Origin of the sequence: Methylobacterium sp. ARG-1 (assembly GCF_001262595.1) — a bacterium.
Lineage (GTDB): Bacteria > Pseudomonadota > Alphaproteobacteria > Rhizobiales > Beijerinckiaceae > Methylobacterium > Methylobacterium brachiatum.
In genome coordinates, this window is the sequence record NZ_LHCD01000015.1 from 1 (window position 1) to 111,521 (window position 111,521).

The following is a 111,521-nucleotide window of genomic DNA, read 5'->3' on the forward strand; positions in this document are numbered from 1 at the left end:
CCGCCGGCCCGCCGGGACTGAAAGGCGACACGGGTGCCACAGGAGCAACCGGCGCGACCGGCACCAAGGGTGCGCAAGGCGATGTCGGCCCTGCAGGCCCTGCTGGATCCGCAGGAGCAACCGGTCCGAAAGGCGAAACCGGCGCCCAAGGCGCGACCGGCCCGGCCGGGGCCGTCGGCGCGACCGGTCCGCAAGGGCCGCAAGGCGTAGCCGGCCTAACCGGACCTCAGGGCGCCACCGGAGCGACGGGCCCCGCCGGTCCGAAGGCCTCCACCTTCGTCTGCAACGCCACGATCGGCGAGACGATGCTGATCGCGGTCTCATCCGGAATCCGCTCGAAGACCGGCATCGCGTGCTTGGGCGTGCTGACCACGGACGTGCTCGAGGTCTACCCGACGGCGCCCGGCACCTTCCCGGATGGCTACGCGGTGCATCACGCGCTGCCCACGGCCGCCAACACCTTCAAGGCGGTGCTGAGCGTCCCCCAGCTCGGGATCGGCGCCACCTACTCCATCCCCGTGGCCGTCTATTCGGTGAATCGATGAGCCTGATCGTGGAAGACGGCACCGGCCTGCCCGAGGCCGAGAGCTATGCCAGCGTCGAGACCGCCGACGCCTACCACCAGGCGCGCGGTAACGCGGCCTGGACGGGCGACGACGCGGCCAAGGAAGCCGCCCTGCGCCGCGGCACCGAATACCTCGATGGCCTCTACCGCACCCGCTGGCTGGGCCAGATGTCCACCTTCGACCAGGGCTTGGCCTGGCCCAGGGCCTATGCGCGGGTCCCGGGCGGCTACCTGCCCTCCGACACGCTCCCGAAGGCGCTGGTGCGGGCCTGCTGCGAGGTGGCGCTGCGCGAGTTGCAGACCCCGGGCGGCCTGACCCCCGACATCTTCCCGGGCGAGCGCGTCGTGTCCGAGACCGTGGACGTGCTGGAGGTCGAATACGCCGATGGCGGTGCGCCGACCGACGTGCTGCCGGTCATCGTGGCCGTCGAGCGCATCGTGGCGCCGCTGCTGCGGTCGGCCTCGGGCTCGCTGGTGATGAGGGCGTGATATGACGACGATCGCCTACAGGAACGGCTGCATCGCCGCCGACAGCGCCTCCTTCGCGGGATGGTCGCGCAATGGGACTTGCCGCAAGATCGCCCGCAACGCCGCCGGAGATCTGGCTGGCGTGTGCGGCTCGGCCACGTACATGGGCGAGTTCCTACGGTGGTTCGAGGGTAACGAAGACGGACCGCCGCCCGAGGCGCGCGTCGACGACGGGTGCACCGACTGTGCTCTGATCATCCGTCGTGATGGTCGAGCGACGCAGTTCGAGAAGGGTGGCAGCTTCAGCTTGTCGGGTGATTGGTTCGCGCTTGGCTCCGGAGGTCCGGAGGCGCGAGGCGCGATGCACGCGGGCGCCGACGCCCCCCGCGCCGTGATGGCAGGGATCGATCTCGACGCATTTAGCGCTGGCCCGATCGCGTTCCTGTTCGCGTCCGACGCGCCTTGATGCCCGGCGCCTTCGACTACGCCCGGGCCGTCCGCACGGCGAACCGCCTGATCGCCAAATTCGGCCAGCCCGGCGCGATCCGGCGCGGCTCGAATACCTCCGGCGGCGACAGCACGAACAGCCAGGCCTCGACGCCCGGCGGCGCGGCCGAGCCCACCGACCACCCCTGCACCCTCGTCGTGCTCGACTACAGCGAGCAGGAGCGGGCGAGCAGCCTGATCGAGCAGACCGACCGCAAGGTGCTGATCGCCCGGGCCGGCCTCGACATCGAGCCCACCAACGACGACGCGCTCGTCATCGGCGGCGAGGAGTTTCAGATCATCACCGTGATGCCGCTGGCCCCCGGGCCGGTCACCGTCCTCTGGACCGCCCAGGCAAGGCGCTGATGGCCGGCCAAGAATTCAGCCTGAACATCGCCGCCTGGTGCGAGAAGGCCAAGGACCGGGCCGACCTCGTCGTGCGAAAGGTGGCGCTCGACATCGGCTCGCGCGTCGTGCTGCGCTCGCCGGTGGACACCGGCCGGTTCCGGGCGAACTGGCAGTACGGCGTCGGCCAGCCGAACACGGCCACCCTGGAGACCATCGACAAGAGCGGGCAGTCGAGCATCCAGCGCATCGCCTCCGGCGCCGCCACGGCCCGCCTCGGCGATGTGATCTACGTCTCGAACTCGCTGCCCTACGCCCTTCGGCTCGAAGCCGGGTCCTCAAAGCAGGCCCCGGCCGGCATGGTCGGCCTGGCGGTCGCCGATTTCCAGGCCGCGGTCGACCGGTCCGCCGCCGCAGCCCGCGCCGAGGTGCCGTGATGGCGATCGAAGTCGCGATCCAGGCCGCGCTCTACGACCACCTGAAGGGCACGACCCTGCCGACGGCGCTGCCGATCGCGCCGGAGGGCAAGAATTTCGACCCCAAGGGCAAGGCCTACCTGCGGCCGACCTTCATGCCGGCCGACACCACCTCCGATCAGCTCGCCGACGACGGGTGCAACCTCTACACCGGCCTGTTCCAGATCGACGTGTTCTGGCCGGTCGACAAAGGCCTGCCGGAGCCCCTGGCGGTCGCCGCCGCGCTCACGGCACGCTTCCGTCGCGGTCAGCGCATCGGCGCCTCCGACCTCGACCTGCGCATCCAGCGGCCGCCGTCGGTGATGCCTGCCCTCCAGGAGGCGAGCTGGCTTCAGGTCCCGGTCCGGGTCACCTGGGAAGCCATCGCCGACAACCCGGTCACCTGACACCCCGATCGGGCAGCCCGCCCGTACCTGCCGCCCCTGTGCGGTTTCCAGCCATGCCCGAGAGGAGACCCCCATGGGCTTCACGAAATCCAACGGCAGCAAGCTCTTCATCGGCCCGGCCGTGGCCGACGCCGACCTGATCGACGACGTGGCGGACCTGTCGAGCCTCACCTTCGTCGAGGTGCGTGGGCTCAAGGACCTCGGCCAGTTCGGCGACGAGTCGACCGCGGTCACCTCGAACCAGCTGGATCGCAACCGCACCCTGAAGCAGAAGGGCACGCGCGACGCCGGCACGCCCGCCTTCATCATGGACGTGAAGGACGGCGACGCCGGGCAGCAGGCGATCTTGGACGCCGAGACGACCGAGAGCGACTACGCCTTCTACATCGAGTTCCCGAACAAGAAGACGAACTCCGGGACCGGGACGCGCCGCTACTTCGCCGGGCAGGTCATGTCGGTGCGCGAGAGCGTCGGCTCGGCCAACAACGCCATCACCATGACAGCGAACGTGGGCATCAACACGCCCATCTTCCGGCAGGCGGCCACCTGAGCGAGGCGCTGATCCATGGTCGCCAAGAAGACAGAGGCCGGTGAAAAGCCGGCCGAGCGGGCGCCCGTGCCCGCCCTCGACCTCTCCGCGTTCGACCTCCAGGCCGAGGCCGAGCGCGGCGCGACGATGCCGGTGCTGAACCCCAAGACCGGGGCGCCCACCGGCGCGACGATCTCGGTCTACGGCCAGGACGCGCGCGGCTACCGCGTGACGGCCCGCCGGATCGCCGACGAGATCGCCGCGAACTTCGACCGGGAGCCGACCGACCCCGACGATGCCCTGCTGCTCGGCCGGGCCCGTGAGGCGGCGGCGGCGATCACCGGCTGGGACGGCATCGCGGTCGACGGCGAGCTCGTCGACTGCACCACCGAAAACGCCGTGGAGGCGCTCCGCCGGTATCCCTGGCTCGCCGACCAGGTGCTCACCTTCATCCGCTCCCGGGGAAACTTCTCGGCGGCCTGACGCGGCAACTCTGCGCCGCCGTGCGCAGGGTCACGCTGGATCAGGCCGCGAAACGTCCGCCGGCGATCGACCTGCGGCTCCCGGCGACGGGCGCCCGGGTCTGGTCGGCGTTCTGGGAAATCGAGCGGAGTCGGCAGGGCGGGTACGGGCCGCAGGCCTTCACCTATGTGGAAATCGAGGCCTGGACCCGGCTCACCGCCGCCGATCTCGCCCCCTGGCAGGTCCGGGCTTTGATGGAGATGGACACGGCCCGCCGGGGCGCGTGGAGCGAGGTGCAGGAGGAGGAGCGCGGCCGGCCAGATGGCCTCAGCCGCGTCGTCTCGTTCAGCAACACCGCGGCGGTTGAGCGAATGTTCGACCGGTTCGGGGATGTGCGGGACGTTTAAACGGTGGTCTCGCCGACGTTCTTTGGACTGGCCCGCTTCCGCTGGTCACGCGAGATCGCGGCGACGCCACCGCTGACGATGGCCCCCAAGAAGAAAATGCCAGCCGTCGCCTCGTGGATGCCGCCCTTGGCGACCGCCAAGAATATCGCACCGCTCAGCGTAAAGACGACAGACACAATGATCATTCCGATCACTGTAGAGAACAGGGTGATCGTCAAGAGCATTATTCCGAACCCGCCAAATATTATGAAAGCGCCAAGAGCCTGATCCTGCATTGTTGATGCTCGCCGATTGAATGAATGCGTGTCTACGGTTGATTATAAAACCTATCTGAGCGTCAGCCGGTCCTCGATATCTCTGTAGGCTTTGAGGACGCCAGGGCATTGCACGCGCGGTGCCTTACGCTGGCGCTGGTACGCCGTCTCGTAAGCCTGGACGTGGAGTTCGGCGAGTTCCCGCTCGCTCCGGCCCGGCTGCATCTGACGCGCCACGGCTAATGCCCGCTCGCCAAGAACGAGCGCCCGATCCTTCGGTATGCCGCAAGCCATACCCGCTCCGACCAGGCTGCCCGAGAGCTTCGCGAAACCAGTGCCGTCACCGTCCTCGAATTGAGCGCGCGCAGGTCCGAGAACGCTCAAGGCGACGCCAAGCCCTAGGAGAAACTGCCGCATGGCCGACCTCGCTACCCTCTCGCTCGCAATCGACAGCACGCCCGCAGAGCGCGCTGCGACTGCGCTCGACAAGATGGGAGAGGCGGCAACCCGTGGTGAGGGCCGCGTTCGGCAGATCGTCTCGGCGGCTGACACGCTCGTCGCCGCGCTAAACCGGAACACGCAGGCGACGCAAGCGCTGACCGAGCGCCTGAACGCCACGCAGGCGTCCGGCGAGCGAGTTGCGGGAGCACTGCGCAGCGTCGACGCCGCCGCGTCCACGGCCCAGGCCTCAGTAACTGCGCTGTCGAGTGGCCTGGCCAAGGTGTCCGATACGGCGGCCGGCGCCGCGAAGGCGACCGATGGCGTGGTCCAGTCCACGCAGCGTCACGTCGCGACGACTGCGCAGGCCACGACCACCATCGTGAAGGGCACGGCGGCCGCGAACGAGAACGCGAAGGCGATCGGCCTCTCGTCGAACGAGCTTCGGAACCTGGGCTTCCAGATCAACGACGTCGCCACCATGGCCTTGTCGGGCGCGTCGGCTTTTCAGATCGCAGCGACCCAGGGAGGCCAGCTGGTCCAGATTGCCACCATGGCGAACGGCGGCATCCGCGGGATGCTGACCCAGGCGGGCGAGTTCGCCAGTTCGGCGGCATCCCGCATTGGTCTGGTCGGTGGCGCGCTCGGAGCTGTTGGTGCCGCTCTGGCCACCGTCACGGTCGCGAGCATCGCTTACAACGCCCAGCAGAAGGAACTCGAACGCACCACGTTCGGGATCGGGCGCGCCTCGGGCGCCTCGCTCCAGAACTTGAACGACGCGGCGTCGGCGGGCGCGGCCAACGGCACAATCTCGACGTCGGCTTCGCGCGATATCGTGGCTTCGTTGAACTCGACGGGCAAGATCGACCCACGAGTCTATGCCGATGTCGCCGGGACCATGCGCGACCTGTCCAAGGTCATGGGCACGGACATCCCGACCGCGACCGATGCGGTGACGGGGGCACTGTCGGGCGGCATCCGCGGCTTTGATCAGCTGAACGCGTCGCTGGGGTTGGGGGGCGCGGCCCTGCGGGAGCAGATCAAGGATCTTTACGAGAGCGGCCGGGCCTACGAGGCGCAGCGCCTGATCGTCGACGCCTACGGCAAGCGCGTGTCCGAGGTGACCCAGAAGCCCGGCGTCGTTCAATCCTTCCTCAATCGCTTCAACGATTTCGGACGCAACACCTCGGACGAGCTGTCTGGCATCGGGAGCATTTTCCGGAAGAATACCAACGAAGAGTCGCTGACCAACGCTCGTCGCGCACTGGCGAATGGGCAGGCGCAGGTGGACGCAGGGCTGGCCCCGGCAAGCTCGCTCGACGCCGCGCGGGCGAACGTCGAGAAGCTTGAGGCATCGATTAAGTCGGCGGCCGATAAGGGCAAAGAGGCGAAGACTGCGCTCACCAGTCTGACCGTGCAGCCCCTGATCGACAGCCTCAACCCGGCCAACAAGCGCATCGACGACCTGAAAGCCCAGGCCCAGTCGATCGGTAAATACCTGTCCGAGGGCGGGATCGATAAGGACGGGGCGGCCCGCCGGACGATGGACGCGCTCAACGCGCAGGCCAAGCAGCTATCGGACGATCTGGCCAGCGGCGGAACGCGGTTCGCTTCGGCCATCCGTGAAGCACAGTTCAATCTGAAGACGGTTGGCTTCACTCCGCAGGGGCAGCGCGCGGCGGACATCAACCGCAGGTCCGAGGAAGAAATCAGGGGGATCGCCGCCAACAATCGCGATGACCCGCTGTACCGGGACTTCCAGGTCAACGCGGTCCGCGAGCGTGCGCGGCTCGAGATAGAGGCGCTGAACAAGCAGTCGACGCTCGACATGAATGCGGTCGGCGGCGCCTTCGCACGAATGAACCAGAGCGTGCAGCAGCAGATCGTGACGGCGGCAAATGCCTCTGGACGCATCCCGGCCGGCATCATCGCTGGCATCGCGGCGGTCGAGTCCGGCGGCAACCCGAACATCGGCGGCACGAAGGTGCTGAACGCGCAGGGGCAGCCGAGCACCTCGGCCTACGGGCTCGGGCAGATCACGACCGGCACCGCGCGTGACGCGATCCGTGGGGGCTACCTGCCACCCACTTTCGACCGCACGGACCCGAACCAGGGGGCGGCCGGCATCGCCGGCGTGCTGTCCATGAAGCTCGACCAAGCCGGCGGCGACATCAACAAGGCGATCGCGAACTACTACGGCAGCAAGGACCCCTCAGCGAACCAGGCCTACGCGGCGAAGGTGCTGCGGAACGCCGGGCAGCTGGGCGACGCATCGACGCTTGGCCAGATCCGGGACCAAGACGAGCGCAGCCGAGCGCTGGAGGGCGAGCAGAAGCGGGTGGCCATCTCCACGCAGCTTCTCGGCGTGAATGGCGAGGCCTACGACGCCGCCGCTCGCAAGGCGCAATACCTCGCAGATGCCCAGTCCCGCGGGATCGAGATCACGGCCGACGTCGTCGCTCAGGCGGACAAATACAGCACCGGGATGGCCGCCGCTGCCCGCTCTCTGGCGTCGGTCCAAGCCAACGACAACCTCCGCTTCGATCGCGATCAGCTCGGCCGGGATCGGTACGACCAGGCGGCGTTCGCCAGGGCGCGCTCGACCTTCGGTGATGTGACGACACCGCAGGCCACCGCCTACATCGCCGAGAGCCGGCAGAACGCCATGCTCTCCGATGCTCGCTCGACCGCGACGGACGCCTTCACCGGCTTCGCCACCGCGCTCGCGCACGGCACCAGCGCCGCCTCGGCGTTCGGGAACGCCCTGTCCCGCATCGGCGACAAGCTCCTCGGCGGCGTGATCGATTCCCTAATCGGCTCGGCCTTCAAGGGCGGGGGCGGCGGCCTGCTCAGCATGTTCGGCTTCGCCGACGGCGGTTTCACCGGCTATGGCGGCCGCAACCAGCCGGCCGGCATCGTGCATGCGGGCGAGGTGGTGTTCAGCCAGAGCGATGTCGCCCGCTTCGGCGGTCCGCACGTCGTGAACGCGATGCGGCTGGGCTACCCGGGCTATGCCGACGGCGGCCCGGTCCTGCCGATGATGCCGAACCTCGCGACACTGCCGACCATGCCGGCGGCGCCCGCCAACATGAACGGCGCCGGAGCGCCGGTGACGGTGGCTGGCGACACCATCAACATCACGCCTGCTCAAGGGGTGACGCCGCAGCAGATGCTGTCCGCGCTCGCTCAGCGTGATCAGCAGTTCCAGCGTAACATCAACGGCATCGTCGCCCAGGGGCAGCGGCGCTACCCGCGGGCTGGCTGATGGGCATCTTCGACGCCGCCGGTGCCGCGGCGCTCCGCGGCGATACGATCACGGCCGAGATCCTGGCGTTCTTCGACTTCAGGAGCAGCCCTCAGCGGGTGCACGCCGGCTTCGGAACGCTCCGGGCCGGCGGCTTCGACTGGCAGGGCATGGGCGGCCTCGGCTCGGTCTCGGACATCGAGAGCGCGGTCGGCGGCATCGCCCCGCTGGTGACCTTTACCCTGGCTGGTGTCGGGCCCGAGATCGCCAACGACGTCGTCAACGCCAAGACCGAGGTGAAGGGCCGCGACTGCTACGTCTACCTGCAGCTCTACGGCTCCGACCTGTCCCCGCTCGGCGGGCTCTACACCCTCTACCGCGGCTTGATGGATCGCCTGGTCCACACCGCCAACGGCCCCGACACCTGGACCGCGCAGCTCACGGCCGAGACCAAGTTCTCCCGCCGCGGCCTGCCCCCCTTCGGCAACCTCACGAACGCCGACCAGCAGCGTCGCTACCCCGGCGACAACGGCTTGTTCGACATCGCCCAGATGATCAACCGGAGACGGCCTTGGAATCCCGAGATCCCGGAAAAGAGCAGCACTTGAGCGCGTTCCTGCGCGCCGGCGCCCGCTCCACCTTCGTGTGGGGCGAGATCGATTGCTCGCTGTTCATGGCGGACTGGTGCCGGGCGATGCGCGGCGTCGATCCAGCGGCGAGCCTGCGCGGGCGCTACCGCACGGCGCTCGGCGCGATGCGGCATGTCCGACGCCTCGGTGGATTCGAGACCATGGCCCGTTCGCTCATGGCGGGCTGCGGCTTCGTCACGACCGAGGCGCCGCGGCCGGGCGATGTTGGTCTCGTCACGCATCCCGTGGTTGGCCCGGTCTTCGCGATCCGGTGCGCGCTCGGCTGGGCGGTGAAGAGCCCTGAGGGCGTCGCCGTGGGCGATTACCCCGCCGTGGCGGCCTGGAGCGTCTGATGCCGGCAGCGGTAGGCATCGCGGTCCTCGGCGAGGTCGGGCTCAGCTCGGTGATCGGCACGACGATCGCCGGCGTCGCGGCCGAGACGCTCGTCGGCTATGCCACGATTGTCGGCGGCGCGGCCGCGCTTCAGTACGGCGCGCAGCTGCTCCAGCCCGGGCAGAAGCGGGCCGACTCCCAGGTCACTGTGCGCCAGGCGATCGCTCCGCGCCGCCGGGTGCTCGGCCAGGGCATGATGGGCGGCGTGATCTTCGCCCTGGAGACGATGGATCTCGACGACCCGGACGACGACAAGGCCCGGATCCTCTACCGCGGGGCCGTCCACTGTGTCGGGCCGGTCCAGATCCTCCAGTATTGGCTCGGCGACGTGAAGACGAGCCTGGGCGCGGGTGGCGGTGGCATCGTCCCGGACAGCGCCTATCAGGGCAAGGTCGCGATCGAGGGGCACACAGGCGAGGACAGCCAGCCCGCGTCGGCCGCGCTGCTCAAGCTGCCCTACTGGAACGACAGCATGCAGCTCAACGGGCTGTGCTACTCGGTCGTCGTCGCCACGCCCCTCAAGAAGGGGAGCCAAGTCTTCCCGGAGGGCGCCCCCGACGTTCGGCTGCTGGTCGCGGGCGCCCCCTCCTATGACCCGCGCACCGGTGGCTACGCCTACACCGACAACGCCGCGATCCTGCTGCTCGACTACCTCACCCACGACAGCGGCTATGGACTGGCCCTATCGGAGATCAACCTGCAGACCTTCCGGGATCTCGCGAACGTCTGCGACCAGCCGGTGGCCCTGATCACCCCGGACCCGAACGGCGACACCATCGAGCTGCGCTATCGGTCCTGGGGCAGCTACGATTTCACCGAACAGCGGGCCGACGTGCTCGGGCGGCTGCTCGCAGCCTGCGACGGCGAGCTCTACCAAGATGCCGGAGGGCTTGTCGCGGTTCGCGGCGGCCGCTGGCAGCCACCGACCTTCACCATTGACGAGAGCATGATTCAGGGCTGGGAGCAGCTCGAGGAAGGCGACGAGGCGTACAACACCTTCACCAGGATCAAGCACACCTACACCTCGCCCTGGCACGACTATCAGCCGACCGAGGGTGACCCGTGGGACGACTCGTTTGCCCAGGCCGAGCAGGGGGTAATCGAGACGGAGAAGAGCTTCGTCCGGGCCCCCTCGCATAGCCAGTCGCGACGCCTCGCCAAGATCGCCATGGCGAAGGGCAACCCGCGGTTCCGGCTCACCGGTCTGCGGCTCTCGCCCGCTGGACTGCCGGCCTACGGTGAGCCGACCGTGATGCTGAACCTGCCGTCTTTCGGCATCAACACGACCTTCGCGATCATGCGCGGCACCCTGGCGATGGCCGGCAACGCGCTGACCAGCGTGAAGCTTGATCTTATCTCGCTCGACGCCTCAGCCTACGCCTGGAACCCGGCGGAGGAAGGCCAGCGACCGCCGCTGCCCGACACGTACAACTGAGGCCGGTATGGCAGATCCCCTACCTTGGCCGAGCATGCTTATGCCGTCCTCAGAAGACTGGTCCCTGCGCGGAGGTACTCGCTCGGGTGGCCAAACCTTCGGGGGGAACGAGCAAATTGTGGCATCGCCCACCGCCCGGTGGAAAGCCTCGATGTCGATCCCATGCTTCAAGCGGCAGCAGATCCTGGCGATGCGCCGGGTGATCGCCCTGGGCCGAACTCAACTCTGGTACGTCGGCCCTTACGAGCGCGGGCGTGCGCCCTGGCCGGTCGAGCCGATCCTCGGCGGCTTGCTCACGGACCGCGATGCCGGCGCGCCGCAACCGGTCATGGACTTCTCGCTCGCAGTGCCTGCAGCGATGAACGACACGGTCACGACCGTCCGCAGGAACGCGGGCAACTATCTCGCCGCCGGCATGATCTTCTCGATCGGCGGCCGCCTGCACGTCATAACCGCGATCACGGGCGCCGATCCCGGATCTCCGGGTAGCGGACTCGCGGTCCCCGGCGGGATCGACATCGAAATCCGCCCATGGTTCCGCGCCGACTACGCGGCCGGAACCCCGATCTACTTCGCCACGCCCGTCGGCGTGATGCGCCTCGCCAGCGACGACACCGCCTCGCTGGAGTTGCAACTGTCTCGGTACGGCACCGTGACGGTCGAGCTCGTCGAAGCCTTTTGATCCTTCCACATTCCCGCGAGACCATCCATGGCCCTTGCAAAGCCCTCTGTCGGCGTGTCCGCGACCGAGAACGCCAACCGCATCGGCGCGGCCTTCGATGTGATCGACACCCTCGGGGTCGGTCTCGGAACGCTTCAGCAGCAGATCGTCGACACGGGGAACGAGGTCAATGCGCTGGAGGCGCGTCGTGCGGCGGGAGATGCGGCTCTCAACGCCAGGATCAGTGGGCTCGCACCTATCGTATCCGGGAACAGCCAAGGCATTGTGGTCTTGCAGCAGCAGATCATCGATGCCGGCAAAGCCACCATCGACATCGATGCGCGACTGAGGGCGTTGACGGACAACGTGGTTGCGCCGAGCGACACGGATGCGGCGGCGCCCGCTGACCGGCCGGGCGAGGCGCTCGCCTACTTCACCACGTCACTGGCGGGCGGAGATGCGTCCAAGCTGGCCCGGCCCAACGTCGTTCTCGCGGCGTCGGGTGATAATGGTCGCGTGTTGCGCATGACGGGCAGCGGCTTGGTCGCGCGCCGCCGCTTGGAGCCCATCGAGGACGGACGCACGTACCGACCCCGGGTGGCTGTGCGACGCCGGGTGAACGCTTCCGATCCGTCCAACGATGGCGTCCGGGTCGCGATCGCTTGGTACGATCAGAACCGGATCCCGCTCGCGGGTGCGACGGGCACCACGGTTCTCGCCAACCTGACCACGCTGACGGTCGGCATCGGCCGGCGGCAGATTGGCGGCTTGGTCTCGACCTCCGGCGTGGCCCCGACGGTGAAGCCGCCCGCCGGGGCTCGCTACGCCCGCCTATTCGTCCAATGCTACGGCACCGATCACGTCACCGACGTGGAGGTTATGAGCTGGCGGGACGTGACCGATGCTTCGGTCTACTCGCCGGACCTCTCGGCCTTCACGGGCGACCTGGGCGCGCTGAAGAGCGCGCAGCTACCGGATCGCGTCGGCCTCCTGGAGCAGAATGCTGCCACGCCGCTCTCGACCGGCTTCGTCGCGGTGCTCGCCGCCAAGGCCGCCACTGTGCCGGCAGCGATCACCAACCTCGACGTGCTCGGCTACAGCGACCCCGGCGACGGGGCGGGCGGGCGCTACCGGCGCTCGACCTATGCCCCGACCCACCCGTGGGCCGTTCAGACGAAGGACGGTGCATGGTTCGAGATCCAGGGCCGGCGGAAGCTCGAGCAGATCGGCGGCAAGGGCGACGGCTCCACGGACAACCGGCCGATCCTGCTGAAGGCCCCGGCGGGTTCGATGGTCAACATCGATGCGCCGGGCACCTACAGGTTCGCTGCTGGTCTGCTCGGCGGCCCGGGCACCGTCATCTCAGCCGGCCCGGGCGTAAAGTTCAGCAGCCAGCAGGGCATCGGTGCTCTCAACTTCGCGCCCGGCACCCGGTTCGAAGCATATCACGAGGGGGCGGACGGCCAGGTAAGATACTGGGGCCATCGGCCGACCGGAAAGCGAGCCGTCGGCACCGGCGCTCTCGATGCGGGCTTCTCGGCCGCGTCGTGGATGTTCGACATCCGCACCGATGACAGTGACGTCGGCAGCTCGTTCCGGAACGGAATTCTGCTCCGGCACATCATCACCGGGGGCAGCGGTGGCGTTCAGGGGCTCTACGCGGCCACCTATCAGAACGCGCCCACCTCGGCGACCAGCGGCAACCGCAACTATACGCCCATTCAGGGGGCTCACTATCAGCAGAGCGGCGACGGCGGTTACCCAAACTCGGACCCGAATATCAATGGTGGGAAGCACATCTTTCAGGGTGCGGGTTTTGGTCTTGGCGCAGCCTGTTATACCGACGACACCGCTCAGTTCCTTCTAAATCAGACCGCAGTAGAGCTGAACGTTTTCGGCATGCCGTTCAACGGCAATACCGCAGGGCCGACCGTTTCGATCTGGACCAACGTTCAGGCTGTCAGCGCCCGGGCCACGCGCGGCTTCGACGTCGACATCGCCTACGCCCTGGGCTCCCAGGGTCAGAACCAGCAATACGGCCCCGAGGTGGGCTGGAAGATCGGCTGGGGCGTCACCGATGCCTTCGGCGGCATTCCCCTCGCAGCCGACAGCACCATCATCGGCGCCAAATGGATCCGGCGCACGGCGCCGGTTCTGGTTCAGTACGGCATCGACTGGTCCGCCTTCCAGTTCAGCGGCGGCGTGCTGAAGACGGGCAACCTGCTCATCACAGAAGGGTCGATTGCCTTCGGGGGCAAGCAGGTTCTTGCGCAGCGCCAGCCCGCAATCCCGGATCCGTCCGATGCCGCCACGACCACGGCGCGCCTCGTCGACGTCCTCAACGCCATGCGCACGCATGGTCTCATCGCGAACTAGGGAATTTCAAGATGCGGCAGTTCATCATCGGAGAAGACGTGCTCGGTGCGGTGGCGCAGTGCATCGGGGCGGCCACCCATCAGGTGCCCTACGGCCAGGTCGCGGCGCTCATCCGGCAGCTGGAGACGCTGCAGCAGGTTCAGCTGGGTCAGGACGGGAAGGCTCAGCCTGCTGCCGACCCTGCCGCTGAAGTCTCTGAGGCGGCCTGATCATGCAGCCGGCATCGGTCGACTTCCTGATCCGGCGCGGCGACAGCGAGGCGCCGCAGGTCGGCCTGCGCACTGAGGAGCCGGCCACCTTCCAGCGCGGCAACCTGCTCGCGAGTGGCGATATCGCGCGCTGGACCCTGACCGTGGGCTCCGAGGATCGCACGAAGACCTCGGAGCCGAACGGCGGCCTCGTGCAGGACACCGACGATCCGGGCCTGTTCTCGTATCCGCTCACCCCGGCGGAGACCGCGGCCCTGGCCGCCGGCTCCTACCCTTTCCGCATCCACGTGGTGCGCAGCGATGGCGGCGAGTTCACGCCGCTCGTCGGCAACTTCATCGTGAGCTGAGCCCATGGCGTCCTCGACAGCCCCCGCGCCGACGCTCGCCGCGGCGTCCGTTCGCGTGTCCAAGAGCGAGTGCCGCAACGTCGTCGAGGTAGTCGTACCGATTCAGCACGACACCCTGCGCGCCTGCATCGAGGCGGCGGACGCGCACATCACCGATCGGGTCAGCCACCTGCAGATCGAGGATATCCCGGCGCTGGCCTCCAAGCTCGCCAGCCAGGATGCCGAGATCGCGTCTGCCCGGTCCGACTCCTTCGTCTACGCCTTCCTGTTCGGCTGACGCGCCCGCGCGCACGGGGACCATCCATGAAGATCCTTCTCACGGCCGGCGTGGTGTTCACGCCCGGATCGCAGACGCTCGACTTCTCCGGAGTCAGCGGGTTCGATCTCAGCCGACTCTACGGCGTGATCAACGCGACGGCCGGCTCGAAGCTGTACGCGCCCGGCATCACCGGTTTCGGCTACCAGAGCTTCGCCAACGGCGTGATGACGCTGGAAGCGGACACCTCTCAGATGGCAGCCAGCGACGAGCTGCTGATCGCTTACGAGAGCCCGGACGCGCAGCCCGTCTCGGCCGTGAGCCTACCGCTGCCGGCGGGCGCGGCCAAGGACACCAGCCTCCAGGCGATCCTGGCCGCAATCCAGGCTCAGCGCGTCGAGACCATCTGGACGGACGACACGGGCACGCGGTTCATCCGCCTCGACAGCGCTGGCACGATCACGTGGACCGACGTCGCCGGCAACGCATCGTCCGCGCCCGGGGCGGGCGCCCGGCCGGACAGCGATAGCGGCACCGTCGTCTCGCGCTACACCTACCGCGCCACCGCGGCCGGGACCGGCTTTGCCTCCGGTGACTTCCTCGACCACTTGGTGGTCACGGACGGCGATGCCGGCGACCTGGTCTCGAACTTCTGGGTCAACGTCACCTCCGGCGCGAAGATCGCAGCGCCGAGCGCGGCCTCGATCACACCGCTGGCGCCCCTACCGGACGGCGCGGCTACCAGCACCAAGCAGGACACCGGCAACACTTCGCTTGCCTCGCTGCTGACTGGCCTCGGCGCGCCGGCCGACACGGCAGCAACGTCGGACACCGGGACGTTCAGCCTGCTCTCGCTTCTAAAGCGTGCTCTTGGCAAGCAAGGCACGGATCCCGCCTCTCCGACGGTCGCCAACGCGGGCACCGGCGGCCTCGGTTGGCTGGGGACCATCGCCGGTCTCCTGCGCCTTGGGACGGCGACTCAGGCCAACTCAGCGTCGGTCACTTTAGCCACCGATCTGGCCAACCTCGAGCCGGCAGGCGTGAAGATCACGGCCGCGGCGATGCCGGCCGGCGGCGTCGGTCTGACCGGGTGGCTCTCCGCGATCTGGGCCGCGCTGACAACGCGCTCGCAGTACGCCACGTCGTTTAGCGCGTTCGGGACAACAGCAGGCGGAGCACCTGCGACGGGCGCCGGAATGGCTGTTGGGGCCTCGCCAACCACGTGGAGCAGGATACGAGCCACGTGCCTAGCGACGGCAACTGGCGGGACGTTCTACCTACAGGGAGCCAACGACAGCGGCTTTCTGACGGGAACGCTATTCCTCGACAGCGCGCCAGTCACAACTGCGGGCGTGCCGCTAAAGCTGGAAGCCCCGGCGCAATATCCGTTTGTTCGCGTTGTCTATGTGCCCGGCGCTACAAATGCAGCGAACATCACTGCTGCCCTGTCGCTCCACACAGCTTAATCGCTGAGAACTGGGGTTTCGGCGGCACCGGGATAATCCTGACAGATCGGCGTAGTGCCTCCATCGCAGGTTCATCAGTTACCCATCCGACCATACGAGCAGCATGCTCAAGGGCCTGCGCCTCATTTTCTGCATATCCAGTCCATAGCAATGCTGTTCCGCCGCTGTGTATGGTTTGATACAAAATCAAAACTGATTCCGATCGACGTGCAAAAATTGATGTCGCCGGTTTGTGATTGAATTCACGGCCGCTATCAATCGTGCAGTGCAATATTGATATTTGTTGGCACTGATATCGGCCGCTGACCGGCCCAACTCCTGACATCGTGAGGATCACATGGCAGCCGCCAACTTCGAGCGGGCGCTGGCGCTCGTGCTCGTGCATGAGGGTGGGTACGTCGATCACCCGGCGGACCCGGGTGGTGCGACGAACCTTGGCGTCACCATTGGCACCCTGTCGGACTGGCTCGGGCGGCCCGCCACCAAAGCCGAGGTGAAGGCGCTCACCAAGGCGGCCGTGGCGCCGATCTACCGCCGTAATTACTGGAACGCCGTGCACGGCGACGAGCTGCCGTCCGGGGTCGACTACTGCGTCTTCGACTTTGCGGTGAACTCGGGCAAGGGCCGGGCGATCCCTTCGCTTCAGCGTGCGCTTAGCGTGGCGGACGATGGGAAGCTCGGTCCGCTGACGCTGGCGGCCGCTGCGTCCAAGGATGCCGGCCAGACCATCGAGCGGATCTGCGCCGACCGCATGGCCTTCCTGCGGCGGCTCTCGACCTGGTCAACGTTCGGCCGGGGGTGGAGCGCCCGTGTCGAGGGCGTCCGTGCCGAGGCGATGGCCCTCGCTGCCTTCGCGGTTCCGACTGTCTCCGTCGAGACGAAGCCCCTTGCGCCACCCGCACCGCGCAATAGCGGCTCGCCGGTCATTCCTGTGGTCCCGGCCGGCCCGACCGTTCAGGCCCAACCCGGCTTCTTCGGCCGGATCCTGGCCAACCTGCGCACCAATCTCCCGCCCACGAAGAAGAGCTGATCCATGGCCGCAGGTATCATCGGGGCCCTCACTGCCGCACCCGCGGTGATCGAGGGCATCACCAACATCATCGGGCGCTTCATCCCGGATCCGGGGCAGCAGGCGCAGGCGGCGATCGAGATGCAGAAGCTCGTCGCCGACCGCGAGGCTGCCGTCGCTCAGTCCGCCGCCGAGATCGCCAAGGCCCAGGCAGAGACCAACACAGCGGAGGCCCAGAACCCGTCGATGTTCGTGGGCGGTTGGCGGCCATTCGTCGGCTGGGGCTGCGGCGTAGGCCTGATCTACGTAGCCCTCGTGCAGCCGCTCCTGGCGTGGCTCACTGGCATCGTGAATGCGGCGCTCTCGATCGGCATCCCCATGCCGCCGGTGCCGCCGTCCGAGGTGCTGATGACGGTGCTCACCGGCATGCTCGGGATCGCCGGTCTGCGCTCCTACGATAAGCAGAAGGGCACGGCTGCGCCCGCCATCGCACCGAAGCGCTGATTGCTCGTGTTCATCACCGAAGCGCACGCGCAGGCTGCCGAGGCTATCAAGGCAGCGTCCGATGCCGGCGATCTTCTGCTGCAATACAAGGTGCTCGGCGCGGTGTGCGTCATCCTTGGGCTGGCAGTCGCCTTCCTGTTCTGGAAGCTGGATCGGCTCAGCACCTCGATCATGCGCGAGGTAGTCGCGGCCCTCCACGCCAACACGGCCGCGACGGTCGCCGGCAACCTCACGATCACCGCCCTAACGACCACGCTCGAGGCGACGGACGACGGTGTCGAGAAGCTGTCGCACCAGACCGAGCTCGCCGCTCAAGCGGCAGCCTCGCGCGGCGTCGAGATCCTGAAGAACCAGGAAGAGATCAAGCGACGGCTGGAGGGGCGGCCCTCATGACGTGGAAGTCGGTTCTCGGGCTCGTGCTGCCGGCGGCGCTCCGAAAGGACGTGCACGCGGAATTCACGCGCGCCGTGGCGGCCAGCGTCCACGCCAACAAGACCCGGCGCCGGGCCCTCGTGCAAGTCACGATGGCCGCCGACAGCCGGGCCACCTCCATGGAAGCCACCATCCACCGCATCGAAGGGCGATCCGGCGATCGTCTGACGGACCGTCCGAAGGTTGGCGAGGCTGCCTTCAAAGTTGCCGAGGCCACGCGAGAGCTGCTGAGAAAATCGCGATGAAGGCGGTCACCGAAATCCTCCGCAGCCGCACGCTGTGGGTTGGGCTGGTCCTGATGTTTGGGTTCTGGGCGGTTGTCCCGTGGGTGCCGATCAAACCTCAGAACGAGTTTTTGCGCATTGGTCGGACACTTGTCGCGATAGCCGTCTCCATCGCGTTCCTGCCCGGCATCGTGAAGGCGCTGCGCACGCCTTGGCCGTCCTACAGCGGGCAGCTCATCCTCGGCATCGTCCTGTCCTGGTTCGGCGTCGCCGGCTCGGCCGGGTGGGTGCTGATCTGGGCATCAGGTGGTCAGCCACAGTGGATGCTCGACTCGAACATCAACGGCTGGTTCCTGTGGCTGCAGATCCTCGGGGGCACTCTGCATCTGACGGCCAAGCACAGTGTCGAGGAAGACATCCCGCGGCCGAACTGGATCCGGCTCGGGATTGCCGTCGCGATCGGGGTGCTCGTCGGCATCGGGTTCATGGCGAGTGCGCCGGACATGCACAGCCTCGCTGGAGCGCTGAAGCCTTGGTTCGCTGAGCATCCGAACGTGCCGGACTGACCGGGAACCACCACCCCGCCCACCGCGTCTCCCGTCTCTCTGGCGAGAGACCTACCGAGCCCCGGCCAGCCCAGCGCTGCGTCCGGGGCTTTCTTTTGGCTTCGGTCGCGGTATGGTCCCCGCGATTTCCGATTCCCCCTTGGATTCGAGATCACAACCTTCAGCCCCGCCGGCAGCCGCCGCGCGGGGCTTTTTCAGGTTGATGGCCCATTTAGAAAGTTTGGATCATTCAGGTGTTCGGCCACACCCGTGATCAGATCAAGCGCGGCCGAGCCGGCGATCACCGGAGCGTTCCCGTGATTTGGATTGCCACCAGCGCGCTGCCTTCAGCCGAGGCGCTCTTCTTGGTTCGAAACATGATTGGCAATGGATGCAGCTGCCAACGAGGGCAACACGCATTTGTCCAAAGTTCGATTTTTTGATTCCATTTACCATTATGACGTCGATAATGAACAATATCATCACCAGAAACGTATGCTTACACATATATCTCCAGTTCGTAGAGATTTGAAATGGCAGCCTATTCAATCTTTCTCCGAAAAATAAATCGAATATCGCCTCGAAGACCTCAGATGTTGGTGTACGATGTTCACAACAAAAGGGAGGCACAGTCCATCGTTTCAAGCATCGCCGAGGCCTATCCGGAGCACGGAGTGAGATCTGCCACGGGCGCGCACTGGTTTTGCTTTGAAGGAGATATGCACGAGATTTATGCTTGGACGCATCGGTAAGTCACGGCATTTTGAGAGCTTTGCGCCTCGGTGTGTTCTCGCTATACTATAAGCCGAGCATGTCTGACCCAGCGTCAGGCATGCTTATTTCAAAAATGAGTTGGTGAAGCACTTTTTGTATCGCATTAGCGACCGAAACGCCGCCAAAAGCGTTTGCGGGCATGTCTGATATCGAGTCCCCGCACCATCGACGGCTCGCGACGCTGAAGCAGCTGGCGCTGGAGCTTCAAATGCCCGTGGAGGCGTTCCTGAACGACCAACCCGAGGGCGAGGTGGGTGATCTGCTCACGCTGATGCGCCTCTGGGTGGCAATCAAGGATAGCCCGGGACGGCGTCGGGTTATCAGCGTAGCTCGGCAGGAGGTTGCGCGAACTGGAGACAAAGGCGCCCGCTGAACTCGTTGGCGGCGGGGCCCAGTCAAGAATGCGTCATTCAACTGGCGACTAAGGTATTACTCGACGCCTGAAAACAATTCAGCGCGTCCCTGCTCAGCCCGCCTGGTCCACCAGAGCAGGATTTTTGTGGGTGATCGGTCTGCAAACGGACGGAAACAGACCGTTCGGTCAGAAGTTTCTGTGATGAGATCAGGACGGAGGCGCGGGTGCCGCGTTACTTCTTCGATACTTTCGACGGTGTCTTCGTGAGCGACGAGGAGGGGTTCGACCTCCCCGATACGAAAGCCGCAGCGGAGGAGGCGACCGCATCGCTTCCGGATTTGGCCAGATCCCTGATCAACCGTTCGGGAAGCGGGGCAGTCAGCGTCACAGTCCGCGATGAGTACGGACGGCGCATCTTCTGCACGGGCATGGCGATCGAACAGCAGTGGCTCTAGCTCGGATGCTCCCCCGCCCCGTGAGCAGATCGGGGCGGGGCCGAGCGGATCACTCGATGCGAGAAGGTTACTCCGACTTCCGGTGGCCGCGCCCGTGCTGCTCCTTTTCGGCGCCGGCCGCAGCTGCAGCCTCCTTCTCAGCCTTGCCCACTGTCGCCGAGCTCGTAGCCGCGTCGCTGGTCCCGCCTGCCGGTGCATTCGATGCCGCCGACTTGGGATGCCCCTTGCCCTCGGTCGTCGACTCCGCTTTCCCACCTTCGAGGACCTCGGGGTGGCCTGCGTCGGCCTTTGCACTCCCGGCCTCTTGGACCTCGGCGGCCTTCTGTTCCTTGGCGCTCATCGTGCTGTGGCGCTGGCCATCGCCGCGCTGTCCCTTGGCTGGGTTCGACATCGTTCTCCCCTCCATCGTCGTCAGGCGGCAACTGCGTGTGCCGCTGACGGTTCGGAGGAAAAGCCAGCGTGCGACGAAAGGCCGAGCGCTCACCGTCGGGGGAGCGGCGCACACCGCGAATGACATCGGCCCGCCCGGCCCAGCGCCGCGGCGGGTTTTTCGTGCTCTGACGCTTTCATTCACGCACGCCTTCGGAAGCGCAAACAGCTTCTGCAGCGCCAGCCACTTTTGAATGAGATTTTTGTTTGCGGCTGGTTAGAAGGAACCGACTATAGCCTCTGGACAGGGGACAACGCATCGCCGCTCTTGGCAGCGCCGCTTTGACAGTCCCCGGGCAAGCTGCCAACTTCTTGACAAGCGTAAAGTTAGTTGCATAGACTGGAGAATATAAGTGGATAATGTTTTCTGGTACGGCATTGCTATTGGCGCGATTCTCAGTCTGATAGCATCGATCGCCGCTAATTTGCTCAACAATAAAATACAAATCGCCTTCGACCGGGGACGGCGAACTATCTCACAGAGAAGATTAAATAAATTAAAGTCAAATTATAGACTTATTAGGGGATTGAAATCTGGCAGGATAGACAAAACCTCTTTCTTCGTCATTGGCTCCACAATATCGATATTGAGCTTTCAGATTTCCATTTTCGCGGTATCCTTTGCTTTGTATCTGGCAAATAAATATTCGATGAAAGACTTAGATGGATTTTCCGGACTCGATCTCAAAGAGTTGGCGCGCGAACTTCCGGCCCTGGCTTTGTTGACGGGAGGCATTGTACTATCTGCTATGGGATCGGTCATATTCACCAAAATTATCCTTGTCGCGTCTTACTTAGATAGATTTGATGTATATGAGACCGATCTGAAACGTACTTATCCGCAGATATTCGCAGACGAATAATTCAAGTATATCATAGGATCGCATCCGCCCCGCGAGCAGATCGGGGCGGGGCCGAGCGGGTCGAGGCCACACACCGTTAAGTATCTGTCTTAGCGCATAATCCGTAGCGAATACTGATATTATGAAATAGCAGCGCTTGTTGCTGAGACCTCTCGAAAAATAACCAACGGCGTTACGCCGAAGAAATTTTGCGACCTACCTGCTAAACTGCGAGCTACGGAATTTATCCTAGCTGCTACTGATCCAATCATTGTTCCGGAATGCTCGGCTACTACATCGCTTAATGTTTGCGGCTCGGGATTATCGGGAGTGGGCTCTTGATCTGGATCTGGGAAGGCATCCAAAATTCCTATTAAAGTCCAGTCGCCGCGTACTATGGGCCCGTGCTTCAACGCCAATTCAGCGCTGGGATTAGATAAGAAATTATCCGCAAGGGTGCACCATGCAGTGAAGTTGCTTCCAACCAGATGAGCTTGAACAGTATCTGGTAGAAACCCTACAACTTCGCTGAATGCATCAAATACCTTGTTGCGTTCAGCTTGGGAACCCGCTAGGTGCTGGATTGCCCCTTGACGCATAAGGTTCTTGATATAATTGACCTTCAACGCAGGCTTGGCCAAACTTACATCAATAACCGCAAGTTGTCCCTCTAACTGAATAAACGATCCTAGTCGTGTATTCCAGATATCTTTGTGCAATAAATTATGTTGAGTGAGATAATCTAGCAAACGACGAGCGTTCGACCAAAGCGGGTCGAAAGTGAACTCAGCGGAGTCCCTAGCATCAGTCCCTATTGAGCTATCGTAGGTTCCGGCGCCAGTCATGACATGAGGAATGGATACGCTGCCCGTTGCAGCTCCTCGCGTGCTTTCGTTCCGACCTGTTGATTGCGTGGCCTTAACTGATTGCCTAACGCCGTACTCGTCAAATTGGGCCAGAAATGATCCTATCCTTCGGACATCTTGGTAGATGAAGTCATAGACGGAATCTCGCGGTTGGTCCTCGTAGGGCTCCTCTGAGCCGCTCTCTTCGTTCTGCGGCATCTCGCTTGATGGCATCCGCTTCCTCGAGGTTCTTGGCGAAAACGTGCGACAGCTCCGGCGTTTTCGGCAGCGGACGCTGGGGAATGTGGTCGGGGCGAGGTGGCGCTTTACGGTCGGTCATAGGGTTCGGCCATTCCACTTGGTTGCTCACGTCCGAGCGGTTTCGGCTGATCTCCATGCGCATGTGTATGGTGAGGTGCGTTCGCTTGACAACAGGTGAAAGATGAAGCTTCCGGCTGGCATGTCAGCCAGTCCCACCCCCGTCGACCTTCCGCCCGCCGTTGCCACCTGGCGCGATCAGCTCGAGCGCTTTGAAGCCGTCATCTACCCATGGCATGTGATGCCATGACCTACCGTGTTGAATTCCGCAGAGACGGCGCTGTCATCGGCGAGGCTGAGGGCTTCGAGGATCGAGTCGCCGCCAAACGGCTCGCGGAAGCGGAGATCGTCCAACGTGACGCCGAGATCGCGCTCGTGATCGACGTGGACGGCACTGGAATCGAGGTCGCGTCCATCAGGCTGGATGCCATGAGGTGGGACGACGAGTAAGCGCTGCACAAGGTCGCTTCTCCTGCCACCGGACGAAGTCTGGGCAAACCTAAGAGCCGCCGATCTGGGAGTTCGCGGCGACGGTCGATCGAAGCGCCTGATCGGGCTGGCGTTCTCCGGCGCGATCCACAGCCCTCCACCGGCATCGCGCGAGCCAGAGCCGCGCTCCGCTGAACCAGGCGCCCGGATCTGGCATGTTCCGCCTTCGTTCCAGAACGGAGGGAAGTGGTGCCGGGGCTCCTGCGCGATATTCAGCCCGGTCGGGTCTATGTGGATTGCTCGTCCTGCAAGCGGTCCGGCCGGTACACCGTCGCCAGCCTGCGCGAGCGGTTCGGTCCGGACATGTCGACCCTCGATGTGCTGCGCACCCTGACGGCCTCGTGCCGCTATCAGCGCCCGCCCGGGTCTCCGCCGGCCCGGAAATACGAGCACCTGTGCCTGGCCGCGATCACGCTGCCGCCGCCCGTGCGTCCTACCATCCCGGTCCCGCCCGGCGTGCCCTACACGATCGAGGTCTGGACCGAGACCGGCGGCCGCATCGAGGCGCAGCTCGCGGTGATCTACCCCATCGCCATGGCGCGGGTCGCGTTTGAGACGGCCTGCGACCTGTGGCCCAAGCACGAGGTCACCCTTCGGGATCGCTGCCGGATTGTAGCGCGGCGAGAGCGGCCGGAAGCGCTCGCCACCGCGGAAACTGCCGCCGCCCCTCCTCCCTGATCGTCAAGCCGTCAGCTTCAAGGCGGGTCAGCACCAGGGCCGCTTCGCGTCCCCGCTCCCGGCCTGGAATGCCGGCGCGCTCGGCGATCTGCACGGCGGTCAAAGGCTCAGGTGCCAGAACTGCCAGGATCCGTGCCCGAGTGTCCTTGCGCGGCCGGGCGCCGGTTCGTTCGATCCGCATCGCGCTACTGCAGCCGTCCCACGCCGCCGTTCAGGCCGAGCACGATGGCCCAGGCCAGCAGGTCGCCAGCGGTGATAGGCTCGCCTCCATCGACGCGCCAGTTCTCAAAATCGTCGTCGGGCTCGACGGTGTGGCCGCGGGACGTGAGGACGGTCACGGCCTCGGCGATCGGATCCTCCTCGAGCATGCGGCTATGCGGACGCTACGATCATTCGGTTCCGCGCCTCCATCATGCGCTCCTCGTCCGGCTGATCGACCATGTCCGCGGCGACCTTCTCGACGATCTGCCGCGTGGCCGCCTCGTCCAAGCCGAGGCCGCGGGCGAACCCATCGAGCCGCCGCATCATATGCTGGACAGCGATTCGGTCCGCCGGCTCGGTCACCCCTTCACCGGATGCGCCAGCAGGATCGCGGTGCGGACCATGTTGCGCTTGTAGGCCTCGCGATCGGTGAGGAGCGCATCCTGGGAGGCTTTGTGATTCGCGACCGCCGCGACCAAATCGAGCACCCACCCTTTTGCGAGCGGGTAGGCCTCACTCGCGAGGTCAGCGAGCACCGCGTCGACCGCGGCGGTAATTTCGTCGTCGGTGACGTCGGAGGTCTTGCGCAGCTCAGAGACGGTGGGGTTCGCAGCCATCAAGTCCGGTTCGCTGGTGGGGCAGATGGTGGGGTAAACCGACGTCCGACGCCAATTTACCTGTGCCATCAACGCCGGCTGGCGGAAGGGGTGGGATTCGAACCCACGGTGGAGTTGCCCCCACGGCGGTTTTCAAGACCGCTGCCTTAAACCACTCGGCCACCCTTCCTAGCCGCAGAGGCGGCGTCCCGGTTATGGACGCCCCGGGCGCCGCGTCAACCGCAGAACGCACGGTTGACCTGTCGCGGCATTCCGCATATCTCACCGCCCACGCCCGGGGCCACCAAGCCGGCACGGGCGCTGTCCGGTCGCGTGGGTTATGGATCGACCGGCCTGTTGGGGGATAGTTTAACGGTAGAACGGTGGACTCTGACTCCTCTAGTCCTGGTTCGAATCCAGGTCCCCCAGCCACCTCACGTCAATCACATCGATAGCGAGACCGCCGGACGCAGCTGAGCGTCAGGCGTGGGATGCGTACGCACCTCGCTTGGCTGTGCGGTGCCGCCTCACACCCGCGCAGCATCACCGAATCGTTCGGATCGCGTTTCGGCAGAGCGGCGGCGCCCGTCACCTTTCCTGGCAATCAACCTCGTGGCCCGGCCTCATGAATACGCCTGCGCCCCGTTGACGGTGGGCGGCGGCGATGCCTAACAGAAGACCCATGCGCCGGTGCCTGCCCCAGACGGTTGAAGGCCGCGCGATCATCGGGATGGTCGCGCTCTACGCGCTGCTGCTCCAGGCCTTCCTCGGCTTCGCCACACCGGCCCACGCCTTCGGATCTCCCGGGGCGGTTCTGTGCGCCGAGCACACGTCCGGCGCGCCGGAGGATGGTCCAGCCCCGCTCCACGCCCATCCATGCTGTACCCTGGTGCAGGTCACCGGCGTGGCGCTGCCGGCATCGGCACCGGTTACCGTCGCCTGGCCGTTCGCACCGTCCCTGCGCCTCGTCTGGCGCGCGGAAGCGGCGCATCCGAAGACCGGGCCGCCACTCACAGCTACCAGCGCCCGAGGTCCGCCGTCCGCCTGACGATCCCGCTTTCCGATCGTTCAGGCCCGGACCAATCCCATGTCGATTCTACTGCACGGCAGCGCCCCCGCGTTTGGGGCCGTCACGGCTCTGCGCGCCTCCCGCGAGGCGGTTTATCGCGCCGTGTGGCGCTGGCACTTCTACGCCGGGCTGCTGTGCCTGCCGTTCCTAATCACCCTCTCGGCGACCGGCGCGGTCTACCTATTCAAGAATGAGATTAACGGCAGCCTGTTCGCCTACCGGACCCGCGTGGCGATTCAGGCCACGCCGCCGCTCGGGCCGGACCGGCTGATCTTCAACGCCCTCCAAGCCGAGCCGGACGGGGTGCCGCTCTCCTACACGGACCCGTCCGCACCCGACGCCTCGGCCCTGGTTACCCTCTCGGAAGGCGGTCGCAAGCGTCTCGTCTACCTGGACCCCTATACCGGATCGGTGCTCGACCGCGTCGACCGCGACGGCGAGTTCATGATGGTCGTGCGCGGCCTGCACAGCCTCAGCTATGTCGGCGCCTTCGCGAACGCGGTGATCGAGGTGGTGGCGGGCTTCGCCATCATCCTTGTGATCACGGGCGTGTATCTGTGGTGGCCGCGCGGCCAAGTGGGTGGCGTCGTGAGCCTGCGCGGAACCCCGCGTCGCCGGGTCTGGTGGCGCGACCTGCACGCCGTGACCGGGTTCGTCGCCGGCGGCGGTTTGCTGTTCCTGGCGATCACCGGACTGCCTTGGTCGCTCTGGTGGGGGCAGCAGCTGCGCAGCTGGTCGAACGCCGCGGGCCTCGGCCAGCCCGCGATTCTGTGGGCCGGCCGGCCGGTCTCCACGGTGCCGATACGCGCGCGGCTGCCGGATGCCGGCTGGACCCTGCAGGATGCGCCCGTGCCGCGCTCGCAGCCGTCCGGGCGGGCGGCGGAGCCCCTCGGGATCGATCAGGCGGCCGCGATCCTGGCGCGGCTCGGCATGCCGCGGGGCTACGAACTGGCGCTGCCGGTCGGCGCGGACGGCGTCTACGCCGCGGCATCCTATCCCCACGACGTCGCCCAGCAGCGGATGATCTCCCTCGATCAATATACCGGGGCGCCCCTCGTCGACGTGCATTTCGCCGATCTCGGGCCGGTCGGTCGCGCGATCCAGTACGGGATCGGCATCCACAAGGGCGAGCATTGGGGCCGGGCCAACCAGTTCGCCATGCTGGCCTTCTGCCTCGCCACGATCCTGCTCGCCGTCACCGCCGCCACGATTTGGTGGAAGCGCCGGCCGGTCGGCGGACTCGGCGTCCCGCCCTGGCCGCGGGATCGGCGCGTGGTCGTCACCGTCACCCTGGTGATCGCGGGCCTCGGTGCGCTGTTTCCCCTGACCGGCTTGGCGATCCTCGGCATGATCGGCCTCGACCTCGCCGTGCAGGCCGCACGCGGTCGCTGGGCGGTCTGATCCCCGGCCGACGGGCTCGAGGCCCGTGTCGACCGACGTCGATCCCCCGTGCAGGCGGTCGGGTCCCCTCGGGGCCGGACTGATCCTGCTCGCCCTCTGGATGCAGCTGCTCGCGCCGATGGCAGCCCTCCGGATGGCGCTGGCGGCCCCCGACATGCCCGGCGCGATCCTGTGCGGTCACGCGCCCGGGGGTGACGCGATTGCCGCCTCCGCGGATCGGCCGGTGGCGCCCCACGACTGCGACGTCTGCCGGCTGTGCCGCGCCGGCATGGTCCCGCCGCCCCTTCCGGCGGTCCCGGCCGCGGCGCGCCTGCTGCGCTGGACCGCGCCGGCCTGGCCAATCCCCCCACTGTCGGATCCGAGGCCGGCGCCGCGCGTCGTCGGCCAGCCCCGCGCGCCGCCCCTTGCCGCCTGATCCCGGCTCCTCCCCGTGCGGCCGCCGCGCCGTCCGGCCCGTAGATTGATCAGACGAGAAATTGGGATGTCGATTCACCAAGCCGCCGCGCGGTTCGGAAGATTGGCGCTGTTGGTGGCCGGCGGCACGCTGCCCGCCTCGGCGCAGCAGGCCGTCACGCTGGACGAGCTGTCCGTGGAGGGCGAAGCCGCGCCCGGCGCGGGCTGGACCGCCATTGCCGTCCCGTTCGGCGTGGGTGCCCCCCAAGGCTCCGCGCCCTCGGTCATCGAGAACCCGGTCGGCCAGGTCGTCACCGGGATCGGGCGCGAGAACACCATCGCCAATCGGCCGGCGACCAGCATCGGCTCGGTGCTCGCAAACAGCCCCGGCGTCACCGTCCGCCAGGGCAATGGCGGCCGCGACGTGATTATCTCGATCCGCGGCAACAACGCCCGCTCCACCGGCGTCATCAAGAACACCGTCGTGCTGGAGGACGGGTTCATCCTGACCCAGGCCGACGGGGCGTCGCGCTTCGACCTGACCGACTCGCGGGCCTATAGCCGCATCGATGTGTTCCGCGGCCCGCAATCGCCCCTGTTCGGCAACTACGCCACGGGCGGCGCCATCGCGTTCCGCACCCGCACCGGCCGGGAGATCGACGGCTACGAGATCGGGACCGACGCGGGCAGCTTCGGCTACATCAGCAATTACTTCACGGTGGGCAAGGCCAGCGGGCCGTTCGAGATCAGCCTGTTCGCCAGCGACGTCCGGGCCAACGGCTACCAGGACCATTCAAGCTACGATACGCAGACCATCAACCTGCTGGCGAGTTACACGCCGACGCCGGACAACCGCTTCACTCTGAAGGTGATCAACAACAATCTCGACGCCAATCTCGCGGCCCGCTCCTCGCTGGCGCAGTATCGGATCAACCCCTACCAGCGGAGCTGCGCCGCGGCCGCGAGCGCGGCGCCCGGCTGCACCACCTTCGCCCTGTTCGGCAACGGCGCGTTCGGTGCGACCGTGCCGGTGACCGCCGACGAGGGCGGGTTCGGGCGCAAGGACCGGCGAACCATCGTGGCGGCGCGGTGGGAGCACGATATCGACGCGTTCACGACCTGGCGCACGCAGCTCGGCTTCGACGAGCGGAACTTCAACCAGCCGTTCTACACGACCTCGTCACAAGGCTCCTTTCCGTCATGGAATTTCCTGAGCGACGTGACACGCCGCGGCGACCTGTTCGGCCTCCCGGCCGTGGGCTACGTCGCGCTCGCCTACAGCACGATCGACACCCACATCGCCACCTACAACCGCGCCCCCTATGGCGGGCCGCGTCTCGGGGCGCTGATCGGTATCCAGGACGCGGTCCAATCCAATCTTGGCGGCCGGGCCCGCCTCGAACTCGCCCTGTCCGATCAGTGGACCGGCGTGCTGGGCATCAGCGCCGAGAGCACGGCCATCACCGGTCGCAACCTGGCCTATAGTTACAGCGCCAGCGGCACGACCCGCACGGTGGCGGATGCCGACCGGACCTTCCTCAACGTCGCCCCCGAACTCGCCCTGGTCTACCGGCCGGACGAGGCCTGGGCGTTCCGCGGCCGGGTCGCCACCGGCTACACCACCCCGGCGGCGAGCAACCTATTCGTCACCCCGGCGGGGCTGCCCGGCAACAACACCCAGCTCGAGACCCAGGAGAATCTCGGCTTCGATCTCGGCGCAGACTGGAACCCGACCGAGACCCTGCGCCTCAGCGTGACCGGCTTCTACGAGTTCTTCCGCAACGAGCTGGTCTCGCAATCGCCGGGCGCAGGGCTCCAGACCTACTTCTTCAACGCGCCGGCCTCCGAGCATCGGGGCCTCGAGGTCGGGGGTGACTGGGCCTTCGCGCCGGGCTGGCGCGGAACGCTGGCCTACACGTTCGATGATCAGATCTACACGCGCTACACGGAGCAGCTGAGCGCCGGCAGCCTGACCCGCCGGTTCGACCGGGCGGGCAACCAGATCCCGGGCGTCCCGGCCCATCAGCTCCTGGCGCGCGTGGGCTACGACGTTCCCGCCGGGCCGCTCGCCGGTCTCGGAGCCTTCGTCGAGACCGTGGTGCAGGGCGATTTCTACATCGACAACGCCAACCTGCTGAAGGCGCCGGGCTACGCGATCGTCAACGCCAACGTCCACTACGCCACCGAGCTGACCGGCGGCTACGCCAAGCGGCTGAGTCTCTATCTTGAAGTCCGCAACCTGTTCGACACGACCTTCGCGGCCTCGGCGCAGAACTTGGCCAACTCGATCAGCGGCGCAACCGGCCTCCAGAACGGCGCCGGGGTGCTGGCCACCACCACCGGCTCGGTATTCGCGGGTGCGCCACGCAACATCGTCGGGGGGATGCGTCTGGCATTCTGATAACCGCGTCCACGGGTTCGCCGTGGTGCGGTGGCCGGGCCTGCACTAAGCTGCCCGTCCGAGCGGCGGGGGTGTCCGGGTTTGAGTCGTGATGACGGAAAAGCCGGCGCGGTGATCGGATGAGGCGGCGGACCATCATCGCCGGCTTGTCCTGGGCCGCGGCCGGCTGGCCGCTGGCTCCGTGGGCGCAGGAGCAGCCGCGCGTGGCGACGCTCTGGCCGTTCGTGGATGGAGGCGCCGAGGGCCGCTCGCTCGCGCACACGTTCCGGTCGGCCCTGCGCGATCACGGACGGACGATGCTGCAGATCGATGATCGCTGGGGCGGCGCGAATGTCGAGCGCACCCGCGCGCTGGCGGCCGAGATCGTGCAGTCGAACCCGCAGGTGATCTTCGCCTTCCTCAACGCGCAGCTGTCCGCATTGTCCGCCCTGACGAAGACGATCCCCATCGTCTTTGTCGGCGCCTCCGATCCGGTCGCGTCCGGCTACGTCGCCAGCCTGCAGCGGCCCGGCGGAAACATCACCGGCTTCACCCTGTACGAGGCGTCGCTGGCGGGGAAATGGCTGGCCGCACTCCGGGAGGCGGCGCCGACGATCCGCCACGTCACGCTGCTGTCCAACCCGAACACGGAGGTCCGGCGCGGCGCCTTCTACTCGGAAGCGCTGACGACCACCGGGGCGGCCATCGGCGTCGAGATCGAGGTGGTCTTGGTGACCACCGCCGACGCAATCGATCCGGTCGTCGCAGGCCTCGGCCGGCGGGGGGATGCCGGGCTGATCGTGGCGCCCGGCACCTTCAGCGAAGCCAACGGCGACCGCATCGTCGCCCTGACGGCCCAGCATCGCGTCCCGACGGTCTTCGCGATCCGGCGCTTCGCCCACCGCGGCGGCCTGATGTCGTACGGCCCTGACCCGGCCGACGCGGTGCGCCGGGCGGCATCCTACGTGGATCGCATCCTCCACGGCGAGAAACCCGCGACGCTCCCGGTTCAAGCGCCGACGAAGTTCGATTTCATCGTGAACCTCAAGACCGCGCGCACTCTGGGGCTGACCATCTCGTCGGCGCTGCTCGCCCAGGCGGACGAGATCGTCGAATGACGGCGCGTGATGCGGCTCCGTCCCAGGGGAGCACAGCCGCCGAGCGCTTCCGCCTGCCACTCGCGGCGAAGTTCGCGGTTGCCTTCGTCGGGCTGGTGACCCTCGTCCTGCTGATCAACGGTGCCGTCGACCTGTTCCTGAATTACGGCGACGCCAAGCGGAACGCGATCGAGGTCCAGCGGGAGAAGGCGCACGCCGCGGCGGAGCGGGTCGAGGCCTTCATCTCCGAGATCGAGAGCCAGATCGGCTGGACCACCCGGGCCGAGTGGCGCCGGATCTCCCCCGAGCAGCAGCGCTACGACTTCATCCGGCTGCTGCGGCAGGCCCCCGCCATCACGGAGGTCGCCTATCTCGATCCGGGCGGTAAGGAGCAGCTGCGGGTCTCGCGGCTGGAACCGGACGCGGTCGGCAGCGGCAAGGATTTTTCCGCGGCGCCGGCCTTCACCCAGGCGATCGCCGGAAAGGTCTGGTTCGGTCCGGTCTACTTCCGGCGGGGCTCCGAGCCGTACATGACCGTGTCGGTGGCCCATGCCGGACGCGACCCCGGCGTGACGATGGCCGAGGTCAACCTGAAGCTGATCTGGGACGTCGTCAGCAGCATTCACAACGGCTCGGGCGGCTACGCCTTCGTGGTCACCGCCACGGGCCGGTTGATCGCCCACCCGGATCTGAGCCTGGTTCTGCGCGACACCGACCTGTCGAGCCTGCCGGAAGTGGCGGCCGCCCTGTCCGCACGCGGCTCCGCGGGCAACGCGGACGCGGCCGATTACGAGATTGCCACCGCGTTGGACGGCGGTTCAGTGCTGGCGGCCCATGCCACCATCCCGCGCGTCGACTGGATCGTCTTCGTCCAGCTGCCGCTTGGCGAGGCCATGGCGCCGCTCTATGCCTCGATCGTTCAGACCCTGTCGCTGATGGGGCTCGGAGTGATGCTCGCGACGGTGGCCGGGACCTTCCTGGCCCACCGCATGGTTGTGCCGATACGGCAGCTCGAGGACGGCGCGGAACGCTTCGGATCCGGGGACCTCTCGGAGCGCATCGTGATCCGCACCGGCGACGAGATCGAGACCTTGGCCGACCGCTTCAACCTTATGGCAAGCCGGGTCCAGGAATCCTACGAGACCCTGGAGGCCAAAGTCGAGGAGCGGACCCGCGACCTCAACACCTCGCTCGAGGATCTCCACAAGGCCCAGAACCGGCTGATCCAGTCCGAGAAGCTCGCCTCCCTGGGACAGCTCACGGCGGGCATCGCGCACGAGATCAAGAACCCGCTGAATTTCGTGAACAACTTCGCGTCGTTATCGTCCGAGCTGGTCGACGAGCTTCAGGAGGTGTTGCAACCTGCAAACCTGGACGCGAAGACCCGCGCGGAGGTCGACGAGATCGCCGATCTGCTCAAGGGCAACCTCGGCAAGGTCGTGCAGCACGGCAAGCGCGCCGACTCAATCATCAAGAACATGCTGCTGCATTCCCGCTCCGGATCCGGCGAGCACCGCCCTGTCGAGATCAACGCCCTGGTCGAGGAGAGCCTGAACCTCGCCTATCACGGTGCCCGGGCGGCGCAGCCGAGCTTCAACATCACCCTCGTGCGCGATTATGATCCGGTGGCCGGCTCTGCCGATGTCTACCCGCAGGAGCTGACCCGCGTTCTCCTGAACCTGATGTCGAACGGGTTCTACGCCACCGAGAAGCGCAAGGCGGCCGGAGCCGAGCCGGGCTACGAGCCGACCCTGTCGGTGACCACCCGCGATCTCGGCGACAGGGTCGAGATCCGGGTCCGGGACAACGGCACCGGGATCCCGGACAGCGTGAAGGCCAAGATGTTCGACCCGTTCTTCACCACCAAGCCGGCCGGCGAGGGCACGGGCCTTGGCCTGTCGCTCAGCCACGACATCCTGGTGAAGCAGCATGGCGGGTCGATCGATGTCGGCACCGAGCCCGGGCAGTTCACCGAATTCACGATCACGCTGCCCCGCGATGGCGCGACGCATGCGCGCCCCAACATCGCCCCAGCCAAGAGCGAGCCATGAACGTCCTCATCCTCGTCGTGGACGATGAGCCCGACGTCACCGACCTGTTCCGGCAGCAATTCCGCCGCGAGCTCCGCGCCGGGCGCTTCGCGATGCAATTCGCGCATTCGGCCCCCGAGGCGCTGGCCTGCGTCAAAGCTTCGGACGGTGCAAGCCTCATCCTCATGTTCTCGGACATCAACATGCCGGGCATGACCGGGCTCGAACTCCTGCCGCTGGTGCGCGAAGCGCGCCCCGATGTCCCGGTGATCATGATCACGGCCTACGGCGATGCCGAGACCCGCCAGAAGGTCCTGGCCAGCGGTGCTGTGGACTTGATCACCAAGCCGATCGATTTCGACCTGCTGCGGACCGAGATCGAGAGCCGCCTCGCCTCCGTCGCGGGGCCGGCATGACCTCCGACCTGCCGCCCGCCAAGATCCTGGTCGTCGACGACGAGCCGGATCTCGAGGCGCTGATCACCCAGAAATTCCGGCGCCAGATCCGCGGCGGCCAAGTCACCTTCCTGTTCGCCCATGACGGGCACGAGGCCCTGGAGCTGCTCGGCGCGAACCGCGATGTCGACCTGGTCGTGTCGGACATCAACATGCCCGGCATGGACGGGCTGACACTGCTCGCCAAGCTGCAGGAATCCGACGACAAGCCCTCGACCATCATCGTCTCGGCCTATGGCGACATGGCCAACATCCGTACCGCCATGAATCGCGGGGCTTTCGACTTCCTCACCAAGCCGATCGACTTCACCGATCTCGAGACGACGATCGAGCGGACGCTCCGGCACGTCGGGAGCCTGCGCGAGGGGCGCCGACGGCAGATGATGGCCGAGCGCGCACACGCTTCGCTGGCGCGGTACTTCTCGCCCAATCTCGCCGAGCGCCTGGCGGGGGACACGTCGGGGCTGGAGCTCGGGGGCGTTCGGCGCGAAGTGGCCTCGCTTTTCACCGACATCGCCGGCTTCACCGGGCTCGTGGAGAGCCTGGACCCGGCCCAGCTCGCCGAGATCCTGAACGGCTACTTCGCCGAGATGACCGATCTCGTGTTCGCCCACGAGGGCACCGTCGCCAAGATCGTCGGTGACGCGCTCCACGTCCTGTTCGGGGCACCGGGCGACCAGCCGGACCACGCGGCCCGAGCGGTCGCCTGCGCGCTATCCCTCGATACGGCCTCAGAGGCGTTCCGGGCCCGCTGGCGGGATCGGGGGATCGAGATCGGCGCGACGCGGATCGGCGTGCATGCCGGGCCGGCCATCGTCGGGAATTTCGGCGGCGGCCGCTATTTCGACTACACGGCCTACGGCGACACCATCAACACCTCCGCCCGCCTGGAGAACGCCAACAAGGCCTTCGGCACACGGATCTGCGTCAGCCAGAGCGTGGTGATCCGGGCCGAGCAGTTTCGCGGCCGACCGGTCGGCGACCTCCTCCTGCGCGGGAAGCAGGGGGCGCTGCGCGCCTTCGAGCCGCTGACCGAAGAGGAATATGACGGCGAGACGCTGAGCCGCTACCTCGACGCCTTCGCCAAGCTGGAAGCCGGCGAGGCCGGTGCCATGCCGGCCTTCGCGGCGCTGGTCGGATTGCGGCCCGACGATGCGTTGTCGGCCTTCCATCTCAAGCGGCTGCTCAACGGAGCCTCCGGAACGCGCATCGAGGTGCGCTGAACACGATCGCACCCTCGACCCGCCGGCCGCGATGGCGGACACTCGAGGTCCCCTGCCCCATCCGCCGAGCGCCTTGCAGGATGCCCTGTCCTACGACCTGCCAAAAGCACGACCACCCAGGCCCCCGCGCACCGAGGGCAGCCGGATGAGACGCCGCGATGTCCTCGCGAGCCTCGGTGGCGCGGCCGCTTGGCCGGCAACCGGATGCGCGCAGACCCCGGCGCGTCGCCGGCTCGGTATCCTCCTGGTCTACGGGGAGAGCCATCCCGACGTGCCGATCATCGTCGATACGCTCAAGGACAGCCTGGGGCGGCTCAACTGGACTTGGGGCCAGAACCTGACGGTCGACCTGCGGCTGGGCGACGGCGATGCCGAGAAGATGCGCCGGCAAGCCAGCGAGCTGCTGGCGGCCAAACCGGACCTGATCTTCTCGCAGGGCGTCGTCGGCACGACCGCCGTCAAGCAGGCCACCACGACGACCCCGGTGGTGTTCATTCAGGTGCAGGATCCGGTCGGCGGCGGCTTCGTGACCAGCTTGGCGCGGCCGGGCGGCAACCTCACCGGCTTCAGCAACTTCGACTACACGTTCGTCGGCAAGTGGCTGCAGCTTCTGAAGGAACTCAGCCCGAGCGTGACGCGGGCGCGCGCCATCATCAACCCGGATTATCCGACGCGCTTTGCCGGTTACGCCGCCGAACTCGCACGGACCGGCCCGGGTCTCGGTATCCGGGCCGAGGCCAGCGGCGTGCACGATGCCGCCGAAATCGAGCAGGCGGTCACCCACCTCGCCGCGGAGCCCCAAGCCGGCCTGATCGTGCTGCCGGATGCGATCACGGGCGTCTACAGCCGCCAGATCATCGATCTGACCGCCAGGCTCCGGCTGCCCGCAGTCTATGCCTACGCGGCACAGGTCCAGCTCGGCGGTCTCGCCGCCTACACCACCAGCGTGGCCCGGGACGTGCAGCAGGCCGCCGGCTACATCGACCGGATCCTGAGAGGGGCCGCGGTCGGCGACCTGCCCGTGCAGGCGAGCGAACGCTTTCTGACCGTCATCAACCTCAAGACCGCGGCAGCCTTGGGCTTGACGATCTCGCCCTCGCTCCTGGCGAAGGCCGATGCGTTGATTGAGTAGGGCGCGCTGGAGCGCGCGAGCGCGGTTTCGCCGCGGCGCGCAGGGAAGATCGGCGTTCCCGAATGGATCGCGCCATCGGACGACGCCACCGACCTACACCGTGCAGGCACCGTAAACCGCGAAACGGTGTCCGTGCGTGGTGTGCCTCGGATATCCCGTGGCTTCGGCTCCCGCTCCCCGTCGACAGCGGGGGACGGCCGGGCAAGGGATCCGCCGTCCTTCGAGAATCCGGTCGCGCTCGATCAGCTCACGAACGCGTATCCGAGGTAGCGACGGACCTCGATCGGATCGAAGCTCAGCTTTTCACGGAGCTTCTTGCGAAGCTTGCTGATGTGGCTCTCCACGACGCTCTCATCGACGTCGCTCGTGAAAGCACCGTAGACGGCGTTGAAGACCTGTTCCTTCGTCAGCCTGCGGCCGCGATTGCGAATCAGAAGTTCGAGGATCTGCCGCTCGCGTCGCGGCAGGGCGATCTTCTCCCCGTCGATATCCGGGTCGCGGCCGTCGAAATACACTCTCAGCCGCTCGGTCCGATCCGCGGCTTCCCGGGCGGTCGCATGCTGTGAGCGCTGTGAGCGCCGCCAGACCGATTCAGTCCGGGCCATGATCTCGCGCACGTGGACCGGCTTGCGGACGACGTCGTCGATGCCGGCCGTGAACAGGTCCAGGGTCTCGGTCAGGCTGCGCGTCTCGATCATGGCAATGATCGGCGCCCGGGACCGTTTGTGGATGAGGTCGGGGAGGCTGGATCGCTGCGCGCAATCACCGAGGAGGAAGCCCTGGACGGCGTCCAGATCCGGTTCTTGAGCCGTCTGCAGCCAGCCCTTGAAATCGGATGCCAGTAGTCCGACCGCGGATACGCCTTCTCTGCTGAAGCTCGCAACGTAACCGTCGGTCACCATCGACCGCTCATCCATGACGACGTACACTACCTCGGCACTCCTCTACTAACCGATGCGGACCGAATGGCCTGATCACGCTGACGTGGTCGCTCCTTTACGTCCCGCTTCTGATCAAACCGCTAAGGACAAAGATTAAAAATTGATATGAAATAGATTTATGCTGCGTTTATGGCATTTTTCCGTCCGGTTATGGGTGCTTATGAGTCATGTTCCGGCCGAATTGGGATCTTCTGCATGGGTATCGAGTGTATTTTCGATCGATTTTCTATCGATTTGAATTTTTTAACTCTCGAAAGGCTCCGCTGAATCGATATTCGGACCCTGAATGAGATGGACCACGGCCCGTTCGGCGAAACATGTTGGCATCGGGGGAATGCCCTCTGGGCGCAGGGACAGGCCAAAGCTTACGCGGGCCGCCGATGACGGTAGTAACCTCGGCGGAGCCTGCGTAAGTGTACGCGATGCCTTCGCTCGATCCACCGCCTCCCAACTTTCCACGCGTCGTGATGGGCAACGCGGGGTGGCGCTTTCTGGGCGACGGTAACAATTTCTCCCTGTCGCAGATGGTGGGCCTGATCCGCGCTTCGGCCAGCGTCACCCACCAATGGTCGAACGTCCTGCGTTCGAGAACGGCCCGCTACGGTTCGCGGACCAAGACGTTCATCATGCCGGAGAAGACCTGCCTCTATCAGAGATATCTGCCCGACAATTTCCATGTAACGCCAAAGAGATTTGCGACGTTTCTCGCCAATGTCGGCTGGGCGCATTACATCTTTTACGACCACGTCAAGCAGCAGAATGCCGGTGACTTCTATCACCAGGGCGATAACCACACGACGGCGTATGGCGGCTATGAAGCGTCGCGCGAGATCGTTCGGACCTTGGGTTTGGATACGGACGCCTTCGAGCCGACCTGGTCGACGAGACCCGTTGCGAGCTTCGACCTCTTCGAACCGGGCGAGGACCATCCGACCCTGAGCGAACGCGTCATCGCGAACGGCCCGAGCTTGGCGGTCACGACCAACGGCCTCCAGAACCGGGGATGCGTGACGCGGATTGTCAATCCACAGGGCGCCGCTCATCGCCTGCTGATCTTCGGCGACTCGTTCGCGAACCTGTATCTCTGTTACGGCATCGCCCTGTACGTCCGGGACGTGACGTTCGTGCATTCCGTAGCCTTCGACTACGAGATGATCGAGCGCTATCGGCCGGACTTCATCGTCGGCGAGATCGCCGAGCGGTTCCTGATCGAAGCCCCGGCCGAAGGGGCGTCGCTCGCGGCGACCTGCAGAGCAAGCTCGTGGACGACGCGCTGAGCCCCGCGGAGGCCGCGCAGTTCATAACCAGCTACGAGCCGTTCAAGGATCTCTACGGGCCGGCGATGGTGCCGACGCTCCAGGAGATTCAGCGCAGGTTCGGCCCTGCGTGACCGCCGCGGCCAATGCCGGGAAGCCGCCGCGCAGATCGGCGGCGGCCATCCAGTAGCCGTACGGCCCGAACGCCCGGTTCACGCGCGCCATACGTCGTGCCCAGTTAGTCCAGGGCAGAGCCGCGTCGGCGTTCGGATCCACCTCAAGGACCAGCATGCGCTGCCGCTGGATCTGCACGGGCGTGATCGCGCGGATCGCCTCCCACGGGATCCAATCCGTCGACAGCCTGCGATCAAAGATCCCGCGCGACCCGACGGACACTACCGGGCCAGGCTGAAACAATTTCGGGAGGAGCAGGACCGCGCAAAGACCGAAGAGGGCGATGCTTCCGTATGCCACGACCTCGGTGAAACTGCCCGGTGCCGCGGCGCGCCGCCCGTTGCCGGGATGGGCATAGAGCATCCCGAGGCCGACGGCGACGAAGCCGCAGCTGGCCGCGAGCAGCCCAACGATGCGCAGGGGCGAGCGCCGGATGTCGATGCTGTTCACGGATGTCGCTCCGATCGACCTCGAGCCCCGATAGCAGATCCCGCGTGTGACGGGTCAGAAAGTAATCCCGCGTTTCCAAGCGCCCGCTCGAGAAGCCATATTCCGCAGATCTGGTGCCATGGCGGCGGTCATATTAATTTACGGAACCTGCTGCATGACCAGGTTCGCGCCGATACGATCCTACAGAGGGGCGGCGATGCCTGATCTCCGCTGGGTCACGGGCCCGGTCCACTGCACCGACCTCGTGGACGCGTTCGGCAAGGTGTTCGGCTATGTCGGACCGTGTTCCATCGGTGCCCGCGGCTACGTCGTTCAGGCAGGCTCGGAATGGCCGCCGAGGCCCGCAGCTTTCACGGACCACGCGCATGCCGATGCAGCGCGCCTCTGGGTGGAAACCGAGGTCGCCGCGCGATCCGTCCGTCCGATCCGCCTTATCCAAGACAGGGAAGCGGCGGAAGACACGTGAGCATCACGGTGACGCCGCGCAGCCGCGCCCCCCCCCGGATACAATCGGCGTGAAGTGCGGGGAGCACGCAAGCAGCCCAGTCGAGCATGCCGCCCAGATGTGGCGTGGTCCGACCGAGGACGCGGGTACAAATCCCACTCCCGGTCGATTGCTTTCAGAACTTGCTGAAAATGCGCCGGTGGCGCTCCCAAGGGGACCGCGCCGAGTCTAAGATATCAATACCTTAGACTAAGGTGGGACCCGGAAGTCTCGCACGGAATCATTGGGTTTTTTGCCTCTGGGGTCCCACCGATTCGACGCCCCCTACCCTATGGCGGTAGACGGGGTCAGGCCTCGAACCCGACCATCTCCGACCTTCGGAAAACCTCCGACGTCACGGACGACGAGATTACCGCCGCGGTCGATGCGGTGCTCGCCGATCTGACGACCGAATCATATCCGCTCGCGAAAGGCTGGACGCTCGACCTGGTCGCGGCGATCGCGAGCCACAAAGGCTCCCAGGATGCGCTCCTCACCGACCGGAACGCCTATAAGCGCAACATGGTCCATACCGCGATCCTCTTGGTCCCACACAACAACCAACGGCCGTAAATTTGACCCCAGAGTCCCAGGCAATTTGCAAGCGCAGAGTCGCGGCAGATGGGGTAAGGCCGTGTCGGCTACTTATTAGCCTCGTTTACACATCCTTAATGTTTCCATTTCTTTTCTGGGCGATCACGAACTGATTATTTGAAGCCTGGGACGATGGCGTCGACATACTCTAACCGCTTTTGCGCAACGCTGCTTGCGGGAGTAGCGTTCTCGATGTCGGCTGCAACCGGGCATGCACAGGGTTTGCCCTGGGGCCTTTATTCCGACCGCTCAACCAGCGTGACGGTCCCGTTCGCGCAGCCCATCGATTTCTCAAGCGGCGCCACCAGCGGTGCGGTGCTAAGCGTCGGCTTCGACAGCAAGGGGCCACACAATTTTATGGTCGATACCGGGTCCACCGGCATCGCTATTGGCAAAGACTCCACGGCTTGGCAGCCCGCCGCCGGCCAAGTTTCGGTCGGGCCAGGACAGATCACATATACAAGCAGCAATCGAGTTTTGACGGGAAATCTCTACGAAACAACCGTCAAATTCTATATGCCTGGCACAAACGATGTCATCGCTACCGCGGTCGTTCCAATATTGCAGGTGCTTTCCGAGACAAAGGATGGCGTCCCTGTGGCAGGCCGGATTACCACTCAGATGTTCGGTGTCGGCTTCGGTCGTGAAGCAGCCGGTTTTCCCAATGGGACGCCGGATGCGAACCCCTTGCTCAACATCAACACCATCTCAACTGGTGACGCCTCAAAGCTCGTGCGTGGTTATATCATAACCCAGAACGGGATCGAACTCGGCCTAACGGCAGCCAACACGCAAGGGACGACGTTCATCAGGTTGGCGGCCGGTCCGACGTCGGGAAACGCCATCGAGTGGCAAATGACGCCGGGCGATTTGCAGGCCGGGGGGGCGATCGGTTCCGGGACCGTCCTGCCTGATACCGGCCTCTACGATTCATATATCAAACTTCCGGACGGCAGCAGCATTAAGCCCGGTGCGAGGATCCCCAAGGGAACCCTCGTGACCGTCTACATGCCGGGGCGTATAGACCCGGCCGCGGCGCTCTACAGCTTTAGAGTCGGCGACACCGGCAATCCGCTCGCGCCGGTCGGCGAGGTCTATGCCGAGAGCAAGAAGCCGACCGATACAGGCGCGACCTATATCAACACGACGATCACTATCCTCCGCGGCTTCAATCTCGTTTATGACGCCGATAGCGGGTTCGCGGGCTATCAGCGCATCGCCCCCGAGAGCGCGGATCTAGTCGCGAAGCCGATGATCGCACTGCAAGGCAGCTTGAGCTTGGCCTCGCAATTTACGACGAGCCTTCCCGTATTTCTGATGAGCACGACGGCGCTGAACCCCCTCGATGTCGCGAGCCTCGGCGGCGACATCTCCGGGCCTGGGAGCCTGAACAAGACCGGGCTCGGCACGCTCGAACTCGCCGGCAACAACACCTACACCGGCGGCACCGCAATCCTCGGCGGCACCCTGGCCGTCTCCCGCGACGCCAATCTCGGCGCCACTGCTGCCGGCTTGACTCTGGGCGGCGGCACCCTCGAGGTCTTGGCCGACGGCTTCGCCACCGCACGCCCGGTTACCCTCAACGGCAGCGGCACCCTACAGATCGACTTCGGCACCGCGACCTTCGCGGGCTCGATCGCTGATGGCAGCCAGCCGGGCATGCTCATCAAGACTGGATCCGGCACCGCCGTCCTGTCAGCCGCTAACACCTTCACGGGAGGCGCGCTCGTAAATGCCGGTACGCTGGCGCTGACGACAACCGGCAGCCTTGCCGCACCCGTACTCGTCGGGGAGGGAGCGAGCTTCCTCAATGCTGGCGTGATCTCCGGCCGAATTGGCAACCTCGGTGCTCTCAATAACAGCGGAACTATCACTGGCGGCCTGATCAATACCGGTCTGGCCTTCAACTCCGGATTGATTGCTGGCGGCGTAGCTAACAGCGGCAGCCTGGGCAACAACGGCATCATTACCAACGGCCTGACCAATGCCGGGCTGACACTGAACGCTGGCATTATCAGCGGTGGCGTAATCAACAGTGGTGTCCTTCGCAACAGCGGCGCGATCGCCGGCGGTCTTGTCAATAGCAGCGCCGCGATCAGCAGCGGCACGATCGCGGGCGGGGCGATCAACGATGGTGTCCTGAGCAACACCGGCGCCATCGCGGGCGGTCTGACCAACGCTGGCACGGCCTATAACAGCGGCGCCATCGGCGGTGGCGTGACCAACAACGGCACGCTCGGCACCAGTGGCACGATCAGCGGTGGTCTGACCAATACCGGCACCGTGCTGGCCAGCACTGGCCAGATCGACGGACCCATCGTCAACAATGCTGGCCTACTCGCCATCTCTGGATCTGTGGCCAGCAACGGCATCCTGACCAACGCTGCTGGCGCGACCCTCGCCGTCACCGATGGCGGCGCCTACAGCTTAGCCGGATCGCTCAGTAACGCTGGCACCATCCTCATCGACCAGAATACCAGTCTCACCGCGGACGCGGGCCTGAACAATGCTGGGCTCATCACAAGCGACGGCACCCTCACCACCGACCTGACCAACGCTGGCATCGCCCGCCTGTCTGGCAAGTTCGATGGCACGCTGACCAATGCCGGCCTGCTACAGATCACCGGCTCGCTCGTCGGTCTCACTAGCCTGACCAATACCGGCGCCGTCGACCTCGGCGGCACCGCCTTCACGCTCAACAACTTCACGGGCCCGGCGAGTGCCGTCTTGGGCAACGGCGCCCTCACGGTTACGGGCGCGGCCTCCTCCACTTACGCTGGCGCCATCCTCGAGACCGCGAGCCCGACCAGTCTGACCAAGGCCGGCACCGGCACGCTCACGCTCACCGGCACGGGCCGCTTCTCCGGCCCGACCACGATCCAGGCTGGCACGCTCACGCTCAACGGGCTCTGGACCTCGCCGGTCGCGGTCGCGGCCGCTGGCACGCTGCGCGGCATCGGCACCATCGCGGCGCCGGTCGCAGTCGCCGGCGCCCTGCGGCCGGGCAACTCCCCCGGCACCCTCACCGTGCTCGGCCCGGTGGCGTTCGCCCCCGGCAGCAGCCTTGGGCTCGACATCGACGGCCCGGGCACCGGCACCGGCGCAGGCAGCTACGCGCGCCTCCTGGCGCTGGGCAGCACTGGCACGGTCGCGGCCAACGGCACCCTGGTGCCGGTCCTGCGCGGCATCACCGGCAATGCCACCAACAGCTTCGCCCCAGCGCTCGGTCAGCGCTTCGGCGTGCTCACAGCCCAAGGAGGGCTGTCGGGCTCGTTCACCGGGCTCGCCCAGCCAACGGCAGGCTTACCGGTCGGCACGCGCTTCGACGCACTCTATTCCGCCACCGGCCTCGACCTGGTGGTCACGCCAGCCGCCTACAGCAATCTCGCCGGGCTCGGCCTCGCCCAGACTGGCAACGCTCAGGCGGTGGGCGCCGCCCTCGACGTAGCCCGCCCGGCCGCCGCCACGCGGCCGGACGCGGCGCAGGCGCGGGTGTTCGACCCGCTCTATGCAGCCAATCCGGCAACCCTGCCGGGCGGCTTGGCAAGCCTGTCGGGCCAGAGCTACGGCGACGCGGTGATGACCGACCTCGCCGCACGCCGGCTAATCACCGATACGATCGACCGGCACCAGCGAGGGCTGGGAGGAGGCGCGACGGCGTTCAGCGCAGGCGATCCTGGCCTGGGCCCGAACGGCACAGCGCTGCAGGTGCGTGGCGGCGCTGGGGCGGCCGATCGGCCGCTGGCGGTGGGCGATGGCCGGGTCTGGGCCGACGCGCTGTACGGGTTCGGGGCGCGGGCCGGCGACCGGGTGGCGTCGGGTGCCGGGTTCGACACGGGCGGCCTGCTGCTCGGCGTCGACCAGCAGGTCGGGGCGGATACAGAGGTGGGCGGGGCGTTCAGCTACCTGCGCGAGGGCGGCACGTCGCGGGGCGCGGGGCTGGGTCGGTTCACCACCGACAGCTATGGCGGCACTCTCTACGCAAGCACCCGCCTGGGCGCGGTGGTGCTGCGCGGCACGGCGGGCGTGTCGTACGCGGACGGGCGGATCGACCGGACGGTAGCACTGGGCTCGGCGGTGTCGCAGGCGAGCGGCCTTTCGTCCGGCTGGAACGGCGGGGTGTCGGGCTTTGCAGGTTACGCGCTGGCCACGGGGCTGCCGGTCGAGGTCGTACCGGAGGTGGGCTTCAGTTACGATCGCTTGACGCGGGGCCCAGTGGCGGAGCGGGGCGGGTTGGTCAACCAGGGTTTCGGCGGTCAGGGCTTCGCGGTGGCGGATCTCGACGCAGCGCGCAGCCTCGTCGGCGGGCGCGTGACGAGCGTGGCGTTTGCGGGCGTTCCAGACCTGCGCCTGGAGGGCCGAGCGTACTGGGCGCACGAGCTGGCCGACACCTACACGGTCGTGCGCTCGGGACTGTTCGGGGCGGCGTTCGCGAGCCGGACGAGCGCGCTGGGCCGGGACGGTGCGGTCCTGGGGGTAAGCCTGATGGGCGCGGTCGCGGAGGGCGTTCAGCTGTCGCTGGGCTACACGGGCGATCTGCGCTCGGGCGCCACCGCACAAGTCGTCTCCGCAGGTCTCCGGGCTGCGTGGTGAAGCCAGCACCAACTTGCTCTTGGTTGAAGAGTACCGGGTCGCCATAGCTCGGCGTCGCCATGCCCACCGAACCGCACGCCCCGATCCGCGGCCGCGCGCTCCTGGCGCTTCGGGCCTGCGCCGCCCATCCGCAGGGGCTCCGGCATCAGGCCTCTCCGACCTACATGCCGATGCTGGCCGAGATGGGCTTGGTCGAGGTGCGGAACGTGCGCGGACCGGGCCGGCGGCAGGCTGAGTGGTTCTTGACCGCCGCCGGCCGAGCGCTCATCGCGGAGCTAGGGCCGAGCGAGGTGCGGGACTAACCCGCCTTCGCCGCGAATTCCCAGATCGGCGGGCCCCATTCCTGGCCCTGCCGGTCCCCATAGCTCGACGTGCGCTCGTACATGACGCGGTTTGCCTCGACGCCGAGCGCCTTGTCGCTGCCGGTAATCACCGCCCCGCAATAGTCGACTCGCAGGGTGCCGTGCTGCGCGTGAACACCGAACAGCTGCGGCGCTGTCCAGCCAAGGGCATGAGCGTCGGCCCCAAAGCGGTCGCAGAAATCGATCGCGGCCTCCCGAACAGCCGCCCAGCGCGCCGGCGGCATGTAGCGGCAGGGCGAGGCGTGCGGCGACAGGCGTTCGAGCTGGTCGCGCCAGGAGGCGACGGTGGGCGGGAGGTCGGACATGCCAGCGGGGTACGGCCGAATGGTTGCCGAAGAGAGAAGTTCGCTCCGGAATTGAGTAGCAAGCTCACCCGCCCATTTCCAGTCTGGTTGACAAAACTGTTCATATTTCTAATATGGTTGCGAACGCACTCTTGCTACTGTGACGCCCTATGGACGCTGTCAGCGCCGAGGAATTTCTCAAGGACCAAGTCCCCGCTGCCGTTCGGGCGCTTATCGTCCCGACGCTCAAGACGGCCTATGAAGCGGCGCAGCTCATGGCTAAGGGCGAGCCGATCCTGAACGTTCAGTCTGCTCGCGATAACCGCGGCCGGCTCATCAGCTGGGCGGTCGATTTTGGGATTGAGCAGCTGCTCAAGACACAGCGCTGGCCTTATGAATACCGTTGGCGGGATTTCGCCCAGCCGACCGGCCGCTACCTTGAGATCCGGCTGTCGCACGCGGTGCTGACGATCAGTCAGGTCGCCAACCCCGGCAAGCAGCCGAGGAACGTCGTCTTTCGTGAGAACGGGCGGCTCAGCAACGCGCCGTTCTTCGACCTCTCTGAGTTCGACGACACTCGCGCCGTTCAGGGAGTGCCGCACTTCCTTCTGATCCACGGCCATAAGAACCTCGAGTTCGCGCACTTGGCCGTGCCCCACGCCGTCTATCGGCGCGACTGGATCTACAAAACCCCCAACCTCTTGACGCTGCCGCACGTCGTGCCCGAGACGGTGCCGCCGACCGAGGCGACGGAATTCAACACGGCGCTGGCGCTCAAGGAAGAGATCGAAAAGTGGCGCAAGGACAATGACGTCTCCTAACGTTATCTCCTTTCCATCAAAGCCAAATGTCCGCGGTCTTGTGCCGTCTCGCCTGCGGGACGCACGGATCGCGCGCGGCCTGAACCAGACCGAGCTTGCCGACGCGGTTTCCGTGAGCCGGCAGGCAATCTCCGCGTATGAGGCTGGCGACAAGACTCCCGAACCCGAGACGATGGCTCGGATCGCTGACGCCGTGATGCAGCCGTTGGCCTACTTCACCGCTGAGGACCCAGCATCCTTCGGTGACTACAGCACGCGGTTCTTCCGTTCGTTCGGCGCGGACACCAAGCGGCGCAATCTGATGAGCGAAGTTCTAGGGAAGTGGTTCGTTCAGACCGCTTGCTACCTTTACAACTTCGTTGGTTTCCCCGCCATCAACCTTCCAACCGTCACGCCGCGTAGCGGTGATCGGTACGATGACGACGAGATTGAGGAGGCTGCGGAAGTGTGCCGCCGGCAATGGGGCCTAGGTTTGGGGCCGATTTCCAACGTCATCGGGCTTTTGGAAAACAACGGCGTTACGGTCTGTCGGTTTAAGATGGAAGGCCAGAAGATCGAGGCGTTCTCATTTTGGAACGGGCCTCGACCGTTCATCTTCTTGTCTTCCGAGAAGCAGTCCGCCGTGCGAGCGCGGTTCGATGCAGCGCATGAACTAGGCCACCTCATCTTGCATCGATTCATCGCGCCGGAAGATATAGAGGATCCCAAGGTTCTTAAGATCATCGAAGTCGAGGCACATCGTTTCGCGAGTGCGCTGCTGATGCCCCGGCAGTCGTTCCCAAATGAAGTTTACACGCCGCGTCTTGACGCCTTCCGCGACCTCAAGCCTCGGTGGAAGGTTGCCATTCAGGCGATGATCCTTCGTTGTCGCGATCTTGGCATCTTCGATGAGGCGCAAATTACGAGCCTTTATAAGCAGATTTCGTACAAGAAATGGCGCACATCCGAGCCGTTTGACGACACGATGCCGCTTGAGACCCCATCGCTCTTGAGGAAAGTGGTGGAGGTAGTCGTCGGCGCCGGCAAAAGGACTACCGACGCAATCGTCACAGAGTTACGGCTTTCCAGCGCGATGGTTGCGGCCTTCTGTGGCTTGCCGTTGTCCTACTTCGAACCGCAACGGCAGACAGAGTTCATCCCGCAGTTGAGGTAGGCGCCGCAACTGCAGGACGTAGGCTAGAGCCGATGCTGGTTCGGTGGCTGTGCGAAGATTCGGGCGCCGCGCCCGCTCGGCCCCGCCCCGATCTGCTCACGGGGCCGGGGAGCGTCCGATCTCACCAGCGGTCGAGCTGATACGCAACGCGGCTTGGGATGCAGGATGGGGCCCACCAATTACGACGACGGTTAGGTACATGGGCTCCGCCCGTCCCACGCCGGGATCGTCGACCTTGGTCGCTTCGAACGCACGTGGCATGCTCTGAAGATGAGCCAGACGGTCCAGATTAGGTTGATATGCCCGGTTTGCCACCGGGCAGGTACGGCGTACGTCGCAGAGGCCAGCGATCTTGCATGGATGAGGAGCGACCGGGATGTGTCCGTCGTCAGCATGCCAAGAGGGTTCGTAGCTGTCCGCCGCGAAGGAAGCTCATGGGGTGGCGCCTTCGATATCGACTACATCGAGGACGGCGTTTCAGCGATCGTCAGCGCCTGAAAGCGCACGCCACGAAAAAGCCCGCGCCGGCGAACCGGGCGGGCTTTCAGATCCAACGGGTCGGGGGCGAGCCAGCTGGATCTGGGCTGCTTCTATCGCGCTAGGATTAAAAAAATCTCAGCGCGACGGCTACCGGCGGGCTGAGGGGGTGGGGGGAACGTCTCGTAGCTCCGCCGGCGGGTCTGTGGCTCCCGATCATCCGGCCACCGGCAGTGGGCCATAACTACCGTCAAAGCATCGTATGCTCGCCCACCGCCCCTTCCTCGAAGGGCGCAAGGAAGGCCGCACCGATGCCGCCATCGATCCGGCGTGCGACTTTCGCCTGATGCCGCCCAATCACGATCGTTTGACCGATTTCCAACGAAGCATCCAATTGTAGCGCCACGCCCGAGGCCGAAAGGTTCAAGATCCGTGCAGGCACACCCGTGCCGTCCGCAAGTGCAACCTGCACGTTCCTGTGTTTGGGAACGACGCGCCGGTGAACGCGCACCTCGTCGGGAGGGGGAGCTTGCAACCGCGCCAAGCTCACCAGGCTGCGCACCACCTCTCCGGCGGTGGCCCCGCGGCCCACCACCCGCACGACGAAGTCGGCGGTTCCCGACCGCACGACGCGGATCTCCATTTCCCCAACGCCACGGATCGAGCAGCCGAGCTGCGCCGCTACCGGCGGGATCGTCGCCGATCGCATCCGAATACCCTCAGCCGAAATATCGACTGTGACGGCGTGAAACTCAGCTCCATCACCGCGCCAACACAAAGCCGGGAGGATGATGGCGTGCCGCAAAACCGACCGTTGCTCAGTCATATCGTGGTGTGTCTCATCTCCCCAGTGATTGTAGAAAAATGTTGCGCTCCGCTTGTAGCTAACGACAGCATTTTAATTGATGGAAGGGTTGTTCCTGTCCCACGAGCAATCGCTGGTGCGACCGACACGAAAAAGCCCGCCGCGGCGAACCGGGCGGGCTGAGGAGGTTCGTGGTCTCAGGAACGAACTAAGAGCTGCTCTGGCAAGGCTCGTTCCAGAGATGTGACGCGCAAGTTACTTGGAGCCACCGCTGCCGGTGGAGCCAACGCGAGAGGGCTGCCCCTCGTTGCCAGCTGCTGCGGAGTCCGTCGCGATGCCATCTGCCGCGCGGCCGGTCGGCGAATAGGTGACTGCAGGCGCCGAACCGGTCGACCCAGGCTGCTGGGTTACGACGCCCGGCACACCCGGCGGCGGCACCGCGACGACCGCACCCGCTGGAGCTTCCACGACGCCTTGTGCGAGTACCGGACCAGTGAGGGACATTGCGATGGCGGCAGCTAAAGCGATCTTGGTCATAGGGTTCTCCTGCCAGGATAACGCGACAGGAAACTCCTGAAGCGGCGGACAAACTCCGATTGGGCAAAAGGGATCCGTCAGCCGAGAGCGAAAAAGCCCCGCGCGGCGGCTGCCGGCGGGGCTGAAGATTTTGATCTCGAATCCAAGGGGAAGTCGAGAATCACCGGGACCATACCGCAAAAGCGAGCACAGGAAAGCCCGCCACGATGCTGGATCGGGCGGGCTTTCAGCCTCGGACAAAGGTGTCACCGCGGAGCCCGAGGCTCTGATGGCGCCAGCTGTTGAGACGGGCGCCAAGGCCAATTGTAGTGCTGCGGTGCAACAAGAAAACCCGCCGCGGCTTGTGAGCCGGGCGGGTTGAAGGTGGTTCGGGAGGAACCACGGGAGCATCGCAAGCCGCGGGCCAGCGGCTACCGATCTGGCGGCCGACGGTGCTGCAGCTCCTGCGCGATGCCGGCAGGGCCTTCGGGTCAGACCGGCGGTGCTACTTACGGGCGGCGACCTTCGACCAGGTGATGTCGTATTCCTCGCCGATCCTGAATTGGCCCTTCTCGGCTGGGACCGTGACCATCATGTTGAATTCGGCATCGGTCTGCCGGTTCTCGACGGACCAGGTCTCGTTCAGCTCCTTGTTCTCGGGCTTGTCGGACGGGCGCATACGCACCTCCTCCTCGCCGAGCCCGAGCTTGTTCACGGCCACGACGGTCATGCGCATCTTGATGGACATGGGGCTTTCCTCTTCAGGGGATGCCAGCGTGTGGGCGAGCTCGGCCCGCCGGGCGACGGAACAGCGAACGCCGGCGCTGGCTCCGGCGTGCTGGATGGCGAGGGTTGTGGACCGGATCACTCCCGGGGCGGCTCCTTCGCCGCGGTCCGGTTGCCGACGATGAGGCCGACCAGCAGGGCGATCAGGCAGTAGACACCGCTCAGATCCTGGCCGACGGGCGGACAGGTCACTTCGGCGCCGGCGAGCGCGGCACGATCTCGAACTCGAGCGGGGGCAGGATCGCAACGATCGACCAGCCCAGGGCGCGCTGAAGCGGGTTGCAGTCGTAGGCGACCACACCCTGGAGGCGCCCACGGCCCGGCACGGCATCGAGCGGGATGTAGGGGCCGATCACCTCTTCTTCGCGACCGAGCGGCCCATAGGCATCGAAGCGCTCGGTCTCGAAGTCGATACGACGGCCGGCGCCGTCGATGATCCACCACCGCCGCGCAATTTCGCAGGAGCGCTTTCGATCGCGGACACCGCGCACCAGCAGGCGTTCGCCGACGTGGACCTGCTTGTCCGGGTTTACGATTTCGCGGGAGATCTGCCGGACCGGGATCTCTCGATCGATGGTCATCGAGAAGACCCAACCGAACGCGACCGCGATCATCCCCCAGTACAGGAGGTTGGCCACGTGCATGTGCATGGGCGTCTTGCGCGACCCATGCGACAGCGACAGGGCGCGAGCGTACAGGTCGACGTCGGACGGGGTCGGCTTCATGGCTTCCGGAGTGGGGTTATGCCAGATCATCGGGGAACAGCTCCCCCTTTCACGATTACCAAGCCGAGTATGGCCACGACCACCACGCCGATGATGATCTTAACAAGCCATCCGATGTTAGCGTTGAGCTTGTCTACGTCGTCTTTGAGGTTTTTCAGGTCGCTCTTTGACGCATAGTTGGCTTTGACTTCATCGAAAAATCGGTCGAGCTTCTTGTCGAGCAACGACACTTGGAAGGCCAGCAGGCGCACGTCGCTCTTGAGGTCGCCTTGGCCGGACAGCAGCGGCACTTCAGTGGTCTCGTCGGGTAAGGCCATGTCGGGTCCATGCGGTAACGGTGCGAAGCCCTCCGCCTCGTTGCGGGTGGCTCTGTCCTGGAGTGGCGGAGCGCCAGCCCCAGGTTCGGGCGGAGCCAGCTCGGTCTCAGGAGCCGATCTGCCGGGCGATCTCTCGCGCCTTCGGCCGGCTCCAGCCGCAGACCCGGACGCCGGCCTCGACCTGGCCGGCGATCCAGCGCCGGTCGTCCTTATCGAGCCCGCGCACGGCCAGCTTGGGGGCCTCGAACGCATCGCACGCGCCCTGGATCGTGGCCGGCGTCGAATCCGTGACGCAGCCACCGAGCGCGGCGCCGAGGAGCGCCAACATCATCACCTGTCGCATTTGCCAGCCTCCTGGAGCCATTCGCCGTCGATGTTGAAGCAGCGGTCGATGTCGTCGCGCGCGCCGCGAGCGACCTTCGCCGCCTCGGCGTTGCGCTTGTTCACGGTCTCGACGATCGCAGCCTTCCCGGCCGCGTTGCCGGCGTGCCAGCCGACGAACTTGCCGACGAAGTAGCCACCGGTTGAGAGCGGCAGGGCGGCCACCATGGCGCCGAGCAGCGCCAGGGTGATGGGTGAGAGTGTCCCGATCAGGCGCAGCATCACGCGGCCTCCAGCGCATCATCCAGTCCCTCGGGCGGGATGTTGTCGTTGGTCGGGTGGGCCGGCCGCAGGTCGAGCGCTTCGTTGATCCGGGCGGAGCGCTTGCGGGCCCACAGGGAGTAGAGGCCGCCGCAGACGCCCAGCAGCACGCCGATCACCGTGACGATGGTCAGGAGGTGCGCGACGCGCTCGATGTTCTGAAGCGGCTCCAGGGTCGATGTGACCTGGGCGAGGACGCCCGAGGACGTGCCGGCGCTCCAGAGCGCGTCCAGCTTCGGCGGCGGCGCCTTGGCGCTCTCCAGCACGGCCTTGGCGCTCATGCCCGACATGAAGGCCACCGCCGGCGCCGGACCGGTCGAGCCGCGCGCGTAGTGCTGCCCAAGATCCTTCAGCTGCTGGGTCCGCCGTAGCCAGCCCTTGCCGAAGCGCTTGAAGGTCCGGAGCGCCTTGAGGAAGGCGTTGCGCAAGGCGATGATCTTGGCGATCAGCGCATCCACGTCGTTCACGGCCTCGGCCGCCATCAGCGTGGCATCGCCCATGACGCCGTCGACCCGGACGCCGAGGGCGCGCTGCAGCCACTTCACGGACTGCGAGACGCCGGAGTTGATCGCGCCGTCGCCCACGACGATGTCGAGGCCCTCGGGCAGGCGATCGCCCCAGACCTTGTCCCAATACCCGGTCTTGTAGATGTCGACGAGCTCGCTGACCTCGACCAGCCACACGTCGCGAATCGGCAGCTTCCGAGCCCGGCGCCAGCCATTGTAGACCCGCTGCGTCACGCCGTAGGCGGTCCGGCCTCCAGGGTCTGCCTTGTCGTCCACACGGCCGCCCTCGAAGGTCATTTCGACCTTGAACCACGGCTTCAGGTTGGCCTCGGCCATGTCAGGATCTCCAGGATTGTCGGGTTGGTGGTGAGGCGAGCGTCAGCGGCGCGCGGCGTTCGGGATGCCGCAGATGCGGACGAGGCCGACGCGCTCGGCGATCACCGGCGCGCAGAACGTCCCGGGGCGGTGCGGCCGTGGGCGGGCGGTTGCCGGCTCGCATGCGGCGATGGCCAGGATCCCAGCCACAGTCAGAAAGCGCGCAGCCGTCTGCGCCGCGGCGGATGCCATGGTCATGGTAGGCTCCAGATTTTCAGGGGTGGTGGAGGTCGGGCCGGCTCAGCGCTGGCTGGCGGCGCGGAAGAAGGCCTTCAGCTTCTCCGGGGTGTCCTTGCCGAACGAGGCGGCCAGCAGCGGCGTCAGCTCGTGCCCGATCGGGAACGACGTGGTGCCGGCCAAGAACAGCAGGACGCGCTTCTGCCGATCCGGATCCGTGACCTTCGCCTTCACGGCCTCGATCAGGGTGTCGGGCGTCTTGCCGGTGGCCACCCACGCCATCGCGGCATCGTCCGTGATGATCTGCTCGGCGGCAGCCTGGCCGGCGAACTGGTAATCGCGGACTGCCAGCACGATCGGCTCCGGCAGGTCGCCAATCGTCTTGGTCGCCGGGTCGTAGATCCGCTGCTCGTAGGCCTTCCACGGAGCGGCGTTGTCCGGATCGATGTCCTCGATCTCAAGCACGCGCATGCCGGTGGGCACCGGCGCGTTGCCGCGGTCTCGAACCGTCGCCTGGACGGTTTCACCCTGAGCTCCCGCATACGTCATCGCCAGGAGATAGCCGTCAGTGAATGAGCCCTCGGTCGCACGGAACACGTACCAGTCGAGGCCATCGCTATCCCGCCGAGCAAAATGGACGTTGTAGCCGGGTGGGACGTCGCCGACCCAATCCGGCACGGTGTCCGGAACGTACCGGCTCCACGTGCCGAGGTCTTTAATCTTCGCAACCATGTGTTGATCCCTCCAATACTAGGCGAAGCCGACCTGAATCCAGCCGCCAGCGTTCGGGACATAGATCTGAGGCTGACGGAACCGCATTGCTCGGATGATGATGTCGTTACCGTCGCCCGAGGTGATGCTCGACCGACCGGTGCAGACCGCCCCGCCGTAAGGCTCGACCATGCCGCCGTTGTAGCTGCCGGTGATGTCGAGATCGCCGACGTGGACGTACCGGGCAGAGATCACGACGGCGTTGTAGGCGGCGACGCGGGCGTTCTCGGCGAAGGCCGAGGCCCGGGCCTCAATGCGGCCGTTGAGGTCGCCGAGCTGAGCGGTCTGAACGGATCCATCCGAGCCGATGTTGAAGAGGCTGCCGTTCGAGCTCATGTTCATGAGGTGCGTGCGGCTATCCTCACGAACCATCCAGCCGGAATAGAACACGTTCGGGTAATTCATCCCGAGCACCGGATAGCCCTTGCTGACCAGAAGATCGCCCGACATGTCCTGGCGCGACGCTTGGTCTTTACGGACCGCCGATGCCTGCGCGACCTGCTGATAGGCGAGACCGCGGGCCTCGATGCGGGCGTTCAGATCACCGAACTGCTTGGTCCATACGGAGCCGTCACGGCTGAAATAATGGGTGTTGGCTACGATGGAGCTGCCAGTAAAGTCTTGAAGATATAAATTGCTGTCGCCCTCGTAGTGATAAAGTCTCCACTGCTTTCCGTCGTAAGTTCCACCGGACTGTTTAAGCCAGAGGGACGCTCCGCCCTTCGAGATGGTCAGATCGCCGCTCATCGTGTCGCCAGCGAGCGAGACGGACTCGCCTGCCGCTGCTGCCTGCGCAGCGTCGGCGAATGCCTTGGCGCGGGCCTCGATACGGGTGTTCAGATCTCCAAACTCGCGAGTGTTGATTGCACCGGTCGTTACGTTCAGATTGAACGGGGAATAGCCGGCCTTCTGATTGTAGATGCTATAAACGCCGCCCTGATTGACCGTCAGAACGTTGTCGTTGGAGTTGGTGCGAGAGTTGAGTTGATACCCGGAGTTTCCGTCCGTGCCATTGGCGACGAAAAATGGAGCGGCAAGAGAGCCCGTAAGCGCACCCCCGGTCAGCGGCAGACGCTGAGCGGCATACGCCAGCGCACGCGCTTCGATGCGCGTGTTGAGATCACCGATCTGAGCCGTGGAAATTCCACCATCTTCGCTCACGACCAGCGGATTGCTGAAATACGCCCCGGCCTTCTGCTTCTGAAAGTAGAGCTTGCCGTCGCCGCCGCTGATAAGGGCGGCCCAGGCCTCCTTGTCATAGGTGCCCCCGACCTGGGTGAAGTTGATCTGGGCGTAGTTCATCGCGATGTTGAGGACGCCCGTCATCGTTCCACCGGCCTTCGCCACGAACGACGTGAGCACGGCAGCGAGGCCGAGGTTGGCCTGGCCCTGCGCCTTTTCAGCGTCCGTGTAGCTCTGGGCGCCGTCGACCCGCACGGCCTTGGGCGACTGCGCCGAGTTGGTGGCCACCTCGACTGCGAGCGCCGCGGCGCCGGCGATGACGGTCGCGAGATCCTTCAGAGCCGGGACGAAGTTGTAGAGGTGACCGCCCTGGCGGAAGCCGCCCGGGTTGGTGACCGAGTTGTACGGGTTGTCGCCATCGTAGAACGACTTGAGGCGATCGAGCGCCGCCTGCTGGGCAGTGGTCAGGGGCATCAGAGCGATTCCTTCGCGACGAACTCGGTGGCGATGTTGGGCGTGCTCATCCGGCGGAGGCTCGGCATCTGCCCGAGCGTCCCGATGAAGGCCTCACGGAGGAAGGTGCTGGGGTCGCCGGGATTCGGCACGACCACGACCTGATTGTGGATCCCGGACCGCACGGCGATCTGGTAGATCTCCCGGAATTCGGTGTCCGGCAGGTACGAGAAGGCGAACTTGAAGATCCGCCGGATGGCGCGGGCGTTGTGGAAGAGGGTGCCGCTGCGGCCCATCTCCTCATCCGTGACCGCCTCGAAGTCGAGGGAGTTGCTGCCCTCTTCGTAGTTCTTGGGCGGGCGCCAGGTGCGGCTGGCGAAGAAGCGGCCGATATCGAAGTAGCCGTCGGGGTTACCTTTGTCGAAGATCTCGACTTCGATGTAACCGGCGACAAATCGGAACTTCGGGATGTAGATGAAGGTCGCGCCCTTCCCGATGCCGCGGCCGATGTCGTCGAACTCCTGCGTCACCCCTTCCCAGAAGCCGGCGTCCTCCCAGGCCAGGGTCAAGCTGTCGACCGCGTTGCTGGGCAGCGTCAGCAGGCCACTGTCGTCGACCAAGTTGGCCTTGCCCTGGTCGGTGTAGGCGCGGATCCGGATCTGCGCGGTCGCCCGCAGGTTGGTTGGCCCGAGCGCGATCCCGCCGATGCTGAAGGTCTTCGGCAGGGTGCAGTTGAACTTGGTGTCGGCCGGATCTGTGCTCGTCGTCCGGGCGACCTCGGGCAGGTACGGCGTCCGGAGGTTGTTCAGCCCCAGCGACCCGGTCTGCCAGGAGCCTCCGCCGAGCACCACGCCGTCGAGGTCGACGCGGTTCTCGTACATGAGGGCGAGGTTCTGTTGCGGCATCCGTCAGCCCCAGGCGCTGAATTCGATGGCGTCCGCCACCGCGTCATCGACGCGACCGATCAGGACGAGCGGCTTTGCGGTCTTCAGGAACCGGGTCATCTGCAAGGAGACGATGCTCCCCACCCGCAGGGTCGGAGCGAACGGATCCACGCCTCCCTGGCTGGGCATGTAGCCGGGGCCGAGCACGCTGACCCGGAACTGCCAGATGTCCCGGCGGACCCGGTAGATCGCGAGCCGGCGGGCGGCCTCGGCTGCCGCGTCCGCGGGCTCGGTCAGGCAGGTGTCGAAGGTCAGCTCCTTCGCCTGGAGGTGCATGACCTTCACCGAGGCATCCTCGGCCACCGATTCCTGCCACTCGAGCTGCAAGGCAGCGCGACGCGCTCCGGTCACGGCGCCGGCGAGCTGATCCTCCGTCATCGCGGTCGCCAGCTGCGCGTACCGGACCGTGCAGCGGTAGGCCGGGATGCCGCCGTTCTCGTCGTTCGGCGCCATGCGCTTGATGTCGCCGCGCAGCTGCCACTCGCGGAAAGCCGCAGCCGGAGCCTGACCGGCGGGCAGGTCCAGGCGGCCGACCACGAACACGCCCTGGGCGTTCGGGACCAACCATGCGCCCACCGACTGCAACATGCGCAGGATCGCCGTGAGCGCCGTGCGATCGTCGTTCACCCACAGGCCGCAGCTGGCGCCGTTGAGCGCGGTCAGGGCCGCGATGGACGCGCTGTCGAGGTCGGCCGAGACCATGTCGAGGTCGAACAGCATCTGCCGAACCAGGGACGCGCAGTCCCGGGGGCCGGCCGCGATCGCGTCCGCGGTGATGCCGAGCGCCGGGGTGCCGCCCAGGCGGATCAGCCCGAGCACCAGGCTGGTCGCGTACTGCCCCGGCGTCACGCTCGCCGACGTCAGAGCCGCCAGGTTCGCGTAGTCCCCATTCAGCGTCAGCGGCAGGCCGCCGTCGTAGACCTGGATCGAGGAGCACGGCCGGTCCGAGACCTGACGAATCAGGTTGAACGGGTTCACGTCGACCGGGGTCAGGTTCCGGACCAGGCCGTAGAGCCGAGGCTTCACGGTGTCCTTCAGCGTCACCGGGCCCTCCGCGGTCGCGCCGGCAGAGGTGGTCGTGCCGGCGTACCGGGTGGTGAGCAGGGGCTTGTCGAGGTCGGCCAGGCGGTCGTGGATCCGGAGCCGGATCGTCTTGAACACGTCGGTGATGTCGAGGCTCTCGATCGTGCCCCGGAGCATGATCGGCGCGTCCTTGTAGAGCCCCTTCGCCGCCCCGAAGATGTCCTGCTGGAGCACCCGGACGATCACCGGCCGGCCGTTGAAGCTGTAATCCGCCCAGTCGTCGTAGCGCCCGTGCGCGTTCGCTAGAACGATCTCGCCGAACGCGATGGTCGAGGCGCCCCCGGTGCTGCCCTCCGCGAAGAGGTGCCGCTCGAAGTTGGCCGGCGTCTCGAGCGACGGATGGAAGTGCTGGTGCGCCGGCAGATCGGCGGCACCGGTGTTGTAGGCGGCGCTGGCGGCATAGAACGTCTTGACGCCGCCAGCGCCGGTGTGGGCCTGCAGTTCGAGCGCGTAGATGGTCACTAGGCCACCTCACGCCGCGAGCTATCGCGGTTCCCCTTGGCCAGGGTCGATCCGACGTCCTTGACCGCCTGGATCGTCTGGAGGTGGCCCTCCTCGTCCACGCCTGTGTTCTCCTTGACGTCGTCGCGCAGGGCATCGAGGCGGGCACCGATCGCCTTCAGCTCGGCGAGCAAGGCCGCATCCTGGTTGACCGGAACCGCCACCCGCGGAGTGGCCGTCGGGGCGTCTGGGCCCACATCGTTCGCCGGGCTGACCGACGAGGCGTTCTGAGCCGCGATCATCGACGTCACGGTGTTCGACAGCGCGCTGCCGCCCGTCGCCGAGCCGATGTCGCCGAAGGCCTTCTGGCCGACCTGATCCGGCAGCTTCCCGAGCTGATCGTAGATCTGCTGAAAGATGTCCTGGAACGCCTGGCTCGAGGCATAGTAGACCTTGCCTGCGTCCAGCAGCGACTGCGCGTAGCCCGTGATGCCGCCGAGCGCGGTCTTGTCTCCGCCCTGGGCCAGCTTCAGCTGCTCGTCGTACTGGCTTTGGGCAGCCTTCAAGCGATCCTCGGGTGATAGTGGCGAGCTGCTGCCGGCCAGCATCTGCTCTAGGAACTTCTTGATGGTGTTGGCGAAGTCGTCGAAGGCGGCCTTCGCCTGCTTGTTGAAGTCCTCGATCACCTTCAGCCGCTCGGCCGCCTGTGCAGCCTCCAGCGACGTCATCGCCTCGCCGCCCGCCTTCGCCTCCTCGAGCCGCTCCTGGGCCGACCTCCGGTCGAAGGCAGCGAGCTGCCCGGCGAGCGTGTCGGTGTCGGTGTTCGCCGCGAAGAGCCGGTCCTCGTTGCTGGAGATCCGCGCCTTCACCGCGTCGCCGTAATCCTTCACGATCTTGGCGCGCTCGGCCTCCTGGGCGGCCGTCAGGTCGAGGATCGCCTCGCCGCCGGCCTTGATCTCCTCGGCCCGCTCCTTCTGGGCCTGCCGCTCGAACACGGCGAGCTGCCCCGACAGGCTGTTGTCGTTGGCCGCCGCGAACGTGCGATCCTGGTAGCCGGCGCGCCGCTCGGTGATCGCCTCGTTGTATTCGTCGACCAGCTTCTGCCGCTCGGCGTTCTGCGCGACCATCAACGCGGTCAGGGCCTCGCCGCCCGACTTGATCTCGGCGAGCCGCTCCGCCGCGGCGCTCCGATCGAACGCCGCCAGCTGCCCAGCCAGGTCCGTCGTGTTCGTGGCGGCGAACGTGCGGTCCTGGAACGACAGGATCCGCTGGTTCACGGCCTCGTAGTAGTCGCGGATGATCTTGGCCCGCTCCGCTTCCTGGGCCCGGGTGAGGTCGAGCATGGCCTCGCCGCCGACCTGTAGCTCGGCGAGCCGATCCTTCTCCGCCTGACGCTCGAAGGCGGCCAGCTGGCCGGCGAGCGTGGTCCCGTCGTTGCCCGCCGCGAACGCCCGGTCCTGGTATCCGGTCTGCCGGTCCCGCACCGCCTTGTAGTAGTCGTTGATGATCTTCTGCTGCTCAGCGCCCTGGGCCTGGAGGAGCGCCGCCATGGCCTCACCGCCGACCTTGGCCTCCTCGACCTGCTGCTGGGCAGCCGTGCGCTGGAACGCCGCCAGCTTGCCGCCGAGCGTGCTCTCGTCGTTCGTCGCGGCGAAGGCGCGATCGTTGAACGTCCGGATCCGGTCGTTGACCGCATCGTAGTAGGCCTTAACGATCTTCCAGCGCTCGGCCGCCTGCGCCGCTTCGAGCTGCACGAGCGCGTTGCCGCCAGCCTTCACCTCATCCTGGCGCTCTTTGACGGCGTTGCGATCGAAGATGCCGAGCTGGGACGACAAGCTGTTATCGCTCTGCGCGGTCAGCTGCCGGGTGCCGAAGTTCTGGCGCCGGTCGTTCACGGCCTGGTTGTAGTCGAAGATCAGCTTCTGCCGCTCGAGGTCCTGCGTCGCGATCAGGTCGTCGATCGCCTGGTTGCCCTTGGCGCCCTCGGTCCAGCGGTCCCATTCCGCGTTGCGCTCGAACAGCAGCATCTTGGACTGGAGGCTGTTGTCGCCGAAGTTGATCGCGACGGCTCGATCCTCGTAGCCGCGCTTCCGGTCCCGGATCTCGGAGAGCTTCTGCGCGGCCTCCTGGGCGGCCTGCACCGCCTCCTGCTGCGCCTGGATCGCGGTCTTGCTGGTCTCGGCGCTGTACGCATGGACCACGCCGGCCAGCTGCGGGAACGCGCTGATCAGCTCGTTGAAGGCGTCGCCGACCAGCTGCGAGTTGTCGACGATCTTCTGGGCCGCGGCCGAGAAGTAATCGCCGACCTTGCTGCCGTCCTGGCCGAGCCGTGCGGCATCGTCGTTGAGGCTGGCGACCTCCTTTAGCAGGTCGGAGGCGTCGTTGAGATAGTCCTTGCCCTTGGCCGCGTTGATCTTTCGGTCGAGGTCCGTGTCGAACTTCTCCGCGAGCGCGGCCAGCGCCTTGTTGGTGCCGTCGTTGATCGCCTGCGCGGCCTGATCGGCGGAGAGACCGAGATCCTTCAGCACCTGGCTCAGGCCGGCGGCCGTGCCCTGGATGCGGTCGAACTCGGTCTGCGTCTCGGACAGCTGCGGGGTCGGGTTCAGGGCCGACAGCGCGCCCTGCACCGCGGCACCGCGGGCCGCCTGCGTAGCGGCGGGCGAGATCCGGCCGGCATCCGCGACGAAGCCCTTCAGCGCCTCACCGAGGGACTGGACCGACGACAGCGCCTGCGAGAACGGGCCGCTGGTCCCGAAGCCGGCCTCGACCTCGGCGAGGATGCCGTTGAACCCGTCGGCGAACTGCGCCGTCATGCGGGCCACATATGTCTGGTAGTCCTTCACCAGCTTGTCGGCGAGCGCCCGGTCCCCGCCGTCGCTGGCGGTCTTGGCCGCCTGGCGCATCTGGGCCTCGGCGTCGACGATCTGCTTGCCGACGTTGCCGATCGAGCCGCCTTCAAACTGGATGGCCAGCGCCTCGATCTGCGGGCGCGCCTGGTCGAGGGCTTCTTTCCGGGCCTGCAACTCCTGCTGAAGCTTCTTCTTCGCCTCCTTCTTGGCCTGGCTCTCACCGAACAGGCCGCCAAGGATGCCCGCAGCGCCACCGATCAACCCGCCGATCGGGCCGGCAGTGGCAAATCCAGCGAGCGCCCCACCGGCGGCGCCGATCAGCGGCGACTGGCTGCTGTAGCCGAGGGATCCACCGACCGCTGCCGAGGTGAGTCCCTGACCAAGCTGCGACGACAGGATCCCGCCGCCAGCCTTCTGCGGCTTCAGGGCGTCTCCCAGAGCCTTCCCAATGCCGGACTCTGCGCCGAGGCCGAGCGCGTTGGAGATCTTGTCGCCGTCGAACAAGCCGCCGAACAGGCCGCTGCTGGGCAGCGAAGGGCCCTGCGCGCCGGGCAGCGGTGAGCCCGCTGCGTTCGACCCTCCGCCGAGCAGGCTGCTGAAGTTGAAGCCGCCACCAAGCAGACCGCCGATTTGGCCCTTCTCCGTGGAGGCGGTGCCGAGCAGACCAGCCAACGGCCCCTCGCCGGAGATGATCGCCTTCAGGGCGTTGCTGCTCAGCGTCTTGGCCAGGCCCGTGAAGGCCTCGCTCATCTTCTTGCCGCCGAGGATCAGATCGTCGGCGAACTCCCCGAACTCGCTGGCGAGCTCGCGCTGTCCCTCCTTCATCTGTTCGTAGGCGCGCTTCGTCTCCTCCAGGCGCTTGGTGCTGGCGGCCAGGGTGTCGCCGAGCCGGTCCCATTCGGCGCGCATCTCGGCCGTGACCTCGGTGCCGTCCTTCTGGGCGGCACGGGCCAGCTGGTTGGCCAGCTTCAGTTTGATCACCGCGTCGGCATCCTTGCCGACGTACTGCGCCTCGAGGTCGAGCTCGGTGATGTGATCCTTCGTCTTCTGGATCAGGTTGTCGTAGGAGGACGCCGCATCGGTGGCGGCCTGCTTTGCCTGCTTGGCGCCGGCAGCTGCCCGCTCAAGTTTGCGGCCATCGACGACCGTCGAAACGTACCCCAGATCGCGCCCGGTGATCTTCTGCGGGGCGGGACCGGCGGCTTCAGGAGGCCCCTGCACCTCAACAGCGGCCTGCTGCTTGGCGATGATGCCGAGAGTGGACAGCAACGCCGTCGCCTTGCTGTATGCAACATCGAAGGCGCCACCGATCGAGGACAGGACCGCGGCTCCGAAGGCGGTGACCGCGGAGATGGCATCGTTCAGCGTCTGGACGAGGAACAGCACCGTCTGAAGGATCTTCAACCAGATCTCGTTCAGCAGGGTGGCGGCCGCGCTGAAATCGACGTTCACCGCCCAGGCGTCGCTGATCGCCTGCTTGGTATCCGAGATGGCCCGGTTCAGGGCCACGGCACGGTCGACCTGGTCCTGGTTCAGCACCTCCTTCTGGCTGGCCGCCTCCAGGTCGGCGCTGAGCTGTGCGATGGTGGTCTGCCCGGTACGGAGCCGCTCCATGAAGTCGGCGCCGAACACCGCGTCGCCGACCTTCAGGCTGGCGAGATGGAGGCCGAGCTCGTCGAGCTCCTTCATGCCGGCGACAGCGGCCTTGATGCGCTCCTCTGTCGTCGTGGCGGTGTCGGCGAGCGCGGTGGATTTCAGACCGCCCGCCCCAGCCGCCCCCGTCGCGGTGATGTCGTTCAACATCTTGGATAGGTTGTTGTTGTCCTGCCCCCAGTTCATCTTCAGAAAGCTTGTCGCTTTCGATAGCGCGGCATCCATCTGATCGCCGGTCGCCTGGATCTTCGGCCCGAGCGACTCGAAGCTCTTCAGGAACGCCGCCCCGACATCGAGCCTCTGCGCCTTCTCGCCGAGGTCAATCAGCCGCTGGAGATCCGCATACGCCTTGCTGAAGACGGCCGAGCCGACCTCGAACGCCACGAAGGCGGCGGCGATCGGCAGGAACAGCGGCGGGATCAAGGTGAGGCCGCGCGACAGCAAGCTCGTGGCGGTGGTGAAGCCGGCGACCTTCTCGGCATAAAGGCCCAGCCCACCGGCCGCAGCAGTGGCGCCGGTCGACAAGCCTGCCAGCCCACGTGCAGCCAGCGTGGCTCCAGCAACAACGGCCGGTCCCATGCCCGCGGCACCTTCGGCGAACGCCGCCGTCGAGGCGGACGCCGCACCGAGGGACCCGGCAGCTGAAGTCGCGAGGCCGGACAGGGCGCGAGCTGCCGCGACGCTTGCCGCCAGCACGAGCACCGGATGCTCGGCGATGGTCTTGCCGGCCGCCTTGAACACCTCGCCCTGGCGGCCCACCGCCGCGGCGTTGTCGTTGCCGGCCCGGGTTGCCGCCGCATAAGCGTCGATCGCCCGCAGCTGCGAGGCAGTGAGCCCGCCCGTGGCGGCCGCCGCAGCATTCTGGGCAGCCTCGGAGGCTGCAAGCGCGCGGTTCTCCGCCTCGATCTGGCGCTGGAGCTTCGCGGCCGCGGCCTCCTGGCTCGCCTTTGCCCGGGCGGCCCGATCCGACGCAGCGATGCCCTTGTCGTTGCTGGCTGCGGACCGATCCTGCGCACCCGAGAGCTTGTCGAGGGAGCCGGTGAGCTGATCCGCGCTCGCGCGAGCCTTGGCGTCGCCCTCCGAGGTGTATCGGAAGACCCACTCTTCGACGTGCTGTTCTGCGGCAGCCATGGAGATCTCCAGGTGCGGCTACCCGCTCGTCGCGCTAAGAGGCGCGCCGGACACGGGAGGCTGGAATGGTGCGATGGGTCGTAGGTTCGCTGGCCTTGGCCTGCTTCGTGGCGGGCACAGCGCATGCTCAGACTGTCAGGATCGTCCGAGATCAGGCTGCCGTCGCGGGCTGCCAGCGCCTCGGCGAGGTGCGCGGGTCGTCGCTCGTTGGGGGTGCGCTAGGCGGTCTGGGCTACGACAACATGATCGCTGAGATGCAGGAGAAGGCCGCCGCCGTGAACGGCAACAGCCTCCTCCTGGTCGATACGCAAACAGGGATTATGGGCGCGAAGGGGATCGGAGAGGCCTACCGGTGCGAGGCGCCGGAAGAGGCATCGCCAAAGCGGCGCGGGCGCCGCGGCTAGCCCTTCCCGAACTTCGCCTTCGCCCGGGCCTTGAGATCGGACAGCACTGCCCGGACCCCGGCGATATCGTCCGCCGCGGCCTCGAACTCCGGCTCACCGTCACGATCGGCGGCGTTGCTGCGATGGTTGGCCAGCGTCACCATGTCGAGACGCTTCAGCAGGCTGATTTCCCAGGGCGTGGGCTCGACGCCGCTGAGCCGGGCCCACGCCTCGATCTCGCAAAACGATAGCGGATTGAGGCCGAAGCCGTTGCTGGTCCGGGCACTGCTCAACTCGCAGTACCAGCGCCAGACGTAGTCGAGGACGAACGGAGGCGTGCCCTGGTAGCCCTGGGACGCCGCGCTCCGTTCGCCGTGCTGGACCAGCTGCTCGGCTACGCCTTCAAGAAATTTGCCCGGTCCACGATGAAGGCATCGGCCTGCTCGCGCAGCCAGGGCAGTTTCTTGTAGGCCTCACGCGCGTTCTCGGGTGTGCATTCCTTCTCGCCACCGTCGAAGCCGATACCCTCCCAGGAGATCGTGCAGGCGACGAGCACCTCCAGGCGATCGGCCTCGATGCCCTCGGCGGTGGCGCGCACGCGGCGCCCGGTGGACGCAGTCGCGAGACGGCGGTTCGAGATGCGGCGGTCGGCCTTGCGATAGCGATCGCTGTCCTCACCGGCCAGCATCACCGAGATCGGCTTGCCGTCGCTTTGCACCAGGACGGCGCCGGTGGTCGGGTGCACGACCTCCATCTTCGCGCCGGCCTCGGCGCTCGCGGTGGTGTCGAGGGTCGAAAGATCCATGTCGAGATTCCTGTTCGTCGGGGATGCCGGGGTGCGGGTGGTGGACGTGGCGGCCCCGACAGCCGCCACGTCCGTCACTCACGCGCCGCCGAGGAGGGGGCGGCGGTCAGTGATCTGGATCAGGCGATGTTGCCGAGCTCGTCGAAGATCTCGGAGTTGATGCCAATGTTGAACGTGCGCTTGAGGACGTTGTCCGTCGTGCCCACGCTCTTCCGCTTGCTCATCACGAGGCCGGCGAAGTATTCGATGGTGTTCGGATCGCCATCGATCGGCGCGTCGGGTGTCTCGATGCGGAAGGCGAAGTTCGACTTCGACGCCTGCGCATCGACCATCGCCGCCTGACCGGCATCGCCCTGCACGACGCCGACGGTGACGGCCATGGTGCCGGCGTCGGCCTGGCCCTTCGCCTTCTCGACGCGGCCGCGGCCCACCTCGGAGAAGCTGACCGAGGAATTCTCGTCGCCGTAGTCGCCGAAGCTCTCGACCTTCTTGATCTCGACCCAGCCGGTGGTGATCGCCTTCAGGCTGACCAGCGTGACGTTGTCGGGATCGATGGCAGGGCCGATCCACATGCGAGTGCCGGAGGCGGTTTTGATCGCCATGACAGGTGTCCTTTGTAATTGTCACGGCTGCCCATGCCGCAGAGTTGTTCGGATCGACACGCGCTGGGCGGCGCGGCCATCACAATCCTTCGGGCGATCTATTCGGGATCGTCGAAGTGATAGGTGTACGGAACGATCACAGACGTCCGGAAATAGTTGCCGTCGTCATTGTCGTCGTTCATGAGCGGGGAAGTCGGCGTCAGGAACTCGACACCGTTGACCTTCCGCGATCGAAACAGCTTTGCGATCTCTTCGCCGCGTTCGAGCGGCCAGTCGGTGCCGTTCCCCCGCGCCGCGAGGATCACGACTCGCACCGCGCCCTCTTCGACGTAGGTTCGGCTGTGAGTGGTGCGGCTCTCGTTCGAGACCGGGAACTGCACCATGAGGTACGGCGCCGGCGCCGGCGGGGGCTTCTCCGGCCCGTTCGGGAAGACGATGACCGGTTTGCCTCCGGCCACAGGGGACCAGCCGGCGAGCACCTGCTTCACCGTCGCGACGACATGCTGCTTGGCCACGGGACCTCAGCGTAAGGTGACGGTGATGATCGGGACGCGCGTCGAGCGCTCCAGCTTCATGCCGGCGACGCGCACGGGCTGCTGGCGGAGCAGGGCGCGGGCCCCTCGGCCATGCGCGCCGGCGATGTAGTCGACGAGCGGCGACTCGTAGCCGAACCCGACGCTCACGCTGTTGCCGAACCGGCGCTCCCCCAGCACGGCCACCGCCTGGTAGACGCCGGTCGGCGCGCTGGAGGATTGCCCCTCCTCGATCTTCTTGGCGTAGGGCGCGAGGCTCATGAACACGTAGCGCGCAGCCGCGGGCGGGTTCTTCGGGTCGACCCGCTGCCCGTCGGCGAGCAGGATGTGCGAGGCAGCGAACCGGCCGGTCAGCCGAGGCGAGTGGGTGACGATCTGGTCGTAGATCCAGGCGAGCGCCTCGGTGACACGCGCGAACCGGAAGACGACCTCGCCCCGGTCCGGGTTGAGCCGGTCGAGCGAGGCATGGGCGCGCCCGTCCACCACCGTATCGTGCCCGGGCGGAAGGCCGGTTTCGGCGCGATAGGCCGCTTCCGCCCGCTGTGCAGCCTCGCGGGCCGCTGCGGTGACGATGAGGCGGCGCTTCTCGGGCGACAGCGCCTGCGCCACGGCGGCGCGGACCGACGCGCTGGATCCGGACGGCATCAGCCCCGCACCGTGCAGTCGTACGCGAGCAGCACGCCCGCGATCCGGTGCGTGTTGTCGTCCACGCTCTTGAAGGTGCGTTGCAGGCCGTTGATCCAGACGGTGTCCAACCCCCCCGTCTCGATCGGTGCCGGGAAGCCGCCGGCGGCCACGTCGGCAGCCAGCAGGATCACGCGGCTGTCGCCCTGGTTGATGCCGCCCACGAGCTCGCTGGGCGCGTAGCCGGTGACGATCGCCCGCACGTCGATTTCAGCGTCGTAGGAGGTGGGCGTGCTGTTCGGCGTGCTCCGCCGGAGCGACACGACCTCGCCGCGGCGCTCCATCTCGGCCGCATACAGGGCCGGCGTCGGCGCGGACTCGATCTCCAGGTGGACGTCGTCGACCGCGACCTCGGCAGCCTTGCGGATGGTGATCGCGAACTCCTCGCCATCCATGCGCAGCCGATCGCCGGTGGTGAGCCCCCGGGTGACGTCGCACGCGCGCACAGTCAGCTTGCCGCCGCGCCCCTGGAACGGCACGCCGACGACGCTGATGGTGACCGCGCGCTCGAACTGCAGGCGGGCCCACTGCACCGAGCCGAGCGGCTGATACGAGCCCGCGATGCGGCGCAGGAACTGCACCCGCTGATTCATGCTGCCGGCAGCGATGGGCATCGATCAGCCTGCCGCGCTACTGCGTTTGCTCGACGGAGAACGATCCGGTCGTGACCGTCTCGCGGAACCCGTCCGTGGTCCCATCCGGGAACGTGACGCGGCATTGGACCCAATAGGTCGCGAGGGCCTCGAGGGCCTCGGTCTCGGCCGGCCGCATCCGATAGACGATCTTCTTGCCGACCACCGTCAGATCGGCCTCGGTGATGGTCTTGATCGCTCGGCCGGCGCCCTTCCCATAGGTCAGGCGGACCTTGAGGCCGGTCGGATCAATCGCAGCGCCATCCGCATCGGCGACGTCGATCTCGATCAGGCGATCGTCACCGCGCCGGACCGAAAAAGGCGGGTTGTCGTAGGCCACCGAGCGAGCCTTACGCCGCGTCGGTCAGGGCAAGGTTCAGCGTCGCCGTGTAATCGCCGGCGCTCGTGTAGGCCTCATCCGGGCAGTCGAGCGGGCCGAGGAAGGTGCCGCCGGTCGCCGCCGACCACATGCCGAGCTGCACCACGGTCTTGCCGGCCGGAACAGTCTGCTTGGCGCCGACGCCCTGCTTGGCGCCGTTCGCCGTGGCGCCCCAGGTGACCGCGGCGCGAGCATAGCCGGTGCCAGTCATCTCGTTGGCGCCGGTGGTGCCCGGGTCGCCGGTGTGCAGCCCGACGAAGCCAGCCTGCGCGGCGAGCGCGTCCAGCATGGTGGCCTTCGCGGCATTGAGGAAGTTCGACATGGTGCTTTCCTTCTCCGTCTGTGCCTAAAGCCTGCCCTTGAGCACCGCCGGCCCTTGCCTGGCCCCGTGCAGAGAGGCTGACTGCTGCCGAGCGCCGAGCAGGGACGCCGGCGCGGCTCTCGTGCCCCGTAGCCGGATCGGCTCCGCGGCAATCGTCGTGTTCCCGTTGAGGCCGGTGACGCGGATCACAGCGGTCGCCGCGCCAGTCCCGAATGCACCCTTGCGGCCCCGCCCCATCGTCAGGGTCGCGGCGGTCGCCCGGCCTGGCCCGGTGATCGAGCGGCGGCCCGTGGCGGTGGTGGCCGCTGCGGCGCTCGCCGTGCCCACACCGCGGACCGACTTGCGCCCGGTGCCGGCGCCGGATGCGATGGCCGAGGCTGGACCGGCCCCGGCGGCCGAGTGAGCGCTGCTGGCTGACCCGGACCCGACGCCAACGGCCTGGCCAGCACCGGAGCTCGCCTTGCGCCCGCGTCCGGTGGCGGCAGCGGTGCCGGCGGCCGTGCCGGACCCGAAGGCCGACTTCCGGCCGGCTCCCGTAAGAGATCCCGTCGCCTGGGTCGCCCCGGATCCGGCACCGGCCTGCTGGGCGACTCCAGTCCCGGCGGTGGAGCCGGTCGCGGTTGCGTTGCCTGAGCCGCGGCGAGCCGTGTTGCCCGTTCCGACAGCGCCGGCGAAGGCATCGGCGGAGCCTGTCGCGCGGCGGGCGGTCGAGCCGCTGCCGGCAACCGCCGCTTGGGCCGAGGCCACGCCAGCGCCGGAGCGATGCGCGGTGCCGGTCCCGGTCGAGGTGCCAGTCGCGGTATTTGAGCCAGCGCCCGAGGTCGCGCGCCGCCCCGATCCCTGCGCTGCCGAGGCCGCGGAGGCCGTGCCGGCGCCGGTGACGCTCTTCCGGCCGGCGCCGAAGGTCGAGGCCTCAGCGCTGGCTTCACCCGTGCCGGCCCCAGGCTTATCCCCGACGCCGCTGGTCGACCCGGGCGACGTCGCTAGGCCGGAGCCGGAGCTCGCCTTGCGGCCCGACGCGGTCGAGGTGCCGGTGGCCGCGGCCAGGCCGCTGCCCTGCCCTGCCTTCCGGCCGGACCCGGTCGAGACCGCGGTGGCCGTGGCCAGCCCGTTGCCCTGGACCGATTTGACCGGGGCGACGGTGACGGTGGCCGCCGCGGTGCTTGAGGCGGAGCCCGCGCCGGCGGCGGCCTTGCGGCCCGCGCCCGTCTCCGCGGCGGTGGCCGTGGCGAGACCGCTACCAGGCGCGGCCTTCCGGCCCGAAGCGGTCGCCGCGGCAATGACCGTCTCGGTGGCCGATCCCTTACCGCCCTTCCGGCCTGTGCCGGTGCCAGCGCCGATCGCCGTCTCGGCGCCGGCGCCTCGAGCGGCCTTCTGTCCTGTGCCGGTAGCGTAGGCCGGCGCGGTCGAGGTGCCGGCGCCGGTGCGGGAATCCGTCGGCGTCGGCGTCGGCGTGCCGCCCCCGGTGTCCGCAACGGTCGGCGGAGCAGCGGCATACGGGTGGTTGGCCGGCAGCAGGGCCTGCAGCCCGTTGTTCCAGGCGCGGTAGCCCTGCCACTGCGCCAGTTCGGCGGCCGAGATCACGCCCGACCAGAGGATCGCTTCGGCGAATGCGCCCTTCGGCGAGTTGCCGCCCTGGCCGGTGCGCATGACGCCCAGCCGATCCATCTGGTACTTGCTCAGATTGGCGTGCGAGCTGCTGCCGCCGTCGACGCCGTTCAGAGCGGTCTTGTAATCCGTCAACGACGTCGGGACGCCGTCGATCATGGCCGGCGCCCCAACCGGGATCGTGGTCGAGGCCTGGTTGAACCCGTACCAGTAACTGAGCTTGCCGGGGCCGGAGATGAAGCACAGCGGGATGACGCCGGCGCTGTCGAAGGGGTCAGACCCGTTCGGCGTGATCAGCGAGATCAGCCGGCTGTCGTTGTCGTCCGCGTTCTGCCGGAAGACGGCGCCGGTGCCCAGCGGCAGGTTCGGCGGATAAGCCTGCCCCGCCGCGGTGCGCCAGCCGCCATTGCCGTTGCTCTCGATCCCGGGCTTGCCGGTCCCGAACGCATCCGGGTTCCACGTGAGGCCCGATCCCTCCAGGAAGAGGGTTCGCCCCTTGCCGGAACGGTCGACCCAGTTGCCCGGGACCCCGCCCGACAGGACGTCAGCACCGGGCGCGACAGCGCCAAACGGGTCCTTGGTCCGATACCACCCCTCGAGCGTGACGCTCTTGAGGTTGAGGGGAGTCCACAGGGCCATAGGCTACGCGAACGTCGCCAAGGCGCTGTCGATCAGCGCAGCGAGCGGCGCGAGGGTGTCGGCCGCGACGGTCAGCGGCACGATCTGGCCGTCGCCCTCGTGGATCCAGCCCACATAGCCGCCGGCGCCGTCGTTCGGCAGGTTCGCCAGAAGCCAGTCGGTGACGGCCTTGCACGCGATGATCGAGCGCATGAATTCCGCGTCGATGTCGTAGTCAGGGGCCAGCAGCGCCTCCTTGGCGTACTCTGCCAGCCCCTCCACGCCCTGGATCGAACGGCCGACGCCCTGAGAACCGTTGAGCGCCTGGTACAGGCCGACCAGCGCGACGAGCGGGACGCGCGCTCCTGCATCGATCAGCCCCTTCAGGCCCCGCAGGTTGACGGAGCAGGTCTGGGCCGTGGCGATGACCAGCCGATAGGCGGTCTCTGCGGTCTGGGGCGCGCTGGTCGGCAGCGGCATGGCGAGGCCTCCTCGATCCAGATGAAGCTAGCGGGCCGGCCCAAGGCCGACCGAGACGGTCAGGCTGCCAGCCTCACGAATGGTTCGGGCTCACGCGGTAGCGGCCAGCGAGACTTCGCAGACCATATTCGATCTCGCGTGGGACGGTCCCGGCCGCGACCTCCCGGTTCACGTACCAGTGGCCGACAAGCAGCAGGATCGACTGCTTGAGCGGCATCGGCACCGCATCCGGATCCACGTGCCCTGCGGAGAAGCCGAGGCGGTAACTCCGCGGGCCGGCAGCGGTTGTCGGAGCTGCGCCGGGGGCGGCCAGGCGCGCAACCACCGCGAAGTTGTCCTGGGTCGCGGCCACGAAAGTGCCGGCGGGAGCCGGCTCATAGGTGCCGTTGACCAGGCGGGCGACCACAATCGCGTCGATGTCGCTGACGGGGCGCAAGGGCAGCTCGGCCGTCGTATCGATCGCCGGCAGGAAGCTCTCGAACTCCTCCGCCAGAAGGCAGTAGCCGTTCAGCCAGCCGTCGGGGCCGTGCAGGAAATCGAAGGCGGCGCCGATGAGGTCCTGGATCAGGTCGTCCTCATCGGCGTGGCGCACGCGCATATGCGCCTTCGCCTTCTCCCGCGTGACGACCTGCAGCTTCGCCGCAAGCGTCAGCGGATCGGAGATACGGCGCACGTCCACGTCGTCGCCTCACTTCGTCTCGTAGCCGCGGAGCGTGCCAGGCCGGGCCATCTTGTCGGCGCCCGGCCGCGTCACGGCCTTCGGCCGCTGGCGGTCTGCCCGGTAGCGGTCGAGCTCCGCATCGGACGAGCGGGTCGGGCGCGGGGTCTCCGCGCCGTCCTTGTGCTCGTCGGCCATCAGAGGGTGACGGTCCGCTGCGTGGTCAGGGCGTTCGCACCCGCGTCGGTGGCGGCCGACGTGGCGGTGCGCCGGGCGAGCTCGTCCTGGATCACCTTGTCCGCCTGCTCGGTGCTCAGGCCCGCATCGCTGCCGGAGATCTTCTTGGCCAGGGCGATGCGCTGGAGACGGTGGCTCTCACCCCAGGCGGCCGGGATCTCGATGGCGGACCTGCGCTCGGCCTCGGTGTCCAGCTGCGCCTGGCGCTGCTGCGCCGGCGCGGCGTTCAGCTGCACGATCGGCTCGGCCAGCCCGTCGTTGTACCAGCGCAGCGCCGTATAGGGCTCGGCCCCGCGGATATCCCCGACGCGCTCGGTGATCGTCGGGATCAGGAACGACATCGGCACGAGGCCGGTGTCCCCGTTCTTGATCCTCTGGAAATCCTCGACCGTGGCCACGTTCTTCGCCATGTCCGTCGTCCTCGTGATGCTGAAAGGGTCGGCGAAGACGTCGCCGCGGCGTGCCGCGCGCCAACTGATGCCAGCGCGCGGCTATGCGGACGGCGATCAGCCGGCGGTGGTGGAGGGCGAGCCCGCGCGGACGTGGGTCAGCCGGACCGCGGCCTTGGGCTGATCCAGGGCGACGTCGTGCTGCATCTCGCAGAGGATCGCGCTCATGTTCTGCTGCCAGAGCAGGACGAGCGTGCCGCCGTCGTCGATGGTCGCCTCGGTGGAGGTCTTCATGGTCATGCCCTCCTCCTCGGCGAAGAGCACATGGCCGAAGTCGACGAGGCCGAGGTCGCCCTCGTCGGTGTTGGCGCCACCGTTCTCGGCGAACTGGTTGGACACCAGGATGCGGATGCCCTTCCAGCGCGGGTTCACCGGATCGTCCACGCCCGGGTAGATCAGGTTGTTGTTGCCATCACGCAGATCCGCGAGGAACTGCATGAACCGGTAGCCCATGGTCCACTTCCAGGTGTCGGAGCGGACGATGTTGGCGCCGGTCATCGCCAGCATCATGCGGGACGCGACCCGGTCGAGCTCGGCCACGGTCGGCGCCCGGTTGTTGGCGAACAGTCCGGTGCCCGAGCCGTCGAGGACGGTGATGCCCGGCTGGTTGAAGATGCCGGTCGGCGTGGCTCCGACGCCCGTACCGAAGTACATGGCCGAATCCATCTTCAGACCCATCACCCGCTGAAGGTCGCTGCGGACGTATTCCTCGAGGCGGCCGATGGTCCACTTGGCCGCTTCGTTGGTCATGTAGACGATGCCGGCCAGCTTGTGGCTGCGCATGTCGATGTCGTCGAAGGTGGGCGCGCCGACCGGCTTCTTCGCGCCCTCGCCGACGTAGGCCGCGGTCGCCGAGCCGACGCCGCGGGCCTGCCGGTACGTGCCGCCGATGAGCTGCACGCGGCGCGGGTTGCCCTGGAGGAAGGTGGCGGCCGGGTAGAGAATCGGGATGATCTCCTCCGCGACCGGCTGCGGCAGGAGCACGTTGTTGGAGACGGTCGAGGCGAGGCCGGCCTTGAAGCGCTGCTCGCGCGCCTTGGCGTCGAACTCCTTGAGCGTCTCGCCGTAGCCTTCCTGCTTGAGCAGGTCGACCGGGCTGATGCGCTCGCCGGAGCCGCTCTCCTGCGACTGCTTGTTGAGGATGGCGGCCTTCACCTGGGCGGCGATCGGCAGGAGCGCCTTCTGGACGTCCTTCACCTGCTTGGCGGGGGCCGCGTAGGGGCGATGCTCGCCACCCTCGCCGCCGCCGGCCGGCTCGTTCGCTCCCTTGGTGGCGGCCGCCTCGATCGCCTGATCACGCTCGGCGAGCTTGATCAGCTCCAGCGTGTCCTCGCAGGACTTGAGGCCGCCGGTGTAGGCGTCCCGGTCCTCGGTGGAGGCGGTCTCGGCGAACGCCTTGGCCTTCAGGTCGACGAGCCGTGCACGACCGTCCTTCAGGCGCTGACGAAGCTCCTTGAGAGTCATATCGGATTTCCTCTTGAAGGGTGGCCGCGCCCGCAGGTCGCCACCGGGTTACCGCCTCGGCTAGCTGCGGGCGGATCAAGCGGCGCTGTGCAGCGCCATCTCTTCGTCGAGGGCGGCCTCACGGGCCTCCGCCTCGAGCAATGCGTGCCGCGCTTCGAGCGCGGGAATGTCCTTGGCGAACTGCTCGCGCAGCTTCTGCTCGGGCGTCGGCTCGGGTGCGGGCTTGGGCCCGTCCTCCTCGGGCTTCGGGTCCGCCGCCTCGGTCTTGCCCTTCAGGCCAAGCGCCTGAGCGAGCCGGGCGAGCACCCCGGGCTCCTTCTCGATCGCCTCGGCGAAGCGTTCGGCGTCGCTCGGCTTGACGGGCACCAGGACCGGTTCGTCGCCTTCGCCCGCTTTCACCTCGAAGGATTTGCCGCCGAACATCACCACGGTGCGATCGCCGCCCTTGCCCTGATCGTAGGCGACCTCGAACGCCTTGCGCGGGACGATCAGTCCCTTCTCGATCGACCAGGTGTCGAGCACCTCCTCGATCATCTCCCGGGCCATGACGTCGCCCGCGGCCGCGGCCTTGGCCAGCGCGGCGGGGTTGGCCGGGACGGTGCACGGCGAGCACTCGTAGAGCTCGGCCTCGTGGATCATGTAGCCCGGATAGAAGTAGTTGCCCTGCTGGTCCTCGGGGACCTCGCGGCGCTCGATCGCGATGGGCATGAACCCGATCGAGCAGGCGCGCACACTGCCGGCCTCGAAGTGCACGGCCAGGCGGTCCGCCATGGGCTCGCCCTTCACCAGAGTCAGCGTGCCCTCTGTGCGCTTCGGCCGGCCGCCGAGCGACTTCTCCAGATCCGACCACGTGCCCACCGGCGGGTCGCCGGCGCGGTGGGACCACGGGGCGACCGGGTTCTTCTCGAACTCGGTGGTGTCGAGGCCGGCCTGCACGACGATGTCGCGATCGCGGTCCTCGATCTCGGCCGACATGACGAAGCGGATGGTGCCCGCCTCCTTGTCGAACTTCGGCGCCTTCTCGATGACGTGGGCCGCCTTGATGATCACGCCCGAATCCCGGGCGAAGTGCTTGCGCTCCACGCCGCCGTAGCCGCGCGAGCCGAGGTATTCTTCGATCGAGACGCGCTTCGAGGGCATCAGGCTGCTCCTGCGGAATGGACGAGCCGTGGGCCGGCCTTGCCAGCGTTGTTGTCGGGGCTCTCATCCTCACCGGCGCCGGGCTGCGTCGCGTTCTGGCCGGTGGCTGCCTGGATGACGTTCCCGGCCCGGTCGACGAGGGCCATGGTGACGGGCACGGTGCGGACCTGGCCGCCCTGTCCAAGCGGATTCAGCCGGAACGGCATGATCTCGCGCGCCTCGTCGATCTCCATGATGCCGGTGCTCATGCCGGTCTTCACGAGCTTCTCGATCGTGTCCGGATCGTTCGACATCAGCGCCGAGCGGTCGAACTGGAGGCTGTATCGAGGCCAGTCGTCCTGCGGCAGCGAGTGGTTCCGGAACTTCGTCTCGAAGTTGAACGCCAGCGGCATCAAGCAGTCGTTCACATACTGCCGGTTCATCGACGCCATGTTGTTGTAGGCGACCGATTCCAGCGCGTAGATCCGGTGCGGCGGCACATCCATCAGGCCGCAGATCCGCATCACGGCCTGCGTGAAGCTGTCCTTGCTCTGGGCGTCCACCGCGTTGATCGCGATCGCCTTCGCGGTGAGGCCCGCTTCGAGCAGGATCGCCTCGCCAGTGCCGCTCGCCCGCCGGGCAGCCTCGCGCAGCTGATCCTTCAGCCGCCGGAAGGCCGCTTCGCCCATGTCCGAGTTGGGGAAGCCCTCCTTGGTCTCGAACACCAGCGGCTGCTTGCCGTCGTTGCCGAAGAGCTTGGTCTGAAAGCGCCCGATCGCGGACAGCAGATCGAGGTTCGGCGACCCCAGAACGACGTTCGACAAACCGTTGACGCCGTCGAGGAGCCGCCCGCGCAGATGGATCATCTCGTGCTCGGGCACGATCAGGTACGTGTCGCCGAGAACCGCGCGGTCGTATTCGGTGGCGGCCACGATCTCGTAGAAGATGTTGCCGCGGTCGCTGACGCGCATCCGGGCCCGGCCCGGCATGATCGTGATGTACTCCTCGATCGTGTCCTCGCGGTCGCGCGGGGTGTAGATGTAGGCGTTCTGCGCCACCTCATGGTGGAGCACGACCATCCGCCAGAACTCCGGCCAGGTCATCGCCGTGTGGTTCGGCTTGGTCATCAGGTGGTAGGCGAGCTCGCCCTTCACCGGCTCGACCATCTGCCAGCCGCGGCCGTTGCGGCGCCACTGCAGCATCTCGGCCTTCGAGATGTCCCGGGCCTTCACGTCGGCGCACTGGATCAGCAGGGCCAGACCTGTGGCGCTGCCCTGGTAGAAGCCGGAGCCGACGCCGAGGAAGCCGAGATCGTCCCAGCCGCGGTCGTACATCTCGCGGGCTATCGTCTCGCGCTGGTCCTGGGCCGGCCCGGAGTAGACGAGCTGCCCCGCCTCCTCCGACTTGGCGAGCCCCGCCCACATCTCGGCTTCGGTCTGCGGCATGTTCAGAATCCGATCAGCCCACGTTCCATGTAGATCGACGGCTTCTCGACCTTCACGCCGGCCGGGATGCTGCCGCTCTCGTGCGCCAGCCGGGCCGCGTTCGCGTTGATCGCCGCGTCGAAGCCGTCGATCGAAGCCTTCGATCCGGGCTTTGCCTTCTTGGGCAGGACGTTGTCGTTGGGATTTCGCCGAATGATTTCAGCGGCTTATCTCCGGCGTCGCAACAGTTGCGCAAATGGCGGAGCCAAGCGTGACGGCGGCCGCGGTCTCGGACAGGGCCGGAACGTCGAGCAGACGGTTGGCAAGGCGGCCCATCACCTCGGCGTGCCGGACCACGGGCAGCACTGGGTGCGCGTACACCTGGAGCGTCATGTCGAACTTACTGTGGCCCATCAGGCTCGCTACCGTGGGCAGATCCATGCCGTTCGCAATCCACCAGGAGGACGCGAAATGCCGGAGCGCGTGGAAGTGGAACGAGCCTTTCCCATCGTCCAGGCCAGCCCGACGTAGGAGTGGCCGCCAGTGCGCGCCGTGGAAGTTGCTCGGGCGGATCTGCAAGCCGGTGTCTGTGCGGAAGACGAGATTTCGCTCGTTCTCGACGAAGTAGTGGCTCAGCCACCGCGACAGCAGCGCCGAGAGGTGGACCGGCATAGGAACGTCACGCACACCGGCCTCGGTCTTCGGTCCTTTCACTTCGTCGAACCGGCTAAGGGCCGTCCGGACGCGGATCATGCCCTCGTCGAAGTCCAAGGAATCCAGGGTCAGGCCGACGATCTCGCCGTAGCGGAGTCCGCAGAACGCCGCGAGATGCACGAAGCATTTCAGACGGAGGAAGGTGATCGGGTGCTGCCAGAACGCTCGATCCTCGGCCGCCTTCAGAAGGTCGCGGACCTGTTCCGTTGTGAAGGTCCGAACCTTCGGCATCTTCAGGCCGCGCATGAGTTTCAGGGCCGGCGTGATCGGATCGGATCGCAAATAGCCCCGGCGGCGCCCGAACTCACACGCTTGCCTCAGATAGAAAACGTGGGACCGGGCGGTACGCGGTGAAAGCTTGTGAGACTTCATCAATGTCCGAAACAAGTCTTCAACGTGTGCTACCCGCAGCTCGGAAACTTTTATATTGCCGAGGTTCGGGATTAGATGCAGATCAACCGACCGGCGCAAATTGCCCATCGAGCTAAGGCCGATCTGTTTCGCCTCAACTCTGTCCTCGTTCTCCTTGATCCACTCGTCGCACATCCGCTTGACGGTCACGGTGCCATCGAGCATATGGACGTTGCCTCTAGCTATGTCGTCTTCAATCTTACGCTTGAAAGTATCGGCATCCTTCTTCCGAGCAAAACTCTTAGATTTGTGCTTGCCTGAAAGTAGATACCGAACTTCCCAGGCTGATCGTTGCTCCCCCTTCGGTGTGGTCCACTCGCGCTTGTTAACACTCGCCATCTCGGTTCTCCTGAATTGCCGCCACCGGCGTGAGATTCCCCGGGGCGTGGATCGTGGGCTCGAAGAGGGGTATCAGCGCGCCCGCCGTGCTCTGCGGGCCAGCCTCCCGGCCGCCACGAGCCATTCACCCGCCCAGGTTCATCGCGGCGTCGATTTCGGCGCGAAGAAATCGATCCGGGCAGAGTGAGTGCCGGCCCACCGGACGTCGATGTGAGCGAGGAAGGCGAGGATACGGCCCATCAAGCCGAACCTCCGTTGTGACCCACGCCTCCTGCTGCGCAGGCAGTTGCGCCGAGATCGATCTCGATGCCGGCCTCGGCGTAATAGTGATCTAGGTCGTCTCCGATTGCCCGAAGTGTGGCGTCGACGGGTTCCGGCGGCTCCATTGCGTGGATGGCCTGGGTGACGGGGCCGAACTAACGCCTCGGCCCCTGACGTATTAACCGGTCCTGCCGCTTCCAAAGATGTAATAAGGTGATGCTATAGGCGCGCGAAGCCGTCGCCGCTCTCTATAACAGAGTGGTGGGGTTAGAGCGGTGACGGAAGTTGTACCTTCCCCTCGGCCTGCTTTTTTGATACGCAAGAATGTATGTGGATGTCAATTCCTGATGCGCAGAAAAGACGTGGCCGGCCCGCGACCGGTGTAACGCCGCAACAGGGTGTCCGCATGTCCGATGACTTGCTGGCCGGCGTCGAGGCCTGGCGCGAGGCGCAAGCGGATCCAAAGCCTTCGCGTGCGGAAGCCATCCGCCGCATCCTCACAGATCACCTCCGCGCGAAAGGCTTCCTGAAGTAGGATCTCGCCGCAACGCTTCGACCGGGACTCGACAAACGGGTTCCGCATCGGGCGCCTTCATCCCTCGGTAATCTCGTGGCAGACAATTTAGGCATAGGACTCGATGTAGTCGAGTTCGTGCTTCAGAGTCGTGGAGGCGCACTGTGCCGGGTCCGGACGCTGAAGGTCCTCGCGTTGCGCGACTGCGCCGCGAACTTGTGGCCGAGCTCGGTGGCAACCTCGACCCGCAGCGCCAAAGTCTCGGCGCCCTGATCCATCACTACCTCGTACGCGCCCGCCGGCTGATCCCGACCGCCAAGCGTCGCGTCTTCTTCGTACGCCGGTTCTGGGATGGCAACCTCGTGACCCGCCACCTCGACACGGTATTCGCAATGGCACGGCTAATCGAGGAAGGCGCTGACCTAACGCCGTACCTGTCGAGCCGAGCGCATCGGCCAGGCAAGCATCCGCGCGACGCGCAGCACGATGGGGATTTCGGCCTGGCCGCCTACGATGTGCATCACCTTCATTTCGATCCCGTCGATCCGGTCGGTCCGCGCAAGACCCGGCAGAAGGACAGGGAGGACGCAATGCTGTTCGCGACCTTCGGCCGAGAGGATGCGGCGTTTATCATGGTCGGCACGCACAAAAGCTTCCACGACGGGACGCTTGAGAATGCCGTCGTCCAGGCCCGCGCCGATGCCGGTCACATGGTGCTGAAGGGGATTAAGGGAGAGTCGGGCTTCACCGCGCTGCAGCGGACGAAGATGGGCCTGCGGGGACTGAACGCGGCGGTCGCGATCGGCGGCGAAGCCGTCATCAGCTCAATGGTAATGGGCAATGGCAGCTCCATGCGGACGCTGCGCATGGCCGATTTTGCCGCGTGGCGGATTCAGGATGTCGACCCGATCCTCGACGATATCGAGCGGGCCAGGGCGCTCCTCGGACCGCGTGTGCCGGACGATCCCGACTTCGCTTGGGCCTTCGATCGGACCCGCCTGGTGCTGGTCGAGACCAAGAGCCGCATGGGGTTTAACTTCGCCGATCAGCCGGATTGAACTTGGCGTGGTGCTCGGCCGCATTTATCTGCCGAACGAGAGAGCCGAGTTTCTCGTCGCACCGATCCATCAGATTCATTGGCTCCCGCACAAGTGCTCGCTGAGCGTTCTGAAGTCACTAGGCTCGTCCTCGTGCCCGGCTAGCGGTGGGTTCTCGGCCGCTAGCCGCGGTAGGAGCGCCGGGGCCTCAATACTGGCTTTTCCGGCCTCGCCAGATTTTTTTTCTCACGTTGCTCGGAAAATGGCTTCCCATTCGGTTGCCACTCCCTTGCTCGCGATCCTTAATCGAGGCCCCCTATCCCTTTCGGCATTGGGGTGATTGATGATGGCTTCACGCGGCATGGGCACGGCCTCCCATGTCTGAGGTGGTGATTGGCATGCTGAAGCGCTGAACCAATCCGTCGAAGTCGGCTCTGACATCGAGATGAAGACGGGCGATGGCTGCGAGACCGGTCGCCACCTCGCGCCACCGCGCATCGTCCAGGTCGGACACGGTGGTGGCGAGCGCCATTCGGTATTTGGAGGTGAGGCCGTTCTAATGTCGATGGACGGCCATGATGCCGACGTTGAACCGAATGGTCACCCTGCGAGGCCGACGCCGGCAGAACAGGCGGCTTCGATCGCCCCAAGCTGTGAGTGCGTGCCTGCGATGCTCCTGTGGCCGAGAATCATCCTGACTGAGGTATCGAAGGACATGCGGGCGGGCTCCTCCGGCTGATCCGGATTGAGGGACCCGTGGCCGACTCTATACCGGCTGGCCCTTTGGAATGTTGCGGCGCCGGTTAGGCGGATGGCGACGTGAGAACGTCTCGTAGAACTGTGTCTCACATAAAGGTGCACCGGCGTTTGGCGCAGCGCCGACATCAAATGGGTTGGATCTGACGCCCGGTACACGCTGCAGAGGTAGAAGAGCGCCGTAAGCCGTCATTAGGTTGCCTCCAAAAGCCGCCAGTCCGCTTTGCGCCCATCTCGGCCGCTCAGCCGCGTCTCGCGGACTCTCCGAAGCGGACGCTGTGGCAGCACAGCTTGTGGGTCTTAGTTGTGCCCATTGCTGCCGAGCAGTAGTCCGTGGCCGGATCCCAAGAGTGGACTTTACTCAGCAATGAGCCAGCACGCACAACATACGCATCTGTGTGGCCTTGTCAGAGTGCCTTAGGCCGTTGACAGTGTTTGGACCAAAGGAGCGGCTATGCCCGAACCGAAATGGATCCGCGTCACGCGTTCAAGGGCATTCAGCCAGCACTCGTAGTAGTCCCAATTCGGGTCGTCGCGGGAATGGGATGACTCCCACGCCGCGATTTCCGCGATCAACGCCTGCCGGAAGTCCTCCCACTCGAAGTGGCCGTCCCGGGCAAGGGCCACGGCCAAACCGAACGCCTGCCGCTCCCAGGGCTGATGGAAGCAGAGGCTGCCGTTAGCGCGGGGCGGCGTGTCAGGCTGCCCCATCATGCTGGCGACGGCGAAGTGCTCGAAGCTCGTCTGCACGACGGATGCCCTCAGGCCGCTATCGGCAGGGCGATGGCAACGCCCATCATCGCCTCTGGCGTGACCAGCTTCGCGAGGTCGTCCTCGCTCATGCCCTGGGTGCCGTCCGGCCGCTCCGGAACGACGAACCAGCGGATCTGGGCCGAGCTGTCCCAGGTGCGGATCTCCTTCGCGGGGTCGACTTCCAGGCCGAACTCCTTGAGTACCGCCCGCGGCTCCCTCGCCGCGCGGGCACGGAAGGACGGGTCCTTGTACCAGTAGGGCGGCAGCCCCAGCACTGGCCAGGGATAGCAGGAGCACAGCGTGCAGATGATGAGGTTATGGATCTGCGGCGTGTTCGCGACGGCGCGCATGTGCTCGCCTTCCGCGCCCGCCGCACCCGTGGGCAGGCCAAGCTGCGCGACGGCCGCCATCGTGTCGGTCACGAGCAGCGCCTTGAAGGCGTCATCGGTCCAGGCCCTCGCCACGAGCTTGGCGCCATTGAACGGTCCCATCTCGGTGGCGAAGGTCTGCATGACCTTGCCGACGGTCTGATCGGTGATAACGCCCTTCTCGATCAGCAGGGCTTCGAGCGCCCGCACGCGCGCCGCGTTGCGCGCTTCACGGTCCTGGGGATAGGCGAAGCGGTCGGTCATCGGTTCTCCCTCACGCGGCGGCCCGGTCCTGGACCGGGCGCACGTAGGCGTCGAACAGGTCGGCGTAGATGAAGAAGCCGGGCTCGGCGTTGCCGGGCCAAAGGTGCTGCGGGTCGAACTTTACGCAGTAGACCGGCATGGCCGGGCCGATGCCGTCGGGCCCCGTCGAGCACAGATAGCTGAACGCATCGTCGTAGACGGTCTCGACGACCCCGACCTTATTGCGCAGGTAACCGGGCAGGCGGGTGTGCTCGACCGTTTGCGGGTCGGCGACCAGCACCTCATCGCCCACGGCGAAGCGCGGCTTGTCCGCCCACTGGTGCCAGGGCGAGTCGCCGTCCATCAGGTACTTGTGGATGCGGTCGTCGATCTCCGGCGTACCGCCCGACGGCAGCGGCTTGGCCGGATCGGCGAGGTACTCGCCCGTGCGCGCGTCGAGCTCGGCCTGCGTGATGTACCCGTTGGCGACGAAATAGCCCGAGATGCCCCCCAGCCATTTCTCGTAGTAGCGGTACTTGAAGTAGTCGAAGGGGTTCATTGCCTCGGCGCCCTTGCGCAGGTCGGCCCAGGTCCAGACCGTGCGGAAGGTACTGGAGGTCTGCGGCAGGTTGAGCTGCGGGCTGAGCGCCATCATGGCGGTGTGGATGCCGAAGATCCGCTCCTCCCAGGGCTCGACGAAGACGCGGAGCTCTGGCTGGACGGGGTCGAGGCCTTCGAGGCCGCCGAGGGTGTGCTGGAGCTTCATGAGGCCTCCGTTCAGCTCTGCGAAGTCGCTCAGGCCGCCTGCGCCGCCCGGCACTGCGCCAAGCCTGCCGCGATCTCCTCGGCATCAAGGTTGCGGCCGATGAACACCAACTCGCCGCGCCGTGGCTCGCCGGGGCCCCACGGTTTGCCGGGCCGACCGTCGAGGGTCATGTGCACGCCGTGGAAGACGTAGCGCCGCACCTCGCCGACCAGGGCGACGATGCCCTTGATGCGCAGGATGTCGGGCCCCTTTGCCTGCACGAAGCGGTTCAGCCACTGGAAAAATGTCGTCGGATCGAGGTCTCCCTCGGGGCGGAGCGAGACGCTCGCAATGGCGTCGTCGTGCTCGTGTTCCACGTCCGATAGGAGTTCCGGCTCAATAGCCAGCGCGTTCTTCAAATCAAAAGCGTGGATGCCGAGCACCTCCCCGGCCGGGACCGCCCCGTCCCGCATGCGCCGGATGCGAGCGAGCGGATTGATGCGACGGAGCTCGGTCTCGCAGGCTTCCAGGGCAGCCTCGTCGACGAGGTCGGTCTTGTTGAGGAGGAGAAGGTCAGCGAAGGCGATCTGCTCCCGCGCGACGTTCTCCCCGCCCGCCGCCTCTACCTCCTTGCCCATGGACAGCCAGAGCGGGTTGTGACGGGCATCGACGACGGTCACGAGCGCGTCGAGTTCGGTTCGTGCCCTGAGATGCTCGTCGAGCATAAAGCTTTGGATGACGGGTGCCGGATCGGCGAGGCCCGTGGTCTCGATCAGGATGCGGCGCACCGGTTGCGGCCGCGCGAGTAGGCGTCCGATGGTTGTGACGAGGTCGGCGCGGACCGTGCAGCAGATGCAGCCATTGTTGAGCTCAATCACGTCCTCGTCGACGCCTACCACCAGTTGGCCGTCAATGCCGACCTCGCCGAATTCGTTGACTATGACGGCCGTCTTCTCGGCTTCGCCCTGCGCGAGCAACTGGTTGAGAAGGGTGGTCTTTCCCGATCCCAGGAAACCCGTGAGCACCGTGACAGGCACCTTTGCCGCCGTCGCCGCCATGCGTCACCTCGACCTTGTTCCGCTTCGGTGCCGCTAAGATTAGGCGGTCGCATGTGCCGGCGTACAGTTTGGCGTCACGACAGATCCTGCCAGATCAAACGCAGTTTCGGACACGCCTGAGTGGGGTGGTCACCAATAAGGCATCCGATGCAGCGCCCCCCTCTGCAGGCGGCGTGCCGTGCAGGCTACCGGCCCATCCGGGCGACCGGCCGGCGATCCTCAATTATGCCCGCCACAGCCGCAGCCCGCCGCCTGCGTGCCGCCCCAGCGGGAGGCGCGGATCACGCTGCAGAAATTTCCCTTGCGGAAGCCCGGCTCCTTGTCGGCGATGACATCGGCCTTCACGTTGCCGAAGGTGGTGTCCGGCTTGTGCCGGATGCCGTCGTAGAAGGCCTGGATGATGTCTTCCTTGAAATCCGGCGTACGGGGAAAGGCGGAGACGACCGCCTGCCGCTCGGCATCGGAATACTGGCTGTAGGTCAGGCCCAGCACGTCCATCTCGACGCCGGCCGTGACCAGCGCGACCACCGGATGCATGTGGACCGGAATGCCGGGCGTGGTGTGCAGCGCGATGGCCGTCCACACGGTGTAGACGTCCGCCTCGGGCACGCCGTGCGCCTTCAGGAACTCGCGCGCGGCGTTGGCCCCGTCGACCTCGAAGCGTTCCTCGGCGCTGCTGTGGTCGGGCATCAGACCGACGTCGTGGAACATGGCGCCCGCGTAGAGCAGCTCGCGGTCGAAGGTCAGGCCGCGATGCGCGCCGGCGAGCGCGCCGAACTGATAGACCCGGCTCGAATGGTTGAAGAGCAGCTCCATCTCGGTATCGCGGACGAACTCCGTGATCGCCCGAGCGAGCTTGCTATCGGGGATAGCGGCTTCCTGGCCGATGCTCATGGACGGGCTCCTTTGCGCTGCGTGTCGTCCTGAGCTAGGAAAAGCCGAGTTTGGCATCAATCGCCCTGTTACGACGATTTCTGACAACGTGCCTGCACCGTCGGACACCGGATACTCATGACAGCTCGGTCAGTCGCCCTTCTCGCCTTGCCCGACGTCCAACTTCTCGACGTGGCCGGTCCGCTTGACGTCTTCGCCGAGGCGAATGCCCAATGCGGTCGGGAAATTTACAGCCTCGCCCTCGTCGGGACCGCACCGGGCCCGATCACGACCTCGTCGGGTCGGCGGTTGCTGCCGGATCTCATCGCTCCCGCTGCTGCGGGCCCGGCCTTCGACACGCTCCTGGTCGCCGGCGCGCCTCGGATGCACGAGGCGGCGCTCGGGGCCGAGCTCCTCGCGTGGCTCCGCGCTGCGGCGACCCGCTGTCGTCGCTACGGCTCCGTCTGCAGCGGGGCCTTCCTGCTCGGGCAGGCCGGTCTTCTGGATGGTCGCCGCGTGACGACGCACTGGGCTGTGGCGGAGGTGCTGGCCGAGCGCTTCCCTGAAGCGCAGATCGAGGCAGATGCGATCTGCCTGTTTGACGGGCCGCTTCGGACCGCCGCTGGGGTCACGGCGGGGCTCGACCTCGCGCTGGCACTGGTGGAGGAGGACCTCGGGGCTGAGGTCGCCCGGCGGGTGGCGGCTCAACTCGTCATGTTCTTCAAGCGCGGCGGCGGCCAAATGCAGTTCAGCCGGCGCGGCGTCAGCGCACCATCTGGGCGCTCGGCACTGCAGGAGATCCAGCGCTGGGTAGCCGCGCACCCGGCCGAGGATCATGGCGTCGACAGGCTGGCCGCCCGGACCGGCATGAGCCCTCGCCACTTCGCGCGGGTATTCCGGGCTGAGACCGGCCTGACCCCTGCCGCCTACGTCGAGACCGTACGGATCGAGGCTGCCCGCCGCCTCCTGGAGACGGGCGAAGTCGCCCTCAAGCAGATCGCTGGCGCCTGCGGGTTCCGGGACGCCGACACGCTGCGGCGCGCCTTTGTCCGGCGGGTCGGCACCACGCCCGCCGAGTACCGGCGCCTGCATGCCCCGGGTGACACTCGACCATGACGGGCACAGGAGCTCGTTCGCGGCGCGCCGCTCGGGAAGCCGCATAATTGTTCGGCCGCGACGCGCGGTCTGGCGGCGGGGCTCGGCTTCACCAGATCGGACGCCGTGACCGTGATGGGGGTCAAGGGAGAGGTCACGGCCAGGGCCCTGCGGCCGACGGTGACGTTTCTCGTCAACGTCCTGGGGTGCCCGGAGCGTCCCCTGTCGTCGGCTTCTGCACGATTTCTTCAGCTGGTCCGGGGCGCCGTCCAAGATAGAGCGTGAGCGATGGTGTGATGCCGGCAACTTCCGGCGCTAGCGAGATCTCGTTCATTCAAGGCCGGGACCAGCTGAAGCGGGAACATCCGCTTTCCGGGCGCGCTGCTCCGGAGCAGACCGGCGGCTTCCGGCCAGTTCCGGTCCCAGTCGTGGGCGCGTCCGAATGGCTGGTTTGGGTGAATTTCGGCTCATCCGTTTTGCGGATTGGGATCGGGAGAAGCTGACTTCGAGCGAACAGCTTAATTTCGAAGTAGCTGCGTCGGATCAGGTCAGCCGGAACTGCGTACCTTCGGACACCGGTCCATACCAACGCGTTGCTGCGGCGGCATGGACTCATAGAAATAGGTCACGAACCTGCTCGAACATACTGGCTAGTTCCTCGGCGACAGCGTGGATCGACGGGTCTTTCCTATCGCGACTGCGGGTAAGTAGGAAGACATCCTTGCTCGGCGGCACGGGGCGGAGATCAATAAATCTCAAAAGCGGGTCGCTGCGACCGATGTAATGGGGGAGGAGCACAAGCCCAGCACCGGACCGCGCGGCAATTGATTGGGCGAACTGGTCGTGTGCCCGGAAGGCCAGGCGCGCCCGTGGGAAATGCCGCGCCACCCACGCCGCTTCGGGCAGATACGCATCCGCCTCGTCGAACCCGATGAAGACCGGCTCGGAGCCCGCCTCGACCGAACGGCATGCCTCGTCCGCGCCATAGAACCCGTACCCAACGGTCGTGAGCGGACGTGCGATCACGTCACCGTCTGCGGGGCGCACAAAGCGGACCGCGATGTCCGCCTGATGGCGCTCCAAGCTGATGGATCGATGGTTCGCCGCCAGATCGATGTTGAGCCTCGGATAACGTGACGCCAACGTCGCGAGGCGCGAAGCCAGGAATCCGTTTGACATCGCAGGTGGTGCATTGATCCGCACCAAGCCGCTGGGGCCTTCATCCACGCCGCCGCGACTGAGAACTTGGGCTGCCTGTTCCATATCGCTCGCGGCTTCGAGCGCATGGGTACCAGCAGACGTCAGGGCATAGCCTTCAGGCCGCCGTTCGACGAGTTTCTCACCCAGGCTGCGTTCCAGGGAGAGGAGCCGCCGTGAGACCGTCCCATGGTTCACGCCGAGCGTCCGGGCCGCCGCGGACAAGCTGCCGTGCCGCGCGAGAGCCAGGAAGATCCGCACATCCTGCCAGTCGAGTTCTGTGCGTTTTTTATCAGCCACTGATCAAAGATAACGAGTTTTTTGGCTGACGTCAGCTCCGTACATGCTGCCCTGTGAGACGGCCGCGCATGTGCCGCTGCAGGACGTCAGCAATGACGGACATGGCGTATCCTGTTCGAGGGCGTCGGTTTGGCCGGCATTGAGGCTGCGCTGCAGGGCGGTCTTGGCCTGTGCGTCGGCCCGCGTTCGATGCCGATGTACGGTGTTGAGCGGATCGAACCTTGCAGTGGCCTTCCGCCCCCGACGGATGCCGAGTTCGTCATGGTCGGACCCTGAGACCCCGAAGACGGCGTCGTTCAAGCCGTGGCGGGACTGTTGGAACGTCTGGCCTATGGAGGGTTCCGGGTTAAGGGCGCGATCGGCGGGGAACACCAGTGCGATGTCTGAGGCGGACAAGACGGACGACCGAGATGGCGAGACGTCGGGCGCGAACGGCGGATCAGGGCACAAGTCTCCTCAAGACCGCAACTCGGGAGACGACGGTGAAAAATCCCAGCCGTCGAAGGGTGACTATGACGAAACGGGTGAAGAGGCGGGCGATCAGGCGGGCAAACCTTCGCAGGACGAGACGGGAAAAGCCCAGGAGGATGGGACCGACGAGCTTCGGGAAAATGAGGAGGAGAAGTCCAAACAAGTCCCGCGCCGCTGGCCTCTGATCACCGCCGCGCTAGTCATTGTAGTCAGCGTAGGCGTCATCCTGTTCGTCATCTTCCGGCCCAGGCCGAACGTCTGGACCAATGATGCCTACGTGCGAGTGCACTACGCGACCATCGCCCCGCGCGTCTCTGGACAGGTCGTCGCCGTGCCGGTCGACAACAACCGGGAGGTCAAGGTCGGCGACCTGCTCGCCCGGCTCGATCCCGGCGACTACCAAACCGCAGTCGCCGGCGCGCAGGCGCAACTGGAGCGCGACGAGGCTCAGTCGGCCGACGTCTCGGCAAACATCGAGCGCCAGCCCGCGCTCATCGACCAAGCCGCGGCCGAGGTTGAGGCGGCCCGCGCGCGCCTAGGCTTCGCGGAAGTCGACGCACGCCGCTACACCAATCTTGCAACTACGGGCGCGGGCACCAATCGCCAACATCAGGAGGCCGACGCCAACCTTGTTGCCGCACAGGCGAGCCTGCGCTCGGCACAGGCCCAACTCACGGCCAACAGGCGTCAGCTCGACGTCCTTAAGGCGCAAAAAGCCGCTTCAGAGGCCACCGTCAGGGCCGACCGGTCGCGCCTGGAGCAGGCCAACCTCAACCTGAGCTACACCCACCTTTTCGCCCCCGTCGAAGGCATGGTTGCCCAGCGATCTGTCCAAGTCGGCAACGTTGTGTCGCCTGGCGCGACCCTGATGACGGTCGTGCCGCTGGCACAGGTCTACGTTGAGGCAAACTATCGCGAGGTCCAACTCGAGCACATCCGGACGGGCCAACCCGTCACCATCTACGTCGACGCATACGACATCATTCTGCGCGGACGGGTCAACGCGGTGCCGGCGGCCAGCGGAGCCACGTTCTCGCCGATACCGCCAAACAACGCCACGGGCAATTTTACCAAGATCGTCCAGCGCCTGCCGGTGCGCGTCGACATCGAGCCAGGCCAGCCGCTAGCCCGACTCCTGCGGGCCGGTTTCTCCGTCGAGACCACGGTCCACACCGAGTTGGAAGACGTCGTTGCCGAGCAGTCCCGGACGGAGCGCCCGGTGACGGAGCGGCGCACGGTGACGGACGAATGATGGTATCGATGCAGCGGAACAGCCGCCGTAGATGGCCTGCCATAGCCATTAGGGCGGTGGCGGGCCTGCTCGCCGCACTGCCACTCGCGAGCTGCGTCGTTGGCTCGGCTTATCAGCCACCCGTCATTCTCGCCCCCGAGCGCTGGGGCCCGGAGCCAAAGGTCGCGCGCCCGACCCGCCAGGGCGACGAGGCGATCGACCTCCGCTGGTGGCGCAGCTTCCGCGATCCCCTGCTCGCCACCCTCGCCGAGCGAGTTGCCACCGACAACCTCGACGTACGCTCGGCCTACGAGCGCGTGCTCCAGGGGGCGGCCCAGACCCGGGTGGCCGCCGGACAAGGCCTACCGCAGATCGATGGCAAGTCCAGGGAGGACTACATTCGGTTTAGCCGCAACGGATTGACTAGTCTTTTGGTGCCAGCCCCGGGGGCTAAGCCTGATTTCACCCTGTACAACGAGGGCTTTTCATCCTCGTGGGAACTCGATTTCTTCGGACGTATTCGCCATGCTGTCGAGGTGGCCGACGCGCAAGCCCTGGCCTCGGTGGAGGTTCGCCATGGGATCGCCTTGGCCGCGATGGCCGAGCTCGCGCAGGGCTACCTCCGGCTGCGCGGCGCACAGACTCGGCTGGCCATAGCCCGCCGGGACATTACGATCACCGCGCAGAACGTGGCGCTGGTGCAGGAACGCTTTGCCAATGGGGCGGCCAACACCCTTGACCTCGCACAGGCTCGGGCACAGCAGGCGACCATCGCCGCCAGCCTGCCGCTGCTCATCACGCAGGAGGCCAGCCTCATCAACGCGCTCGGCCTCCTGCTTGGCGAGACACCCCGCGCGTTAGAGCCGCAGCTCAAGGCGCCGCGCTTGGTCCCGCGGGTGCCGCGCATCGTACCCGTTGGCCTGCCAATCGATCTCGTGGCACGCCGGCCAGACGTCCGCGAGGCCGAAGCGCGGTTGCGGGCCGCGGTCGCACAGACCGGTGTGGCAGTCGCCAGCTTCTACCCGAGCGTATCGCTCACCGGCATGGTCGACGTTCAGTCGCTGACTCTGGGCCGCCTATTCAAACTTGCTTCCACCGCTTGGCAGGTCGGCCCCTCCGTAACGATTCCATTCTTCGAGGGCGGGCGGCTGAAGGGTACGCTGGCACTACGCGAATCCGAGCAGCGCGAGGCCGCTGTGATATTCCAGAAGGTGGTGCTCACTGCTTGGCAGCAAGTCGACGACGCGCGCACAGCCTACACGCAGGCCCAGCGCCGCCGGGTCGATCTCGCCCGGGCGGTCGTGCAGAACGAGATCGCGGTGGCGGCGGCGCGCCAGCGTTATGTCGAGGGCGCGGCAGACTTCCTCAACGTGAACACCACGCTCTCGCAATTGCTGCAGACCCAAAACGATCTCGCCGACGCGGACGTGCTCATCACCACGACGTTGGTGCAACTGTACCGGGCGCTCGGCGGCGGCTGGGACGTTGCCGATGCCCCGGAGGCTGCACCGCGCCCGCCGCCCGTCATCAGCCCACCGCTCGCCCCCGCGACGCTACTCGACAGTCTCGCAAACGGGCCCGCCCTGTGATCAGCGCTGTCGCACAGGTCGGGTGGACCCCGGACACGATAGACTACCCCGGGTCGGACGCTTGTCGATCATGAACGTCAGACCGCTCATCGGGCTCGCGGGCGTACTGCTCTCGGTCATGGTCGGCGACATCAACGACAGCGCCACGGCGGCGGCGCTGCCCGAGATGCAGGAGGCGCTGGGCATCGGCCACGACGCCGGCACCTGGATCGAAAGCCTGTACCTGTCCGCACAGCCGGTCGGCATGGCGGTCTCGGCTTGGTTCATCCCCACCCTGACGCCCCGCCGCTGGGCGCTCGCCGTCATCGTCCTCGTGGGAGCGACGAGCGCGTTCCTACCGTTCAGCCCGAACGTCGAGGCATTCTACGTTCTGCGCATCCTCCAAGGACTGGCCGGCGGACTGATAACGCCGATCCTGCTCAGCGTGGCCCTGGCCGTGCTCCCGCCGACCCTCCGGCTGTACGGGTTGGCACTCTATGCCCTGACGGCGACCTTCGTCCCCTACCTCTCCGCCAGCGTCGTCGCGTTCTGGCAAGACCTGCTGGACTGGAAATTCGTATTTTACCAGGCCGTGCCCGGCAGCGCCGTCGGCTTCCTGCTCGCGTGGTACGGGTTCCCGCCGGACAAGCCGGATTACGGACGCTTCCGGCAGTTCGACTGGCGCGCGCTCGTGCTGATCATCGTCGGCAGCGGCTCGCTGACCACGATGCTCTATCAGGGCAGCCGGTTCGACTGGTTTAACTCGCCTACCATCTGCATCCTCGCAGTAGTGAGTGTAGTCAGCCTGCCACTGCTTGTGCTGAACGAGTGGTTCCACCCCCTGCCCTTTCTTAAGATCCAGCTGCTCGGGCAGCGGAACTTTTGCTACGGCATTCTGGCCCTGCTACTGTTCATCGTGGCGACGCAGGCGGCCGGGCCGGTGCCGGTGAGTTTCCTCACGCAAGTTCAGGGCTTCCGCCCTCTGCAGGCGCACCTCGTCACCCTGGAGGTAGCCGCCCTGCAACTGCTCTGGCTTCCCCTACTCGCGCTGATCTTGGACCGGGAGAGCGTCGACTCGCGGCTCGTAACTGTGCTCGGCGTCGGCTGCATGGTGTTCGGCGGCATCGGCGCGTCCAATCTCGACGGCACGTGGTACGCGGTGCAGTTCTATCCTTGGCAGATCCTGCAGTCCGCGGGCCAAGCGATGGTCGTCATGCCGCTGCTGCTGATGGCCACGAACACGGTCAAGAAGGTCGAGGAAGGTCCGTTCGCCTCGGCGAACTTCAATTTCACGCGCTCGATCGGCGAGGTGGGCGCGGTCTGGCTCATAGATCTGATCCAGCGGTGGCGGGGTAACCTGCATTACAACCGCCTTTCGGATCAGGCGGGCCTCGACCGATGGCGCACCTTGTCGGGGCCTGGCGTAATGCCCGGCGATCCGCCGACGCTGCTGCCCAACGGTGCGCCGCGCGCTCCGGACAGTCTCGCGCGCTTCGGCAACATGATCCAGGATCAGGCCGAGATCCTCACTTTTAGCGATAAATTCCTGGTTCTGGCAGTGATCATCGGCGCTGTAGCCTTAATCGTCGCTGTATTGCCGAAGCGCACGAAGCCGCCACGGATCGAGCTGGGGTGACGGGGCGGTGTCTACATGCCCCTCACAAGATGGACGCGCGCTAGCACCGAACGACCGAAGGAGGGCCGCGATGGTGTTGGCTGAGAGAGACATCTAGAACCGCGAGCGTGATGCGATGGAACCGCTCGGTCACGAGCCCGCTTTCCGAGGCAGCCTGTTCGGTGGAGGGAATGTTCTCCTCAAGGAGCTTTAAATGACGGTCTCGAAGAGATCGCCTTCGAATGCGAAGGGTGTGCAGATGGTTTTCTTGAATATGCCCAGCACGCTGGCGATCACTTCGATGCTTGTCGCCTCGAAAATGCCCTCCAGGAAGGGGAATTCTAGCGCAGCGAGGATGCACAGGGTTGCCTGAACTAACCGGTTGGCTTTGGACCGAGCTCGTTGCAAGGCTACTGCATGGCTGCGGCCATGGGTGCCGGAAGATCAGATCCGGGAAGGTTACAGGCGCGGGCGGCCCATACCCCAGTAAGGAATGAGGCCGGACGCCGTTGCAGACCCAGGCAGCGGCAACCCGGCCTTACCTTCGCCGAGCCCGGCCGCCCTCAACGTCGATCGCGATCCGCGCCGGCAGGTCGGTGCGTCACCGGCCACAGCGCGTTCAGTATTATCTTGGGGGCGACGAGCCCGATGCCCATGGCTGACAGGACGAGCCCGGCGGTCACAACATTGTCGAGCAGGTCGACCAGCATCGAGGCGGGCGCCTTCAACCCGAGACCGGTGAAGGCGACCGCATCGGACGCCGCCTGGAACATGAAGACTCCGGGGATCAGCGACACGACACAGGCAAAGGCGCAGGCGCCGAACGGCAGCCGGAGGCGCTCCGCGATCGGCGCGATGAGGCTCCCCACCGACAAGCACGCTGCCAACGCGCCGAGTTGGAGGCTCGCCCCGGCGGCGAGCAGCGCCCAGTGGAGGGCATGGGCCAGCATCCCGACGCCAATCAAGGTGGGCAGGCTGCGCCAGGGCATGTTGAAGAACGACCCGTAGGCCGCGACCGCGACACCCGCCGCGACAACGTCGAGGAGCAGGGGGGCGGGGTGGGCCGGACCCGAGTCAGGGAATGGCGTGCCGGTCGCGGCGAGGCCGATCAGCAGGCCCGCACAAATCGCGATGGCGAGGAACGAGGCGAAAGCGAGTCGGAACAGACCGACCGGGATGCGACCGCGCACGAGGTCAATCACACCATTTAGGAAGTGGGGGCCGGGCACGAGCACCATGCAGGGGCAGGCCACGACGAGGCGCTGGGCGACATCGAGGCCGAGCATTCCGATCACGCCCCCTCCGGTCCCGGCGAGGAGAGCTGCCGCAAAGGGCTGTAGGAAGGGGTTGCCGCTGAGATGCGACAAGGCGCGGCGCAGCCAGGCCCCGGCCCCCGCTAGGAGGGCAATCAGGCCCAGCGTGAGGAGGGCATGCGCGCCAAACACCACGCCGAGCGCTGCGGCCCCCGCTGCGGCCATCGCAGTGAACCGGAACAGCGGGACCGGATGCCGAGTCCCAATGACCTGCAGCGCGCGTGTGGCGTCCCCAACGCCCAGCCGTCCCGCGCAGACCGCATCGACGACCGACTCCGCAGCGATGACCCGGCTGATATCGACTCCGGAGGGTTCGGTGAACACAGCCTGCACGCCGGACTCGTCGTCACGCCGGATCGTCGATACCCCCCAGGCGATCGCGATCTCTACCTCGTAGCCGAAGGCGTGCCCCAGCCGCGCGAGGGCGATATGGGTCGCTTCACTGGTCTGGCCGTTCGCGAGAAGAATCGTCGCGACCTCCGCGAGCAGCGCAGATTCGCCCGCGCGGTCCGCATCGGGCCGGGCGGCAGCCTCCGCGAGACGTACCGAGACGGGCTCAGTCATACCCCTCCGCCACGCTCACCTTTCCCTTGAACACCCGGTAGACGACTAGGGTGTAGACCAGCGTGATCGGCAGGACCACGACGCCCGCCCCCCAGAACATGAAGGACAAGCTCGCCTCCGGCGCCGCCGCCTCGGTCACGGTGATCGAGAAGGGCACCATGTAGGGCAGGAACGAGGCCGCGAGCGTCGCGAAGGCGACGGCGAAGATCAGCGCCACCAGCGGGAACGGCAGCGCGTCGATCCGGCGCCGGGTCGCGTAGAGAAGTCCGGCGCAGGCCGCCGCGCCCACAAGCGGCAGGACCAGCATCCTGGGCCGTTCGATCCAGCGGTGCAGCACCCGCAGGTTCATCGCCAGCGCGTATGCGAAGGCCGCGCCAAGGAAGACCAAGACACCGAGGAGCAGCCGCGGCAGTAGACGGAATCCGAGGTCGCGCACGTCGGTCTCGGTCTTGTTACACAGCCACGCCGCGCCGAGCAGCGCGTAGCCGAGGCACAGGCCAACTCCGCAGAGCAGCGCGAAGGGCGACAGCCACGCGAAGGGGCCGCCGACATAGTGGCCGTCCCGGATCGGAAGTTCCTGGACAAGCGCCCCGACGGTCGTGCCCTGCACGAAGGCGGCGCAGGAGGAACCGCCGACGAACCCGGTATCCCAGACCTTGCGAAGCCGTCGGGATTTGTAGCGGAACTCGAAGGCGACGCCGCGCAGGATCAGCGCCGCCAGCATCAGCAGCAGCGGCAGATAGAAGGCTGAGAGCAGCAGGGCGTAGACTAGGGGGAATGCGCCGAACAGGATCGTGGCGGCCAGTACGAGCCAGGTCTCATTGCCGTCCCAGACCGGGGCGATCGCCTGCATCATGTGACGGCGCGCGGTCTCGCTGGGGGCAATTCCGAACAGCATACCGACACCGAGGTCGAACCCGTCGAGCAGCACGTAGAGCATCAGAGTGAGGGCAAGGGCGGCGGCCCAGAACTCGATCATAGCCATCACTCCGCTGGCGTGCCGCTAAAGGCGCCGGGAATGTTGCCCGGCGCTGCCAAAGGTCGCTTCGGATTGGCGGCGCTGCTGCCATTGTCTGGCGTCGGCAGGATGCCAGCCTTGAGCATTCGATAGATGTAGACAGTGCCGGCGGCGAAGATCAGCGCGTAGACCGCGCCGAACACGATGAGGGACGTCGCCACCTGCGGCGAGGTCAGGATCGGGGTTGCTGCGTCGGCGGTCCGCAGTTGGCCGTAGACCGTCCAGGGTTGGCGCCCGACCTCAGCGGTGAACCAGCCGGTCAGCGACGCGACGAACCCTAGGGGAAACGACAGGAAAATCGCCCATTGCAGCCAGCGCGCCCGCTCCAGCTGCCCGGTAGCGTAGAAAGCGATCCCGCCCCAGGCGAGCGCCAACATCAGCAGCCCACAGCCGACCATGACCCGGAAGGCGAAGAAGGGTATCAGCACCGGCGGCCGGTCGGTCTCCGGGATGTCCTTTATGCCGATTACCTTGCTGGTCAGGGAGCCGTCGTCGATCAGGCTGCCGGCGGGGGCCGGCAGGGCGATGACGAAGTGGTTCTTCTCCTGTGCCTCGTCGGGCCACGCGAACAGGATCTCGCCCGCTGGAGCATGGCTCTCCCAATGGCCCTCGATGGCGGCGATCTTCGAGGGCTGATGTCTGACGACGTAGTCACCTGTCAGGTGACCGAAGAAGAGCTGCAGTGGCACCAGCAGGCAGGCAAGGCCAAGACCCATGCGGATCATGGCGTGGGCTTCGATCCGGTCGCTGCCGCGCAGCATGTACCACGCCCCCGTCGCCGCTACGCAGAAGCTGGTGGTGACGTAGGCGGCCAGGACCATGTGTGGGAAGCGGACCCAGACGACCCCGTTGAAGATGATCTTCCACCAGTCCGTCGGTTCGAACACCCCGTCGGAGCGCAAGGAAAAGCCGGTCGGGTACTGCATCCACGAGTTGTTCACGAGGATCCAGAACGATGACAGGCTGGTGCCGAGGCAGACCATCAGGCATGCGAACAGGTAGAACCAGCGTGGGACCCGGGCGCGGCCGAACATCAGCACGCCGAAGAACGAGGCCTCCAGCGCGAAGGCCGTGAAGCTCTCGTAGCCGAGGAGTGGCCCCTGGATCGACCCGGTGCGGCGGGCGAGTTCGCTCCAGTTGGTGCCGAACTGGAACGCCATGACGATGCCGGAGACGACGCCGAGCCCGAACGCAACGGCGAAGATCTTGAGCCAGAAGTCGAACAGGCGGTCGTAGACCGGCTCGCCCGAGATCATCGCCCGTGCCTCGAGAATGGCAAGCCACGCCGCCAGACCGACCGTGAAGGCCGGGAAGATGATGTGAAAAGAGATCGTGAAGGCGAACTGGATGCGAGAGAGCATCAGTGCTGAGAGATCCATCAGTCCTTGCCTTCTGAGCAGGAGGTGCCCTCCGCCGACTAGGAAGCCGACACAGCTTGCGGCAGGACGAGAGGGGAAGCGGCGCGGCTCTCATCCCTCTCGAAGGAATCAGATATTCTCGATTTTAAGGATCGGCGCCGTTTCAGCCCGGGTCCGTCGGCAAGCCTCCGCGTCCTGCTTGAGATCAATTCCGTAGGTCGGGATCACGGTCTGGAGGCGCGGCAACCAGCCCTCTGGCGTCAGCCGGTCAGCGAAGCACTTCTCGAGGACTTCGACCGCGATGAAGGCACCCGGCGAGGCACCGAGCAGTGCGCAGAGCGAGTTGTCGGCGGAGGCGACGAGCTCGGTGCCGAACTCAAGACGGCCTTGCTTTAGTGGGTTATTTTCACCTGTCGGCTTAATCGTCTGCACCCGCTGGTCGGCTACCGCCTCCGTCCAGTCTTTCTTCATCGCCTTCGGGAAGTACCCCTTAAGAGTCGCGAATTGGTGCGCGGAACTCTGGAGCACCTGACCCACCAGGTACTCGGTAAGCGCCACGTTGTCCTTGGCGACGTCGAGCAGCGGCACGATGTTTTGCGGGGTCAGCGCGGTGAACAGGTCGGTCAGGGAGCCGTGCTTGAGGAAGCGCGTTGAGAAGCCGGCATAGGGGCCGAACAGCAGCGAGCGCTTGCCCCCGATAATGCGAGTGTCGAGGTGAGGCACCGACATCGGCGGCGAGCCCGAAGCCGCCTTGCCATAGACCTTGGCGTGGTGGCGCTCGCTGACCGCGTCGACGTCGCAGCGTAGCCAGATGCCCGAGACCGGGAAGCCGCCATAGCCGCGTCCCTCCGGGATTTTCGATGCTTGCAGCAACGGCAATGATCCGCCGCCCGCGCCGATGAACACGAACTTCGCCGTCACGGTCTGGCGCGTGGCATCGTAAGTATCCTCGACGGTCACGGCCCAGCGGCCGTCATCAACCCGGTCGAGGGCGACGACCTTCCGGTTGTAGTGAACTGCGAAGCCGGGCTGCATTGCGAGCTGCCTAACGAGCAGGTGCGTGAGCGCGCCATAATCAACATCCGTTCCGGTAATGATTCGCGTTGCAGCGATCGGCTCGCCTGCTGCGCGACCCTCGATGATCAGCGGCGCCCAGCCTTTGATGACTTGCGGATCCTCACTGTACTCCATGCCGTGGTAGCAGTGATGCTCCGACATCTCCGCGTAGCGCGCCTTGAGGAAGGCGACGTTCTCGGCCCCCCAGACGAAGCTCATATGCGGGCAGGGATGGATGAAGGCGCGGGGATCGGGAATTTCACCCTTCCGCACAAGATGCGCCCAGAGCTGACGCGAGATGTCGAACTCGGTGTTGACCTCGAGCGCCTTGGCGATGTCGACGCTGCCGTCCGCGCGTTGCGGCGTGTAGTTCAGCTCGCAGTTGGCCGCGTGACCGGTGCCGGCGTTGTTCCAGCCCTGTGAGCTCTCCAGACCGCAATCGTGCAACGTCTCGAACATTGCGAGCCTCAGCGAAGGCTCCAGCTCCTTCAGAACGGTGCCGAAAGTCGCGCTCATAATGCCGGCGCCGATCAGCACCACGTCGGGATTGTCGTCGTAACTCATGTCGACCATCGCGGGCCTCCTGGCACCAGGTTCGAGGGATCTCACTGGCCGTTCGGGACGAAGGGCAGCCTGGCCTCGGCGCCCGGCGCGAGGATCACGTAGGCTCGGCACCAGGGCTCGTCGTCGACGAGCCGCCAGGAATGGCCGGAACCCGTGGTGTCCTCGGCGATGAGGATGTCGCCGGGGCGGATCGTGAAATGCGCGCCGCTTTTCGTCAGGAAGTCGAGGGTGCCGCGCAGGGTGATGACGAACTGCCGGGTCGGAGCCGGATGCCACGCATAGGTGCCGCCGGCCTGCGTCTCCCGGAAGGAGATCGAGACGACGTCGGTCGTGCCGCTGAGGATGTCGCCGCGCTCGCCCTCGGATAGGTCGATCGCGCCCTCTTCAAAGCATGAATTGTCGTCGTCATCGGTCCAGATGCGAACGCAGCGGATCATTGGGCTGAACTCCAGCTTGTGATGAGCGCCTCAGCGCCAGAGGTTGGTCTCGGCGAGGTCGATGATCTCGGTACCGCGCCCGTCGATCACTGCCTTGGCGAGCCACAGTCCGAAACCCATGGCCTGCTCGACGCCGATCTTCGGCGGCATAGCCAGTTCCTGGCGAGCCGAGACGACATCAAGCAGGGCCGGCCCATCGTGGGCTAGCAGCACCTGCATCGCGTCCGGTAGAGCGGCCGGATCCTCGACGCGCCGGGCGAAGATGCCGGCCCCGCGGGCCATGGCGGCGAAGTCCGGGTTCACCAGCGCGACGCCGGTCTCGAGGAAGCCCGCGGCCTTCATCTCTAGCTCGACGAAGCCGAGCGTGCCGTTGTTCAGCACCACGATCTTCACCGGCAGCCTGTGCTGGTTGAGGGTCAGCAGGTCGCCCATCAGCATGGCGAAGCCACCGTCGCCGGAGAACGACACCACCTGCCGACCCGGATAGGCCGCCTGCGCGCCGATCGCCTGCGGCAGGGCGTTGGCCATGGAGCCGTGGTTCAGCGAACCGATCAGCCGACGCTTGCCGTTCATCGCGAGGTAGCGCGCTGCCCAGATCGTCGGCGTGCCGACGTCGAAGGTGAACACCGCGTCCTCGGAGGCCGCCTCGCTGAGCGTCCGGGCGACGTATTGCGGGTGGATCTTGCCGCCCGGCTTGCCCACCGCCAGCGCGTCGAGCCCGGCGCGAGCCTTGCGGTAATGGGCGAGGCTATCATCGAGATGTGCCCCGTCGGTCTTCGCCTGCAGCTTCGGCAACAGCGCCGTGATCGTTTCGCCGACGTCGCCGATCAGGCCGAGATCGATCCGGCAGTGGCGCCCGAGGCTCTCGGCCCGTAGGTCGATCTGCGCGACCTTGGCAGTCTCGGGGTAGAACTGGCGGTAGGGGAAGCCGGTGCCGAGCAGCAGCAGGGTGTCGCAGTCGAGCATCGCCCGGTAGCCCGAGGAGAAGCCGATCAGGCCGGTCATGCCGACGTCGTAGGGATTGTCCCACTCGACATGCTCCTTGCCGCCGAGCGCGTGGACGACCGGCGCCTTCAGCGCCTCGGCGAGCTGCAGCAGCTCCGCGTGGGCGCCGGCGCAGCCGCGGCCGCAGAACAGCGTGACGCGGTCGGACCCGTTGAGGATGCTGGCAAGCGCGTCGAGATCGGCGTCGCGCGGACGCACAACGGCCGGGGATGGCACAAGCGCCGCCGAGAGTTCGGGCGCCTCGCTCGGCATGGCCATGAGGCCGACATCGCCCCGGATCACCACCACGGCTACCCCGCGCTCGGCGATGGCGACGCGGATCGCGGTCTCGATCACCCCGGGCAGTTGCGCGGGCGAGGAGACCAGCTCGCAGTAATGGCTGCACTCCTGGAACAGGTTCTGCGGATGCGTCTCCTGGAAGTAGCCGCGGCCGATCTCCGCCGACGGGATCTGCGCTGCGATGGCCAGCACGGGCACGCGAGAGCGGTGCGCGTCGAACAGGCCGTTAATGAGGTGCAGGTTGCCCGGCCCGCAGGATCCGGCGCAGACCGCGAGCTCGCCGGTCAGGTGCGCCTCGGCGCCGGCCGCGAAGGCTGCACTCTCCTCGTGGCGGGTGTGGATCCAGGCGATCGAGCCGTCCTGGCGCAGGGCCTCGGTCAGCCCATTGAGGCTGTCGCCGACCACGCCGTAGATCCGCTTCACATCAGCTTGCGCCAGGGCCTGGACCATCAGGTCCGCCACCTTCTTCGCCATGCTGCACCCCTCCTCTTCAGACCGCATCGGCTTCGTGCCGGATCACTTCGGGCTGCAGCCGATGCAGATGCTGTCGTCGACTCGGTCCATCGCGCGCTCGTCGCGTGTGAGTCGATCGGCGTGCTCGATCGTGGTCGGGCTCGCGGCGCGGTCGGGCGGCATCGTCGTGCCAGTGGCCGTCGTATTCGGGGCCGTCTGGGTCGAAAGGGGTCCACTCCCGGTCCCGGTCTGGTCCACCTGCGCTTGAGCTTGGGCAGCGGTCAGGAAGAGTGCAGCTGTCAGTATGGTGCGCATAGTAGACTCTCATGGAACCTAAGGAGTCGAAGACCGGCGTCGGGCGCTCCTAGGCTCCGGCTAGCCCGTGGCCGATCATGGTCCTGGGGTCGCAGACCGCGTCGAAGCGCTCAGCCGGAACGCCCTCGGCCAGGGCGGCCTCGCGCAGCGTCGTGCCCGCGCCGTTGGCGCGGTGGGCAATCTTGGAGGCGAGGTCGTAGCCGATCACCGGCGACAGGGCCGTGACCAGCATCAGTGACTGGCTCACGGTCTCGTCGATGCGCTTCCGATTGAGCTCGGTGCCCTCGACCGAGAAGGTCCGGAACTTCTCACAGGCATCGCCCAGCACGCGGATCGAATGCAGCGTGTTGTTGATGATGATCGGCCGCATCGCGTTCAGCTCGAAATTGCCCTGCGAGCCCGCGAACGCGACGGCATTGTCCTCGCCGATCACCTGGATGCAGACCATCACCATGGCCTCACACTGGGTCGGATTGACCTTGCCGGGCATGATTGATGAGCCGGGTTCATTAGCCGGCAGAAGCAACTCGCCGAGGCCGCAGCGCGGGCCCGAGGCCAGCCAGCGCATGTCGTTGGCGATCTTCATCAGCGCGACCGCGAGTCCACGCACCGCCGCCATGGCGGCGACCATGGCGTCCAGCGACCCTTGCGCGGCGAACTTGTTGGGCGCGGTGACGAAGGGCTTGCCGGTCAGTTCGGCGATCTGGCCGGCGATCTCCGCGCTGAAGCCCTCCGGGGCGTTGAGCCCAGTGCCGACCGCGGTGCCGCCGGCCGCGAGCCTGTAGAGGCCGGCGCGCGATGCCGCGACCAGTTTTAGCGCGTCGCGCATCTGCTCCACGTAGCCAGACCATTCCTGGCCGACCGTCAGCGGAGTCGCGTCCTGGAGGTGGGTCCGGCCAGTCTTGACCACGTCCATCCAGGCCTGAGCCTTGGCGTCGATCGCGTCGGCCAGCGCGTGCGCTTGCGGGAAAAGGACCTCGTCGAGCTCCATAACCGTGGCGATGTGCATCGCGGTCGGGAAGGTGTCGTTCGACGACTGGCCCATGTTGACGTGGTCGTTCGGGTGAACCGGGCTCTTGGAGCCGAGTTCACCACCGAGGAGCTGGATTGCACGGTTCGACAGCACCTCGTTGACGTTCATGTTAGACTGGGTTCCGGACCCGGTTTGCCAGACGTAGAGCGGGAAGTTCGCGTCGAGCTTGCCCGCGATCGCCTCGTCGGCGGCCTGGACGATGGCCTGCGCGCGCCACGCCTCCAGGCGCCCGGCGGCGGCGTTGACCAGGGCGGCTGCCTTCTTGACGTAGCCGTAGGCGTGGTAGACGCGCTTGGGCATACGATCGTCGCCGATCGAGAAGTGCTGGAGCGAGCGCTGCGTCTGCGCGCCCCAGTAGCGGTCCGCCGGCACGTCGATCTCGCCCATCGAATCCGTCTCGCGGCGCATCCCGGTAGCTGTGATTCCGATCAATACATGGCGAAGGACAAGATGGTCCAAGCTAGGTGCGTTCATCGTCAACCTCATCGGTGTCGGGGCCTGAGACCTGGGCAAGTGAAGCTCCTCAAATACCCCTCCCCAATTGCGTCAGGGCAAATAGTTTACCCATGCAGCTAATGTTAGAAGATTAAAGACCCAAAACAATTAAACTTTACGCAATAATCGGAGGTTCACGCGAATATTTATACGCACTTAATTTTTCGAAAATGAGATTTGGAAGTCGATTCCGCATTGTATAATATTTCATTCGATCGATAAACTTATAAGCAAAATGCCTCCAAATAGATCATTCCAGCAATTGCAATGCGGCTAAGCAGAGCCCACAGCCGAATATGGCGCAGTTGTCCCGCTCAAGCGTTGCCCCCAGTGTTGCTACTAGCTGGAGGAGCATGCGGGGCTACAATTTGGCGCTTGGACGTGATGCTTGTTTCGCTATGCGTTCTTACCAGAAGGAAATGAGCCGCTCTCCGCCCGACCAGTTATACATTTCCTAACTCATTGCCCGTCCGGCGGTGGCCATACCTACAAACCGTATTGAACCAAGCGCTGAATTCGTACACGTCTCCTCGAGCAAATCTGCCGTACACGTCTTCTAGGGCCGAGTTCGACTGAGTTCGTCGATGATGGCGAATACCTCCCTCGCCGCATCGAGCTCGCCGAACCTAGCGGCCATTGCCCGTGCCCTAGCTCGGAAGCGACCTGACACCAGCACCTTGGTGACTGCTGAATTTAAAGACTCTGGCGTTGGGCTGTTAGAAGCCAAATTAATGCCAGTGCCGGACCAGGCAACGCGCGCGCCAACCTCCGCCTTGTCCTCGCTCAATCCCGACACTACGAGTGGAATGCCCCTGGCAAGCGCCATCGATACTGTTCCATAACCACCGTTTGTGACCAGAGCGTCGATTTTTGGCAGCAAGTGATCGAACGGCAGGAATTTCGCCAGCCGAACGTTCCGAGGAACATTGATTGCGATATCTTCTACTGGACGCCCCCCAGTGGTCACAACCACGAGCAGATCGTCACGGCTCGCGAGCGCGGTCAAGGTCGGCTCGATAAGCTGGCTGAAGTCGGCATTCGCTACTGTTCCCTGTGTGACCAGAACAACCTGCCGACTACCGTCGAGGTCCTCCCACCAAGCCGGGAGCGGCGTAGTCGCCGGCGCAGGTGGCAATACGCCAATGAAACGGACATGCTCTGGTAAGGCGAAGAAGTCGTATTCGAAGGCTGGAGCTGTCGGCATTAAGTAAGCGTCGCAATGCATGACACGCTCCTGCATCAGCGATCCTTCGAGCGGCGGCAAGCCTTGCGCAAGAAGTAGATTATTCGTGTAGGAACGGACCGGTTCGAACGAGGCATCGACCTGAGCGGCGAGTTTCGCATAACGATGTCGTGTCGTTGCATCGCTAGCTGGGGGCAAACCTAGCCACAGGGGCGCGCCATCGGGACGATCCAGAGGCAAGAAGCTCACTCCGACAGTGATAAGTGGCGGTCGCCGGTTTCGGTTGTCGAGGAAGAGCGGCGTTGAACCGCAAAAGATTTGGTCCACGACGACCACATCAGGCTTCTCGCTATCGATCAGGGCGTGGAGCGTGTGGGCCTGAGCCGGCATCGGGTCGAGGAAGACTCGCTTGAAGACGTACCCCTCCCGCGCAGGGCCAGGAGGCAGCTGCTCCCGATCCGGCAAAATCTCGTCGATGCGACCGAAGTCGAGATCCGCTTCGGCCGCGAGGGGGGCAAAGCGCACGCCAGCATCAGTCACTCGAGACGCGAGCGACGTGCCAGTGGTCAAAACAATGTCGTCGCCCCTCGATTGAAGAAGGCGTGCGATTGCCAGGAGTGGGTTGAGATGCCCAACTGCAGGAGTTGACGCCATCAGGATTTTCAATTTGGGAATTCCGATTTGGTCGTGGACTAGATCGAACGTGATGTGTGGATAGCGACGAAACCATATGCATGGAGCTTCTGCACAATGCTTTCGCCGAGCCGTTGAGAAGCGCTGGCGGCGACTTCGAATGTCCAGAGAGGCGTGACTCTCAATCTCACGCCTGCGTTTTCACAAGCTTGTAAAGCGCAGAGCCCAGGTGCTGAACTCCCTATCTTCGATCAACGGCCGATTGAAAATGCACAGCTATCGCGATGGGGCTCCGCGGTTGAGCGGGATGGGGATGATGGCAATGGAAAGGGGTTATCGAAGGCCGAAGGCTATGGTCTGCCGCCGCTCCCACAGGTTCGCTTCCACGCGTGACACCGCATAAAATGTCTCGAAGATGGCGATAGACGAGCGCCGCGCACGCTTCGGCCTCCATGACGTTATACGGATCAGCTCTTCTCCAAATCGACGCGCGACCAGGCGCACCACTGATCTGGACTGGCTACCTGACTGGCGCAGGCGGAAAGTGCGCGATCAAGCTCCTGAATCAATTCCTCCGTCTCAGCTGCATCGCTGGGCCGTGTCCTTTCGATTATGGTGGCACGCGTCAGAGCCAGCCATCTAGCGATCTGGGATGCGGAGCCGCCAGAGCACAACCGTTCACACGTCAGTTCAGGCGCGGGCAGGCCTGCGGCTTTGAAAACCGAGCACAACCGAGAAGCCACGTCAGGGCTCGGGAGTGCCGTCCGCAGCGCCCGCATGACATCGTCATTAATTTGCGAAAAGAGCTCGATCTCAGGCCTCGCTGTGAAGTTTGTAGTATCGTCGATCTCGTGGAAGGCGATTCGGCCACCCATGCGCAATTTGGACTTAAGCGAACTTATGAACCCAGCTGGATCTGCCTGAAACAAAAGTACGTATCGGCCGACAATAACATCAAAAAGCCTTGGATCCTCGAACGTTTCGACCTTGCAAGCGATGAACGCCACGTTGTTCAGCCCAGCCGCAGCGGCTCGCGCCGTAGCAGTCTCAACTGCGATGGATGACTCGTCCAGCCCGACAACTGAGCCTTCAGGTCCGACCAGGTCCACCGCAAGCATTGATACATCTCCCGCGCCACTGCCGACATCGAGCACGCGCATGCCGGGTTCCAGACCGGCTGCGAGCAAGAGGCGGCGTGTGATAGGCCGCAAGATGGTCGCTTGTGTGATCAACCGCTCTATCTCGTGTTCAGAATGCCCTAGCAAGTAGGATTGATCTGATTTCAAGCGATTAGCTCCAGATTCATGTCCCGTTTATATTAAACGGCTGATTTGAAAAAGCTCTGTCCGACCTAAGTTGGATCCGAGGACCGCAGCCGAATGTCAGAACTGTGCGCGGCGGGAGTTGAGCGTCTCTCAACGAAAGTTGAAAGAACATCTCTCCGGTCTACAGAAGAGGCATCGCCAGAGGCAGTGATAAGCAGCGTTTGGCTTCCACGATGGAAACACGCTCGTAGTTGCGGTCTAAATAAAAGATTTGGCCTCGAACCATGAGCGTCAGCTGATGAAAAGGTCTTCCGTCAGCGGCACTCCTTGCTTAATCGCATAGTGTTCGAAGTCGGCCATGCCAGCAAGACGCAGTACGTCTTCGTCAATAAAGAAGTTGCTTGTGCAGGAGCGACCCTCCCGGGTGAGGATGACATGGGCTGCATCGGCCATGATCTGCGGAGACCAACCCGCGCCGGCTGCCTTTCCTAGCATCCCGAGGGCTGCGGTCTCGATCAGTGTGCGGGGCCAGAGCGCGTTCACGGCGATACCCTGCTCGCGTAGTTCATCTGCGAAACCGAGCACGGTCATGCTCATGCAGAACTTCGACATCGTGTAGGCAAGATGGTCGCCGAACCAGCTTTGCACTAGGTTCAAGGGGGCGAGAGCGTTAGCACGTGCGGATTTTCCGCCTTTTTTAAATAAGGAAGACAGGCTTTTGTGATCGCAAAGGTGCCGCGCGCATTGATGTCGAACATTAGGTCGAAGCGTCTCATAGATATATCCGCTGACTTCGACAGGGCGATCGCACTCGCGTTGTTCACGACTATATCGATCCCGCCGAAATGCTCCGCCGCATGGTGGGCGGCCCTGTCGACAGCGCTGTCGTCGCGGATATCTACGGCAAGTGGCAGAGCACTTCCGCCGGCAGCCTCGACCTCGGCTGCCACTGAATGGATCGTTCCGGGCAGTTTGGAATGAGGGTCGCTAGTCTTCACTACAATGGCGACATTGGCTCCGTCCGCCGCAGAGCGAAGCGCTATTGCGCGGCCAATCCCGCGGCTCGCCCCCGTGATGAAGAGCGTCTTGCCCATCAGCGTCGCCATCGTCACTTCTTCTCGGCCAAAAGCCGCTCGCGTAGGACGAATTTCTTTACCTTCCCCGAGGCAGTCTCCGGAAAAGCGTCGACGAAGCGCCAGATCCGGGGCACCTTGTGCGACGCTAGGCGCGCTCGGCAATACGCGATTATCTCCGCCTCGCAGGCTGCGACCTTGTTCGAGGGGCGCACGAAGGCCGCCGGCACCTCGCCCCAGGTGGAGTCTGGCACGCCGACAACCGCTGCATCCGCAACGCTCTCGTGTTCGAACAGCACGTTCTCGATCTCTTTCGGATAGATGTTCTCGCCGCCGCGGATGATCATGTCCTTCAGGCGGCCTTGCACGCGGCAATAGCCTCCCGCGTCGATGGATCCGAGATCGCCGGTGTGCAGCCAGCCCTCGCCGTCGATCGCCGCGGCCGTGGCGGCCGGCAGATCGAAATAGCCCTTCATGATCGAGTACCCGCGCGCGCAGATCTCGCCGATCTTGCCGGCCGGCACGGTTGCCCCACTCTCCGCGTCGACGATCTTGATCTCAGTCCCCGGCATCGGCTGTCCGACGGTCGCCCGCCATTTGGGGTCGGGATCGCCCGGAACCGTGTGGGCAACGTAGGGCGATGCCTCCGTCTGGCCGTAACCAATCGCCAGATTGGGCCCGAGCGCCTCGGCACGCGCGACTAACTCGGGCGGAACCGGTGCCCCGCCCAGGGTGACAAGGCGCCAGGACGAGATATCTCTCGCTGCGAGGGTCGGATCGTCAAGCATACGGATCAGCATTGTAGGGACGGCGAGCACGATCGTGCCGCGGAACCGCTCGATCAGGCTCAACATCAGCGTGGATTCGAACAGTCGCGGCAGCACATGCGTCCCACCCGTCTGAAGTGCCCCCAGCGTCACGAGCCCACAGCCGGCGGTATGGAACAAGGGCATCGGGTTGACCCAGACATCCCCCTCGCGTGCCCCGATCGTCTCTGCGTAGAGGCGGCCGTTATTCGCGAGGTTGCGATGGGTCAGCATTGCGCCTTTCGGGATGCCGGTCGTACCCGAGGTGTATTGGAGCTGCGCGACATCCGTTGGCCTGACGGTCGGCAAAACCTCCTTGTACTCGCCCGCCATCAGCGCCGGCCAGGCCGAGAGCGGGATAATCTCGGTCAGCTCAGGCAAGTCTACGCGAGCCTCCTCTAAGATGGCAGCCAGATCCCGGTCACGGAAACGCTCCTGAAACAGGATCCCCCGCGCACAGGACTGCCTGAGGACATAGGACAGCTCCTCGCGTCCGAAGGCGGGGTTCACCGTAACGAGCGTGATACCGGCGAGAGCTGCGCCGAACTCCGCGATCACCCACTCGGGACAGTTGGCGGCCCAGATAGCGACGCGCTCGCCCGGTGCAAAGCGTGCAGCCAGCCCTGCCGCAAGCGTCTGCGATAGGGCGAGCAGGTCCTTGAAGGTCCAGCTTTGCGCTTCGTTGCCCGGGCCGCCATCCACCAACGCCACCAGGTCCGGCCAGCGTGAAGCCGCGTCCGCCAATGCCTCGCCGATCGTTGTTTCGAGGATCTGTGCATCCCGGCCTCGCGCGTAGGAAGTCTGAGCCGAAGCGTCAATAGGGCGTCCCGAGGCCGCGCGCTCCCGAGAAGGCATCGAGATCTCCAACCATGGTTATGTGCTTTAGGCGAGGCAAAGCAGTTACCGGCAATAATCGCTGGCGCTAATTTTCTGCGACGTCTGTTTTAGGAATGCTTTTCTGGGACGTCGGCTGAACGTTAGTCAGCGTTGCCCGCACGCTCGCGCTCCACAGCCTACATCAACCGTGGTGTCCGCACCCGCAACCCGCAGCATGTGTTCCACCGGGCCAGCGGGAGGCGCGGATCACGCTGCAGAAATTTCCCTTGCGGAAGCCCGGCTCCTTGTCGGCGATGACATCGGCCTTCACGTTGCCGAAGGTGGTGTCCGGCTTGTGCCGGATGCCGTCGTAGAAGGCCTGGATGATGTCTTCCTTGAAATCCGGCGTACGGGGAAAGGCGGAGACGACCGCCTGCCGCTCGGCATCGGAATACTGGCTGTAGGTCAGGCCCAGCACGTCCATCTCGACGCCGGCCGTGACCAGCGCGACCACCGGATGCATGTGGACCGGAATGCCGGGCGTGGTGTGCAGCGCGATGGCCGTCCACACGGTGTAGACGTCCGCCTCGGGCACGCCGTGCGCCTTCAGGAACTCGCGCGCGGCGTTGGCCCCGTCGACCTCGAAGCGTTCCTCGGCGCTGCTGTGGTCGGGCATCAGACCGACGTCGTGGAACATGGCGCCCGCGTAGAGCAGCTCGCGGTCGAAGGTCAGGCCGCGATGCGCGCCGGCGAGCGCGCCGAACTGATAGACCCGGCTCGAATGGTTGAAGAGCAGCTCCGTCTCGGTATCGCGGACGAACTCCGTGATCGCCCGAGCGAGCTTGCTATCGGGGATCGACACGTCGTGGACGATAGTCATCGTCTTCTCCTGCTCGGCAAATGGCTATGCGGCGGCCTAAGCCAGGCCGCGACGCGGGGGCTGCGGCGCTGGCGTTGACACCGCGTCAGGTGTCGGCCGCGTGAACGAGGCGCATCGCCGGGAAGCCGAGCTTGCTGGCGAAGACCTCTTGGACCTGCACGGCCGCGGGAAGTGGGCGCCAAGCGACCTCGATCCTGTCGATAAGGCCCTCCTCGTTCAGATGCAGGTGCTCGTTGCCCTTCACCGTCACGCCGCTGCAGGTGAAGCTGAAGAACACGGCGACATCCCGATCCTTGGCGAAGCGGAGGTTCGCCTTCAGGCTGTCGATCGTTTCGAGGAAGGCAGATAGCACCTGGACCACAGCCTCCTTGCCGATCGTGGGTTCGGGGAAGATGGGACCGAGCAGGACAATGTCGTCGGCAAGATGCGGCACGATACGCGGACTATCTCTAGTGGCAAGAGCATTGAAATAGTCATCGACATGAATGGCATTCATCGGAAGACGCTCTAGGAGTGCTTGTTAATGAGATTTAGACATAGGGTAAGGCTGCGCCTTGAGGTGGCAGCCCTGCCGGATTGATTATTGGGCGGCGCGCTCGATCAACTCGGCGACCTCGGCCGGGTGGGAGACAGGCGACGCATGGCTGGATTGTAGCGTCACGGTCTGGGCATTCATCCGCTTGGCGAACATCGCCTCGGCCTCAGGCGGGATCATCTGGTCCTTGCTTGAGATGGCGTAGAAGGTCGGCTTGTCGTGCCAGGCCGCGACCGTCGCTTCCGTCCCGAACACCTCGCTATTGAGCGGTTTCTGGTGTGCGACCAGCGCTTTGCTTTCGGCTTCCGGAACGTCACCGGCGAATACCGTCGGCATTGCCGCAGGGTCGATCGACAGGTAGCCGCGCGCGTCCGGCCTTAAGGTCTTCTGCCCCGGCGTCGGCGGTGCGCCCTGCGACAGCTTCTTGAGGCTTTCGCCCCGGTCTGGCGCATAAGCGGCGACATAGACCAGCGCTGACACCTTCGTGTCATTGCCCGCCTCGCCGATCACCATACCGCCCCAGCTGTGTCCGACGAGTACGGTCGGCCCCTTTTGCTCGGCCAGCGCCGCGCGGGTGGCGGCCACGTCGGCGTCCAGCGACGTCAGCGGAATGGAAACCTGGGTGACGTGAAAGCCCTTGCGGCGCAGTAGCTTGGCGACCTTATCCCAGCTGGTCGCGTCGGTGAACGCCCCGTGGACCAGCACGACATTGCGCGCAGGGGTGGCCTGAGCCGCGCCCGCGACGGCGAGCGAAAGGGCGGCGGCGGAGAGTGCGGAGACGATCTTGTTCATTGGTCATTTTCTGCTCTGATGGGCAGCGACGAGCAGGCTCCTCGCTGATCATGGATCGGTGACGAGTCGGCGTCAGGCGCCTGCCTGGCGGTCCTGAGCGTGCTGGCTTCGGTAGTCGGCCAGCGGCAGGCCGCCCTGGCCGAGATCCTCCATCTCATGTTCGTGGAAGACGACGGTCGTTTCTTCTCGGGGCTTGCCCATCACGTCGAACAGCAGGTCGGCGATGCCCTTGTAGACCGCGGCCTTCTGCTCCTTGGTCGTGCGGTCCGCGCCCGGAGTGGTCCCTTCGCGGGTCACTAGGATGTTGACGATCGGCATGGTGGACCTCCGGCGGAAACAGGGGGCGCTTGGCCGCCCCCACACTGGCGAGATCAGCGACCAGCGATTAGGCCGCCGTCGACGTGGAGGATTTCGCCGGTGGTGAAGGCGGCGTCCTCAAGGTAGAGCACTGCGCGAACGATATCCTCGACCTCGCCCAGCTTGTTCATCGGGTGGAAGGAGCCGAGTTGCTCGACGGTCTTCGGATCGTGCATCGGCGTGCGCATTACGCCCGGGGCGACCGCGTTTACTCGGATGCCGCGGGTGGCATATTCGATTGCCAGGCTCTTCGTCGCCGAGTTCATGCCGCCCTTCGTCAGCATGGCGATGAAGGCGGGCGAAAGCGAACTGGCGAACTCCGCCGTGGACGCCGTGATCTGCACGACGTGGCCGCGGCCCTGCCTCAGCATCACAGGGATGACCTGCTGGGTCGTGAAGAAGAAGCCGTCGAGGTTGGTCCTCAGCTTCAGCCGGTAGTCCTCCTCGGTGTACTCGGTGAACGGCTTGCCGATGAAGATGCCGGCGTTGTTCACCAGCGTGTCGATGCGACCGAACCTCTCCAGCGCCGTCGCGACCAGACGCTTGCCCGTCTCGGGGTCGCCGATGTCGCCCGCGACCGTCATGAGGTCCGTCTCGGTTGAGGGCCGGATCGAGCGCGAGGTGGCGACGACGCCGTAACCGCGCGCGCGGAACCCCTGCACGATGCCCTCGCCCAGCCCCTGCGAGGCCCCGGTGACGATGGCAACCTTCTTGATGTCCGTCATTGTCGTCGTCCTGCATGGCCACATGCGCGGCTGTCTCGCAGGGCAGCGTTTACGGCGCTGACGTCGGTCCAAGAATTCGCTATCTCTGATCAGTGGCTGATAAAAAACGCACAGAACTCGACTGGCACGATGTGCGGGTCTTCCTGGCTCTCGCGCGGCATGGCAGCTTGTCCGCGGCGGCCCGGACACTCGGCGTGAACCACGGGACGGTTTCACGGAGGCTCCTCTCCCTAGAACGGAGCCTGGGTGAGAAGCTCGTCGAGCGGCGGCCTGAAGGCTATGCCCTGACGCCTGCTGGCGCTCATGCGCTGGAAGCCGCGAGCGACATGGAGCAGGCGGCTCAGGTCCTCGGTCGCGGCGGCGTGGATGGAGGCCCTAGCGGCTTGGTGCGGATCAATGCATCACCTGCGATGTCAAACGGATTTCTCGCCTCCCACATGACAGTAGCCGATTTGGGTCGGTAGGAGGCCGTCTGCTTTTCAGGCGCGTTTTCTCGGAAGCGGACGGGCGGCTTTCGGCCAGACTACGTCATGCCGGATCGCCAATGAGCGCAAAACCAGTCGTTCGGCTTTGCGCCCAAATCAGTCATTCAGGGGCATCTGCCGACATCTCCGAAGCGGACATCGGCGCGCAGCGAGTCAGATGTCACAGTTACGTCGCTTCCGAACCTTCATCCGGGGCCAGCGAATGCTCGCTCGTGACCTGACGGTTATAGCGGATGCGGGAGGCAACCGGGCCTGCGGTAGCCTCGATGCGTGGGCCAGGCATGAGCGACACACCGCTTGTCCAGTTCGATGCCCGATCTCAGTTACAGCCCCATGGCCACTCAGTTCGACGTCATCATCATAGGCGGAGGTGCCGCCGGCATCGGCGCCGCGCGACGACTTGCGGCCCACGGCGCATCGGCCTTGCTGCTTGAGGCCTCCCCGCGTCTAGGGGGCCGGGCGTACACTCAGGACTTGGGAGGCTACCCGCTCGACCTCGGCTGCGAGTGGCTCCACTCGGGCGACCGCAACGCGTGGGTCGGCATCGCCGAGGCATCGGGCTTCCCGGTCGACCGCGGCGATCCACCGTGGTCGAAGGCGCATCCCGCCATTGCCGAGGACAACGACGACAAGGAGGCGGCGTGGAGGGCCTACGGCGCCTGGGAGGAACGGCTCCGCGCCGTAGCTTCGGGCAGCGACCGCACGAGTGACGCGCTTGAGCCCGGAGGCACCTGGAACGCCTACGTGCGGGCCATCGCCGGCTTCATGAGCGGTGTCGCACCCGAGGAGATCTCCGCCACCGACTACATGGCTTACGACACGGCCTCGACCGGTCTGAACTGGAACGTGCCGCTCGGCTACGGTACGCTCGTCGCCGCCAGCCTGCCGTCCTCGGTGACGCTGCGCCTAGCCACCCCCGTCGAGCGGATCAACCTGACGGCGGATGGCGTTGCAATCTCGACGCGGACCGGCACCGTCCGCGCCGGGGCCGCCATCCTCACGGTCTCGACCGCGGTCCTAACCGGCGACGCGATCCGCCTGCCCGCCGGGACCGTACCCTGGCGCGAGGCGGCCGCCGCCCTGCCGCTGGGCCGCAACGAGAAGGTCTTCCTGGAGATTGGGCGGGACACCGCGTTCGAGCCGGACGCGCATGCCTACGGCAACCTGCATGACCCGAGGTCCGCCTCCTACTCGATCCGGCCCAACGGCTGGCCGGTCATCGAGGCGTTCCTCGGGGGCGAGGGCGCCCGGATCTTGGAGGAGGAAGGGCCGGCCGCCGGCTTCGCGTACGTGTCCGCCGAGTTGGTCGCCCTGTTCGGGAGCGACGTGGCATCGGCCATCCGTCCGCTCGCGGCGACGGCCTGGAGCCGGATGGCGTCCATCGGCGGCGCCTACAGTTGCGCCCTGCCGGGCCAGTCGCAGGCGCGGGCACGGTTGGCCCAGCCCTTCGAGGACCGGCTCTTCTTCGCGGGCGAGGCGACG

At 66.0% G+C, this 111,521-nt stretch carries 117 protein-coding genes, 2 tRNA genes and 1 pseudogene (1 of these 120 running past the window's edge); 55 read left to right on the top strand and 65 right to left on the bottom strand.

Annotated features, from left to right (window positions below):
* The 9 genes and pseudogenes from AKJ13_RS33100 to AKJ13_RS15150 form a co-directional block, all read left to right on the top strand.
* Positions 1-545: pseudogene (locus AKJ13_RS33100) on the top strand (collagen-like protein); the annotation flags it as partial.
* Complete coding sequence (locus AKJ13_RS15115; RefSeq protein WP_050734085.1) at positions 542-1,054, top strand: DnaT-like ssDNA-binding protein; 513 nt, start codon at positions 542-544, stop codon at positions 1,052-1,054. The pseudogene AKJ13_RS33100 and the gene AKJ13_RS15115, both read left to right, overlap by 4 nt.
* Position 1,055: 1 nt before the next feature.
* The gene (locus AKJ13_RS15120; RefSeq protein ID WP_050734086.1) at positions 1,056-1,499 is read left to right on the top strand and encodes a hypothetical protein; all 444 of its coding nucleotides are present in this window, start codon (positions 1,056-1,058) and stop codon (positions 1,497-1,499) included.
* Positions 1,499-1,885, top strand: coding sequence for a hypothetical protein (locus tag AKJ13_RS15125; protein ID WP_050734087.1), 387 nt, complete (start codon positions 1,499-1,501; stop codon positions 1,883-1,885). Before AKJ13_RS15120 ends, AKJ13_RS15125 begins: the two co-directional genes overlap by 1 nt.
* Positions 1,885-2,301, top strand: a complete 417-nt coding sequence (locus AKJ13_RS15130; RefSeq protein WP_050734088.1) for a hypothetical protein — start codon at positions 1,885-1,887, stop codon at positions 2,299-2,301. Before AKJ13_RS15125 ends, AKJ13_RS15130 begins: the two co-directional genes overlap by 1 nt.
* Positions 2,301-2,726 (top strand): DUF4128 domain-containing protein, encoded by a 426-nt coding sequence (locus tag AKJ13_RS15135; protein WP_050734089.1) that lies wholly within the window; start codon positions 2,301-2,303, stop codon positions 2,724-2,726. Before AKJ13_RS15130 ends, AKJ13_RS15135 begins: the two co-directional genes overlap by 1 nt.
* 73 nt (positions 2,727-2,799) lie before the next feature.
* The gene (locus tag AKJ13_RS15140) at positions 2,800-3,276 is read left to right on the top strand and encodes a hypothetical protein (protein ID WP_050734090.1); all 477 of its coding nucleotides are present in this window, start codon (positions 2,800-2,802) and stop codon (positions 3,274-3,276) included.
* A gap of 15 nt (positions 3,277-3,291) precedes the next feature.
* Positions 3,292-3,738 carry a hypothetical protein gene (locus AKJ13_RS15145; protein ID WP_050734091.1) on the top strand — a complete coding sequence of 149 codons (447 nt, stop codon included), beginning with the start codon at positions 3,292-3,294 and terminating at the stop codon, positions 3,736-3,738.
* Between the two features lie 20 nt (positions 3,739-3,758).
* Positions 3,759-4,124, top strand: a complete 366-nt coding sequence (locus AKJ13_RS15150; RefSeq protein ID WP_050734092.1) for a hypothetical protein — start codon at positions 3,759-3,761, stop codon at positions 4,122-4,124.
* Here the strand turns inward: AKJ13_RS15150 and AKJ13_RS15155 are convergent.
* The gene (locus AKJ13_RS15155; RefSeq protein ID WP_144426259.1) at positions 4,121-4,342 is read right to left on the bottom strand and encodes a hypothetical protein; all 222 of its coding nucleotides are present in this window, start codon (positions 4,340-4,342) and stop codon (positions 4,121-4,123) included. The two genes, AKJ13_RS15150 and AKJ13_RS15155, sit on opposite strands and share 4 nt — an antisense overlap.
* Positions 4,343-4,450: 108 nt before the next feature.
* Complete coding sequence (locus AKJ13_RS15160; protein ID WP_050734094.1) at positions 4,451-4,795, bottom strand: hypothetical protein; 345 nt, start codon at positions 4,793-4,795, stop codon at positions 4,451-4,453.
* Between AKJ13_RS15160 and AKJ13_RS15165 the strand changes: the two genes are divergently transcribed.
* The 17 genes from AKJ13_RS15165 to AKJ13_RS15245 all read left to right on the top strand — a co-directional run bounded on the left by AKJ13_RS15165 (position 4,794) and on the right by AKJ13_RS15245 (position 20,130).
* The gene (locus AKJ13_RS15165) at positions 4,794-8,081 is read left to right on the top strand and encodes a phage tail length tape measure family protein (RefSeq protein WP_050734095.1); all 3,288 of its coding nucleotides are present in this window, start codon (positions 4,794-4,796) and stop codon (positions 8,079-8,081) included. The two genes, AKJ13_RS15160 and AKJ13_RS15165, sit on opposite strands and share 2 nt — an antisense overlap.
* Entirely contained in the window at positions 8,081-8,668 is a 588-nt protein-coding gene (locus AKJ13_RS15170) for a hypothetical protein (RefSeq protein ID WP_050734096.1), read from the top strand. The genes AKJ13_RS15165 and AKJ13_RS15170 overlap by 1 nt, the downstream gene beginning before the upstream one ends.
* Positions 8,665-9,042: a hypothetical protein gene (locus tag AKJ13_RS15175; protein ID WP_050734097.1), complete on the top strand. Its 378-nt coding sequence runs from the start codon at positions 8,665-8,667 to the stop codon at positions 9,040-9,042. Before AKJ13_RS15170 ends, AKJ13_RS15175 begins: the two co-directional genes overlap by 4 nt.
* Positions 9,042-10,517, top strand: a complete 1,476-nt coding sequence (locus tag AKJ13_RS15180) for a hypothetical protein (protein WP_050734098.1) — start codon at positions 9,042-9,044, stop codon at positions 10,515-10,517. The genes AKJ13_RS15175 and AKJ13_RS15180 overlap by 1 nt, the downstream gene beginning before the upstream one ends.
* A gap of 118 nt (positions 10,518-10,635) precedes the next feature.
* Positions 10,636-11,199: a hypothetical protein gene (locus AKJ13_RS15185; RefSeq protein ID WP_144426260.1), complete on the top strand. Its 564-nt coding sequence runs from the start codon at positions 10,636-10,638 to the stop codon at positions 11,197-11,199.
* 27 nt (positions 11,200-11,226) lie between these two features.
* Positions 11,227-13,554, top strand: a complete 2,328-nt coding sequence (locus AKJ13_RS15190; protein ID WP_050734100.1) for a hypothetical protein — start codon at positions 11,227-11,229, stop codon at positions 13,552-13,554.
* Between the two features lie 11 nt (positions 13,555-13,565).
* The gene (locus tag AKJ13_RS15195) at positions 13,566-13,763 is read left to right on the top strand and encodes a hypothetical protein (RefSeq protein ID WP_050734101.1); all 198 of its coding nucleotides are present in this window, start codon (positions 13,566-13,568) and stop codon (positions 13,761-13,763) included.
* Between the two features lie 2 nt (positions 13,764-13,765).
* On the top strand, positions 13,766-14,110 hold the full coding sequence (locus AKJ13_RS15200; protein WP_050734102.1) for a hypothetical protein: 345 nt from the start codon (positions 13,766-13,768) through the stop codon (positions 14,108-14,110).
* Positions 14,111-14,114: 4 nt separating this feature from the next.
* Positions 14,115-14,387 carry a hypothetical protein gene (locus AKJ13_RS15205; protein WP_050734103.1) on the top strand — a complete coding sequence of 91 codons (273 nt, stop codon included), beginning with the start codon at positions 14,115-14,117 and terminating at the stop codon, positions 14,385-14,387.
* A 26-nt stretch (positions 14,388-14,413) separates the two neighbouring features.
* The gene (locus AKJ13_RS15210; protein WP_050734104.1) at positions 14,414-15,832 is read left to right on the top strand and encodes a hypothetical protein; all 1,419 of its coding nucleotides are present in this window, start codon (positions 14,414-14,416) and stop codon (positions 15,830-15,832) included.
* A 337-nt stretch (positions 15,833-16,169) separates the two neighbouring features.
* Positions 16,170-16,862: a glycoside hydrolase family 108 protein gene (locus tag AKJ13_RS15215; protein WP_064774628.1), complete on the top strand. Its 693-nt coding sequence runs from the start codon at positions 16,170-16,172 to the stop codon at positions 16,860-16,862.
* Between the two features lie 3 nt (positions 16,863-16,865).
* The gene (locus AKJ13_RS15220; RefSeq protein ID WP_050734105.1) at positions 16,866-17,345 is read left to right on the top strand and encodes a 3TM-type holin; all 480 of its coding nucleotides are present in this window, start codon (positions 16,866-16,868) and stop codon (positions 17,343-17,345) included.
* Positions 17,346-17,738: a hypothetical protein gene (locus AKJ13_RS15225; RefSeq protein ID WP_050734106.1), complete on the top strand. Its 393-nt coding sequence runs from the start codon at positions 17,346-17,348 to the stop codon at positions 17,736-17,738.
* Positions 17,735-18,022, top strand: a complete 288-nt coding sequence (locus AKJ13_RS15230) for a hypothetical protein (RefSeq protein WP_050734107.1) — start codon at positions 17,735-17,737, stop codon at positions 18,020-18,022. The genes AKJ13_RS15225 and AKJ13_RS15230 overlap by 4 nt, the downstream gene beginning before the upstream one ends.
* Positions 18,019-18,567 (top strand): hypothetical protein, encoded by a 549-nt coding sequence (locus AKJ13_RS15235; protein WP_050734108.1) that lies wholly within the window; start codon positions 18,019-18,021, stop codon positions 18,565-18,567. Before AKJ13_RS15230 ends, AKJ13_RS15235 begins: the two co-directional genes overlap by 4 nt.
* A gap of 892 nt (positions 18,568-19,459) precedes the next feature.
* Positions 19,460-19,693 (top strand): hypothetical protein, encoded by a 234-nt coding sequence (locus AKJ13_RS15240; RefSeq protein WP_050734109.1) that lies wholly within the window; start codon positions 19,460-19,462, stop codon positions 19,691-19,693.
* A 206-nt stretch (positions 19,694-19,899) separates the two neighbouring features.
* Positions 19,900-20,130, top strand: coding sequence for a hypothetical protein (locus AKJ13_RS15245; RefSeq protein ID WP_050734110.1), 231 nt, complete (start codon positions 19,900-19,902; stop codon positions 20,128-20,130).
* Positions 20,131-20,197: 67 nt separating this feature from the next.
* On the opposite strand, the gene AKJ13_RS15250 is transcribed toward AKJ13_RS15245, so the two are convergent.
* Complete coding sequence (locus AKJ13_RS15250; protein ID WP_050734290.1) at positions 20,198-20,521, bottom strand: hypothetical protein; 324 nt, start codon at positions 20,519-20,521, stop codon at positions 20,198-20,200.
* 391 nt (positions 20,522-20,912) lie between these two features.
* Here AKJ13_RS15250 and AKJ13_RS31380 point away from each other — a divergent pair, with 391 nt between their 5' ends.
* The gene (locus tag AKJ13_RS31380) at positions 20,913-21,422 is read left to right on the top strand and encodes a hypothetical protein (RefSeq protein WP_144426261.1); all 510 of its coding nucleotides are present in this window, start codon (positions 20,913-20,915) and stop codon (positions 21,420-21,422) included.
* A gap of 119 nt (positions 21,423-21,541) precedes the next feature.
* Here the strand turns inward: AKJ13_RS31380 and AKJ13_RS31385 are convergent, their stop codons facing one another.
* The gene (locus tag AKJ13_RS31385) at positions 21,542-22,480 is read right to left on the bottom strand and encodes a hypothetical protein (RefSeq protein ID WP_210166722.1); all 939 of its coding nucleotides are present in this window, start codon (positions 22,478-22,480) and stop codon (positions 21,542-21,544) included.
* Between the two features lie 330 nt (positions 22,481-22,810).
* Between AKJ13_RS31385 and AKJ13_RS15255 the strand changes: the two genes are divergently transcribed.
* Both AKJ13_RS15255 and AKJ13_RS15260 read left to right on the top strand, forming a co-directional pair.
* Complete coding sequence (locus tag AKJ13_RS15255; protein ID WP_050734111.1) at positions 22,811-23,014, top strand: hypothetical protein; 204 nt, start codon at positions 22,811-22,813, stop codon at positions 23,012-23,014.
* Positions 23,015-23,242: 228 nt separating this feature from the next.
* Complete coding sequence (locus AKJ13_RS15260) at positions 23,243-23,731, top strand: hypothetical protein (protein ID WP_050734291.1); 489 nt, start codon at positions 23,243-23,245, stop codon at positions 23,729-23,731.
* A 185-nt stretch (positions 23,732-23,916) separates the two neighbouring features.
* Here AKJ13_RS15260 and AKJ13_RS15265 read toward each other — a convergent pair whose 3' ends face one another.
* The 4 genes from AKJ13_RS15265 to AKJ13_RS15280 form a co-directional block, all read right to left on the bottom strand.
* Positions 23,917-24,099, bottom strand: coding sequence for a hypothetical protein (locus AKJ13_RS15265; protein WP_007565065.1), 183 nt, complete (start codon positions 24,097-24,099; stop codon positions 23,917-23,919).
* A gap of 4 nt (positions 24,100-24,103) precedes the next feature.
* Positions 24,104-24,295 (bottom strand): hypothetical protein, encoded by a 192-nt coding sequence (locus tag AKJ13_RS15270; RefSeq protein ID WP_050734112.1) that lies wholly within the window; start codon positions 24,293-24,295, stop codon positions 24,104-24,106.
* The gene (locus AKJ13_RS15275; protein ID WP_050734113.1) at positions 24,292-24,549 is read right to left on the bottom strand and encodes a hypothetical protein; all 258 of its coding nucleotides are present in this window, start codon (positions 24,547-24,549) and stop codon (positions 24,292-24,294) included. Before AKJ13_RS15275 ends, AKJ13_RS15270 begins: the two co-directional genes overlap by 4 nt.
* 79 nt (positions 24,550-24,628) lie before the next feature.
* A tRNA-Ser gene (locus AKJ13_RS15280) sits at positions 24,629-24,718 on the bottom strand.
* 168 nt (positions 24,719-24,886) lie between these two features.
* Between AKJ13_RS15280 and AKJ13_RS15285 the strand changes: the two genes are divergently transcribed.
* From AKJ13_RS15285 to AKJ13_RS15330, 10 genes are all read left to right on the top strand, one after another.
* Positions 24,887-24,960 (top strand) — tRNA-Gln (locus AKJ13_RS15285).
* Positions 24,961-25,210: 250 nt separating this feature from the next.
* Positions 25,211-25,576, top strand: a complete 366-nt coding sequence (locus tag AKJ13_RS15290; RefSeq protein ID WP_050734114.1) for a hypothetical protein — start codon at positions 25,211-25,213, stop codon at positions 25,574-25,576.
* Positions 25,577-25,615: 39 nt separating this feature from the next.
* Positions 25,616-26,998, top strand: a complete 1,383-nt coding sequence (locus tag AKJ13_RS15295) for a PepSY domain-containing protein (RefSeq protein ID WP_050734115.1) — start codon at positions 25,616-25,618, stop codon at positions 26,996-26,998.
* A gap of 25 nt (positions 26,999-27,023) precedes the next feature.
* Positions 27,024-27,413 (top strand): DUF2946 family protein, encoded by a 390-nt coding sequence (locus tag AKJ13_RS15300; RefSeq protein ID WP_064774629.1) that lies wholly within the window; start codon positions 27,024-27,026, stop codon positions 27,411-27,413.
* Positions 27,414-27,479: 66 nt separating this feature from the next.
* Positions 27,480-29,792: a TonB-dependent receptor gene (locus AKJ13_RS15305; RefSeq protein WP_050734116.1), complete on the top strand. Its 2,313-nt coding sequence runs from the start codon at positions 27,480-27,482 to the stop codon at positions 29,790-29,792.
* Positions 29,793-29,911: 119 nt separating this feature from the next.
* Positions 29,912-30,889 (top strand): ABC transporter substrate-binding protein, encoded by a 978-nt coding sequence (locus AKJ13_RS15310; protein WP_050734117.1) that lies wholly within the window; start codon positions 29,912-29,914, stop codon positions 30,887-30,889.
* Complete coding sequence (locus AKJ13_RS15315) at positions 30,886-32,919, top strand: ATP-binding protein (protein ID WP_050734118.1); 2,034 nt, start codon at positions 30,886-30,888, stop codon at positions 32,917-32,919. The genes AKJ13_RS15310 and AKJ13_RS15315 overlap by 4 nt, the downstream gene beginning before the upstream one ends.
* A complete protein-coding gene (locus AKJ13_RS15320; protein ID WP_050734119.1) occupies positions 32,916-33,314 on the top strand; it encodes a response regulator in 399 nt (132 codons plus the stop codon). Before AKJ13_RS15315 ends, AKJ13_RS15320 begins: the two co-directional genes overlap by 4 nt.
* Positions 33,311-34,576 carry an adenylate/guanylate cyclase domain-containing protein gene (locus tag AKJ13_RS15325; RefSeq protein ID WP_050734120.1) on the top strand — a complete coding sequence of 422 codons (1,266 nt, stop codon included), beginning with the start codon at positions 33,311-33,313 and terminating at the stop codon, positions 34,574-34,576. The genes AKJ13_RS15320 and AKJ13_RS15325 overlap by 4 nt, the downstream gene beginning before the upstream one ends.
* Positions 34,577-34,721: 145 nt before the next feature.
* Positions 34,722-35,708: an ABC transporter substrate-binding protein gene (locus tag AKJ13_RS15330; RefSeq protein WP_050734121.1), complete on the top strand. Its 987-nt coding sequence runs from the start codon at positions 34,722-34,724 to the stop codon at positions 35,706-35,708.
* Between the two features lie 242 nt (positions 35,709-35,950).
* On the opposite strand, the gene AKJ13_RS15335 is transcribed toward AKJ13_RS15330, so the two are convergent.
* Positions 35,951-36,637 carry a response regulator transcription factor gene (locus AKJ13_RS15335; RefSeq protein ID WP_050734122.1) on the bottom strand — a complete coding sequence of 229 codons (687 nt, stop codon included), beginning with the start codon at positions 36,635-36,637 and terminating at the stop codon, positions 35,951-35,953.
* A gap of 425 nt (positions 36,638-37,062) precedes the next feature.
* Here AKJ13_RS15335 and AKJ13_RS15340 point away from each other — a divergent pair, with 425 nt between their 5' ends.
* On the top strand, positions 37,063-37,926 hold the full coding sequence (locus AKJ13_RS15340; RefSeq protein ID WP_144426263.1) for a hypothetical protein: 864 nt from the start codon (positions 37,063-37,065) through the stop codon (positions 37,924-37,926).
* A 42-nt stretch (positions 37,927-37,968) separates the two neighbouring features.
* Here AKJ13_RS15340 and AKJ13_RS15345 read toward each other — a convergent pair whose 3' ends face one another.
* On the bottom strand, positions 37,969-38,529 hold the full coding sequence (locus AKJ13_RS15345; RefSeq protein WP_050734124.1) for an STM3941 family protein: 561 nt from the start codon (positions 38,527-38,529) through the stop codon (positions 37,969-37,971).
* A gap of 196 nt (positions 38,530-38,725) precedes the next feature.
* Here AKJ13_RS15345 and AKJ13_RS15350 point away from each other — a divergent pair, with 196 nt between their 5' ends.
* From AKJ13_RS15350 to AKJ13_RS15365, 4 genes are all read left to right on the top strand, one after another.
* On the top strand, positions 38,726-38,995 hold the full coding sequence (locus AKJ13_RS15350; protein WP_050734125.1) for a hypothetical protein: 270 nt from the start codon (positions 38,726-38,728) through the stop codon (positions 38,993-38,995).
* 408 nt (positions 38,996-39,403) lie between these two features.
* Positions 39,404-39,586, top strand: coding sequence for a hypothetical protein (locus AKJ13_RS32650; RefSeq protein ID WP_244471614.1), 183 nt, complete (start codon positions 39,404-39,406; stop codon positions 39,584-39,586).
* Positions 39,587-39,799: 213 nt separating this feature from the next.
* Complete coding sequence (locus AKJ13_RS30450) at positions 39,800-44,200, top strand: autotransporter outer membrane beta-barrel domain-containing protein (protein WP_160320604.1); 4,401 nt, start codon at positions 39,800-39,802, stop codon at positions 44,198-44,200.
* Between the two features lie 59 nt (positions 44,201-44,259).
* Positions 44,260-44,502, top strand: a complete 243-nt coding sequence (locus AKJ13_RS15365) for a hypothetical protein (RefSeq protein WP_050734127.1) — start codon at positions 44,260-44,262, stop codon at positions 44,500-44,502.
* Here AKJ13_RS15365 and AKJ13_RS15370 read toward each other — a convergent pair.
* Positions 44,499-44,867, bottom strand: a complete 369-nt coding sequence (locus tag AKJ13_RS15370; RefSeq protein WP_050734128.1) for a hypothetical protein — start codon at positions 44,865-44,867, stop codon at positions 44,499-44,501. The genes AKJ13_RS15365 and AKJ13_RS15370 overlap by 4 nt on opposite strands.
* Positions 44,868-45,016: 149 nt before the next feature.
* Here AKJ13_RS15370 and AKJ13_RS15375 point away from each other — a divergent pair, with 149 nt between their 5' ends.
* Together AKJ13_RS15375 and AKJ13_RS15380 are read left to right on the top strand one after the other, a co-directional pair.
* Entirely contained in the window at positions 45,017-45,667 is a 651-nt protein-coding gene (locus AKJ13_RS15375) for a hypothetical protein (protein ID WP_050734129.1), read from the top strand.
* Complete coding sequence (locus AKJ13_RS15380) at positions 45,654-46,820, top strand: ImmA/IrrE family metallo-endopeptidase (protein ID WP_082316966.1); 1,167 nt, start codon at positions 45,654-45,656, stop codon at positions 46,818-46,820. Before AKJ13_RS15375 ends, AKJ13_RS15380 begins: the two co-directional genes overlap by 14 nt.
* Before the next feature lie 727 nt (positions 46,821-47,547).
* Here the strand turns inward: AKJ13_RS15380 and AKJ13_RS15390 are convergent.
* From AKJ13_RS15390 to AKJ13_RS15450, 13 genes are all read right to left on the bottom strand, one after another.
* Entirely contained in the window at positions 47,548-48,123 is a 576-nt protein-coding gene (locus AKJ13_RS15390) for a hypothetical protein (protein WP_050734132.1), read from the bottom strand.
* A gap of 1,000 nt (positions 48,124-49,123) precedes the next feature.
* Positions 49,124-49,366, bottom strand: a complete 243-nt coding sequence (locus tag AKJ13_RS15395; RefSeq protein WP_050734133.1) for a hypothetical protein — start codon at positions 49,364-49,366, stop codon at positions 49,124-49,126.
* Between the two features lie 226 nt (positions 49,367-49,592).
* On the bottom strand, positions 49,593-50,159 hold the full coding sequence (locus tag AKJ13_RS15400) for a hypothetical protein (RefSeq protein ID WP_144426264.1): 567 nt from the start codon (positions 50,157-50,159) through the stop codon (positions 49,593-49,595).
* Complete coding sequence (locus AKJ13_RS15405) at positions 50,156-50,446, bottom strand: hypothetical protein (RefSeq protein ID WP_050734135.1); 291 nt, start codon at positions 50,444-50,446, stop codon at positions 50,156-50,158. Before AKJ13_RS15405 ends, AKJ13_RS15400 begins: the two co-directional genes overlap by 4 nt.
* Before the next feature lie 106 nt (positions 50,447-50,552).
* Complete coding sequence (locus tag AKJ13_RS15410; RefSeq protein ID WP_050734136.1) at positions 50,553-50,789, bottom strand: hypothetical protein; 237 nt, start codon at positions 50,787-50,789, stop codon at positions 50,553-50,555.
* The gene (locus AKJ13_RS15415) at positions 50,777-51,049 is read right to left on the bottom strand and encodes a hypothetical protein (protein ID WP_050734137.1); all 273 of its coding nucleotides are present in this window, start codon (positions 51,047-51,049) and stop codon (positions 50,777-50,779) included. The genes AKJ13_RS15410 and AKJ13_RS15415 overlap by 13 nt, the downstream gene beginning before the upstream one ends.
* Positions 51,049-51,930: a glycosyl hydrolase 108 family protein gene (locus AKJ13_RS15420; protein ID WP_064774630.1), complete on the bottom strand. Its 882-nt coding sequence runs from the start codon at positions 51,928-51,930 to the stop codon at positions 51,049-51,051. Before AKJ13_RS15420 ends, AKJ13_RS15415 begins: the two co-directional genes overlap by 1 nt.
* A gap of 42 nt (positions 51,931-51,972) precedes the next feature.
* Positions 51,973-52,167, bottom strand: coding sequence for a hypothetical protein (locus AKJ13_RS15425; RefSeq protein ID WP_050734138.1), 195 nt, complete (start codon positions 52,165-52,167; stop codon positions 51,973-51,975).
* Between the two features lie 42 nt (positions 52,168-52,209).
* Positions 52,210-52,878: a hypothetical protein gene (locus AKJ13_RS15430; RefSeq protein WP_050734139.1), complete on the bottom strand. Its 669-nt coding sequence runs from the start codon at positions 52,876-52,878 to the stop codon at positions 52,210-52,212.
* Between the two features lie 18 nt (positions 52,879-52,896).
* Positions 52,897-54,573, bottom strand: a complete 1,677-nt coding sequence (locus AKJ13_RS15435; protein WP_050734140.1) for a hypothetical protein — start codon at positions 54,571-54,573, stop codon at positions 52,897-52,899.
* Positions 54,573-55,457, bottom strand: a complete 885-nt coding sequence (locus AKJ13_RS15440) for a hypothetical protein (RefSeq protein ID WP_050734141.1) — start codon at positions 55,455-55,457, stop codon at positions 54,573-54,575. The genes AKJ13_RS15435 and AKJ13_RS15440 overlap by 1 nt, the downstream gene beginning before the upstream one ends.
* Before the next feature lie 3 nt (positions 55,458-55,460).
* Positions 55,461-57,041, bottom strand: coding sequence for a hypothetical protein (locus AKJ13_RS15445; RefSeq protein WP_050734142.1), 1,581 nt, complete (start codon positions 57,039-57,041; stop codon positions 55,461-55,463).
* On the bottom strand, positions 57,041-62,653 hold the full coding sequence (locus AKJ13_RS15450; RefSeq protein WP_050734143.1) for a hypothetical protein: 5,613 nt from the start codon (positions 62,651-62,653) through the stop codon (positions 57,041-57,043). Before AKJ13_RS15450 ends, AKJ13_RS15445 begins: the two co-directional genes overlap by 1 nt.
* Positions 62,654-62,718: 65 nt before the next feature.
* On the opposite strand from AKJ13_RS15450, the gene AKJ13_RS15455 reads away from it, so the two are divergent.
* The gene (locus tag AKJ13_RS15455) at positions 62,719-63,057 is read left to right on the top strand and encodes a DUF4156 domain-containing protein (protein ID WP_050734144.1); all 339 of its coding nucleotides are present in this window, start codon (positions 62,719-62,721) and stop codon (positions 63,055-63,057) included.
* On the opposite strand, the gene AKJ13_RS15460 is transcribed toward AKJ13_RS15455, so the two are convergent.
* The 17 genes from AKJ13_RS15460 to AKJ13_RS15535 all read right to left on the bottom strand — a co-directional run bounded on the left by AKJ13_RS15460 (position 63,054) and on the right by AKJ13_RS15535 (position 76,514).
* Entirely contained in the window at positions 63,054-63,329 is a 276-nt protein-coding gene (locus AKJ13_RS15460; protein WP_050734145.1) for a hypothetical protein, read from the bottom strand. The two genes, AKJ13_RS15455 and AKJ13_RS15460, sit on opposite strands and share 4 nt — an antisense overlap.
* Before the next feature lie 101 nt (positions 63,330-63,430).
* Positions 63,431-63,919: a hypothetical protein gene (locus AKJ13_RS15465; RefSeq protein ID WP_144426265.1), complete on the bottom strand. Its 489-nt coding sequence runs from the start codon at positions 63,917-63,919 to the stop codon at positions 63,431-63,433.
* Positions 63,920-63,960: 41 nt separating this feature from the next.
* Positions 63,961-64,443 carry a hypothetical protein gene (locus tag AKJ13_RS15470; protein ID WP_050734147.1) on the bottom strand — a complete coding sequence of 161 codons (483 nt, stop codon included), beginning with the start codon at positions 64,441-64,443 and terminating at the stop codon, positions 63,961-63,963.
* A gap of 98 nt (positions 64,444-64,541) precedes the next feature.
* A complete protein-coding gene (locus AKJ13_RS15475) occupies positions 64,542-64,958 on the bottom strand; it encodes a hypothetical protein (RefSeq protein WP_050734148.1) in 417 nt (138 codons plus the stop codon).
* A 6-nt stretch (positions 64,959-64,964) separates the two neighbouring features.
* Entirely contained in the window at positions 64,965-65,621 is a 657-nt protein-coding gene (locus AKJ13_RS15480; protein ID WP_050734149.1) for a hypothetical protein, read from the bottom strand.
* Complete coding sequence (locus AKJ13_RS15485; protein ID WP_050734150.1) at positions 65,621-66,274, bottom strand: hypothetical protein; 654 nt, start codon at positions 66,272-66,274, stop codon at positions 65,621-65,623. The genes AKJ13_RS15480 and AKJ13_RS15485 overlap by 1 nt, the downstream gene beginning before the upstream one ends.
* A gap of 16 nt (positions 66,275-66,290) precedes the next feature.
* A complete protein-coding gene (locus AKJ13_RS15490) occupies positions 66,291-66,632 on the bottom strand; it encodes a hypothetical protein (RefSeq protein WP_050734151.1) in 342 nt (113 codons plus the stop codon).
* Between the two features lie 10 nt (positions 66,633-66,642).
* The gene (locus AKJ13_RS15495) at positions 66,643-66,993 is read right to left on the bottom strand and encodes a hypothetical protein (RefSeq protein ID WP_050734152.1); all 351 of its coding nucleotides are present in this window, start codon (positions 66,991-66,993) and stop codon (positions 66,643-66,645) included.
* Positions 66,994-67,017: 24 nt separating this feature from the next.
* Positions 67,018-69,240: a hypothetical protein gene (locus AKJ13_RS15500; protein WP_050734153.1), complete on the bottom strand. Its 2,223-nt coding sequence runs from the start codon at positions 69,238-69,240 to the stop codon at positions 67,018-67,020.
* Positions 69,241-69,243: 3 nt separating this feature from the next.
* Positions 69,244-69,699, bottom strand: a complete 456-nt coding sequence (locus tag AKJ13_RS15505; protein ID WP_050734154.1) for a hypothetical protein — start codon at positions 69,697-69,699, stop codon at positions 69,244-69,246.
* 73 nt (positions 69,700-69,772) lie between these two features.
* Entirely contained in the window at positions 69,773-70,372 is a 600-nt protein-coding gene (locus AKJ13_RS15510) for a head-tail connector protein (RefSeq protein WP_144426266.1), read from the bottom strand.
* A 15-nt stretch (positions 70,373-70,387) separates the two neighbouring features.
* Entirely contained in the window at positions 70,388-70,555 is a 168-nt protein-coding gene (locus tag AKJ13_RS31885) for a hypothetical protein (RefSeq protein ID WP_160320605.1), read from the bottom strand.
* Entirely contained in the window at positions 70,555-71,004 is a 450-nt protein-coding gene (locus tag AKJ13_RS15515) for a hypothetical protein (RefSeq protein ID WP_050734156.1), read from the bottom strand. Before AKJ13_RS15515 ends, AKJ13_RS31885 begins: the two co-directional genes overlap by 1 nt.
* A gap of 96 nt (positions 71,005-71,100) precedes the next feature.
* Entirely contained in the window at positions 71,101-72,507 is a 1,407-nt protein-coding gene (locus tag AKJ13_RS15520) for a phage major capsid protein (protein WP_050734157.1), read from the bottom strand.
* A gap of 75 nt (positions 72,508-72,582) precedes the next feature.
* Complete coding sequence (locus tag AKJ13_RS15525) at positions 72,583-73,647, bottom strand: HK97 family phage prohead protease (RefSeq protein ID WP_050734158.1); 1,065 nt, start codon at positions 73,645-73,647, stop codon at positions 72,583-72,585.
* Entirely contained in the window at positions 73,647-75,071 is a 1,425-nt protein-coding gene (locus AKJ13_RS15530; protein WP_050734159.1) for a phage portal protein, read from the bottom strand. The genes AKJ13_RS15525 and AKJ13_RS15530 overlap by 1 nt, the downstream gene beginning before the upstream one ends.
* Before the next feature lie 198 nt (positions 75,072-75,269).
* The gene (locus AKJ13_RS15535; protein WP_082316968.1) at positions 75,270-76,514 is read right to left on the bottom strand and encodes a site-specific integrase; all 1,245 of its coding nucleotides are present in this window, start codon (positions 76,512-76,514) and stop codon (positions 75,270-75,272) included.
* Between the two features lie 667 nt (positions 76,515-77,181).
* Here AKJ13_RS15535 and AKJ13_RS33105 point away from each other — a divergent pair.
* Together AKJ13_RS33105 and AKJ13_RS15545 are read left to right on the top strand one after the other, a co-directional pair.
* Positions 77,182-77,310 carry a hypothetical protein gene (locus AKJ13_RS33105; RefSeq protein WP_280137113.1) on the top strand — a complete coding sequence of 43 codons (129 nt, stop codon included), beginning with the start codon at positions 77,182-77,184 and terminating at the stop codon, positions 77,308-77,310.
* Between the two features lie 143 nt (positions 77,311-77,453).
* A complete protein-coding gene (locus AKJ13_RS15545) occupies positions 77,454-78,347 on the top strand; it encodes a hypothetical protein (RefSeq protein ID WP_144426267.1) in 894 nt (297 codons plus the stop codon).
* 331 nt (positions 78,348-78,678) lie between these two features.
* Here the strand turns inward: AKJ13_RS15545 and AKJ13_RS15550 are convergent, their stop codons facing one another.
* The 6 genes from AKJ13_RS15550 to AKJ13_RS15575 form a co-directional block, all read right to left on the bottom strand.
* Positions 78,679-78,858: a hypothetical protein gene (locus AKJ13_RS15550; protein WP_050734163.1), complete on the bottom strand. Its 180-nt coding sequence runs from the start codon at positions 78,856-78,858 to the stop codon at positions 78,679-78,681.
* A 641-nt stretch (positions 78,859-79,499) separates the two neighbouring features.
* Positions 79,500-79,832 carry a nitrile hydratase accessory protein gene (locus tag AKJ13_RS15555; RefSeq protein WP_050734164.1) on the bottom strand — a complete coding sequence of 111 codons (333 nt, stop codon included), beginning with the start codon at positions 79,830-79,832 and terminating at the stop codon, positions 79,500-79,502.
* An 11-nt stretch (positions 79,833-79,843) separates the two neighbouring features.
* Positions 79,844-80,467, bottom strand: coding sequence for a nitrile hydratase subunit alpha (gene nthA, locus AKJ13_RS15560; RefSeq protein ID WP_050734165.1), 624 nt, complete (start codon positions 80,465-80,467; stop codon positions 79,844-79,846).
* A gap of 10 nt (positions 80,468-80,477) precedes the next feature.
* Positions 80,478-81,212: a nitrile hydratase subunit beta gene (gene nthB / locus AKJ13_RS15565; RefSeq protein WP_050734293.1), complete on the bottom strand. Its 735-nt coding sequence runs from the start codon at positions 81,210-81,212 to the stop codon at positions 80,478-80,480.
* A 29-nt stretch (positions 81,213-81,241) separates the two neighbouring features.
* Positions 81,242-82,249 (bottom strand): GTP-binding protein, encoded by a 1,008-nt coding sequence (locus tag AKJ13_RS15570; protein ID WP_050734166.1) that lies wholly within the window; start codon positions 82,247-82,249, stop codon positions 81,242-81,244.
* A 219-nt stretch (positions 82,250-82,468) separates the two neighbouring features.
* Positions 82,469-83,143, bottom strand: a complete 675-nt coding sequence (locus AKJ13_RS15575) for an HD domain-containing protein (protein WP_050734167.1) — start codon at positions 83,141-83,143, stop codon at positions 82,469-82,471.
* A gap of 117 nt (positions 83,144-83,260) precedes the next feature.
* Between AKJ13_RS15575 and AKJ13_RS15580 the strand changes: the two genes are divergently transcribed.
* Entirely contained in the window at positions 83,261-84,238 is a 978-nt protein-coding gene (locus AKJ13_RS15580; RefSeq protein WP_050734168.1) for a GlxA family transcriptional regulator, read from the top strand.
* 591 nt (positions 84,239-84,829) lie between these two features.
* On the opposite strand, the gene AKJ13_RS15585 is transcribed toward AKJ13_RS15580, so the two are convergent.
* Entirely contained in the window at positions 84,830-85,714 is an 885-nt protein-coding gene (locus AKJ13_RS15585; protein ID WP_050734169.1) for a LysR family transcriptional regulator, read from the bottom strand.
* A gap of 379 nt (positions 85,715-86,093) precedes the next feature.
* Here AKJ13_RS15585 and AKJ13_RS15590 point away from each other — a divergent pair, with 379 nt between their 5' ends.
* The 3 genes from AKJ13_RS15590 (at position 86,094) to AKJ13_RS15600 (ending at position 90,620) form a co-directional block, all read left to right on the top strand.
* Positions 86,094-87,437, top strand: a complete 1,344-nt coding sequence (locus AKJ13_RS15590) for an HlyD family secretion protein (protein ID WP_082316969.1) — start codon at positions 86,094-86,096, stop codon at positions 87,435-87,437.
* Positions 87,438-87,493: 56 nt separating this feature from the next.
* Positions 87,494-89,005 carry an efflux transporter outer membrane subunit gene (locus AKJ13_RS15595; RefSeq protein WP_160320606.1) on the top strand — a complete coding sequence of 504 codons (1,512 nt, stop codon included), beginning with the start codon at positions 87,494-87,496 and terminating at the stop codon, positions 89,003-89,005.
* Positions 89,006-89,075: 70 nt separating this feature from the next.
* A complete protein-coding gene (locus AKJ13_RS15600) occupies positions 89,076-90,620 on the top strand; it encodes an MFS transporter (protein WP_064774634.1) in 1,545 nt (514 codons plus the stop codon).
* A 542-nt stretch (positions 90,621-91,162) separates the two neighbouring features.
* Here the strand turns inward: AKJ13_RS15600 and AKJ13_RS15610 are convergent.
* The 17 genes from AKJ13_RS15610 to AKJ13_RS15685 form a co-directional block, all read right to left on the bottom strand.
* Positions 91,163-92,476: a threonine/serine exporter family protein gene (locus AKJ13_RS15610; RefSeq protein ID WP_050734173.1), complete on the bottom strand. Its 1,314-nt coding sequence runs from the start codon at positions 92,474-92,476 to the stop codon at positions 91,163-91,165.
* The gene (cydB, locus tag AKJ13_RS15615) at positions 92,469-93,455 is read right to left on the bottom strand and encodes a cytochrome d ubiquinol oxidase subunit II (protein ID WP_050734174.1); all 987 of its coding nucleotides are present in this window, start codon (positions 93,453-93,455) and stop codon (positions 92,469-92,471) included. The genes AKJ13_RS15610 and cydB overlap by 8 nt, the downstream gene beginning before the upstream one ends.
* Before the next feature lie 5 nt (positions 93,456-93,460).
* Positions 93,461-94,873, bottom strand: a complete 1,413-nt coding sequence (locus AKJ13_RS15620) for a cytochrome ubiquinol oxidase subunit I (RefSeq protein WP_050734175.1) — start codon at positions 94,871-94,873, stop codon at positions 93,461-93,463.
* Positions 94,874-94,981: 108 nt separating this feature from the next.
* Positions 94,982-96,481, bottom strand: a complete 1,500-nt coding sequence (gene mqo, locus AKJ13_RS15625) for a malate dehydrogenase (quinone) (protein WP_144426268.1) — start codon at positions 96,479-96,481, stop codon at positions 94,982-94,984.
* 32 nt (positions 96,482-96,513) lie between these two features.
* Complete coding sequence (locus AKJ13_RS15630) at positions 96,514-96,909, bottom strand: hypothetical protein (protein WP_050734176.1); 396 nt, start codon at positions 96,907-96,909, stop codon at positions 96,514-96,516.
* Between the two features lie 30 nt (positions 96,910-96,939).
* The gene (poxB, locus tag AKJ13_RS15635) at positions 96,940-98,667 is read right to left on the bottom strand and encodes a ubiquinone-dependent pyruvate dehydrogenase (protein WP_050734177.1); all 1,728 of its coding nucleotides are present in this window, start codon (positions 98,665-98,667) and stop codon (positions 96,940-96,942) included.
* Positions 98,668-99,010: 343 nt separating this feature from the next.
* Positions 99,011-100,468 (bottom strand): class II fumarate hydratase, encoded by a 1,458-nt coding sequence (gene fumC / locus AKJ13_RS15645; RefSeq protein ID WP_050734179.1) that lies wholly within the window; start codon positions 100,466-100,468, stop codon positions 99,011-99,013.
* A gap of 577 nt (positions 100,469-101,045) precedes the next feature.
* A complete protein-coding gene (locus tag AKJ13_RS30460) occupies positions 101,046-102,338 on the bottom strand; it encodes a glycosyltransferase (RefSeq protein WP_082316971.1) in 1,293 nt (430 codons plus the stop codon).
* Between the two features lie 434 nt (positions 102,339-102,772).
* Positions 102,773-103,591: a methyltransferase domain-containing protein gene (locus AKJ13_RS30465; RefSeq protein WP_348270941.1), complete on the bottom strand. Its 819-nt coding sequence runs from the start codon at positions 103,589-103,591 to the stop codon at positions 102,773-102,775.
* A gap of 270 nt (positions 103,592-103,861) precedes the next feature.
* Positions 103,862-104,167, bottom strand: coding sequence for a hypothetical protein (locus AKJ13_RS33250; RefSeq protein ID WP_348270942.1), 306 nt, complete (start codon positions 104,165-104,167; stop codon positions 103,862-103,864).
* A gap of 56 nt (positions 104,168-104,223) precedes the next feature.
* Positions 104,224-104,676 carry an SDR family NAD(P)-dependent oxidoreductase gene (locus AKJ13_RS33255; protein ID WP_348270943.1) on the bottom strand — a complete coding sequence of 151 codons (453 nt, stop codon included), beginning with the start codon at positions 104,674-104,676 and terminating at the stop codon, positions 104,224-104,226.
* A 2-nt stretch (positions 104,677-104,678) separates the two neighbouring features.
* Positions 104,679-106,304 carry an AMP-binding protein gene (locus AKJ13_RS15660; protein WP_050734181.1) on the bottom strand — a complete coding sequence of 542 codons (1,626 nt, stop codon included), beginning with the start codon at positions 106,302-106,304 and terminating at the stop codon, positions 104,679-104,681.
* Positions 106,305-106,467: 163 nt separating this feature from the next.
* A complete protein-coding gene (locus AKJ13_RS15665) occupies positions 106,468-107,145 on the bottom strand; it encodes an HD domain-containing protein (protein WP_050734182.1) in 678 nt (225 codons plus the stop codon).
* Positions 107,146-107,230: 85 nt separating this feature from the next.
* Positions 107,231-107,641: a nuclear transport factor 2 family protein gene (locus AKJ13_RS15670; RefSeq protein ID WP_050734183.1), complete on the bottom strand. Its 411-nt coding sequence runs from the start codon at positions 107,639-107,641 to the stop codon at positions 107,231-107,233.
* Between the two features lie 84 nt (positions 107,642-107,725).
* Positions 107,726-108,472, bottom strand: a complete 747-nt coding sequence (locus AKJ13_RS15675) for an alpha/beta hydrolase (protein WP_050734184.1) — start codon at positions 108,470-108,472, stop codon at positions 107,726-107,728.
* Positions 108,473-108,544: 72 nt separating this feature from the next.
* The gene (locus AKJ13_RS15680; RefSeq protein WP_050734185.1) at positions 108,545-108,790 is read right to left on the bottom strand and encodes a 4-oxalocrotonate tautomerase family protein; all 246 of its coding nucleotides are present in this window, start codon (positions 108,788-108,790) and stop codon (positions 108,545-108,547) included.
* Between the two features lie 53 nt (positions 108,791-108,843).
* Positions 108,844-109,554: an SDR family oxidoreductase gene (locus tag AKJ13_RS15685; RefSeq protein ID WP_050734186.1), complete on the bottom strand. Its 711-nt coding sequence runs from the start codon at positions 109,552-109,554 to the stop codon at positions 108,844-108,846.
* A gap of 131 nt (positions 109,555-109,685) precedes the next feature.
* Here AKJ13_RS15685 and AKJ13_RS30470 point away from each other — a divergent pair, with 131 nt between their 5' ends.
* Complete coding sequence (locus AKJ13_RS30470) at positions 109,686-110,018, top strand: LysR family transcriptional regulator (RefSeq protein ID WP_244471627.1); 333 nt, start codon at positions 109,686-109,688, stop codon at positions 110,016-110,018.
* Positions 110,019-110,372: 354 nt separating this feature from the next.
* Positions 110,373-111,521, top strand: partial view of an FAD-dependent oxidoreductase gene (locus tag AKJ13_RS15690; protein WP_050734187.1) — the 5' portion only. The gene runs 144 nt beyond the window's last position; only the first 1,149 of its 1,293 coding nucleotides appear in the window; its start codon is at positions 110,373-110,375; its stop codon lies off the right edge, out of view.

Bases quoted from the DNA above. Each gene is read 5' to 3' on its own strand.
- AKJ13_RS15115 (WP_050734085.1), top strand. From the start codon at position 542: ATGAGCCTGATCGTGGAAGACGGCACCGGCCTGCCCGAGGCCGAGAGC.
- AKJ13_RS15120 (WP_050734086.1), top strand. From the start codon at position 1,056: ATGACGACGATCGCCTACAGGAACGGCTGCATCGCCGCCGACAGCGCC.
- AKJ13_RS15125 (WP_050734087.1), top strand. From the start codon at position 1,499: ATGCCCGGCGCCTTCGACTACGCCCGGGCCGTCCGCACGGCGAACCGC.
- AKJ13_RS15130 (WP_050734088.1), top strand. From the start codon at position 1,885: ATGGCCGGCCAAGAATTCAGCCTGAACATCGCCGCCTGGTGCGAGAAG.
- AKJ13_RS15135 (WP_050734089.1), top strand. From the start codon at position 2,301: ATGGCGATCGAAGTCGCGATCCAGGCCGCGCTCTACGACCACCTGAAG.
- AKJ13_RS15140 (WP_050734090.1), top strand. From the start codon at position 2,800: ATGGGCTTCACGAAATCCAACGGCAGCAAGCTCTTCATCGGCCCGGCC.
- AKJ13_RS15145 (WP_050734091.1), top strand. From the start codon at position 3,292: ATGGTCGCCAAGAAGACAGAGGCCGGTGAAAAGCCGGCCGAGCGGGCG.
- AKJ13_RS15165 (WP_050734095.1), top strand. From the start codon at position 4,794: ATGGCCGACCTCGCTACCCTCTCGCTCGCAATCGACAGCACGCCCGCA.
- AKJ13_RS15160 (WP_050734094.1), bottom strand. From the start codon at position 4,795: ATGCGGCAGTTTCTCCTAGGGCTTGGCGTCGCCTTGAGCGTTCTCGGA.
- AKJ13_RS15170 (WP_050734096.1), top strand. From the start codon at position 8,081: ATGGGCATCTTCGACGCCGCCGGTGCCGCGGCGCTCCGCGGCGATACG.
- AKJ13_RS15180 (WP_050734098.1), top strand. From the start codon at position 9,042: ATGCCGGCAGCGGTAGGCATCGCGGTCCTCGGCGAGGTCGGGCTCAGC.
- AKJ13_RS15190 (WP_050734100.1), top strand. From the start codon at position 11,227: ATGGCCCTTGCAAAGCCCTCTGTCGGCGTGTCCGCGACCGAGAACGCC.
- AKJ13_RS15195 (WP_050734101.1), top strand. From the start codon at position 13,566: ATGCGGCAGTTCATCATCGGAGAAGACGTGCTCGGTGCGGTGGCGCAG.
- AKJ13_RS15200 (WP_050734102.1), top strand. From the start codon at position 13,766: ATGCAGCCGGCATCGGTCGACTTCCTGATCCGGCGCGGCGACAGCGAG.
- AKJ13_RS15205 (WP_050734103.1), top strand. From the start codon at position 14,115: ATGGCGTCCTCGACAGCCCCCGCGCCGACGCTCGCCGCGGCGTCCGTT.
- AKJ13_RS15210 (WP_050734104.1), top strand. From the start codon at position 14,414: ATGAAGATCCTTCTCACGGCCGGCGTGGTGTTCACGCCCGGATCGCAG.
- AKJ13_RS15215 (WP_064774628.1), top strand. From the start codon at position 16,170: ATGGCAGCCGCCAACTTCGAGCGGGCGCTGGCGCTCGTGCTCGTGCAT.
- AKJ13_RS15220 (WP_050734105.1), top strand. From the start codon at position 16,866: ATGGCCGCAGGTATCATCGGGGCCCTCACTGCCGCACCCGCGGTGATC.
- AKJ13_RS15230 (WP_050734107.1), top strand. From the start codon at position 17,735: ATGACGTGGAAGTCGGTTCTCGGGCTCGTGCTGCCGGCGGCGCTCCGA.
- AKJ13_RS15235 (WP_050734108.1), top strand. From the start codon at position 18,019: ATGAAGGCGGTCACCGAAATCCTCCGCAGCCGCACGCTGTGGGTTGGG.
- AKJ13_RS15240 (WP_050734109.1), top strand. From the start codon at position 19,460: ATGTCTGATATCGAGTCCCCGCACCATCGACGGCTCGCGACGCTGAAG.
- AKJ13_RS15250 (WP_050734290.1), bottom strand. From the start codon at position 20,521: ATGTCGAACCCAGCCAAGGGACAGCGCGGCGATGGCCAGCGCCACAGC.
- AKJ13_RS31385 (WP_210166722.1), bottom strand. From the start codon at position 22,480: ATGCCATCAAGCGAGATGCCGCAGAACGAAGAGAGCGGCTCAGAGGAG.
- AKJ13_RS15255 (WP_050734111.1), top strand. From the start codon at position 22,811: ATGACCTACCGTGTTGAATTCCGCAGAGACGGCGCTGTCATCGGCGAG.
- AKJ13_RS15265 (WP_007565065.1), bottom strand. From the start codon at position 24,099: ATGCTCGAGGAGGATCCGATCGCCGAGGCCGTGACCGTCCTCACGTCC.
- AKJ13_RS15275 (WP_050734113.1), bottom strand. From the start codon at position 24,549: ATGGCTGCGAACCCCACCGTCTCTGAGCTGCGCAAGACCTCCGACGTC.
- AKJ13_RS15290 (WP_050734114.1), top strand. From the start codon at position 25,211: ATGCGCCGGTGCCTGCCCCAGACGGTTGAAGGCCGCGCGATCATCGGG.
- AKJ13_RS15295 (WP_050734115.1), top strand. From the start codon at position 25,616: ATGTCGATTCTACTGCACGGCAGCGCCCCCGCGTTTGGGGCCGTCACG.
- AKJ13_RS15305 (WP_050734116.1), top strand. From the start codon at position 27,480: ATGTCGATTCACCAAGCCGCCGCGCGGTTCGGAAGATTGGCGCTGTTG.
- AKJ13_RS15310 (WP_050734117.1), top strand. From the start codon at position 29,912: ATGAGGCGGCGGACCATCATCGCCGGCTTGTCCTGGGCCGCGGCCGGC.
- AKJ13_RS15315 (WP_050734118.1), top strand. From the start codon at position 30,886: ATGACGGCGCGTGATGCGGCTCCGTCCCAGGGGAGCACAGCCGCCGAG.
- AKJ13_RS15320 (WP_050734119.1), top strand. From the start codon at position 32,916: ATGAACGTCCTCATCCTCGTCGTGGACGATGAGCCCGACGTCACCGAC.
- AKJ13_RS15325 (WP_050734120.1), top strand. From the start codon at position 33,311: ATGACCTCCGACCTGCCGCCCGCCAAGATCCTGGTCGTCGACGACGAG.
- AKJ13_RS15330 (WP_050734121.1), top strand. From the start codon at position 34,722: ATGAGACGCCGCGATGTCCTCGCGAGCCTCGGTGGCGCGGCCGCTTGG.
- AKJ13_RS15350 (WP_050734125.1), top strand. From the start codon at position 38,726: ATGCCTGATCTCCGCTGGGTCACGGGCCCGGTCCACTGCACCGACCTC.
- AKJ13_RS30450 (WP_160320604.1), top strand. From the start codon at position 39,800: ATGTCGGCTGCAACCGGGCATGCACAGGGTTTGCCCTGGGGCCTTTAT.
- AKJ13_RS15365 (WP_050734127.1), top strand. From the start codon at position 44,260: ATGCCCACCGAACCGCACGCCCCGATCCGCGGCCGCGCGCTCCTGGCG.
- AKJ13_RS15370 (WP_050734128.1), bottom strand. From the start codon at position 44,867: ATGTCCGACCTCCCGCCCACCGTCGCCTCCTGGCGCGACCAGCTCGAA.
- AKJ13_RS15375 (WP_050734129.1), top strand. From the start codon at position 45,017: ATGGACGCTGTCAGCGCCGAGGAATTTCTCAAGGACCAAGTCCCCGCT.
- AKJ13_RS15380 (WP_082316966.1), top strand. From the start codon at position 45,654: ATGACGTCTCCTAACGTTATCTCCTTTCCATCAAAGCCAAATGTCCGC.
- AKJ13_RS15390 (WP_050734132.1), bottom strand. From the start codon at position 48,123: ATGACTGAGCAACGGTCGGTTTTGCGGCACGCCATCATCCTCCCGGCT.
- AKJ13_RS15395 (WP_050734133.1), bottom strand. From the start codon at position 49,366: ATGTCCATCAAGATGCGCATGACCGTCGTGGCCGTGAACAAGCTCGGG.
- AKJ13_RS15400 (WP_144426264.1), bottom strand. From the start codon at position 50,159: ATGATCTGGCATAACCCCACTCCGGAAGCCATGAAGCCGACCCCGTCC.
- AKJ13_RS15405 (WP_050734135.1), bottom strand. From the start codon at position 50,446: ATGGCCTTACCCGACGAGACCACTGAAGTGCCGCTGCTGTCCGGCCAA.
- AKJ13_RS15410 (WP_050734136.1), bottom strand. From the start codon at position 50,789: ATGCGACAGGTGATGATGTTGGCGCTCCTCGGCGCCGCGCTCGGTGGC.
- AKJ13_RS15415 (WP_050734137.1), bottom strand. From the start codon at position 51,049: ATGCTGCGCCTGATCGGGACACTCTCACCCATCACCCTGGCGCTGCTC.
- AKJ13_RS15420 (WP_064774630.1), bottom strand. From the start codon at position 51,930: ATGGCCGAGGCCAACCTGAAGCCGTGGTTCAAGGTCGAAATGACCTTC.
- AKJ13_RS15425 (WP_050734138.1), bottom strand. From the start codon at position 52,167: ATGACCATGGCATCCGCCGCGGCGCAGACGGCTGCGCGCTTTCTGACT.
- AKJ13_RS15430 (WP_050734139.1), bottom strand. From the start codon at position 52,878: ATGGTTGCGAAGATTAAAGACCTCGGCACGTGGAGCCGGTACGTTCCG.
- AKJ13_RS15435 (WP_050734140.1), bottom strand. From the start codon at position 54,573: ATGCCCCTGACCACTGCCCAGCAGGCGGCGCTCGATCGCCTCAAGTCG.
- AKJ13_RS15440 (WP_050734141.1), bottom strand. From the start codon at position 55,457: ATGCCGCAACAGAACCTCGCCCTCATGTACGAGAACCGCGTCGACCTC.
- AKJ13_RS15450 (WP_050734143.1), bottom strand. From the start codon at position 62,653: ATGGCTGCCGCAGAACAGCACGTCGAAGAGTGGGTCTTCCGATACACC.
- AKJ13_RS15455 (WP_050734144.1), top strand. From the start codon at position 62,719: ATGGTGCGATGGGTCGTAGGTTCGCTGGCCTTGGCCTGCTTCGTGGCG.
- AKJ13_RS15470 (WP_050734147.1), bottom strand. From the start codon at position 64,443: ATGGCGATCAAAACCGCCTCCGGCACTCGCATGTGGATCGGCCCTGCC.
- AKJ13_RS15480 (WP_050734149.1), bottom strand. From the start codon at position 65,621: ATGCCGTCCGGATCCAGCGCGTCGGTCCGCGCCGCCGTGGCGCAGGCG.
- AKJ13_RS15485 (WP_050734150.1), bottom strand. From the start codon at position 66,274: ATGCCCATCGCTGCCGGCAGCATGAATCAGCGGGTGCAGTTCCTGCGC.
- AKJ13_RS15495 (WP_050734152.1), bottom strand. From the start codon at position 66,993: ATGTCGAACTTCCTCAATGCCGCGAAGGCCACCATGCTGGACGCGCTC.
- AKJ13_RS15500 (WP_050734153.1), bottom strand. From the start codon at position 69,240: ATGGCCCTGTGGACTCCCCTCAACCTCAAGAGCGTCACGCTCGAGGGG.
- AKJ13_RS15505 (WP_050734154.1), bottom strand. From the start codon at position 69,699: ATGCCGCTGCCGACCAGCGCGCCCCAGACCGCAGAGACCGCCTATCGG.
- AKJ13_RS31885 (WP_160320605.1), bottom strand. From the start codon at position 70,555: ATGGCCGACGAGCACAAGGACGGCGCGGAGACCCCGCGCCCGACCCGC.
- AKJ13_RS15515 (WP_050734156.1), bottom strand. From the start codon at position 71,004: ATGGCGAAGAACGTGGCCACGGTCGAGGATTTCCAGAGGATCAAGAAC.
- AKJ13_RS15520 (WP_050734157.1), bottom strand. From the start codon at position 72,507: ATGACTCTCAAGGAGCTTCGTCAGCGCCTGAAGGACGGTCGTGCACGG.
- AKJ13_RS15525 (WP_050734158.1), bottom strand. From the start codon at position 73,647: ATGCCCTCGAAGCGCGTCTCGATCGAAGAATACCTCGGCTCGCGCGGC.
- AKJ13_RS15530 (WP_050734159.1), bottom strand. From the start codon at position 75,071: ATGCCGCAGACCGAAGCCGAGATGTGGGCGGGGCTCGCCAAGTCGGAG.
- AKJ13_RS15535 (WP_082316968.1), bottom strand. From the start codon at position 76,514: ATGGCGAGTGTTAACAAGCGCGAGTGGACCACACCGAAGGGGGAGCAA.
- AKJ13_RS33105 (WP_280137113.1), top strand. From the start codon at position 77,182: ATGTCCGATGACTTGCTGGCCGGCGTCGAGGCCTGGCGCGAGGCGCAA.
- AKJ13_RS15550 (WP_050734163.1), bottom strand. From the start codon at position 78,858: ATGGCGCTCGCCACCACCGTGTCCGACCTGGACGATGCGCGGTGGCGC.
- nthA (WP_050734165.1), bottom strand. From the start codon at position 80,467: ATGACCGACCGCTTCGCCTATCCCCAGGACCGTGAAGCGCGCAACGCG.
- nthB (WP_050734293.1), bottom strand. From the start codon at position 81,212: ATGAAGCTCCAGCACACCCTCGGCGGCCTCGAAGGCCTCGACCCCGTC.
- AKJ13_RS15570 (WP_050734166.1), bottom strand. From the start codon at position 82,249: ATGGCGGCGACGGCGGCAAAGGTGCCTGTCACGGTGCTCACGGGTTTC.
- AKJ13_RS15575 (WP_050734167.1), bottom strand. From the start codon at position 83,143: ATGAGCATCGGCCAGGAAGCCGCTATCCCCGATAGCAAGCTCGCTCGG.
- AKJ13_RS15580 (WP_050734168.1), top strand. From the start codon at position 83,261: ATGACAGCTCGGTCAGTCGCCCTTCTCGCCTTGCCCGACGTCCAACTT.
- AKJ13_RS15590 (WP_082316969.1), top strand. From the start codon at position 86,094: ATGTCTGAGGCGGACAAGACGGACGACCGAGATGGCGAGACGTCGGGC.
- AKJ13_RS15600 (WP_064774634.1), top strand. From the start codon at position 89,076: ATGAACGTCAGACCGCTCATCGGGCTCGCGGGCGTACTGCTCTCGGTC.
- AKJ13_RS15610 (WP_050734173.1), bottom strand. From the start codon at position 92,476: ATGACTGAGCCCGTCTCGGTACGTCTCGCGGAGGCTGCCGCCCGGCCC.
- cydB (WP_050734174.1), bottom strand. From the start codon at position 93,455: ATGATCGAGTTCTGGGCCGCCGCCCTTGCCCTCACTCTGATGCTCTAC.
- AKJ13_RS15620 (WP_050734175.1), bottom strand. From the start codon at position 94,873: ATGGATCTCTCAGCACTGATGCTCTCTCGCATCCAGTTCGCCTTCACG.
- mqo (WP_144426268.1), bottom strand. From the start codon at position 96,481: ATGGTCGACATGAGTTACGACGACAATCCCGACGTGGTGCTGATCGGC.
- AKJ13_RS15630 (WP_050734176.1), bottom strand. From the start codon at position 96,909: ATGATCCGCTGCGTTCGCATCTGGACCGATGACGACGACAATTCATGC.
- poxB (WP_050734177.1), bottom strand. From the start codon at position 98,667: ATGGCGAAGAAGGTGGCGGACCTGATGGTCCAGGCCCTGGCGCAAGCT.
- fumC (WP_050734179.1), bottom strand. From the start codon at position 100,468: ATGAACGCACCTAGCTTGGACCATCTTGTCCTTCGCCATGTATTGATC.
- AKJ13_RS33250 (WP_348270942.1), bottom strand. From the start codon at position 104,167: ATGAGCATGACCGTGCTCGGTTTCGCAGATGAACTACGCGAGCAGGGT.
- AKJ13_RS33255 (WP_348270943.1), bottom strand. From the start codon at position 104,676: ATGGCGACGCTGATGGGCAAGACGCTCTTCATCACGGGGGCGAGCCGC.
- AKJ13_RS15660 (WP_050734181.1), bottom strand. From the start codon at position 106,304: ATGCCTTCTCGGGAGCGCGCGGCCTCGGGACGCCCTATTGACGCTTCG.
- AKJ13_RS15665 (WP_050734182.1), bottom strand. From the start codon at position 107,145: ATGACTATCGTCCACGACGTGTCGATCCCCGATAGCAAGCTCGCTCGG.
- AKJ13_RS15670 (WP_050734183.1), bottom strand. From the start codon at position 107,641: ATGAATGCCATTCATGTCGATGACTATTTCAATGCTCTTGCCACTAGA.
- AKJ13_RS15675 (WP_050734184.1), bottom strand. From the start codon at position 108,472: ATGAACAAGATCGTCTCCGCACTCTCCGCCGCCGCCCTTTCGCTCGCC.
- AKJ13_RS15680 (WP_050734185.1), bottom strand. From the start codon at position 108,790: ATGCCGATCGTCAACATCCTAGTGACCCGCGAAGGGACCACTCCGGGC.
- AKJ13_RS15685 (WP_050734186.1), bottom strand. From the start codon at position 109,554: ATGACGGACATCAAGAAGGTTGCCATCGTCACCGGGGCCTCGCAGGGG.